Here is a 112,865-nt window from a genome sequence, read left to right as displayed (position 1 = left end):
AGATAGCCGGTGCGACGTCGCTCGAAACCCTAGGGGCTCACGTGAGCGACAACCCGCGTGAGCCGGGGGAGGACCACGTCGCGCCAGCCGGGTCCCATGCGTTCGAAGGCCTGCGCCATGCGGCCGTCGTCGAGGTCAAAGCCGCTGTGCTCCAAGAACACTCGCGTGCCGTCGCCTTCGGCTTCCAGCCGCCAAGTCAGCGTCCAGGCCGCGGTGAACGTGTAGACGAAGCGGTGCGGCGCGTCGACCTCGAGCACCGTGCACGGCTGCTGGCCATAGCCCGGCATGTCGAGCGTGAACGTGTGTCCCACCACCGCGGCCACCTGCCCCTCGGCCCACCAGAGTTTCATCAGGGCGGGTTCGGTGAGCAACCGCCACACCTTCTCCGGTGGCGCCGCGACGAATTGATCCACCCGGATCGTCGCGAACCGTGACGTTGCGGTCATTCCAGCTCCTCTGCCACCTCGGCGAGCCGGGCAAGCCGGGCACGCCAGAACTTCTCGAACGGATGAAGCCACTCACCCAGCTCCGCCAGGGGCTCCGCGGTCAGGTGATAGATCCGATGGCGCCCACGCGGCTCGTCGGCCACCAGCCTCGCGTCACGCAACACCTTGAGATGCTCGGCGACCGCGGGCCGGCTGAGTTCGAACCGCTCGCTGAGCTCCCCGGCCGACAATGGTTGCCGGAACAGGATCTCCAGCAGTTCACGCCGCACCGGGTTGGCCAAGGCGAGAAAGACGCGATCGACGCCAGTCACGGTCGACAACATATGTCGGACAATCCCGACATGTCAACTATTTCCGACACATCGTCCCGGCGCACCGCCGGCGCAGCCCACGCGTGGCCGCTACGTTGCTGGTGTGCATTTCGGCTGGGAAACGCTGTCCGGCGGCGTGCACCGCTGCCGGCTCCCGTTCTGCGATGTCACGATCGGCCTGGTGCGCGGCCGCACCGGAACGCTGCTCGTCGACTCGGGTACCACGCTGGCCGAGGCCGCCGCCATCGACGCCGACGTCCGACGGCTTGCCGGGCGGCCGGTGAGCCATATCGTGTTGACGCACAAGCACTTCGACCACGTCCTGGGCTCATCGTTCTTCGGCCGCGCGAAGATCTACTGCGCGCCCGAGGTCGTCGGGCACCTCCGATCGGCGACCGACCAGATCCGCGCCGAGGCGCTGCGGTACGGCGCCGACGCCACTGAGGTGGACGCGGCGATCGCCGCGCTACGCCCTCCGCGCCGTGGGGTCTACGACGCCAGCGTCGATCTGGGGGATCGGACGGTGACGATCACGCACCTCGGGCGCGGCCACACCGCCTCCGACCTGGTGGTGATCGCGCCCGCGACCAACGCCGGCGACAGGATGGTGGTGTTCACAGGTGACCTGGTCGAGGAGTCCGCCGACCCGGCGATCGACGCCGATTCCGACGTGGCGGCCTGGCCGGCCACCCTCGGGCGACTGCTCGCCGTCGGCGGACCCGACGCCATCTACGTCCCGGGCCACGGCAAGGTCGTCGACGCCGCATTCGTGGCCCGTCAGCGGGACTGGCTTGCCCGGCGCGGAGGCGTCCCGTGATCGGTGGACCATCGAAATGCGCTGTGCCCCAGTAGTTTTGCAACCGTTTCAGCCGAGTCTTTCGACTCCTGATTGAACCGCCCTTCGCGGGGATAGACTCACGTTCAGTGGAGTCGTGCCGGAGAGGGGCGTAAGACATGGCGATCATCGACAAGGACACACAAGTCCGGCCATCGTTCGACGACGAGGTCGCTGCCACGCAGCAATACTTCGACGATCCGCGCTTTTCCCGGATCACCCGCCTGTACACGGCCCGCCAGGTAGCCGAGCAGCGCGGCACCATCCCGACCGACTACACCGTGGCACGAAACGCGGCGGCGGCCTTCTACGAGCGGTTGCGCGAGCTGTTCGCCCAGAAGAAGAGCATCACGACGTTCGGCCCGTACTCGCCCGGCCAGGCGGTCGCGATGAAGCGGATGGGCATCGAGGGGATCTATCTGGGCGGCTGGGCCACCTCGGCCAAGGGGTCCACCACCGAAGATCCCGGACCCGACCTCGCCAGCTACCCGCTAAGCCAGGTGCCCGACGACGCCGCGGTGCTGGTGCGCGCCCTGCTGACCGCCGACCGCAACCAGCAATACCAGCGCCTGCAGATGAGCGAAAAGCAGCGCGCCGCGGCCCCGGTCTACGACTACCGGCCGTTCATCATCGCCGACGCTGATACCGGCCACGGCGGTGACCCGCACGTGCGCAACCTGATCCGCCGGTTCGTCGAGGTCGGCGTGCCCGGCTACCACATCGAGGACCAGCGCCCCGGCACCAAGAAGTGCGGCCATCAGGGCGGCAAGGTGTTAGTGCCGTCCGACGAACAGATCAAACGGCTCAACACCGCGCGCTTCCAGCTCGACATCATGAAGGTGCCGGGCATCATCGTCGCGCGCACCGACGCCGAGGCCGCCAACCTGCTGGACAGCCGGGCCGACGAGCGTGACCAGCCGTTCCTGCTCGGAGCCACCAACCTCAAGATCCCGTCGTACAAGTCGTGCTTCCTGGCGTTGGTGCGTCGCTTCTACGAGCTGGGCGTCAAAGACCTCAACGGCCACCTGCTGTACGCGCTGCCCGAAGGGGAGTACGCCGAGGCCACAGCTTGGCTTGAGCGCCAAGGGATCCAGGGCCTGGTCTCCGACGCCGTCAACGCCTGGCGCGAGGACGGTCAACAGTCGATCGACGACCTGTTCGACCAAGTCGAGTCGCGGTTCGTGGCGGCCTGGGAGGACGACGCCGGCCTGATGACCTACGGCGAGGCCGTCGCCGATGTGCTCGCGTTCGCCGCCAGCGAGGGCGAACCGGCCGATATGAGCGCCGAGGAGTGGCGAGAGTTCGCCGCGACCGCCTCGCTCTACTCGGCCAGGGCCAAGGCGAAGGAGTTGGGCGTCGACCCCGGTTGGGACTGCGAACTCTCGAAGACGCCCGAGGGCTACTACCAGATCCGCGGCGGCATCCCGTACGCCATCGCCAAATCGCTGGCGGCCGCGCCGTTCGCCGACCTCTTGTGGATGGAGACCAAGACCGCCGACCTGGACGACGCCCGGCAGTTCGCCGACGCCATCCACGCCAAGTTCCCCGACCAGATGCTGGCCTACAACCTGTCCCCGTCGTTCAACTGGGACACCACCGGCATGACCGACGAGCAGATGAAGCAGTTCCCCGAGGAACTGGGCAAGATGGGTTTCGTCTTCAACTTCATCACCTACGGCGGACACCAGATCGACGGCGTCGCCGCCGAGGAGTTCGCCACCTCGCTGCAACAGGACGGCATGCTGGCGCTGGCCCGCCTGCAGCGCAAGATGCGCCTGGTCGAATCTCCTTACCGCACACCGCAAACCCTCGTCGGGGGACCGCGCAGTGACGCCGCGCTCACGGCCTCCTCGGGCCGCACCGCCACCACCAAGTCGATGGGCGAAGGCTCGACCCAGCACCAGCACCTGGTGCAGACCGAGGTGCCGAAGAAGCTGCTCGAGGAGTGGCTGGCGATGTGGAGCGAGAACTACGACCTCGGCGAGAAACTGCGGGTGCAACTGCGGCCCCGCCGGGCCGGCTCGGACGTGCTCGAACTCGGCATCTACGGGAACGACGACGAGCAGCTGGCCAACGTGGTCGTCGACCCGATCAAGGACCGGCACGGCCGCAGCATCCTTCAGGTGCGCGACCAGAACACCTTCGCGGAGAAGCTCCGGCAGAAGCGGCTGATGACCTTGATCCACCTCTGGCTGGTGCACCGCTTCAAGGCCGACGGGGTGATCTATGTGACGCCGACCGAGGACAACCTGTATCAGACCTCGAAGATGAAATCCCACGGCATCTTCAGCGAGGTCTACCAGGAGGTCGGCGAGATCATCGTCGCCGAGGTGAATCAGCCCCGCATCGCCGAACTGCTTAAGCCCGACCGCGTGGCGCTGCGCAAGCTGATCACCAAGGAGGGGTAGCCGCGGTTTCGGCTGCGGCCCTGGTCACAGGCTTGCGCGCGGCCCACGCCCGATCGGAAGACGGTCTACTTAGTGAATATAAGGAATTTTCTAATTTACGAGTCAGACATTTCGCCCACGGGAAGGCCCGCACCCGGATACGATTTGTTTCGCCGATGGTCCATAGGCCCGAGATGGGCCATCGGCTTTTAAAAGCCTCGATGGTCATGTTCCCGCGTTCGCCAGATTCCCTTGTGCCGCTGCGGCTCCGCTCCACGGGATCGCGCACGCTCCACTTTCCCGGCCGGCCACGCCCACCCGCGTGACGGCCATCCTTTTCCCGTCGCAATCTCGGCGCCGGAAGTAGTTTGCGCGCCGACGCCCCTGGGTAACAAACAGTGGGCGCCGCGGTGTGGCGCAAGTGGAGATTGGGGGATCTGATGGGATCTGGACCGAGGACAACGGTCGCCCTTTTCGGCGGCGCGGCCATGCTCGTACTGGCGGTCGGCTGCGGCGGCGGTCATAAAGAGGGCCCGAGCAGCACCACCACCCCGACGACCACGCCCTCGTCGAGCGTCGCGCCCTCCACTGCGCCCGGTGAAGGCGGCGGCGGCAACGTGCCCGGCGGCCCGACCGGGGGCGGTGGCCCCGGTGGCGGCGGCGGCAGCGTGCCCGGCGGCCCGACCGGCGGCGGCGGTCCCGGTGGCGGCGGCGGCAGCGTCCCCGGCGGCCCGACCGGCGGCGGCGGTCCCGGTGGCGGCGGCGGCAGCATCCCCGGCGTCGGCGGTGGCGGCGGTGGCCCGGGCGGTGGCGGCGGGTGCGTCGGCAACGTCTGCGGCGGCTACCCGTGATCAGCCACTGGCGTTGAGCCCGTTCTAGTTCGAAGTCCCAGACTTGTTTCGCTAGCCGGTGGGGCCATGGTTACCTGGCCCCACCGGCTGATAACTCTCGGGTTTTTTCTGGCTTCCCGCAGCGCCCGTTGAGCTATGGTTCGGGGGACTCGACTGCAAAGGGATCCCATGGGCAAGCTCAGGTTTGGATACTTCATCGCCCCCTTTCATCGCGCGGGCACCAATCCGACGCTGGCCCTGCAGCGTGATCTCGCGTTCATCGAGCATCTCGACGCCCTTGGCTTTGACGAAGTCTGGTTAGGCGAGCACCATTCCGCCGGAAGCGAAATCATCAGCTCCCCGGAGATTTTCATCGCCGCCGCCGCCGAACGTGCAAAGCGAATCCGGTTCGGCACCGGGGTGATTTCGCTCTCGTATCACAATCCGCTGTGGGTCGCGGATCGGCTGATGCTGCTGGACCATCTCACCCACGGCCGCATCATCGGCGGTGTCGGGCCGGGCTCGCTGCCCAGCGACTCGTCGATGATCGGACTCACCCCCACCGACACGCGCGAGTTGCTGGAAACGAACCTCGACATCGTCGTGCGGCTGCTGGCGGGGGAGACGGTCAGCGCCAAAACGGCAACCCATCAGCTGTTCGACGCCAGGTTGCAGCTCGCCCCGTACTCCGATGGCGGGATCCCGCTGTCGGTCGCCGCGGTCGCGTCGCCGACGGGGGCGCGGCTGGCCGGCAAGCACGGCATCGGGCTGCTGTCCATCGGGGCGACGCTGACCGTCGAGGGCTTCAACGCGCTGTCGTACCACTGGGACATCGTCGAGGAGCGCGCGGCGACCTTCGGCGCGCAGGTCGATCGCCGCAACTGGAGCCTGGTCGGCCTGTTCCATCTCGCCGAGACAGAAAAGCAGGCCCGCGAAGAGGTCAAGTTCGGCATCGAGCCGTGGTTCCGGTACTTCCAGAAGGTGGCCGCGTTCCCGCAGATGACGATGCCGGGAGAACAGCTCGACGAGATGATCGACGTCATCAACGACAACGGCGCGGGCGTGATCGGCACGCCCGAGCGGGCGCGCGAGCAGGTGCAAAGGCTGTGGGATCAGTCCGGCGGGTTCGGTTGCATGCTGCAGATGGGTCACGAGTGGGCGAATCCGGCCGCCACCAGGCGATCCGCCGAATTGTTCGCCGCCGAAGTGATGCCGCACTTTCAGGGCCAGGCTCAGCCGACGCTGGACGCGGCGGCGCGCGCCGGGCAGGCGCGGGAGAGCCTCGCGCAGTCGCAGCTCGATGCGGTCGCGCACATGACCAAGAAGTATCAGGACGAGGTCGAGTCCAAGTAACGGCTTACCGACCCAACCGCCGCGCGAGTGTGCTTCGCGGACCGCATATTTCGCGCTGACTAACGCCCGGCGTTCGACTCGCGCTCGGCCGCCTTCCACCAAGCGGCCGGAGAAGAACCGCACCGCCCCGCCCATCGCGGCGCGCATCACCGGGCCGGTTCCGCGAACGCCCTCGGTGAATGAGCCGGTCCAGCGGATGTTAGTGCCGCCGGCCGCATTCGGCGTGAAGACCACCTCGCCGGCGTAGTCCTTGGCCGGGGTAGGCGGCCCCACCAGCTTGTAGGCGTGGCGGCGGTCCGGTTCGTACGCGACGGTCTCCTCCTGCACGAAGACGGGCCACATGCCCACCTTGCGGATGGCCCCGACCCCGCCCGGTGCGGGATCGCCCTCGCGGGCCCAACTCGAGCGCAACACGATTGGCTTGGCCCACTGCGACCAGTTGGCGCCATCAGCGACGAGCCGAAACAGCGTCTCGGCGGGTGCGCTGCTGGTACGGGTGATTTCGAAGGAGAACTTCCGGCCCGACATGACAACTCCTGGTGATAGCAAACCCTACGGCCTTCGATGGCCCTGGACGCCGCTCGCCGGTAGGCTACCGCCCGCCCGACCAGGACCCGGCCACGGGGCCACCTACACCTCACGGAATGAGCGAATGCGGCCGCCGCTCTTGGCGTTTCCCCATTCGTCGGCGTAGGGCCCGCCTGATCGGCTTGCCTAGACTGGCGGCATGGATCACGGTTCCCGGCGCGACGCCGGTGTCCCCGGGCTGCTCCGAATCGAGGACTGCCTGGACGGCGACGGGGGTATCGCGCTGCCACCCGGCGTCAACCTGATATCCCTGATCGACCGCAACATCGCCAACGTCGGTGACGCCGTCGCCTATCGCTACCTCGATTACAGCGGCCCGGGGGATGGCAAGGCCGACGAGGTGACCTGGACCCAGTTCGGTGTCCGGCTGGAAGCCATCGGCGCGCGCATCCAGCAAGTCGCGAGCCGTGGCGAGCGCGTCGCGGTCCTCGCGCCGCAGGGCATCGACTACGTCGCCGGGTTCTACGCGGCCGTCAAGGCCGGAGCCATCGCGGTCCCGCTGTTCGCCCCGGAATTGCCCGGGCACGCCGAGCGCCTGGATACCGCGTTGCGCGACTCGGAGCCCACGGCCCTGCTCACGACCACCGCCGCGCACGGCGCGGTCGCGAAATTCCTGGCCGACCACCCCCACCTGGGCCGGGCGGAAGTGATCGCCATCGACCAGATCCCCGATTCGGCCGGCGAGTCGTTCGAGGCGACCGAGCTCGGCATGGACGACGTGTCGCACCTGCAGTACACGTCGGGATCCACCCGGCCGCCGGTCGGCGTGGAGATCACCCACCGCGCCGTCGGCACCAACCTGGTGCAGATGATCCTGTCGATCGACCTCTTGGACCGAAACACCCACGGCGTCAGCTGGTTACCGCTCTACCACGACATGGGTTTGTCGATGATCGGCTTTCCCGCCGTCTACGGCGGCCATTCCACCCTGATGTCTCCGGCCGCGTTCGTGCGCCGGCCATTGCGGTGGATCCAGGCGCTGTCCGACGGCTCGCGGCAGGGCAACGTCGTCACCGCCGCGCCAAACTTCGCCTACGAGTGGGCGGCACAGCGCGGCCTGCCCACCGGCGGCGAGGACATCGATCTGCGCAACGTGGTGATGATCATCGGTTCCGAACCGGTCAGCATCGACGCGATCAGGACCTTCAACAAGGCGTTCGCGCCATACGGGTTGCCCCGCACCGCGTTCAAACCGTCCTACGGCATCGCCGAGGGGACGCTGCTCGTCGCGACCATCGCCCCAACGGCGGAAGCGACGGCGGTGTACTTCGACCGCGAACAGCTGGGCGCCGGGCACGCGGTCCGCGTTCCCGCGGACGCTCCCAACGCCGTCGCTCAGGTGTCCTGTGGCCAGGTGGCACGTAGCGAATGGGCCGTGATCGTCGACCCCGGCAAAGCAGCCGAATTGCCCGACGGTCAGGTGGGCGAAATCTGGTTGCAGGGCAACAACATTGGTCGCGGATACTGGGCCCTGCCCGAGGCGACTCGGCTGGCGTTCGGCGCCGAACTGCGATCGCGACTGACCGACGGCAGCCATGCTCACGGCGCCGATCTCCAACGCTCGTGGTTGCGCACCGGCGATCTGGGCCTGTACCTCGACGGCGAGCTGTACGTGACGGGGCGGATGGCGGACCTCATCACGATCGAGGGCCGCAACCACTATCCGCACGACATCGAGGCCACCGTCGCCGAAGCGTCCCCGATGATTCGGCGCGGATACGTGACGGCGTTTTCCGTACCGGCCGAAAACAACCCGGGCGCCGACCGGCTCGTCGTCGTCGCCGAACGTGCCGCCGGCACCAGCCGTCAGGACCCACAGCCGGCGATCGAGGCGATCCACGAGGCGGTCTCGCGGCGACACGGCCTGACAATCTCCGACGTGCGCCTGCTGCCGGCCGGCGCCATCCCGCGGACCACCAGCGGCAAACTGGCCCGTCGGGCATGCCGCGCCGAATACCTCCGTGGCGGCCTAAGCGCCCACTGACCGGGGCGCCCAAACCGGCCCCGCGTGCGCACCTGGCTGGCTAATCTCCACTCGGAGGCGCCAGATGGTTCTCAAGATGACGGTGTCGCCGGACTTGATCGGCGGCGACGTGGATGCCGGCTACGGCAAGGTGGCCGACGCTTTCCGCGCGACTCTTCGCGGCGGCGCGGAAGTCGGCGCGGCCGTCGCCGTCTACCGCGACGGCGCCAAGGTGGTCGACCTGTGGGGCGGGTACCGGAACGGATTGACCAAGGATCCGTGGCGGCCCGACACGATGGTGAACATGTTCTCCACGACCAAAGGGGTGGCCGCCCTCGTCGTGGCGGTGGCGGTGTCCCGCGGACTCATCTCCTATGACGCCAAGGTCGCCGATTACTGGCCGGAATTCGCCCAGTCGGGAAAGGCGAATGTCACGGTCCGCCAACTGCTGGGACATCAGGCCGGACTGTGTGCGCTCAAACCGAAGCCGACGCTGGCCGATGTGGCCGACCCGGAGCGGCTGTCGGCGATCCTGGCCGCCCAGACACCGGCGTGGCGACCGGGCACCCGGCACGGATACCACGCGATCACGCTGGGCTGGTACGAATCCGAATTGATCCGCCGCACCGACCCCGCCGGCCGCACCCTGGGCCGATTCCTGGCCGACGAGATCGTCACGCCTTCAGGACTCGACCTGCACATCGGCCTGCCGGACTCGGTCGACCGCACGCGAGTCGCCCACGTCCACAATTGGGTGCGGGCGGAAACACTTCTGCACCTGGGCGTGATGCCCCCCGGGTTCGTCGGCGCCTCGCTCAATCCCGTCGGCCTGACGGCACGCACCGTCGGGGTCCCACGGGGGGTCAACGCGTTCAACGGCGACTACAACCGCGACGACGTCCGGGCGGTCGAGATCCCGTCGGTCAACGGCATCGGAACCGCCAGATCGGTGGCGCGCATGTACGGCAGCGCCGCCGCCGGAGGCGCCGAGGTGGGGCTGAGCGCCGCCACGCTCGAGTCCCTGGCGGCGCCGGCGATCTCGCCGAGTCAGGGCATGCGCGACAAGGTGATGCACGTAGACGTGGCGTATTCGCTCGGCTTCTGTAAGCCGGTGCCGCACTTCACATTCGGTTCATCGGACAAGGCCTTCGGCACCCCCGGCTTCGGCGGCTCCTTCGGATGTGCGGACCCCGACACCGGCATCGGCTTCGCCTACGTCATGAACCGGCTCGGGTTTCACCTGTGGAGCGACCCCCGTGAACTCGCGTTGCGGCAGGCGTTGTTTCGCGATGTGCTCGGGGCGCGCCCACAGAGTTGACCGGATTCGTGCGGCGTCGAGTGTGGGCCCCAGGGACGCGAACCGCACCGGATTCGTCCGTAGTCCCCACGCTCGGCGGCGGGTGCGCCCGCAGAGTGACCGAACACCGACCGTCCTGATGGCATCCTGGCCATGTGGGCTTGCTATTCCGGTTGGCGGAGCTGCTGATCGTGATCCTGCCGCTGACGGGCGCGATCGTGGCCGCGGCGCGCGCGTTCGGTGCCTACCGGCGGCGCGCCGGCGAGCAGCCGCGGGAAGCCGACCGGGCGCCACTGCCCGACGCGCCCGCCGGCGGGGCCGCCGCCAACAACCACGCGGCCCAGTGGCGCGCGATCCGGCGCGTCCTCGACGAGCACAACCGCACCGATGATCGTTGGCTCGAGTACGAACTCGACGTCGCCAAGCTGCTGGACTTTCCGCTCATGACCGACATGCGCGATGCGCTGACGGTCGCGTTCCACAAGGCCAAACTCCGCGCCGACTTCCTGCGGCCCGCCAAGGCCGAAGATCTGCTCGACGATCGGGAAGCCGCCGCCCAATACATGGCAGCCGTCGAGGATTACGCGACCGCGTTCAACGCCGCGGAGGCCGAAGCGATGCGCCGACGCCGCAACGATTTTTCCCAGGCGGATCAGCAACGGATTGCCCGCGCCCAGAGTCTGCTTCGGGTGGCCGCCGACCCCGCGGCGGCGGCGCACGAACGTCAGCGCGCCTACGAGGTTGCCCGCGGCGAACTCGACGGCATTTTGGTGCTGCCGTCCACTGCGCAGGCGAAGATCGAACGCGGGATCTCCGGCGAGATCGAGCGGTGACGAAGCGCTACGGGCAGCTGTATCCGCCGTCGATCACGAGGTCCGAACCGGTCATGTAGCTGGACGCCTCGCTGGCCAGGTACAGGTAGAGGCCGGTGAGTTCCTCGGGCCGGCCGATGCGGCCGAGCGGAATCTTGGGCTCCCACAGGCGGTGATACTCCTCGAGGGGCTCGACGAGCTCGGTGAGGATGTAGCCGGGGCTGACGCTGTTGACCCGAATGTTGTGGGGCGCGAATTCGACGGCCATCGCCTTGGTCAGGTGGATGACGGCCGCCTTGGAGGCGCAGTAGTGGCCGACCTGCTGCGGGACGTTGATGATGTGGCCGGACATCGAGGCGGTGGTGATGATGGCGCCACCGTGTCCCTGGCGGACCATCGCCCGGGCCGCCGCCTGGGCGGTGAGAAAGACTCCGGTCACGTTGGTGTCCTGGATGCGCTGGAACTCCTCCGGCGACATCTCCAGCATCGGGGTGACGGCGATGATCCCGGCGTTGCACACGGCGACGTCGATGCCGCCCAACTCCGCGGTCACCCGGTCCACCATGGTGCCCACCTGGTCCGGTTGGGTCACGTCGCAACGGATCGGCACCACGTTGCCCTCCCCGTCCGCGGCCAGCTCGGCGGCGACGCGTTGCAAGGCTTCGAAATTCCGTGCCGCAAGGGCCACCTGGGCGCCGGCTTGCAGATACGCCTGGGCCACCTTCTTGCCGATGCCGCTTGACGCCCCGGTCACCAACGCGCGCTTGCCGCGCAAGTCGAACAGGTCCCACACGTTCATTCGATAACCCTATTCGCAACGGGCAACCCGAAACCGAAACACGTTCTAGTGTGTCCGCTATGGGCAAATTCACCAGGGCAGAAATCGACAAAGCCGTCGAGAACTACACCAAGGTCGTCGAGGGGTGCAGCGCGTCGGGCGACTGGCGTCCCTTCGCGGATCTGTTCACCGAAGACGTCGTCTACACCGAGCATCACTACGGCGTCTTCCACGGGCGCGAGGCGGTCCGGGACTGGATCGTCGCGGTGATGGCGCCGTTTCCGCACATGCGCTTTCCCAACGACTGGATCGCCCACGATGAGGACAACGACGCCGTCGTCGTCATGATCAAGAACCTGCTGGACCATCCCACCGATCCGGACGGCGAACCGTTCTGGTTCCCCAACTGGACCCGGCTGGACTATGCCGGGAACGGCCTGTTCTCCAGCGAGGAGGACATCTACAACCCCGACCGTGATGCGCCCGGTGTCGTCGCGGCGTGGATGCAGGCCGGCGGGCAGCTCGCCACGACCGAGATCCTGCAGCCCAACGCTTAACGTCCCGACCTAAGCTCCAACCATACTGCGCGCCAAAGCATTTCGAAAAGCTGACGCCGACCGGCGTCCCCGCGCACCGTACCGGCTTGGACCAGAGCACCGCGTCTGCACCCCGGTCCAAGCCGATCGGCGAGTCCGCTGCCGTGCGGGATCTCAGCGGTTCAGCGCGGCGACCGCTTCAACGATTTCCGGCTTGTCGGATTGAAGGCTGCCCCGCCAGCCGACGTCGCGTAACGGGTAGTGATTGATCAACACGAGAACTTCGTCGATGTTGGCGATGCCGTCGTAGGCCGCGCCGACGGCCGACTCGATCTTTTGCACCAACTTCCTCTTGGCGTCGAGGTTCGCCAGTTCGGGCGCTTCCAAGGAAACCACCGGGCGGATCGGCTCGGCTCGCACGCGACCATCTTGGGACACGTTGTCAGCCGGGTACTCCCGCAGCCATCCGCGGGTATCGGGGATGGGATAGGCCTCATCGAGCGCGTCGGTGATCTCCTTCAGCATTTTTTGCTTGGCGTTCGGTGGCGCACCGATCGGTGCGTCAACGGTGAATACGGGCATGACTCCCTCTCCTTGATGGTCGTCCGGGTGGACACGTTCGATGCTAATCCGATTACTTGGAATTTCCAAGTATGAACTTGGGTAATCCAATTAGCACTGGTAGACTGCCGTTCATGGCAGGGAAACGCAGGTACGACACCGGGTGCGCGGTGGCCCACGCGCTGGATTTGGTCGGTGAGCGTTGGGCGTTGTTGGTGGTTCGCGAGCTGCTGCTCGGCCCAAAACGTTTCACGGATCTGCTGGCCGGCTTGCCCGGCGCCAGTCCGGACATGCTTACCCAGCGATTGCGCGAGCTCACCGACGCGCAAGTCGTGCTCCGGCGTCGGCTCAACCCGCCCAGCGCGTCCTGGGTCTACGAATTGACGCCGTGGGGGGCCGAATTGGCGCCGACCGTGCTCGGGCTGGCCCGCTGGGCCAGCCGCTCACCGTCCATGCCTTACGACGCTCCGCTGAGCGTCGACTCCCTGATGCTTTCCCTGACAGCCCTTTTCGACCGACGAGCCGCAGCCGGGTTGGACGCGACAATCGCAATCCATCTGAGCGGTCAACCCTTTCGGCTCCGCATCACCGGCGGCGAGCTCAGCCTCACGCGCGGCGAGGACGATCACCCGGACGCCACCCTGGTAACCGATCAGGCCACGCTCCTGTCGCTGCTCCGCACCGACAATGGGCTCGACGCGACGGTCGAGGACGGGTCGCTACGCATCGTCGGCGACCGCGCCGTCGTGGAGAGGTTCCGGCGCCTGTTTCCCTTGCCGGCTCCTGCCGAACCTGCGCCTGACGCGTGAAGCTCACGGCGCGCAGTCGGCGGTGCTAGGCGGGGAAACGAACCGGCTGGCGCCTGCGCCGCCGCGACCGGACCCTACCCAGCGCCTGCTCCCAGGCCAGCAACGTCGTGGCCTTGACGTTGGCGGGCTTCACGCTGTCCTTGGACAGCAGCGCCGTCGCCGCGGCCTTCGTGGTCGCAGACGCCTTCGACATGTGGCCCGAGTCGAACGGCGGCTGCGGGTCGTATTCGAGCGCGAGTTGGATTGCTTTGGCGCGGTTTTCGCCACCGATCTGTCCGGCCAGCCACAGCGCGAGGTCGAGGCCGGCGGATACACCCGCGCTGGTGACGATGTCGTCCTGGTGCACGATCCGTTCGTCGGCCACGGGGATGGCGCCGAAGGCCTTCAGCGCGGGAATCGTCAGCCAGTGCGACGTCGCCCGCCGCCCGTCGAGCAGGCCCGCTGCGGCCAGGATGACCGAGCCCGAGCACACCGACGTCGTCCAGCTCGCGGTTTGGTGCGTGCGGCGCAGCCAGTCGAGCAGCGCGTCATCGCGGGCATGGACCGGGGTCGAGGGACCTCCGGGGACGAGAATCACGTCGGGAGAGGGTGTTTCGGCCAGGGTGTGCGTGGCGCCGATGACCAGCACGCCGGAGTCGGCGGTGATCGGTCCGGCCTCGTGCCAGACGAACCGCACCTGCGCGCCCGGCAGGTTGCGCAGCACCTCGTAGGGGCCGATCATGTCCAGCGCGGTGAATCCTGGGTAGGCCACGAAGGCGATTTGGGTCATGAGTGTCGTCCTTTCCGGCTAAGCGAAGGCCTTGCGGTACTGGTCGGGCGAAATGCCCACGCGGCGAAGGAAATTGCGGCGCATCGTCTCCGCGGTTCCGAAGCCGCATCGGGCGGCGATTGCGACGACGGTGTCGTCGGTCTCCTCCAACTGCCGGCGCGCGGCCTCGGTGCGAATGCGCTCGACGTACTGGCCGGGCGCCTCGCCGATTTCGGCGGTGAACACCCGGGTGAAGTGGCGCGGGCTCATCGCCGCCCGGCGGGCCAGGTCGTCGACGCTGTGCGAACCGCCCGGTTCGGCCTCGATGGTCTCCTGCACCTCGCGGATCGAGTCGCGGCGGGCCCGCGGCATCCACACCGGCGCCGCGAACTGCGTCTGCCCGCCGGGGCGGCGCAGATGCAGCACGAGCCAACGAGCCACCGTCTGCGCGACCTCGGTGCCGTGGTCCTCCTCGATCAGCGCGAGCGCAAGGTCGATGCCCGCCGTGACCCCCGCCGCGGTCCACACGGTCTCGGAGCTCCGGACGAAGATCGGGTCGGCGTCGACCTCGATGGCGGGGAACTCGCTCGCCAACCGCTCGGCGAAGGCCCAGTGGGTGGTCACCCGCTGCCCGTCCAGCAGCCCCGCCTGGGCGGCCAGGAACGCGCCGGTGCACACCGTCACCATGCGCCGGGCATGTCCGGCGACGGCCTTGACCCAGGCGACGAGCTCGGCATCGGCGCGCGCCGCGTCGATGCCGCCGCCTCCGGGCAGCACGACCGTGTCGATCGAGTCGCCCGGGTCCGGCAACGGCGCCGCGACGAAGGCCAGCCCGGTAGCCGTCGACACCGGTTGGCCGTCGACCGAGGCGACGGTGACGTCGTAGCTGCCGCCCGTCAACAGCGACGCGGTCGTGAAGACGTCATGAGGCCCGATCACATCGAGCGCCTGCACGCCGGGATAACCGGCGATCACCACCTTGCGAGGCATGAACCCAGTGTTGGACACGCGACGGCGTGGCGTCTACGCCATGCACCCCACCAATTAGGACACGCGGGCCTGCGCCCACCCTGCCCCATCGCGCTCGCGGCAGTGTTGGCAGACTGTGCGCATGGCACAGATAACGTTGCGTGGAAACCCGATCAACACAGTCGGCGAGCTGCCCCCCGTCGGATCCAAAGCCCCGGGCTTCAGCCTGACGGGCGGCGATCTGGCCCCGGTCAGCAGCGAGCAGTTCGGCGGTAAGCCCGTGGTGCTCAACATCTTTCCGTCCGTGGACACCCCGGTCTGCGCGACCAGTGTGCGGACATTCAACGAGCGCGCCGCCGGGGGCGGGGCGACCGTCGTGAACGTCTCGAAGGATCTGCCGTTCGCGCAGGCGCGATTCTGTGGCGCCGAGGGCATCGAGAACGTCAAGACCGCGTCGGCGTTCCGGGACAGCTTCGGCGAGGACTACGGCGTCACCATCGCCGACGGCCCGATGGCGGGGCTGCTCGCGCGGGCCATCGTGGTGATCGGCGCCGACGGCAACGTCGCCTACACCGAACTGGTGCCCGAGATCGCGCAGGAGCCCAACTACGACGCGGCGCTGGCCGCGGCGGGCTGATCTCGCGGCACGCTAGGCGCGCGCCTCGCCGCCGACCGTCCCGAGGCGGTCGGCGGTGGCGGCGAGCACCTCGCGGCAGCCTTTCCACATCTGATCGATGATGTCGGCGGCCGGGGGCAGGTCGTCGATACGACCCGCCACCTGGCCGGTATTGGCGACGCTGGCGTCCAGGTCGCCGTCGAAATAGAGCCGCTGCACGCGTTGCAGCGCCGCGGCGCCCTCGCCGGCAGACGTCGCGGCGTCCAGCCGCTCGGCCGCGGGCGTGCGGATGACGCGCATCATCCGTTTGCCGTCGAGGGGGAGCATTACCGTGCCCGTCTCGTCGGCGTCGACGACCGCTTGCTTGAGATTGCTGTGCACCGGCGAATCCGCCGAGGCGAGTAACCGCGTGCCCATCTGCACCGCTTCGGCGCCCAGGACGAAAGCGGCCGCCATCGATCGGGCGTCGCAGATCCCGCCGGCGGCCACGATCGGAACGTCGACGTGGGCCGCCACCAAGGGCAGCAGCACCATGGTGGAGGCGCCGAAGCGGTTCTTGAAGCCGCCGCCCTCGACGCCTTCGACCACGAGCCCGTCCACGCCGGCGTCGACGGCCTTGCGGGCCGCGGCCAACGTGCCCACCACGTGGAAGACCGTGATGCCCGCGTCGTGCAGCCGATCGGTGAACAGCGCGGGGTCCCCGGCCGAGGTGGTCACGAACCGAATGTCGTTGGCGACAAGTAAATCCAGCATGGCGGGATCACGGTTGAACAGCAGCGCGATGTTGGCGCCCACGGCACCGTCGGTCAGGTCGCGCACCCGCCGCAGGTCGGCTCGGCCTTGATCCGAGGTGGTCTCGATGATGCCGAGGCCCCCGGCGTTCGACACCGCCGCGGCCAGCTGGGCGCCGGCGATGTAGGTCATCGGGGCCTGCATGATCGGGATGTCGATGCGCGCGAGCGCGCAGACCCGGTTGGGTACGGGACCCGGCGCGCCGGCGGTCATCGGTCCCGCGGATCGACAAGGTCGCGAAAGCTTTCCGACCGATGGACGGACGCCCCCAGGCTTCGCACCCGCTCGGTCAGCGCGCGGTCGGATGTCACCACCCGAATGTCGCGCGGCGCGGCGTCGTCCGCGACCAGCCGGACGATCTCGTCGTCGGCCGAGTTCGCGGCCGCCCTGGGGGCGTGGGCAATCTCGACCGCCGACGACGCGATCACCCTCGACGGCGGTCGCTCAAAAACCACTGTCACCGTTTCTCCTTGACTCGAGGCCCATCGATCCAGGCGCTCCACCAATGCGACCATCGCACCCTCGCGGTCCTTCCACCAACCGTCGGGGCGACTTCCGATCACATTCATGCCGTCGACGATCCAGCGCACAACCCACACCGTAAACGACGTGCCGCGACGGCCGATTTTCGTTCTCAAAGCCATGGCCGGTTGATACGGTCACCCCCATGACGTCGATCGCCGACACCGAAGACCGGGTCGTCTCGCTCGCGCGCGGCATGCGCGAGCTGGTGGCTGCCCAGGCGCCCGAATCCGAACGCATGCGCACCCTGACTCCGGCGATCGTCGACGAGATGTGGGCCAGCGGGCTGATGTCGGCGTTCAACCCCGTCGCCGCCGGCGGCGTCGAGCCGTCCTTCACCGAGATGATCGAGACCTGGATCGAAATGGCTTGGCAGGACGGTTCGTTCGGCTGGGTGGGGATCGCCAATCTGCCGTCGTCCTTCGCCGCCGCCGCATACCTGCCGGACGAGGGCTTCGCCGAGGTGTTCACCGCCCACGACAACCGCGTCACCATGGGCGGTCAATTCTTTCCCAACGGACAGGGAACCTCCGTCGACGGCGGCTACGTCGTCACCGGGGCGTGGAACTTCGGTTCGGGAATCGGGCACTCGCACTACGTTGCCGCCGGGTTCCTGCCGATGGACAACGGCGAGATGCGCTGGATCAGTGAAGGTTTCCCCGAGATGCGGGTCGCCGTCATTCCCCGCTCCGAGATCAGCTTCGACGACGGCTGGTATGTCCAGGGGCTCAAGGGAACCGGGTCCTACGACTACAGCGCCACCGACGTGTTCGTCCCGGCAGGCCGCACGTTCGAACTGTTCACCCGGCAGCCGCACCGGGGATCGTCGCCGGCCACCCGGATGGGCCTGATGCCCGTCACCGCGGCCGGGCACGCGTCGTGGGCCCTGGGCGTCGCCAAGAGCATGCTCGACGACGTTCAGGAGCTGGCCGCGACGAAATTCCGGATGAGTGACATGGCGTCGCTGGCCAGCCGCCCGACCTTCCAGAAAGGGCTGGCACATCACCGCGCGGCCTGGCGTGCGGCCCGGCTGCTGGTGCTCGACGCGTTCACCACCGCCGAGGCGGCGGTGGCCTCGGGGGAGGAGCTGACACCGGCCCTGCGCGCCGACATGCGGGTGGCCGCCGTCTTCGCCACCGACACCGCCCGAAGCTGCGCCGAGTGGGCCCATCTCGTCGCCGGGACCACCTCGATCCGGGAGGGCAGCCGGCTCGAGCGCGCCTTCCGTGACATCTACACCGGCACCCAGCACGCCTTCATCAGCGAGAAGGTGGCCATCGACGCCGCGCAGATATGGCTGGGCATCATCGACGACCAGCCCGGGCTGTGATCCGCCGGCGAACGTTGACGGATCCACTGACGGCCCAACGGCTCCTCGCTAGCATTGCCCCCATGCGCGGCTCGAAGATCCTGATCACCGGTCCAACCGGTCAAATCGCGACCCCCATCGCCCGGGCGCTCGCGGCCGACAACGAAGTGTGGGGGATCGCCCGCTTCACCGATCCCGCCGCGCGACAAGGCCTCGAGGCGGCCGGAATTCGATGCGAGACAGTGAATTTGGCCGCCGGCGACTTCAACGGTATCCCAAAGGATTTCGATTACGTGCTCAACTTGGCGGTGGCCAAGAGCGGCAGCTGGGACAAGGACCTGGCGGCCAACGCGGAGTCGGTGGGCCTGCTCATGGCCCACTGCCGCGAGGCGAAGGCCTTCCTGCATTGTTCGTCGGCCGCCGTCTACGACCCCCCGGACGACGACCCCCGCAGCGAGCGCTCCGCCCTGGGGGACAACCACAAGCCGCTGTTTCCCACCTATTCCATCTCCAAAATCGCCGGGGAGGTGGTCGCCCGTTCGGTGGCCCGTGTCATCGGACTGCCCACCACGATCGCCCGGCTCAACGTCCCCTACGGCGACAACGGCGGGTGGCCGTTCTACCACATGGAGATGATGCTGGCCGGCATCCCGATCCCCGTGCCGCCCGGCGAACCCGCCCGCTACAACCCGATTCACGAGGACGACATCATCGCCACCATCCCCAAGCTGCTTCAGGTCGCGTCGGTCCCGGCCACCACCGTCAACTGGTGCGGTGACCAGACCGTCAGCCTGCAGGAGTGGTGTGACTACCTCGGCTCGCTGGTCGGCAAAGCGCCGATCTTCGAGCCCAGCGACCAAGCGCTGCGCGGCAACCCCACCACCGTCGACAGGATGCACGAGCTCATCGGCAGCACCACGGTCGACTGGCGCGAGGGAATTCGCCGCATGGCGGCCAAGTTCCACCCGGAACTTGTCGGCGTCTAACCGATTGCGGTAGCCCGGAGTGACCGGCAGAGCGGACGCGACGGCGCAGCGGCTGCGGACCCTTGTTCTGTTGCGCCGCGTCCGGGACCGAATCGACCGCGACTACACGCAGCCGTTGAACGTCGAAGCGCTGGCCCGTGACGCGCACATGTCCGCCGGCCACCTCAGCCGCGAATTCCGTTCTGCCTACGGCGAATCGCCGTACTCCTACTTGATGACGCGACGCATCGAGCGCGCGATGGCACTGCTTCGCCGCGGCGACCTGAGCGTCACCGAGGTCTGCTTCGCGGTCGGCTGCTCGTCATTGGGCACCTTCAGTAGCCGGTTCACCGAATTGGTGGGTGTACCACCCAGCACTTATCGCCGGCAGTCAACCGATGCGCTGGCCGGCATACCGCCATGCGTGGCCAAACAGGTGTCGAGACCGATCAGGAATCGAGAAGCAGCCGCCGGCGGACCGGACCTAGCCTGACCGCATGAACATCACCATTCACTCGAGCTTCCTTCCCCATGACGATCCGGAAGCGTCACTCGCCTTCTATCGCGACGTTCTCGGCTTCGAAGTCCGCCTCGACGTCGGCAAGGGCGCGATGCGCTGGATCACGGTCGGCCCGCCGAACCAGCCGGACACCTCCATCGTCTTGAACCCCCCGGCCGCCAACCCGGGCCTCACCGACGACGAGCGCCGCACCATCGCCGAGATGATGGCCAAGGGCAGCTACGCCACACTGTTGCTGGCCACCAAGGATTTGGACGGCACCTTCGAACAGCTCCAGGGCAATGACGTCGAGATCGTCCAGGAGCCCACCGACCAGCCGTACGGCCTTCGCGACTGCGCCGTGCGCGATCCCGCGGGCAACCTCATTCGTATCCAAGAACTGCGCTGAGCCCATCCGCCTGCGAATGCTTGACCAGCCGTGTGCAGAATGCTAAGCAAGTGCTCAGCACTGAGCGCATTCGGCGCTGGTTGCGACGACTGGCAAGACGAAAGGGATCAGATGACGGTGCAGGCGGTACTGGACGACCTTCGAAAGCGACCCGGAACGGGTGACGTCATCACGGTCATCGATCCCGCGACCGAGGAGACGATCACCGAGTTCACCGACTGCGGGCAGGAAGCGGTCAACGAGGCCGCCGCGCGGGCGAAGGCGTCGTTCGAGTCCGGCGTCTGGTCCGAGCTTCCCGGCCGCGAGCGGGCCAAGATCTTGTGGCGGATTGGGGATTTGATCGACGAACACGCCGAAGAGTTCGCCCAACTCGACTCCCTGAACACGGGAATGCCCTTGATGCAGGCCCAGTTACAGATGTCCACCTGTTCGGAGTTCTTCCGCTACTACGCCGGTTGGTGTTCGAAGATCAACGGCGTCGCCTACGACGTCAAGACCGACGGCATCGCGACCGACAACTACGTCAACATGCACGCCTACACGCTCAAAGAGCCGTACAGCGTGGTGGGGCTGATCTTCCCGTGGAACGGCCCGATCTTCAACGCCAGCGCGAAACTCGCGCCGGCCCTGGCCGCGGGCGGCAGCCTGCTCGTCAAGCCCGCCGAGGAGACGCCGCTGTCGGCGCTGTTGTTGGACAGGCTCATCCACGAGGCCGGCGTTCCCGAGGGCGTCGTCAACCTGCTGACCGGTTACGGCCACACCGCGGGCGCCGCGATCACCGCGCACCCCGACGTCGAGAAGGTCGCCTTCACCGGTTCGACCGAGGTCGGTAAGGAGATCGTGCGTGCCTCGGCGGACAACCTGAAGAAGGTCACGCTCGAACTCGGCGGGAAATCGCCGGTGCTGATCTTCGACGACGCCAACCTGGACAACGCCATCATGATGGCGTCGCTGGGCATCTTCGTGCACTCCGGCCAGGGCTGCGTGTGCGGGTCGCGCATCTTCGCCCAGCGCGGGGTCTACGACCGGGTCGTGGAAGGCATTGCGATGATGGCGAATTCGTTCAAGCTGGGCGCCCCGAGCGAAGAGGGCTGCGTCAGTGGCCCGCTGATCAGTCAGAAGCAGCTGAACCGGGTGATGGGATTCATCGACGAAGGCAAGAAGGACGGCGTGGAAGTGGTCACCGGGGGCCACCGCCTGGACCGCAAGGGCTACTTCGTCCACCCGACGGTGCTGACCAACGTGGACCCAGGCATGCGCCTGTACCAGCAGGAGATCTTCGGGCCGGTGGTCACCATCCTGCCGTTCGACGACGAGGACGAGGCCGTGGCCCTGGCCAACGACACCACCTACGGCCTGGCGGCCACCGCGTGGACGGAGAACCTCGGCCGGGCCCACCGCATCATGAGGCGGCTGCAGGCCGGCAGCGTTCAGGTCAATTGCCAGTTGGTCTTCGACCACGATGTGCCCTTCGGCGGCTACAAGCAGTCCGGCTGGGGCCACGAGTTCGGCAAAGAGGGCCTTGAGATCTACCTGAAGACGAAGTCGGTCTGGGCGCAGCTGTAGATCCCGGTCGGACCCCGCCGCGGGCAATCCGACGCGCGAGAGTGCAACTGCCGACACGCTTTCCGAGAGAGACCGTCGGAGTCGCACTCTCGCGCGAAAGCCGCGCGGGCGGGGCCGGTCAGTAGGGCGGCGACGAGGTGCTATAACGCAACGTATGTCTGGCCCCGCGCACGCGATCACCCATGTTTCGGACACGGCCCGGTGGACGGCATTGCACCGGGCGACCGAATCGGCGCGCCCCGACGCGTTGTTCAGCGACCCGCTCGCCGGACTCCTGGCCGGTGACCACGGCCGCGCGATCGTCGACAACGTGCCCCGCATGACCCGCAATGGCTGGTGGCTGGTCGCGCGGACCAAGATCATCGACGACGCCATCGCCGACGCGATCGCCGACGGATGCGACCGGGTGCTGAATCTGGCCGCCGGGCTGGACACCAGGCCGTACCGGCTGGACCTTCCCCCCGACTTCGTCTGGGTGGAAGCGGATCTGCCGAAGCTGCTCGCCGAAAAGACGCAGGTGCTCGCCGAGCAGGTGCCGCGCTGCCGGTTGACGCGAACCGCCGTCGATCTCGCCGACCCTCAGGCCCGCGACGCCTTCCTGAACGAGGCGCTCGACGGCGCAACCAAGGCGCTGGTGCTGACCGAGGGCCTGCTGATGTATCTGGACGACGCTGACGTGACCGCCCTTTCCGCGGCGATCACGCGGTCCGAGGTCCACTGGTGGATGCTCGACTTCGCCGGGCCCGGTTTGAAGAAGATGATGAACAAGAAGATGGCGGGCATGTTGCAGAACGCGCCGTTCAAGTTCGCACCCGAGAACGGGCTGGCCTACTTCGAAAACCTCGGCTGGCGCACCGTCGACGTGCAAGCGCTGTATCTGGCCGCCCACCGCATGCGTCGCCTACCGCTGGTGATGCGCCCGCTCGCGTGGCTGCCGCAGCCGGATCCCCGCCGTCCGGGTGGCCGGGCCTGGAGCGCGACCGCCCTGCTGACGCACTGAGCGCGCCCGTCTACCAGACGCGGATCCAGTCGATGAGCATGTCGGCGGGGTAGGTGCCGGGGCCGGGGTCACCGCCACCCGAGCCGGCCACCGCCAGGTTGAACACCGGATAGGCCGTGTAACCCGCCCCGTTGAACGGCCAATCGGGCAGGGCACTGGCCGGCACGTCGAAGTAGGGTTGCGCGCCGTCGGCGTAGTCCTTCCAGAACCGGATGCCGGCCTCGTCCCACTGGCATCGCCAGGTGTGCCATGCGCTGTCCACCGCGATGTTGTGGGTCTTCCACTCGCCCCCGTTGGCCTTGGCGTGGACGGTGGTGGCCGAGGGCCAGTTGCCGTTGCCGTACCACTCCATGACATCGATCTCGCCCTGGTCGTCGTTGCCCAGCCAGTAGGCGGGCCAGGCGCCCGCGGTCAGGCAGTTCAGCTTGATCCGGGCTTCCCAGGTGTGGCCGACCCCGCCGCGCCAGGTGCTCTGAACCTTGCCGCTGTAGTAGGTGGGTCCGTCCTTGGCGGCGCGCAGGACCAGATTGGACTTGCCGTCCAGGAACACGTTCCGGCGATCATCGCGGTACTGGCCGATGTTCTCGGGTCGCTCCCAATAGGTCGGGTCCTTGATCGTCTCGCGGGCTTTCGCCACCACCCACTTGGACGCATCGGGTGCAGAACCGGCAGGGCCGTCGAATTCGTCGGCGAATATGTAGGTCCCGGACTGGCCGCTGGGCGCGGCGGGCGCCGGTATCCGACCGGCGGGTTCATCCCGTCCGGCCGGGGAGGCCCAGGTTTTCGGGGCCGGCAGCGCGGCTGCCAGCACGCCGATTCCGGTTGTCAAAATCATGCGGCGGCGATCGATCTCCGGCATAAGCAAGGGACCCTAGCAGCCGGCCGTGCACGACGGTAAACGGGAATTGTCGGAGCCTGCCGCTACGGTTCGAATCACGGTCGGCCGAGCGCGGGCCGGCGGCACGGCAGGGGCACCCGGATGAGATTTGGGAATTCACGGTCAATTCTCATCTAGGGGGATGGTTTGGTCTCAGGATTCGGCGGGCATTCTGGGATCACGATCCAATAACCACTGTCCTAGCTTTGCGGGTGGTCTGAGAGGAGTGACGATCGTGGCGAATACCCAAGAAGGCACGGTTATTTTCCTTCAGTCCCACCCGGTATGGGCCGCCGCCCAACGTCGTGAACGCGAACGTAGCGAGGCGATGCGTCGCCATCCTTCGTTTCGGACCCGTCAGCGCGCAGCGGTCTCGGGCAATGCGGTTATTCCCTTGATCCGCAATTTCAAGGCCTACTCGAGCACAAACACCCCGGCCTGATCTCTTTCGGGTTCGCTGGGTGCCTGGCCATCACGCGCACCCCACGCGGCTGCCCATGGCCCGGCGCAGATACGTCCGTGGGCGGCGACGACGGAGTCCAGCGCATCACACTCTTATCCTCGACCGCTTGGTCGCCGCGGCCGCGGGCACCAAACCTTTCACGAATGTCGTCACGTGAACAATGGCGTTGTCGATCATCGTGTATTGCGAGATATAGTCCTCGATTGATTTGAGCGTAGTTTGGCGCTCGCCAATGCGTTTTGCGCGCCCCTGTTACCGAATTCTCTTGGCCGCCGCGACGGCAGCAGTCCGCTGTTCTGATCCCCGGACGCCCGAACGCTCACTCCGCCGACGACGTGTTGGTCGCCTCGGTCGCCGCATAAGAGCCGGCGCTGGCGGCCAGCATCACCACGATCAGGTCTTGGATCGCGGCCGCGCGCGCACTCAGTTCCTGAAACCGTTGAGCATGAGCCGCAAATCGCACCGCGGTCAACATTGAAACCTCATCTGCCGCGGCCGGAACGACCGCGACCGTCGGGGCCGCCGCGGCGGTGTTCTCAGCTTTGAGTGCCGCGCCGATCGATTGCAGGTTTGCGGCCGCGGCCGACAGCTTGTCTGGAGCAGAAGATGCGGACGACATCTGACTTCCCTTCAGTGGACTGGACCCCCGGACCAACACACCGACGTGTCCGGTTGCCCCGAGACGGTATTTATCGCGAAGCGACACGTTCAACGCGTCCGCTGCCGTGAAAAAGGGCTGAACTTTGCCTTTCGTACACGCTCTCATTGATTTTAATTGGCCCGACTATGGTTCGATAAACTCAACTACGGGAGCTCTGAATTTGCTATGGAAATATATGTTCACGACGCGAAAACATATACTGTCGCTGAACATATGTGTCCTATTTGAATAGTTGTTCAGACATTGACGCCGCGCGACTTGGAGGGTTCGTCGACCTAAGCGGGGCGGCGGCCACACCCCGCGGTCGCGGTATTTACACGCATCCCCAGAGCTACTACCGTTTGTAGTAGTCGCTAGTTGGGAGAAGCCGATGTCCGGCAACTGGGATGCGGTGACAACACAGCGTCCGATACCAACGGCGACGATCGGGTTCGTCGCCGCCTTTGCAGTGCACGCGATCGACCATTTCCGGCGCGGGATGTCGGCATCGCCGCCGGCGGTCATGGTCGGCGGAACGCTCCAGGGCCTGATCGTGGTAATCGCCCTCGCGCTGATATTGCGCGGCCACCCCCTGGGCGTCCCGGGTCGCGATCGTCGTCGGATTCGGCAGCGCGACCCTGTTCGTCTACGCGGGCGTGCTGCCCACGTTTCTTCCCGGCTACCAGGACAGCTTCACCGCGGGACCGCGGATCAATGTCACCTGGTTCTCCTCGCTGTCCGCCGTCGGTGAGATCGGGGCCGGGCTGATCCTCGGCGTCGTGGGTCTGCGAGCGCGGCGCCGGGCGGCCGTCGAGCCGCCCGACCACCCCCGCGCAATCGCCTAGGCCCGCAAGCGGCGACCGGGTCTCCCACCGCGATAGTCAGTCATCCGGCGACGTGGCGGCACCGATGTCGAGCACACCGCCGCCTTCCGGATCGACTACCTCGACCGTCGGGTCCTCGACGTCGTCAAATTCCAGCCGCAAGGCCCGAGACATGATCGCGTGCATCACGTACATGGTTGTGGTGTAGGTGAACTCGAGGATCTCGGTGTCGCTGAAGATTTCCCGCAGTTGGGTCATCAGCCGCTCCGGAACCCGGCCATGCTGTCCCGCAAGGCAATCCGTGTAGGCCAGGAGCAGCCGCTCGGTCTGGTCGAAGCAGTCGGCGGTCTGCCAGGACGGTATGGCAGCGATCTTCTCCTCGGATAAACCCGCCGATCGGCACGCTTTGCAGTGTTGCGAGAAGACGAACTGGCTCCCGACCACCCAGCCCGCGCGGATCTGGCCCAGTTCGCGGTGGTCGGCGCGGATGGAAACCTCTTCGCGGTACAGGCGGAAGCCACGCACGGCGTGGCGCAGGGCGGCGGGGGATTGCGCCATCACCGTCCACCAGTTGCCGGGAGTGCCACCGATGGTGCCCGGCTCGGCCACCGGGTCGCGATCGCCGAACATGAAGTCATACATCTTCAGCGTGAATTCGTCGCTGACTTCGTCCCGTGGGATCGGCTTCAGACGCGGCATCGCGTCTCCTCTCAGCTGGCGGCACGAATCGGGCATACGCAGTCGGATCGATCTTAGGTTCCGCGCGGCGTCAACGTAGTTGGCAGCAACGACAGACGGCAAGAGCGGTCTGGCGTCTGGTCGGCGCGCCGAATCGGGTACCGCCCGGCGCGCCTGGCTCAGAGCTTGCCGGCGACGAAGTCGGCGGCCTGGTTGGCCATGCCCGCGTCGATGTACGCGCCGGCGAGATGCTGGGGCCAGTTCTGCTTCCACGTGTTCGGGTCGGCCGGGTTGCAGATCGGGTCGGCGCCGTGGCACAGCTCGATGGTCCGGTCGTTATAGGTCGGGTTGAAGTTGGTGATCGGACCCACCCACTGACTTCCGTTGCCGAACAACGCGACCGCGGCGATGTGCTGGTCGACGCCGGGCGGCAGGGGGCTGTCGAAACCGAACGCGCCGATGGGCGCCGCGAGCACGACGTCGGTGACCGCCGCGCCCAGCGAGTAGCCGCCCAGCACCAGCCGGGTGTCGGGGCAACTGTTGACCATGTCCTGGATGTGGTGGCTCATGTCGTTGGCGCCCTGCGCGACCTCGGTGTCGGCGGGGTATCGCACGGCATAGGCGTCGACGGTCCTGTTCACCTTGGATCGCAGCGCGCTGATGAACGCGTTGCCCAGCACGCCCGGTCCCGGCGATTCGTTGCGGCCGCGGGCGAACACGACCTGCACCGGCGCGCAGGCCGCGGCGGCCGATGGCGCCGCGAGCGGCGACGCGGGCGGAAGGGCCGCGGTGGCCAGCACCAGGGTGGCCGCGGTGGTCACCGCGGCAAGGCCGACGGCAGCGAATTTACGGATAGGCAAGGCGCGCACGCCCATGATGGTAAAGCGATCCCGCCGGGCCCGCTGGCCGGCCTGCACGCAGACCTCGCGTGATCGCTCAGCGCGAACATCGACCACGGTAACGGTGGCGCCGATCCAGGCGATAGGTTCAGCTGATGGATCACGTCGACGCGGGTGCGCCCGAGCGCTTGTTCGCCCTGGCCGAACGGGTACAGGGTTTCATGCCGGCCGACGAGGGGCGCGCGCTGTACGACGCCGCGCTGCGCTATCTCGGCGGCGGCACCGGCGTCGAGATCGGCACGTACTGCGGCAAATCCACCCTGTTGCTGGGCGCGGCGGCGCAGCAAACCGCGAGCGTGCTCTACACGATCGACCACCACCACGGCTCCGAGGAACATCAGGCGGGCTGGGAATTCCACGACGCCTCGCTGGTCGACGAGGTCACGGGCTTGTTCGACACCCTGCCGACGTTTCGCCGCACCCTCGACACCGCCCAGCTGGACGACCACGTCGTCACGATTGTCGGCAAGTCGCCACTGGTGGCGCGGGCATGGCGGGCGCCGCTGCAGTTCCTGTTCATCGACGGCGGCCACAGCGAGGACGCCGCCAACCAGGACTTCGACGGATGGGCCAAGTGGGTGGCCGCCGGTGGGGCGCTGGCCATCCACGACGTCTTTCCCGACCCCAAGGACGGTGGGCGGCCTCCGTACTACATCTACTGTCGCGCAATCGATTCCGGGAAGTTTCGGGAGGTGTCGGCCACCGGGTCGCTACGCGTGCTCGAACGCGTCAGAGGCCAGCCCGGGGAACCCATTTAGCGGACAGTCTCCGGCTACCGGCCGGGCCCGGCTGCGACGCATTCGCAGTCGAAGTCGGTCTGCAGGCCCATCGGCAGCGCGTCGCCGCGGAAGATGCCCGCGCCGGCGGTCGCATTCGACAGGGCGTCCGCCGCCAGGATCATCGCGGCGCCGGTCCAGGTGGTGCGCTCCTCGGGCCACCGTTTCCCGTCCGCGAAAACCAGGCCCGTCCAATAGGATCCGTCGCTTTCGCGAAGGTGCTGCATGGCGGCGAACTGGCGGTGAGCCTCGGAGCGCTGGCCGAGGGCATCCAGCGCCATCACGAGCTCGCAGGTCTCGGCCCCGGTCACCCAGGGGCGATCGCCGACGCATCGGATGCCCAGACCGTCGACGACGAAGTCGTCCCAGCGCTGCTTGATGCGCGCGTCCGCCGCCGGCCCCCGCAAGGCACTGCCGAGGATGGGGTAGTACCAGTCCATCGAGTAGCGCTCTTTTTCGGTGAACGCCTCCGGATGGTCGGTGATGGCGTGGCCCAATCTGCCCACCGCCAATTCCCACTCGGGCTGCGGGTCCTCGACGAAGGCCGCCAGCGCGAGCGCGCAGCGGATGCTGTGATACACGCTGGAGCACCCGGTCAGCAAGGCTTCCGGTAGCAGACCGGCCTCGCTTCGCGCCCAAGCGATTTCACCGTTGCCGACCTGCATGTCGATGACGAAATCAATAGCCTTGCGCACCGCCGGCCACATGTCGGCCGCGAACGAGGCGTCGCCCGTGACCAGTACGTGGTGCCAGACACCGGCGGCGATGTAGGCGCAGAAGTTGCTGTCGCTGTTGGCGTCTTCGATCACGCCCGCCCGAAACTGGATGGGCCAGGAGCCGTCGGACCGCTGGGTGCGGCGGCTCCAGTCGAAGGCCGCCCGCGCGGGCTCCAGCAGTCCGGCGGTGGTGAGCGCCATCGCGCACTCCACGTGATCCCACGGGTCGGTGTGGCCGCCCTCGAACCAGGGGATGGCGCCCGAGGATTCCTGTGCGGCGGCAATCGACAGCGCGGTCTGTCGGCATTGTTCGGGAGTGAGCACCCCCGCGACCGCGGGCAGGTTAGACCGTTGCAACTGAATATCCCGCGCTCGGTTGGCTATCGGCGTCCTGCTGTTTGACGAAGTACATCGCCACGCTCTTGCCGACCAGCGGATTGAGCAGTGACTCGGCAAGCTGGGTGATCTTGGGTCGCTGCATCAGATCCCACACCAGAAGTTTGTGGTAGGCGGTCACGGCCCGGTGGTCGGTGTTCGAGACGCCCACAGCGCATTTCAGCCACCAGAAGGGCGAGTGCAGCGCATGCGCGTGATGGGTATGTGTCAGTTCCATTCCGCCATCGAGGATCTTGCCGCGCAATTCGTTGGCCCGGTAGATGCGCACGTGGCCGCCCTCGTTGGCGTGGTATTCGTCGGACAGCAACCAGCACAGGCGTTCGGGCAGCCAGCGCGGCACACTGACCGCCAGCGTGCCGCCGACTTTGAGCACCCTGATCAGTTCGGCGATGGCGATGTCGTCTTGCGGTATGTGCTCCAGAATCTCCGAGGCGATGACACAGTCGAATGTCTGATCGGCGTACGGCAACGTGAGCGCATCACCGACCACCACCTTCGCCGACGCTCCGGCGGGCGCCTCGCCGTTGTCGGCCATCGCGCGCAAAATGGTGTCGACCGACCGTAATTCGTCCTCGTCGCGGTCGAAGGCGACGACGTCGGCGCCGCGTCGATACGCTTCGAACGCGTGCCGGCCCGCGCCGCAACCCACGTCGATGACCTTGCTCGACGGCCCGATCCCGAGCCGGTCGAAATCGACTGTCAGCATGTCGCCTCGCCCCGCGCGGTACGGGCGATCGCCCGCTCGTAGACCCGGACGGTCTGGGCGGCGACGGCTTCCCAGCTGAACACGTCGACTGCGCGTGTTCGTCCCGCCCTGCCGAGGTTGCGGCGCTTTTCCGGAGAATCCAGGAGTTCGGCGAGCGCGTGGGTCAGTGCGTCCACGTCGGCGGGCGGCACCAGCTCGGCGCAAGCGCCGTCCGTCCCAAGGACTTCCGGCAGCGCGCCCACCCGGCTGGCGACGATCGGGGTGCCGCTGGCCATGGCTTCCACGGCCGGCAGCGAAAACCCTTCGTAGAGCGACGGAATGCACGCCACCTCCGCGGACGCGAACAACGCCGCGAGCTCGGCATCCGAGAGCCCGCTGGTGATGTGCACGATGTCGGAGATCCCGAGTTCGGCGATGAGCTTGTGGGTCGGGCCGTTGGGTTCGACCTTGGCGACGAGCCGTAACTCGAGATCACGGACGGTGCGCAGCCTGGCCACCGCCTGCAGCAGGGTACGGACGCCCTTGAGCGGGGTGTCGGCGCTGGCGATCGCGATGATGCGACCCGGTTCCCGCGGGCCGGAGCCCGGTTTGAACAGCTCGGTATTCACCCCGAGCGGCACCACGTGCAGCTGGTCCGGCGAGACGCCGAAGTCGCTGATGATGTCGGCGGCCGAGGACGACGAGACAGTCAACAGGTCGGGGATGTGGCGGGCGACCTCCTGCTGCATGTCCAAAAACCCATACCAGCGGCGCACCAACGGTTTTCGCCACCATCGCGCCGCGGCCAGATCCAGCACCCGATCGCGGGTGATCGGGTGGTGCACGGTGGCCACCACCGGCAGTCCCGCGCCCGCAATGGTGAGCAGCCCGGTGCCCAGGCTCTGGTTGTCGTGCACGACGTCGAAATCGGCTGCCCGCTCGGCCAATAACCGCGCGGCCCGCATCGTGAACGTCCGCGGTTCGGGAAAGCCCGCGGTCCACGTGGTCAGCAATTCCAAAAGGTCGATGGAGTCGCGAATTTCGCTCGGCCGCGGCACCCGGAAAGGGTCGGGTTCCCGATACAGATCAAGGCTCGGAACCTCGGTGAGCCGGACCCGAGGGTCGAGCAGGTCGGGATACGGCTGCCCGGAAAACACCTCGACGTCGTGACCGAGTTCCACCAGACCGTGGCTGAGATGGCGCACGTAGACGCCCTGTCCGCCGCAATGGGTCTTACTACGGTAGGACAGCAGGGCAATTCGCATACTCAACTCTTCTTTGCTGGAAAATGACCGCGGAAAGGCGCCGAATCCATCGCGGTCAACGGGCTCCCGAACTCCGTGACAGCAAACTGGACATGTGTCCAGACTATAGTTCGATCACCTAAGCGAGCGCAACGAGCCCGAAATCCTCCGTCTCGCGCGGAGACGGCCCCCGGGATGTCCGACACGCAAAGATCATGCCACTGGCGGAGGGCCGCCGGCTTTCCGGCCGGGGACCTGCCGGTGCTGACCGGCGAAAATGAGCGGCCCGCGGCCTTTGTTACCATCGCGCGGTGCGGGATTCGGCTGCACCGGCGGGACACGCGCCGCGATCTGTCTCCAGACGCGACGTCCTGAGGTACGCGTTCGCCCCGACCATCCTCGGCCTGGCGGCCGCGATGGCCGAGGGACCGACGGCGGCGGCCGCCGGACTGACGCTGATCGATTTCGCCGAGAAGAGGATCGCGCCGGACGAAATCAAGGCCGCGGGATACGGCGGCGTGGTCAATTACGTGTCGGAGTCGCGGCCTGGCGCGAACTTCGAGGCGAAGCCCATCACCCGCCCGTACGCGGACTCGCTGCGCGCGGCGGGCCTGCAGATCGTCAGCAACTTCCAGTACGGCAAGCCGGGTTGGCCCGACCCGTCGGACTGCACCCGCGGGCACGAGGGAGGCGTCGCCGACGCTCAAGCGGCGATGCGGCTGCACACCGCGGCCGGGGGACCGGACTCGGCGCCGATCTTCTTCAGCATCGACGACGACATCGACGAGAACACCTGGAATGGCGTTGCCGTCGACTGGTTTCGAGGGATCAACTCGGTGCTGGGCGTCGGCCGCACCGGCATCTACGGGCACGCCAGGGCGTGCGGCTGGGCGATCCGCGACGGCGTCATCGGGAACTCCAGCACGCCGGGGCACCGGTGGGCGTGGCAGACGCGGTCGTGGTCGCACGGGGAGCGCGAACCGGCGGCGGTGCTCTACCAGGCCGTCGTCAACAGCCCGTCGAACCCGGGCCCGCTGCTCGGCGGGATCAACGTGGACGTCGACGACGTCCTCGCGCCCGACTACGGACAATGGGATCTGGCGCGCTGATCCGAACGCACGACACCCCGCGAACCGGTGGCCCGCGGGGTGTCGCTCGCTATCCGACTGTTATTTAAGGTCGAACCGGTCGCTGTTCATGACCTTCACCCACGCCGCGACGAAGTCCTCCACGAACTTCCCGTGGGCGTCATCCTGGGCGTAGACCTCGACGAGGCCACGCAGCACCGAGTTGGAGCCGAAGACGAGGTCGTTCGCGGTCGCGGTCCACTTGAGCGCGCCGGAAGCCCGGTCGCGTCCCTCGTAGACGTTCTCGGCGGTCTCCGACGCCTTCCACTCGGTGCCCATGTCGAGCAGGTTGACGAAGAAGTCGTTGGTCAACGCGCCCGGCCTGTCGGTGAAGACCCCGTGCTTGCTGCTGCCGTGGTTGGCACCGAGGGCACGCAGACCGCCGACGAGCACCGTCATCTCCGGACCGGTCACGCCGAGCAGGTACGCCCGCTCGATCAGTAGCTGCTCGAGCGGCGCCTTCTCACCCGGCCGGATGTAGTTGCGGAATCCGTCGGCCCGCGGTTCGAGCACCGCGAACGACTCCACGTCGGTGCTCTCCTGCAAGGCGTCGGTGCGGCCCGGCGCGAAGTGCACCGAGATCTCGTAGCCGGCGTCCTTGGCCGCCTTCTCGACGGCCGCCGAGCCCGCCAGCACGATCAGGTCGGCCAGCGAGATCTTCTTGCCACCGGATGCCGAGGCGTTGAAGTCCTGCTGGATCTTTTCCAGCACCGGCAGCACCTTGTCGAGCTCGGAGGGCTCGTTGACCTCCCAGCTGCGCTGCGGCTGCAGGCGCAGCCGGCCACCGTTCGCTCCGCCGCGCTTGTCGGTGTTGCGATAGCTCGCCGCCGCCGACCAGGCCGTCTTGACCAACTGCGGGATGGACAACCCGGATTCGAGCACCTTCTTCTTCAGCGCCGCGACGTCGTTGTCGTCGACCAGCTCGTGGTCGACGGCAGGGACGGGGTCCTGCCACAGCTGCGGCTCGGCGACCCACGGGCCCAGGTAGCGGCTGATCGGGCCCATGTCGCGGTGCAACAGCTTGTACCACGCCTTGGCGAACGCGTCGGCCAGCTCCTCGGGGTGGTCCAACCAGCGCCGCGTGATGTCGGCGTAGATCGGGGACTCCCGCAACGAGATGTCGGTCACCAGCATCGTCGGGGCCCGCCCGGCACCGCCGAACGGGTCGGGGATCGTGCCCGCACCCGCGCCGTCCTTGGCGGTGAACTGCCACGCCCCGGCGGGGCTCTTGGTCAGCTCCCATTCGTAGCCGTACAGCGTCTCCAGGAAGCTGTTGTCCCACTTCGTCGGGGTGGGCGTCCAGACCACCTCGAGGCCGCTGGTGATCGCATCCTTGCCCGAACCGGTGCCGTACGAGCTCTTCCAGCCCAGCCCCTGCTGTTCGATCGGGGCGGCCTCCGGCTCGGGGCCCACCAGGTCGGCGTCACCGGCGCCGTGGGTCTTGCCGAAGCTGTGCCCGCCGACGATCAGCGCGGCGGTCTCCTCGTCGTTCATCGCCATCCGGCCGAACGTCTCGCGGATGTCGATCGCCGCGGCGATCGGGTCGGGCTTGCCCTCCGGGCCTTCGGGGTTGACGTAGATCAGGCCCATGGTCGTCGCGCCGTAGGGCTGCGCGAGCTCGCGCTCACCCGAGTAGCGCTTGTCGGTGCCCAGCCATTCCTCCTCTTCTCCCCAGAGGATCTCTTCGGGCTCCCAGACGTCCTCGCGGCCGAAGCCGAAGCCAAAGGTCTTGAAGCCCATCGACTCCAGGGCCACGTTGCCCGCGTAGGTGATCAGGTCGGCCCAGGAGATCTTGTTGCCGTACTTCTTCTTGATCGGCCACAGCAGCCGCCGGGCCTTGTCCAGGCTCGCGTTGTCCGGCCAGCTGTTCAGCGGGGCGAAGCGCTGCATGCCCTGGCCGGCGCCGCCGCGGCCGTCGTGGATGCGGTAGGTGCCCGCGGCGTGCCAGCTCATCCGGATGAACAGGCCGCCGTAGTGGCCATAGTCGGCCGGCCACCAGTCCTGCGACGTGGTCATCAGCGAGATCATGTCGGCCTTGAGCGCCTCGACGTCGAGCTTGGCGAACTCCGCGGCGTAATCGAAGTCGTCGCCGAGCGGGTTGGACAGCGGCGAGTGCGGGTGCAGCGACGAGACGTCGACCTGGTCGGGCCACCAGTCCCGGTTGGTCAGCGGGGCATGCGCCTTCGGCTTGGGTGAAGGGATTGCTGGGTTTTCGCTTTCGCTCTTGCTAGCCGTCCCGCTGTCTGGTTGGGGTGGGCGGCTACTGGTTGTATCAGATGACACAGCATTCCTTTCGAGGGTGGGTGAATCGGGCTGCGATCACGGGCTGTGATCTAGGAGCCTGCAGTCGAGCAATCGGCGCACAGGCCCCAGTAGATGACTTCGGCCTCGTCGAGAACGAAGCCATCAAGAACGTTGTCGTCGTCCGACGGTGTCAGGCACGGTGCCTCGCCGACGGCGCAGTCGACGTCGCCGATGGTCCCGCAGGACCGGCAGACGACGTGGTGGTGGTTGTCGCCGACCCGCGACTCGTAGCGCGCGACCATGCCCAACGGCTGGATGCGCCGGACCAGGCCGACCGCGGTCAGCGCGTTGAGGACGTCGTACACCGCCTGTCGGGACACATCCGGCAGGCCCACCCGGACCGCCGAGAAGATCGTCTCGGTGTCGGCGTGCGGATTCGCGTCTACGACCTCCAGCACGGCAACCCTGGGGCGGGTGACCCGCAGATCGGCCATCCGCAACCTGTCCGCGTAATCGGCCGTCGATGACACCGCACCAATATGACGCACTTATCTGGAACGAGTCAAGAGTTTCCTGTGAAGTGGGGCACAATTCCGGGTAACGAATGGGCTGCGTCACGTCTGGATCACGTCGCGCGAATGTCAGGTGGGCTTGAGCGCGCTGCCTTCGCGCCACTGGTCCCAGCTCAGCGTCCAGTCGCCGTTCTGCTCCAGCGCCAGCGGCGGCCCGCCACTGTTGCGGACCTCGACCACGTCGCCGGGCACCGAAAAGTCGTAGAACCATTTCGCGTTGTCGGCGTTGAGGTTCAAGCACCCGTGCGAGGTGTCGCGGTGCCCCTGGGCCCACACCGTCGCTTCGAGCTCGTGCAGGTAGATGCCGTCGGTGCTGATCTTGGTGGCGTAGTTGATGGTTTCGCGATACCCGAGCCGGGAGTTCTTGGGCAACCCGAAGGTCGAGGAGTCCATGACGACCGGATTGCCCTTGTCGAGCACGGTGTACACGCCCGGCGGGGTCCACAGCGAGATCTTGCGGCCGCCGACATCTTCGGTGCCGCCCATTCCCATGCTGGTGGGCATCGTGCGCACGAGCGCTCCGTTGTTGAAGACGCTGATCTGTTTGGTGGCGTCGTCGGCGATGGAGACGTGCGCATCCCCGATCCGGAACGAGACCCGACTGTCGTCCTGCCCGAATAGCCCGTCGCCCAAAGCGATTCCGTAGATTTGCGCCTCGGCCGTGATCTGCGTGCCCGGGGCGTAGTAGTGCTCCGGGCGCCAGTGCGCGTTCTGGCCGTCGACCCAGAACCATGAGCCCTCGACCTTCGGGGTGGTGGTCACGGCCAGGTGTCGCTCGGCGGCCGCCCGGTCGGCGATCTGCTCGTCGAAGTGCGCGACGATGACCGTTCCGACGCCGTAGGTGCCGCCGTCGCGCAGCGGCGCCTCCGCGGTGGTGGTGAACGACACCTTGGTCTGGTTGGACGGTCGCAACGTCGTGAACGTCGAGACTTGTTTGGCCGCAACACCGTTGGTGCCGCGACTGGTGACCGTCAGTGTGTAGGTGCGCCCGTAGCCCAACGGGACGGTGGGCTTCCACACCAGGTTGTCCGGGGTCATAACGCCCTGGACCGACGTACCGGCCTCGTTGACCATGTCGACCCCGGCCAGGGTGCCCACCTCGGCCTTGACCATCACGGGAGCGACGGGGTCGACGTCGTGTGCGTCGGGGGCGGGGGTGAACGTCACGTGCGCGGGCCCGGGCGTCGTCGCCGCGGTTTCGGAGTGATGATCCCGCGATGCGATCTGGATCGCGCCGACCACGCCGACAACGACGAACACGACCAGCAGGAGCCGGCGGGGCCAAGGGAATGTCATGGTGTGCACCTGATAACCCGCGACGCCCTGCCCGTAAACGTGCAGGTGTCCTGGGCCGAACGCGCATTGCGGGCGAGAAGATCGCCGGACCTCGCCGTGGGTACACGCCCGGCGCAAAGAATCATGCCGACGCCCGGCCCGCGAGAGATCATGGCTTCATGGCCGACGAGGAACTCGACGATCTTTATGGCGTGCCGCCGAAGGAGTTCACCGCCGAACGCGCCCGGCTGACGGCCGCGGCCAGGAAGCGCGGTGACGACGCCGCCGCCGAACGCATTTCGGCGGCCACCAAGCCGACGACGGCGGCGTGGATCGTCAACCGGCTGGCCCTGCGGCGCAAGGACACCCGCGAGCGCCTGGCCGACCTCGGTGAGCGGTTGCGGGCGGCGCACGCCGCGATGGACGGCGCGCGCATCCGCGACCTGTCGGTCGAGCAACACAAGCTCATCGACGAACTCACGCGCGACGCGCTGCGGGCCGCCGAGGTGAAGCAGCCGTCGGCGTCCGTGCGCGAGGATCTGACCAGTACCCTGCAAGCCGCCGTCGCCGACCCGCAGGTGAGGGCGCGGCTGGGCCGACTGACGCGGCCCGAACAGTGGTCGGGTTTCGGCGCCCTCGGGCAGGCGGCGCCGGAATCGGCGCCCGAGAAACCCCATCGCGGGCGCGTCGAGAAGCTCCGCGCGGCGGTCGCCGAAGCCGAGCGGGCCAAAGCCGAAGCCGACGACAGGTTGTCCGAGCGGGAAGCCCAGCGCGACGAGGCCCGGCGCCGCCGTGACGAGGCGGCGCGGGCGCTGCGGGCGGCCGAGCGCGAACTCGGTAGCGCCGAACACAATTACGAGCGGGCCGAGGAAGCCAGCCGAACCGCCGCCGACTCGCTTGCGGAGGCGAAAGCCCGGCTGAAGCGGGGGTGAACGCGCGCGGCGTTTCTTCGTGCCGGGTTGGGGTATCAGCACAGCCGTGACTTCTTTGTGGATGACCGACCGAACCGAACGCCCGTGGGCGGCAAGCCCGCTTGACCGGGGCCCCGCATCCGCCGATGTCATCGTCGTGGGCGCCGGTATCACCGGGCTGATGACGGCGGTTCTGCTGGCCCGCGCGGGCAAGGACGTGCTGGTGCTGGAGGCGCGCACGGTGGGTGCCTGCGCGACCGGGAACACGACCGCCAAAATCAGCCTGCTGCAAGGCAGTCAGCTCTCGAAGGTGCTGCCGCGGCACGGCAGGGAAGTGGCCCGGGCCTACGTCGACGGCAATCGCGAGGGACAGGAATGGGTGCTGGGCCACTGCGAGGCGCACGGGGTGGCGGTGCAGCGCGAGGACGCCTACACCTACGCCCAGTCGGCCCGCGGCGTGCCGTCGGCGCGCGCCGAACTCAAGGCGTGTCAGGCGGCCGGCCTGCCGGCGGTGTGGGAAGACGATGCCGACGTGCCGTTCGACTACCACGGCGGCGTGCGGCTGCCCGACCAGGCCCAGTTCGATCCGATGCCCTTCCTCGACTCGTTGGCCGTCGAGTTGCTCAACCGGGGTGGGCGGCTGGTCGAGGGCACCCGGGTGCGACGAGTCTCCACGCGCGGCAAGGGCGTGCGCGTGCACGTCAACGACGCCGCCCAGCAGGACGTCGAACTTCAGGCCGGCCAGCTGGTGCTCGCCACCGGGATCCCGATCCTGGATCGCGGCGGCTACTTCGCGCGGGTCAAGCCCAGCCGGTCGTACTGCCTGGCCTTCAAGGTTCCCGGCAACATCACCCGGCCGATGATGATCACCACCGATTCGCCGACACGTTCGGTGCGCTACGCGCCCGTCGCGGATGGGGAAAGGCTGATCGTCGGTGGGGCGGGCCACACCGTCGGCCGCGAGAAGAGCCCGTCCGAAGCGCTCGATGAGCTGGCGACGTGGACGCGCAAGCACTTTCCGGGGGCCGTGCAGACCCATTTCTGGTCCGCGCAGGACTACACGCCGATCGACCACCTGCCGTATGTGGGCCCCATCCTGCCGAACAATGAAAACATCTTTGTTGCAACGGGTTTCAACAAGTGGGGCATGACCAATGGCGCCGCGGCGGCCTTGGCGCTGTCGAGCCGGATGCTGGGTGGGCGGATGGATTGGGCGCGCGCGTTCGCCAGCTGGAGTCCGCACGAGCTGACCGGCCTGGCGACGGCGCTGCAGGCCAACCTCGAGGTCGGCTTCAATTTGACCAAGGGCTGGATCACCCCGGCGGCACGCATCGGCCGCCGCAGCCCCGACGGGGAGGGCGGCGTGGTGAGCGGCCCGCCGTGGCAGCTCGAGGCCCGCTGCCGCGTCGACGGCACCGAGCACCGCGTCTCACCGGTGTGCCCGCACCTCGGCGGGATCGTGAATTGGAACGACGCCGACAAGGCGTGGGAATGCCCGCTGCACGGGTCGCGCTTCGCGCCCGACGGCACCTTGTTGGAGGGGCCGGCGACGCGCGATCTGACCGCGTAGACCGCCTGAGCTCAGCCCGCCTTCTCAAAGACGAGCCAGCGCAGCTCGATCGGGCAGTCGTCTCGCTCGACGTCGAACACGTCGATGCCGGTGGCCCACCCCTCGAACCACGCCGTGGGCGGCCACGCCTCGGCGGGCAACCGCGCCTTCTCGTACTCGTAGGCGGAGTCGTCGGCGACGGGCTCGAGCGGCAGGCCCACCGCCGCGCCCTTCACCTCTTCCCGGGTGAAGATCATGCTGTTGCACTGTTGGCCGAGTTGCACCGCGGCGTCGTCGGGCACGTAGCCGTCGCGGGCCAGGAAGGTGTTGAAGACCAGGCGCCCGCCGGGGGCCAGACATTCGGCGGCGAGTTCGAACATCCCGCGCAACTCGTGCGGAGTCCGGAAATCGGGCACCACCTCCGAGAGCACCATCAGGTGGTACCGGGCGTGCGCACCCTCCATGGCGGTGAACACGTCGCTTTGGATGACGTTCACGCGCAGCGCTTCGCGGCCGGCTTCCGCGCGGATGACGTCGGCGAACTTCGCCGTCATCTCCACCGCATCGACCTGGTGGCCGCGGCGGGCCAGGGCCAGGGCGTTGCGTCCGGTTCCCGCGCCGACGTCGAGCACCCGAAAGGCGGCGGGATCGGCCGCCTGCGCGGCGAGGTCCAGCACGCGCGCGTCCGGTTCGGTGCCGAATAGCGGCGGCGGGCGCACGGCGACCCACTGCTCGTAGTCGGCCTCGATCGTCCGCGCGTCGGCCTGGACGCGGAAGTCCACACCGGCCGACCCGAACGGGGAGTGGTACGAGATGACCACGTCGGACCGCGGGGATGCCTTGAACGCCTTCGCCAACTCGGTTTCCAGCGCGGCCCGCAGCTGCGCGGACTGTTCGGGGGTGTACCAGACACCCAGCGTGGCGCACACGTTGGCGCACAATTGCACGTACTCGTCGATCAGGCCCGGCACCGCCGGCACCCGGAGCTGGCCCTCGGCCGACGATCGCCGATACATCCGCCGGATGAGCGCCTCGCGCAGCATCGACGGGTCGAATGATCCCTCCGGCGGTTCGTGCACCAGAACCTTCTACACGACCGATCGGTTTTGCACCACCGCCAAGCCGGTGCGCCTATCAGTCCCGCCGCGCCGTGCGGGCAGCGTCTTCGAGGAGATCGGCGGCGCGGGCGACGCTCTGGGCGGGCTCGGTCACTTGGGTGGCGACCTCGCGCGCCCGTTTGAGGTAGCGGGCATCCAGGACCGAGCGCAGGTCCGCGACCAGTGAGTCCAACGTGGACGCCGAGAACGCCCGCGCCACGCCGACTTCCAACGCGCCGACGGCCTCGGCCCACATCGGCTGATCGAGCCAGAGCCACAGAATCAGCATGGGCACTCCGGCCCGCAGGCCCGCGGCGGTGGTGCCGGCCCCGCCGTGGTGCGCGATCGCGCGGCAGGCCGGAAACACGGCGGCGTGATTCACCTCCGTCACGATCTTGACGTGATCTTCCGGCGGGAGGCCGGTGAAATCGTTTGGGCCGCTACAGATCAACGCCCGCTCGCCCAACCGGGCGCAGGCCGCGCTGATGACGGCGACCGTCTCGGCGGGAAAGGTGACGGGGGTGCTGCCGAACCCGAAGTAGATGGGCGGCGTCCCCGTGGCGATCCAGGACAACACTTCGTCGTCGGCCTCGCCCGGCATGCCCAGCGTCAGCGAACCGACGAAGGGCCGTCGGTACTGCGGGGTTGCCCATTGCTTTGCCAGCTCGGGCACGCACAACGCGTCATAGGCCTGAATCTCCAGCGTCGGCCCCGTGGACGCCACGGCCTGCGCGGGCAAACCGAGCGCTTGGCGTTGCGCGTTCTCGGCCGCGCTGGTGACCTGGGACTGCAACCAGCCGAGTTCCAGGGCGGCCGCCGGGAAGAAGTGCAGCGCGGCCAGCGGAATGCCGAAGCGCTCGGCGACGTTGGCGGCGAGCCTTTGCTCGTTCATCCCGGCCACCAGCAGGCCGGCATCGGTCGCCAGGCGGGCCAGCGTCTCGCTCTTTGCGGCCCAGATGTTGGTGACGCGCTCCATGAGGTGCGGCAAAGCGCTGATCGGATCCTGCACGTTGCGGATGAAGTCGGTGGCGGTGTCGAGCTGCTCGCGGCTGTCGGGCCCGTAGGCGACCGCGGCAAGCCCGGCCGATTCGGCCAAGGCGAGCTTGTCGGGCGGCACCGCGATCACGACGTCGTGGCCCCGGCGTTGCAGCTCCCGCGCGACGGCGGCACAGGGTTCGACGTCGCCGCGGCTGCCGTAGGCGGCCAGCACACATTTCATTAACGGACCTCACTCGCGGTGGTGCCACAAATCCAAGCAGAGCCGGCGGCGCCCAACCTTCTGGGCGCGAGAAGCCCAACCTGACCACGCCTTTTGTCGGTGCCCGGCGGACGCCCCCGTGCCCGAATCGATGCGGCGACGCCCTTGCGGCCCCACCGACCACGCGCCGAAACGATTTGCGCGGCGCGCGCCAAACCCTTGTGAGTTTCCTGTGTCATGTGCCGGTAACCTATCGTTAACCCATCGCAACAATTTCGCTGTATTCGTTAACGTTGGGCCACACTTGCGAAGGTGTGAGACCGATCCCTCAGCAGTCGGGACGGTCTCGTTAGGTCGCCTTCCTTCGCGGTACCGGCGCTGCCCGAAGGAATGCGATTTGTTTGCTGTTCGGCTGGCTACCCCCATACGACGCGCACCGGAGCCGTCGGCGCCCTCGCGGCCATGAAAGCGATCGGAGGAGAACGTGGACTTCGCAGTACTACCGCCGGAGGTCAACTCCGCGCGGATGTACGCCGGTCCGGGGTCGGGACCCATGCTGGCCGCCGCCATGGCCTGGGACGAATTGGCCGCCGCGCTGCAGTCGACGGCGGACTCGTACCAGGCGGAGATCACTGCCCTCACCTCCGGCCCGTGGGTCGGCCCGTCGGCTGCCGCCATGACCGCGGCGATCACCCCTTATCTCGAGTGGATGCGGACCACCGGCGCCCAGGCCGAAGAAGCCGCCACCCAGGCCCGGGCCGCGGCCTTCGCCTACGAGACGGCCTTCGCCGAGACGGTGCCGCCCCCGGTGATCACTGCGAACCGCACCCTGCTGGCGTCCCTCGTCGCGACGAACTTCCTCGGCCAGAACACGCCGGCGATCGCCACGACCGAGACCGAGTATGCGGAGATGTGGGCGCGCGATACCGCGGCGATGTTCGGCTACGCGGGTTCCACGGCGTCGGCGACCAGGCTGACACCGTTTGCCGAGCCCGATCAGACCACCAACTCCGGCGCCGACCAATCCGGAGCCGTGGCCCAGGCCACCGGCACGGCCGCCGGGAGCACACGCAATGCCGTTACGCAGCAATCACTCTCGGCGGTGCCCAACATGCTGAGCCGAGCGTCCCTGGCACCGAACGCCTTGGCCGCCGACCCGTCGCCGGTGGAAGCCCTGGACGTGGGTGCCGATCTCATCACGTATTTTCTGGACGCACCGGGCAGCTTGGTCACGTTTTTCGTCGACGCACCCGCGGCTACGATTGCCCTTCCCTACGACATCGCCGGTGCCCTGACCGGTTTCCACACCGATGACATCGTCAGCGGCTGGGCCGGGGTGCAGTCGTTCCCGGGGACGGGCGCGGTGCCGCCATCGCCATTCCCCGTCATCACTAACCCGGCCGGTGGATTCGGAACTCTCGCGTCAGCGGGGCTGGGGGAGGCCAACACCGTCGGCGGCCTATCGGTACCGCCCGGGTGGACAGCCGCCGCCCCGGCGATCAGACCGGCCGCGCTGGCGCTGCCGGCGACCAGCGTCGGCGCCGCCGCGGAAGCCGCGGCCGCAGCCGCCCCCAGCGGCACCGGGAGCCTGTTCGGCGAGATGGCGGTGGCGAGCATGGCCGGGCGCGCGATGGCCGGCACGAGCGCGTTGGGTCGCGAGCGAAGCCGGGCCGAGACGGCGAGATCCCCGCGCGACCCGAACAAGCGCGACCCGAACAAGAAGGACAAGGCGGACGAGTCCGCAACGACCCCGCAGGTGTCGGCGGGGGGACCGATCACGAGCATCGCCGCCGAGCTGCGCGAGCTGGCATCGCTGCGCGACGCCGGAATCCTCACGCAGCAGGAATTCGAGGAGCAGAAGAAGCGGCTGCTCCCCGGCTGACCCAGCGGTTCCGTTGCCGCCGTTGTGAGAAGTGGTGACGCCCTGCGATTTGGGGCACAGTGGGCAGTGACGCTCGAGTGAAGGTGCCTATGGACACGTCGTCGACCGGCAACGGCCCCGGTGCCGTGCAGATGCGCGTGGAGGCGCTGCTTCGCTACCCGGTGAAGTCGATGCTCGGCGAAACGGTGGATGCCCTGGCGGTCGACGAGCGCGGCGCCGAAGGCGACCGGCGGCTCGCGCTCGTGGACGGCGAGACCGGCCATGTGGCCAGCGCCAAGAATCCGCGGCTCTGGCGGGACCTCTTGACGTGCACCGCCCGCGCGGGCGCCGACGGCGTGAGCATCAGGCTGCCCGACGGGACGGACGTGGCCTTCGACGACCCCGTTGTCGACGAGCTGATCTCCCGATTGACCGGACGACGGGTCCAACTCGTGGCCCAGCGGCCCGAGGGGGCCACGCTGGTTCGCCCCGATCCGGAGCAACTGCTCGAACTCGGTCTCGACGCCGAGGTCGACGGCCGTATTCTGCGGATCGCCCAGGCCACCCCGGGGGACTCGTTCACCGACGAAGCCCCGCTGCACGCGATCACCACGGCGACCCTCGAGCACATCGGGGTGGAGGCGCTGCGGTACCGGCCGAATCTGGTGATCGCGACACCACCGGACTATCCCCCGTACGCCGAAAACGATTGGGTCGGAAGCGATATCACCGTCGGTGAGGCGCGGCTGCGGGTGCTGACCGCCACGTCACGGTGCGTGGTTCCCACGCTCGAACACGGCCCCCTGCCGCGTGCCCCGCAAGCGCTTCGCATCCCCGCGAAGGAAAACCGGTTGAACACGGGCGGTCACGGGGCGCAGGCCTGCGCGGGGGCCTACCTCTCCGTGGTGACCAAAGGCGTTATCCGCGTGGGTGATCCGGTCGGCATCCGGCCGTAGCCGTGGCATCAGCCGCCCAGATTGCGCACCGCCGTGTCGAGGTCTTCGCCCTGCTCGGCCAGTTCACGGTCGGATAGCTCCGCGCGCCCGATGCGCTGCACCAATTCCTGGCGGGTGGCGACCTGCAGGGCGCCTCGATATTCGGCAGAGTTCAGGTCCTCTGGCGTGACGACCGCGGCGCGCCCCTCGACCACCACGAGTGTGGCGTCCTGCTCTTGGCTGGCGAGTAGCCGACGAACGTCGTCGGCCCCGATGGTCATGAGCCGTCCAGCTGTGACAAACCGTCGATCATGCATGTGGCTATGCCCACTCCGGGGCCGAGGTAATCAGAAAATGTCGTCATCGTTTCCGACCCGCTAGCCTGTCGCCCCAACCATTTTCATCACCAGCAGCACCGCTACCGCGATGAACGCCACGACGAAGATGCCGACGGCGATCACTGTGAGCACCGAGCTGGGCGTGAATCGCCGGGTGTTCGGCGGTTGCGGCTCGGACACACCGGATGTTTGGGGCGCGGCCGGGGGAGTAGCGCCCGGTGCGGTTCCTCCTCCCGGCTCGAGTCCGGGGGTTCGTGCGGGGTCAGGATCGGGAGGTTGCGCGGTCATGGCGGACAGCGCTCCTTTCGCCGCCGGTGACGGTCGATACGCCCGGCCGCATCGCGACGCGGATGCACTTGTCTTTCTTGTTCTTGAACAAGTCGTAGGCCCGCACGCCCTCCTCGAGCGGCACGTCGTGGGTGATCAGTTTGGCCGGGTCGAGGTCGCCCTGCTCGACGTAATCGAAAAGCCGGGTTATGTAGCGTTGTCCGTGTTGCTGCGCCGTCTTCAGCGTCAGGCCTTTGTTGGTCAGGACACCCGTCGGGAATTTGTCGGTCAGCCCGTACACCCCGAGCACCGACACGACTCCGCCCTTGCGGCAGGCCAGGATCGCCTGGCGCAGCGCGGTGGCGCGGTCGGTCTCCATGCGCAGCAGTTGCTTGGCCCGGTCGTAGAGTTGCTGCACGCCGGTGCCGTGACCTTCCATGCCGACGGCGTCGATGCACGCATCGGGGCCGCGGCCGCCGGTCATCTCCCGAAGCGTCTCGTGCACGCTGTCGACCGCGGTATAGTCGATGGTTTCCAAGCCAAAGGCGTTGCGCGCCAGGGCCAGCCGCTCCGGTATGCGGTCGACGACGATGGCCCGCTCGGCGCCCAACAGCAGCGCGCTCCGGGCCGCCATCAAGCCCACCCCGCCGGCTCCCCAGACCGCGACCGTGTCGCCACCGGCGATGTCACAGAAATCGGCGCCCATGAAACCCGTCGGCACCGCGTCGGACAAGAACAGCGCCTGCTCGTCGGCGATGTCACCGGGAATCACGAAGCAATTCGCGTCGGCGAACGGTACCCGGACGTATTGGGCGTGGGATCCGGCGTAGCCCCCGAACGGATGGGTGTATCCGTAGATGCCGCCGGAGGGATAGCCCAGCAACGGCTGCTGCAGCTCGGCGTTGGGATTGGTGGTGTCGCAACACGAATACAACTCGTGATCGCAATACCAGCAGCGGTTGCAGGCGATGAACGACGGGACCACCACACGGTCGCCCACCTTGGTGTCGCGCACCTCGCGGCCCGTTTCCGCCACCACGCCCATGAATTCGTGGCCGAAGATGTCGCCGGCCCGCATGCCCGGCAGGTAGCCGTCGATGAAGTGCAGATCCGATCCGCAGGTCGTGGTGAGGCGGACTTCGACGATCGCGTCGTGCGGATTCAGGATCTTCGGGTCATCGACCGTCTCCACCGAGAGATCGTTGACCCCGTTCCAGCACAGTGCTCGCATGTTGGGCCTTTCGCTTAGCGCGCGGACTCGCGTGCGCTGGGGTTGGACTGGATGGTCGGCACCTCGCCGGTCTGCATCAAGGCGCGCAGCCGGTAGAGGACCTTGAAGGCCGCCGCGCCGGACAGCAACGCGGGCGCGGGCGCCTGGACGCACAGCGTGACCTCGGTGCCCAGCTCGCGCGGGGCGGGCCGGTAGTTGACGACGATCTGGTTCCCGTTGCCGACGAAGCGGATTCCGCCGGATTCCTCGACCAGCGTGGAATCCCAGGCCACGTCAGGCGCCGCGGATGACCGCCAGCGATAGCGATTCCGTCCGTCGGATTCGACGTCGGCGATGTCGCCGAGCACCACCGACAACTGGTCGGGGTCGTGCCAAAAACGCTCGATCCGCTCGACGGGGCACGCGATCGTGACCGTTTGCGCCTTGGCGCGTCGCGGCACCTTGTCGATCACCCTGTTCACCGCGCCCAACACTTGGTTTTTCGCGAAGCCGAGATAACTCACCGCGCGCTCCCTCCGTCGGGGCATTGCGGTACCCGCCCACGGGCCGCCCAAACCGACCGCGGGCGCGGGGCCGGTGACGCGAAGGGGTCCCTACAGCGGATCGCCGTCCGGCGATGCCGTCTGCAAGGTGCGGCCGACCGGCGGGTCGGTCACCGAATAGGCTGCGGGCCAAGGCTTTTCGTGCGGTCCGCCGCGTTCATGGAGCCGGAATCGCCGGCGTCGTCAGTTTTCGGAGTTCGGTGTGGGACTTTGCGCGGATTCCCACTTCGCCTCGAGGGACCTCTCCACCGTGGTGCCGGCGGCCAGGTCGAGCTGAAAGGTCTCCCCGCGGTCGCTTTCCAGCGTGACGAGATATCCCGCATCGGTGGGGTCCTTGAACACGACCTTGTAGGGCTGTGCGCCGGAGCCGCGGTCAACGGCGATGATGTCGCCAGGGGTGACGTCGTCGATGCGGTCGTTACCGGAGGCTTTGGACATACCGCCGACCGTAGCCGATGTCCGCCCGCCGCGGCCGGGGCCCGGTCAGGGCTGCAGGAAGGCCTTGATGGCGCGCCGCTCATCCATGGCCCGGTAGGCCTCGGCGACTTGTTCAAGCGGCAGGTGTAGGTCGAAGACCTTGCCGGGATTGATTCGCCCGTCGAGCACCGACTCGATCAGGTCGGGCAGGAAGTGCCGGACCGGGGCGGGGCCGCCGCGGAGCCCGACCTGACTCCTGAAGAGTTGCTCGCCGGTGATGCTGACGTCGTGGGGGACTCCCACGAACCCGACGAAGGCGCCTGGGCGGGCGGATTGGATGGCTTGCTGCATGGATTGGCCGGTACCCACGCATTCGAGCACGGCGTCGGTGCCGACGCCTTCGGTCATGTCCTTGATGACGGCGACACCGTCGTCGCCGCGCTCGGTGACGATGTCGGTGGCGCCGAACTCGCGCGCCAGCTTCTGCCGGGGCTCGTGGCGGCTCATCGCGATGATCCGCTCGGCGCCCTTTTCGCGGGCGGCGAGCACCGCGCACAAGCCGACCGCGCCGTCCCCCACGACGGCCACCGTCATGCCGGGAGCGACGTTGGCCGCTTCGGCGGCAAACCATCCGGTCCCCATCACGTCCGACAGGGTCAGCAGGTCCGGAATCGATTCGTGGTCGGGTTGGTCGGGGAGGGCGACCAGGCTGCCGTCCGCCCACGGGATGCGGATCACCTCCGCCTGGCAACCGCTCATCAGTACCCCCTGCACACACGATGTTTGAACTCCGTTGCGGCAGTTCGGGCAGGTGCCGTCGGAAGCGAAGAAGGATCCGATGACGAACTGGCCGGGCTTGACCGAGGTGACCTCGCTGCCAACGGCTTCGACGACGCCGCAGTATTCGTGACCGAACGGCTTGGGCTCGGGAACGGGGTTGATGCCGCGGTAATCCCAAAGATCCGAGCCGCACACGCACGTGGCGGTGGTGCGGACGATGGCGTCGGTGGGGGCGACGATCTCGGGGTCCGCGATGTCCTCGAAACGGACGTCGCCGGCGCCGTAAATGACGGCTCCTCGCATGATGCCTTCCCTCCCGCGCCAGCCGGCCCTACCCAAATCGATGGGTTTCAACCGCGCCTCGACGCCATTTGACGTGCCCATCCGTCGAGTCGGACGCGACGGCCCTGCCGGCAAGAGTATCGCCCTGCCGCTCTTTCGCGCATGGCAAGGCGCCTCCGTCACGAACGATGTTGCGGCAGTTGTTAATTCACGCCCGCCGACCGCGGCGATGACGTCCTGGCGATCAGTGACGCGGTTCACGTCGTGTTTGAGCCACCGAGTCCGTGGAATCCCCCTGCGTGAACGAACGTTCTTGGCCAACGCCGCAAGGAGAAATTTCGATGAGTAAGCACGACAAGGCAGACGAGGCGCGTAGGGGCCTGATCGATTCGGTCAAGGGCAAAGCCAAAGAGGTCGTCGGCGCCGTGACGGGCAATGATTCGCTGACCGCCGAAGGACAGCTCGAGCAAACCCAGGCGCACGAACGCAAAGAAGCGAACGCAACCGAGGCCGTCGCCGAGGCCCAGGCCAAGCAAGCGCGGGATGACGCGGCCGAAGCCAAGGCGGATGGCGCCCGACAGCGCCTGGCGGCGAACGCCAGCGCGGTGGTTACGGAGGATTCGATCGAAGCCCGACAAGCCGCGCAGAAGCGCGCGGCCGAGCGCGCGGCGCAGCAGACCGCCGCAACGGAACAAACGCGGGCTGAGCTCGACGCACAACAGCAGATCCAACGGGCCAAGGCCGACGAACGCGAGGAAATCGGTGACGCGACGGAGGACGTCGTCGATGCCGCCGCGCAGCATCAAACCTCGGTGCAGGTGGCCGCGAACGAAAAGGCGGAGGCCGATCGCCTTCGCCACCATGCCCAGAACGTGTCCGACGAAGCCGACCTGCCCTGAGGGCGGGCCACGTACAGGAGAAAACGATGAAAATATCCGACGCCCCGTTGGCGGTTCTGCGGTTTCACTACCAACTCGCCCGGTTCCCGCTGCAGTTGATCGAAGATCGGGTCGTTACCCGAATCCCAGCGGAAGCGCGTGCGCGGCTGCTCTATGAGCGCTCGCTCGGGATGCTTGACAGCACTGTCGGGAATGCGCTCGGCGATCCCCGGCTGGTCGAGCGGGGGACGGCGCTCGTGGAACGCAGCGACGCGCTCGGACGTGCCGCACAGCTGGATGCGACGGCGGCGACCAGGAAAAAGCAGGCCGACGCGGAGTTGGCGGGTGCTCGTGACGAGGCGATCGAGGAACGCCAGCAAGCGCAGGCGGCAACAGCTCAGGAGATCGCGGAGGCCCGCAACGCCGCCGGGGACCGCAAGCGGCAGGCGGCAGATTCGGCGCAGAAGGCGAGCGCCTCGGCAAAGCAGCGCGTCGACGAGGCGGCCGCCAAGCAGAAGGACGCCGTCGAATCGGCAAAACGCCAGGTGGAGAACAGGACTCAGGCCGCCGAGCGGGCCGCGTCCAAGGCTTCCGCCGCCAAACTCGATGAGGCCGAGGACAAGCTAGGCGAGGCCGCCGACAAGCGCGCCGAAGCGGATCGCGTCGCGGATTTGGCGGCCGCCGAAAAGCAAGAACGCCAAGAGCGGCGCGCGAACGACTAGAACCTGCCTCAGACGCGCGGCGCGGCTTGGTTGACCTTGTCGGCCGCGAACGTCGCGGCCTGGGCCGTCATCCCGGCGTCGATGTAGGAGACGTGCGCGATGATGTTGCCGCCACCCGAGCAGATCGGGTCGTCGGGGGCGCACAGGCTGATGGTCTTGGCGCCGTACGCCGGGTTGATCGTGGGGAGCGGCTGGCCGCCCCACAACATGGTGGAGAAGCCGCTGGACGGCTCGCCGAAGAGGGCGACGGCGGCGACGTGGTCGGCCGCCGAGGCGGGCAGCGCGTTGGTGGCGAGGTCGATCACCGTCGAGCCCTGCGAGTACCCGCCGAGCACGATCCGCGAGTTCGGGCAGCTGGCCACGGTGTCCTGGATGTGGGTGGCCGCGTCGTCCGCGCCGGCGTTCGCGCTGTTGTGGTAGTCGTCGTTGGCCGGGTAGTTGACGGCGTAGACGTCGACGGATCGCCCGCCGAGCTGCGACGTGAGCGAGTCGACGAACGCCTGGCCGATGTTGCCGAGGCCGGGCTCCTGGTGGGTGCCGCGGGCGAAGACCACCGAGACGTCCGAGCATGGATCGGCGGCGGCGGTCGGAGCGCCGATGGGTGCATTCAGCAGCGCCCACGCCGTCACAGTCGAGATACCAACGAAGCGAGCAAGTCTGCGTGCATTCATCCCCGAATCCTGACACATGCGCCACGACGACGGTGGCGGTGGCCGGTTCGGCGCCATCCGCGGCACGTCAACGGCCACGCCACTGCGGCTTGCGCTTCTCGCTCCAGGCCCGGATACCCTCGGCCACGTCTTCGGTCGCGCCGGCCACCTTGCGCATCGTCTCGCCGAAGCGCACCGACTCGATCCAGCCCATGTCCGCGGTCCGCCAGGCCACCTCCTTGGTCGCCCGCTGGGCCAACGGTGCGGCCTCGGTGAGGGTGCGGGCCCAGGCCTGCGCCTCGGCCTGCAGTCGGTCGGGCTCGACGAGCCTCCAGACCAGGCCGACCTCTTTGGCGCGCTCGGCGCTCATCGGCTTGCCGGTCAACAGCAGTTCCATGGCGTTGGCCCAGCCCACCCGCTGCGGCAGCCGGATCGCCCCGACGATGGTGGGCACCCCGATCGAGACCTCGGGGAAACAGAACGTGGCCTCGGTACTGGCGATGACGAAGTCACAGAACAACACCCCGGTCACCCCGTAGCCGATGCAGGGACCGTGCACGGCGGCGATCGTCGGCTTGAACAGTTCCATCCCGGATTCGAACGAGTTGATCGTCGGTTTCTCCCAGAAGGTGCCGCCGAACGTGCCGACGGAGCCTTCGCCGTCCTTGAGGTCGCCGCCCGCGCAGAACACGCTGCCGTTGGCGGTCAGGATCCCGACCCAGGCGTCCAGGTCGTCGCGGAAACGATCCCATGCGGCGTTGAGGTCCTGGCGCAGCGCGCCGTTGATGGCATTGCGCGCCTCGGGGCGATTCAGCGTGATGGTGGCGACGTGATCTTGCAGCTCATAGGTGACCAGACTCATGCCTGCAGAGTATTGCGCCGGGCGTGACGACCCACCGATACGCCGGGCGCGAACCTACCTCACGGCGTGCGGGAGCGGCGAGAGTCGTCGGAAACCCCGGGGCGCCCAACGGCTTTCGCGGAGAGACGCCTGACGTCATCGAACCGCACGCTGACACGCTCGAAGGCCTTGACGCGTTCGGCTTTGACTTTCTTGGTGTAGGTCCTGCGGTCGGCCGGCGTGAGGTCCGCGTCGTCGCTGAACGCGCTGAGCAGGGCGCGCGGGTACAGCTTTTCCCCCAAGACGACGTTGACCTCGGCGCACAACACCAGCGCCACCGAGGCGAGGAACAGAAAGGCCAACGCCCCCAACACCAGTGCGAACACACTGTTGGTGGCGCTGGCCCGTTTCACGGTGTGCGCGACATAGCCCGCCCCGAACCACTGCAGCATCTGCCAGATGAAGGCCGCGGCGACCGCCCCGGGCAACACCTGCCGGTACGTCAGTGCCCGCGCGGTTGTCACGCGAAAAGCCACCAGGCAGATCAACGCGTTGATCACGACGGCGGCGAGCGCGAGGCCGGCGGTTTCGAGAATGCCGACGGCGCCGGCGGCGTGACCGACCGCGGCCAACACGGTGGCCGCGATGGCCGCCGAGCCGAGCACCAACAGCAACAGCAAGCTGCGCAGGCGTGACCGAATGGGGTTGGGCCGCTTGTGTTTCGGCACCGCCCAGACGGAATCCATCGCGTTCTGCAGCGCCTGTCCCACACCCAGACCGCCGTATAGCGCTCCGAGCAGGCCCACGATCACGCCGACGGCGCCTCCGCTGAGCCCCTCGGGGTGATGCAATTGGCTGCCCAGGACCGGGAACTGGCTCAGCGTGCTGTGCAGCACCTGTGCCTGCAGATCGGGCCGGCCGGCCAGCACGACCCCCAGCGCGGTGGTCAACAGCAGCAGCAGCGGAAACAGGGACACCAGCGCGTAGTAGGTGATCAGCGCGGCGAGGTAGCCGCCCTGATCGTCGTTGTATTTGTAGATGACGGCGACGATCACGCCCACGGTTCGATTCCGTCGCTGCAGCTCGTCTAACCAACCGACCATCGCCGATCACGTCCCCCGCACAAGCCCGCATCCCGTTCAATGCGCTCGCCAGGTCATACCCGAATTGGGCCGCCGTCAACCGCGGTGGGCGCCCTGGGGCTTGGGACGCCACCGGCGGCGGGTGCCTATTCTGTGCGGGGTGGCCGGACCGTCTGCAGCGCAGTTGCGCAACCAACTCGACGGCCTGACGTTGCGCGACGCCGCCCGCATCGGCAGGCGCCTGAAGAACCTCCGCGCCGCCACGCCCGAGAAGCTGCGGCGGCTCGCCGACGAGATCGCGGCGGCGCGGCCGCTCGTCGCGGCCCGCCAGGCCGCCGTTCCGACGATCACCTACCCCGACCTGCCGGTCAGCGCACGGCGGCAGGAAATCGCCGACGCAATCCGCGGGAATCAGGTGGTGGTGATCGCCGGGGAGACCGGGTCGGGCAAAACCACGCAGCTGCCCAAGATCTGCCTGGAGGCGGGTCGCGGCATCCGCGGAACCATCGGGCATACCCAGCCCCGCCGGCTGGCCGCGCGCACCGTCGCCCAGCGCATCGCCGACGAGCTGGCAAGCCCGCTGGGCGAGACCGTCGGCTACAGCGTGCGGTTCACCGACCGGGTCGGCGACCGCACCCTGATCAAGCTGATGACCGACGGAATCCTGCTCGCCGAGATCCAGCGCGACCGCCGCCTGCTGCGCTACGACACCCTGATCCTCGACGAGGCACACGAGCGCAGCCTCAACATCGATTTTCTGCTCGGCTATCTGCGCGAGTTGTTGCCGCGCCGGCCCGATTTGAGGGTGATCGTCACCTCGGCGACCATCGAGCCGCAGCGCTTCGCCGCGCATTTCGAGAATGCGCCGATCATCGAGGTGTCCGGGCGGACCTATCCGGTCGAGGTGCGTTACCGGCCGCTGGAGGTCGCCGTGCCTTCCGCATCGACGGACGATCCCGACGATCCGGACCACGAGATCGTCCGCACCGAGACCCGCGACGAGATCGAGGCGATCGTCGACGCCATCCGTGAACTCGAAGCCGAGCCGCCCGGCGACGTCCTCGTCTTTCTCTCGGGTGAGCGCGAGATCCGTGACACCGCAGATGCTTTGACGTTTTTGACGAACGGCCCGGGCCACACCGAAGTGCTTCCGCTGTATGCCCGGCTGCCCACCGCCGAGCAACAAAAGGTGTTCGCGCCGCATACCGGGCGTCGCGTCGTGCTGGCGACCAACGTCGCCGAGACGTCGTTGACCGTGCCGGGAATCCGCTACGTCATCGACCCTGGCAACGCCCGGATTTCGCGCTACAGTCGCCGCCTGAAGGTGCAGCGGCTGCCGATCGAGCCCATCTCGCAGGCCTCCGCCGCCCAACGGGCCGGCCGGTGCGGCCGGGTCGCGCCCGGCGTGTGCATCCGGTTGTACTCCGAGCAGGACTTCGCGGCCCGGCCGCGCTACACCGAGCCCGAGATCCTGCGGACGAACCTCGCCGCCGTGCTGCTGCAGATGGCGGCGCTGCAAATCGGCGATATCGAAAAGTTCCCGTTCCTCGATCCGCCGGACCGGCGCAGCGTCCGCGACGGCGTCCAGCTGCTGGTCGAGCTCGGCGCGTTCGACGGCCGGGGCGCGATCACCGAGCTCGGCCGCCGCCTTGCCCGGCTGCCGGTCGACCCACGGCTGGGCCGGATGATCCTGCAGGCCGAGACCGAAGGATGCGTGCGGGAGATGCTGGTTTTGGCCGCGGCGCTGAGCATCCCGGACCCGCGGGAACGGCCGAGCGATCGCGAGGAAGCCGCCCGCGAAAAGCACGCCCGCTTCGCCGACGAACACTCCGACTTCATGTCGTACCTCAACCTGTGGCACTATCTCCGCGGACAACGGAAGTCGTTATCCGGCAGCGCGTTTCGACGGATGTGCCGATCCGAATTCCTGCACTACCTGCGCATCCGCGAGTGGCAGGACCTGGTCGGCCAGCTACGCAGCATCGCCGGCGACCTGGGCATCGTCGAAGACACCGCCGGCGAGCCCGCCGATCCGGCCCGCGTGCACGCGGCGCTGGTCGCCGGGTTGCTGTCGCATGTGGGCATGCGCCGCGAGGACACGCGCGAGTACCTGGGAGCGCGTAACGCGAACTTCGTGCTGGCGCCCGGCTCGGTGCTCACCAAACGGCCGCCGCGCTGGGTCGTCGTGGCGGAGTTGGTCGAGACCAGCCGGCTGTATGGGCGCACGGCCGCGCGCATCCAGCCGGAGGTGGTCGAGCGGGTGGCCGGCGACCTGGTGCAGCGCACCTACAGCGAGCCGCATTGGGACGCCAAGCGCGGCGAGGTGATGGCCTACGAGCGGGTGACGCTGTATGGCCTGCCGCTGGTGGCGCGCCGCCGCGTCGGATACGCCCTCATCGAGCCGGTGGTGGCGCGCGAGCTGTTCATCCGGCACGCCCTGGTCGAAGGGGAGTGGCAGACCCGGCATCACTTCTTTCGCGACAACGCCCGGCTGCGCGCCGAGCTCGAGGAGCTCGAGGAGCGTGCCCGCCGCCGCGACCTGCTGGTCGGCGACGACGACGTCTACGCGCTCTACGACGCCCGCGTTCCCACCGAGGTGGTCTCGGCGCGGCATTTCGACGCGTGGTGGAAACGCCAGCGGCACAAGACACCCGACCTGCTGACGTTCACCCGCGCCGACCTGCTGCGCACCGACGACAACGCCGGCACCGATCGGCCCACCACGTGGCGGACGGGCGACGCCGCGCTGCCGCTGACCTACCGGTTCGAGCCGGGGGCCGCCGACGACGGGGTCACGGTGCATGTCCCGATCGACGTGCTGGCGCGCCTGGGGGGTGACGAGTTCGCCTGGCAGGTACCCGCGCTGCGCGAGGAACTGGTCACCGCGCTCATCCGCTCACTGCCGAAAGACCTGCGCCGCAACTTCGTTCCCGCCCCCGACACGGCACGCGCGGTGCTGGCCGCAATCGAGCCGGCCGCCGAGCCGCTGCTGTCGGCGTTGCAGCGCGAATTGCGCCGTTGCACCGGGGTTTTGGTGCCCGTCGAGGCGTTCGAACTGGACAAGCTGCCGCCGCACCTGCGGGTGACGTTCGCGGTGGAGTCCCCTGACGGCGCCGAGGTCGCCCGCGGCAAGGATCTGCAGGAGCTGCAGGAACGACTCACGACGCCGGCCCGCCGCGCGGTGGCGCACGCGGTCGCGGGCGAGCTCGAGCGCACCGGGTTGCGCGACTGGCCCGACGATCTCGACGAACTGCCGCGCGTCATCGAACGCGCCGTGCAGGGGCGCACCGTGCGAGGCTTTCCGGCGTTCGTCGACACCGGCGGCGCCGTCGACCTACGCGTGTTGGCGACGCCGGACGAACAGCACCGGGCGATCGGTCCCGGCCTTCGGCGATTGGTCCGGCTCAGCGTTGCGTCCCCGGTGAAAGCCATTGCGCGACAACTTGACCCGCGCACCCGTCTGACGCTCGGCACCAACCCCGACGGTGACCTGTCCGCGCTGCTGGAGGACTGTGCCGATGCCGCGGCCGACACCCTCATGCCGACGCCGGTGTGGACGCGGGGGGAGTTCGTCGCGTTGCAAGAACGCCTGGGAAAGACCTTGGCGCCCACGGCCGCCGAGATTGCGCGCGCGGTCGAGCGGGTGCTCGCCGCCGCCCACGACGTGCGACTCCTGCTGCCCACCAACCCGCCGCCCGCGCACTCCGAGGCGATCGCGGACGTGCGCGCCCAGCTCGACCGGCTCTTGCCGCCGGGCTTCGTCACCGCGACCGGCCGGGCGCACCTCGCCGATCTCACCCGCTATCTGCTCGCGATCCGTCGCCGGCTCGACGGGCTGGCGCGCGGCGCCCAGGCCGACCGGGAGCGGATGGACCGGGTGCACGCCGTGCAGGACGCCTACGACGAACTGCTGCGTGAGCTGCCACGAACGGCGAGGACGGACCCCGGCGTCCTCGATATCGCCCGCCAGATCGAGGAACTCAGGGTGAGCCTGTGGGCCCAGCAGCTCGGCACGCCGCGCCCGGTCAGCGAGCAGCGGATCTACCGCGCCATGGACGCTGTGCGCGATCGTCGCTGAATGTTTTTCCCCGCCACTTTCAACCTATAGCGCACCCCGGGGCTTGCCGCAAGACCCAGGTGATGTCGCAAAATCGCTGTCCGAAACCAAAATTCGGGAGAGCGCGGGGGTATCGACGTGGTTGTTTCGCGGAGTTCGGGCGGGAAGGTCGAGCATGCGGTGCTCATCGCCGGAGGTGGCCCCACGGGGCTGATGCTCGCCGGCGAATTGGGTTTGGCCGGCGTCGACGTCGCGATCGTCGAGCGGCGCGCCAACCAGGATTTGATCGGATCGCGCGCCGGGGGTCTGCACGCTCGCACCATCGAAGTCCTCGATCAGCGCGGCATCGCCGATCGATTCTTGTCGCGGGGACAGGTGGCGCAGGTGGCGGGTTTCGCCCAGATTCGGCTGGACATCAGCGACTTTCCCACCCGCCACCCGTACGGACTGGCGCTGTGGCAGAACCAGATCGAACGAATCCTGGCCGAGTGGGTCGGCGAACTCGGCGTGCGCATCTATCGCGGCACAGAGGTGGCCACCCTCGCCCAGGACGACAACGGCGTCGACGTCGGCCTGTCCGATGGCCGGGTGATGCGGGCGGGCTATCTCGTCGGGTGCGACGGCGGACGCAGCGTGGTCCGCAAGGCAGCCGGCATCGAATTTCCGGGGTGGGATGCCACGACGAGCTATCTGCTCGCCGAGGCGGACATGGACTACGAAGATGACCAGCCGCCGCCGTGGGGTATCCGCCGCGACGCGCTTGGAGTCCACGCCCTGTCCACCACCGAGGAGGGCGGGCCGGTGCGAATCATGGTCACCGAGAAGCGCCTCCGGACCTCCGGCGAACCCACGGTGCACGATGCGAGGCGGGCGCTCGTCGCCGTCTACGGGACGGATTACGGAATCCACAGTCCCCGTTGGATTTCCCGCTTCACCGATGCTGCCCGGCAGGCCGCGTCCTATCGCGTCCGACGGGTGCTGGTCGCCGGCGACGCCGCGCACGTCCATCACCCGGTCGGCGGGCAGGGTCTGAACACCGGCGTCCAGGATGCCGTGAATCTGGGATGGAAGCTGGCCCAGGTGGTCAACAACACGTCACGCGACGGCCTCCTCGACACCTATCACGCCGAACGACACCCGATCGCCGCGCGGGTGCTGCGCAACTCGATCGCGCAGCTGGCGCTTCTTCGCGCGGACGACGGCACCGAGGCGCTGCGAGAAACGATGGGCGAGCTGCTGGGCATGGAGGAGCCTCGCAAACGGTTCGCCGCGATGATGTCCGGGCTGGGCATCCGCTACGACCTCGGGGAGGGGCACCCGCTGCTGGGGCGCCGCATGCCCGACCTGGACCTGATCACCGCTGACGGTCCGCTGCGGGTGTTTGCCCTCCTGCGGGACGGCCGGCCCGTTCTGCTCAACTTCGGCTCGGCCGGGCGCATCGACATCGCGTCGTGGGCGGGACGGGTGCGTGTGGTCGACGCGAAACACGAAGGGGATTGGGAACTTCCGGCACTGGGGACGGTGTGCGCCCCAACGGCGGTGTTGATCCGTCCGGACGGATATGTTGCCTGGACCGGTGAGGGAACCGACCCGGCGCTGCGTGATGCCCTCACCGCCTGGTTCGGGCCACCGGCCGGGTGATTGGCGCCGGTCGCGGGCCACCGTCGGGTGACTTGTTTTGGGGGGCGCACGGTGTATCGTGCGTGTTCCCTGATCATGAGCAGGAAGCACGCACCGTGGACATGGCAAGCGACCAATCGTCGACACCGCCGCTGGATTGGGGCGAAGCCCAACCCCTGCTGAGGCCGGTGCTGCGGCCGCAAAGCTACGCCAATCAGCTGGTCAACAACGGGGCACAGCCCTGGGTCCGTCCGGTGTTCCCGCACATCAACGAGATGGTCGTCGTGGACCTTCCCACGGTTCGGGCCATGGTGACGCCGGCCGAAACCGGCGCCTGGGGCATTACCGGCGACCAGGCGTTCGCGGTGGCCCGGGAGAATCTGACCGCGCGTCAGCAGGTCTTCACACCGGGCGAGAAGTATCTGTTGAAGGACGCCGACGGTGCCAGCTATGTCGACTCGATGATTCTGGCCACCGGGTGGCTGGGTTCGCTGGCGGTGGCGGGCGGCCCACGACCGCTGGTGTTCTTCCCCGGGGACGGGTCGCTGGTGCTGGGCACCGACGCCCCCGACCAGGTGGCCGAACTCTTCGAGGTCGCCGAGCAGCTGTACCTCGAGGCCGAACAACCTGTCTCGCCGCAGGGCTACACCATTGCGGGCGCCATCATCGTGCCGTTCGATCAGGCCGGCCCGCACCCGCTGCGCGGGTACGGCCTGGCGGCTCGAAGCCTCTTGGCCGCAAGGGAATACCAACACCAGACCGACTACCTGCGGCAGCATTACGAGCGCGAACTGTTCCCGCAATACGTCGGCGAGGCCCAGGTGATCGACACGCCGTGGGGGCGGCGCACCACGACGGTGTGGGGGCAGGGCCCGGCCTGGGAGCTGCCCCACACCGATTACGTGACGTTCCTCGTCGGCGACCCGTCGAACGTGTCGGACAAGTTCACCGTGCCGTTCGCCACGGTCGTCGACGTGGTGGGCATCCTGCCCGTCGCGGGGATCACCCCGGCGCGATACCGAGCCAACGAGTGGCCGGCACCGGAAACGCTGGCGACGCTGAAGGCTCACGCCATAGATCTGCCGAGCGGATGACTCGCTAGTCCGGCGGCTCGTTGTCCGAGCCTCGGACGGCGGCATGCTCCCGGTCGCTGGGCTTGCCGGGGACGTCTTCGGCTTCGCGGTCCCCGGCGACCTTCTCCTCGAGCCGATCGACGATGTTCTCCAGCTCCTGAGCGCGGCTCAATGGGTCTTTATCGGGCTTTGTCATGTCGCTTTCCGTTGGCTTGGTGGGGCGGCGAACCCCGATGCCGGGGGCCGCCGCTATCCCATACCCGATCGAGCGATCGCTAACCGGCCGCAACCGGAGAACAGGGGCGACAGAGCGTCGCGGCGGTGGAAGTATCGCAGGAGTGGCCACCGCAAAACCTCAGACGATCTCGTACCCCGCGCCCGACGCACGCCCGCGTCGCCACCACCCCGATCCGTTGGACCCCCACGTCATCGTCCTGTTCGGCGCGACGGGGGATCTGGCCAAGCGAAAGCTCATCCCCGGCCTGGCCTACTTGGACCAGTCCGAGCTGGCGCCCAACATTCAGATCGTCGCCACCTCACTGGAAGACTTGACCGACGACGAATTTCGCGAGCTCGCCAAGAACGCGATCGATTCATTCGGGACACACAAGCTCACACCCGACCAATGGGCGAACTTCGCGAGGATCATGACCTACGTCCCGCAGGGCGCCGGACCCGAAGCGCTGGCCACCGCCGTGGCGGACGCCGAAGCCAACCTGGGCCCCAACGCCCGGCGGCTGCATTACCTGTCGGTGCCGCCCAAGGCGGCGCGCGCGGTGATCACCATGCTGCGCGACGCGAAATTGGTCGACCGCTCACGGGTCGTGATGGAGAAACCATTCGGCACCGATCTGGCCAGCGCGGTGGCGCTCAACGACTTCGTGCACGAAACCTTCGAGGAATCCCAGATTTTCCGCATCGACCACTTCTTGGGCAAAGAGGCCGCCCAGAACATCTTGGCGTTCCGCTTCGCCAACGGGCTGTTCGAACCGATCTGGAACCGCAACTTCATCGACCACATCCAAATCGATATCCCCGAGGCACTGGGCCTGGATCAACGAGCGAGCTTCTATGAAGAGACCGGCGCATACAAGGACATGGTGGTCACCCACTTGTTCCAGGTGATGGCGTTCGTGGTGATGGAGCCGCCGACCGCGCTCGAACCCTTTGCCATCAGCGAAGAGAAGAACAAGGTCTTCCGGTCGATGCTGCCGGTCAAGCCCTCGAATGTGGTGCGCGGCCAGTACCAGGGATACCGCGACGAAGCCGGGGTGGCAAGGGATTCCGACACCGAGACGTTCATCGCCCTGCGGGTCGGCATCGACAACTGGAGGTGGGCCGGGGTGCCCATCTACCTGCGGACCGGCAAGAAGATGGCCGAGGGCATCCGCATCATCTCCATCGCGTTCAAGGAGGCCCCGCGCACGATGTTCCCACCCGGATCCGGGGTGGGAACCCAGGGTCCCGATCACCTCACGTTCGACCTCGCCGACAACTCGAAGGTGTCTTTGTCGTTCTATGGCAAGCGGCCCGGCCCCGGCATGAAGCTGGACAAGCTGTCCATGCAATTCTCCTCGCAGGAGATCGAGACGGTCGTCGATGTGCTGGAGGCCTACGAACGGCTCATCCTCGACGCGATGCGGGGCGACCACACCCTGTTCAATACCGCGGAAGGCATCGAATCCTTATGGGAGCGTTCGGAAGAGCTCCTCACCGATCCACCTGCGGTCAAGCTGTACCAGCCGGGAACCTGGGGGCCCAACGCCATTCACCAGTTGATCGCGCCGAACGCCTGGCGGTTGCCGTTCGAGCGGGAGTGGCGCCACGCCAGGCCCTGACGCGGGCGCCGGATCAACTCAGCTCAGCTCGGCGCTGAGGTAACTGATGGCGTGACGGAATCGCTTGAGGATTTCGTTGTCGGGCATCGCGAAACCGTAGTCGGCATACACCTGTTCGGTGGGGTGGCGCGTGACGTTCCAGCCGGTCGTGGACAGGTGCTCGGCGGCCGGACGGCGCTCCCCGAGCCAGACGAGTTCGGCGACGTCGATGTCGAGGCCGTGCTGGCGCCAGTTGTTGCGCATCGCCCGGGCCCGCTCGTCGGTGAACACGCTCATGTCGGTGATGTTCTCGGTGGCCAGCCGGCTACCCGGGGCGCTGAGCGCGGTGATGTTGTCCAGCAACCTGTCTTGGGCTTCCGGCGGTAGGTAGGGCAGTAGGCCCTCGGCGATCCAGGCGGTTGGAGAGTCGGCGTCGAAACCGCTGCCGCGCAAGGCGGTTGGCCAATCATCGCGCAGATCGATGGCGACGGTGCGGCGCTCGGCGGTCGGTTCCGCGCCGATCTGGGCGAGCGTGTCGGTCTTGAACGAGATGACCTCGGGCTGGTCGACCTCGAAAACCACGGTGCCCGCAGGCCACGACAACCGGTAGGCCCGGGCGTCGAGCCCGGCGGCCAAAATGACGGCCTGGCGTGCGCCGGCCGCCGTCGCGGCGCGGAAGAAATCGTCGAAGAACCTGGTCCGCACCGTCATCTGCTCGCGCCGCTGCTGCAGTGTCATCGGCGAGTCGTCGGTGTCGAGCGGGATCTGGCCGTCCAGCATCCGGACGAAGAAGGGATGTCCGACCGCCCGCACCAGCGGCTCGGCGAACCTGTCGTCGAGCAGCGGGTCCGGCTCGCGAGACGCCAACGCCCGGGAGGCCGCCACCATCGTCGCGGTCGCCCCCACGCTGGAGGCCAGGTCCCAGCTATCGCCCTCGCTTCGTGCCGAATCGATCGATGACATCCGTGTTTCCCTTCCAGGATCCGGCCGCCGCGCCGGCCGATTGGGCCGTGGGGCGGCCGCCACCCGCGACTACACCACCGCTACCGAAGGGTACTTTCTGCTATGCCGCGGTCACCACGCGCCACATGCAGGTGACTCCTTTCCCGCACGACTAGACGACAGGAAGCGAATCACGCTATGGCACCGACCCTGCGCCCGCGCCGCTCCGCCCTGTACTTGCCCGGCAACAAGCCCCGGGCGCTGGAGAAGGCCAAATCGCTGCCGGCGGATGTGCTGATATTCGACCTCGAAGACGCCGTGGGGCCCGACGCGAAGGCCGAATCGCGTGCGACGGTGTGCGAGGCCGTCTCGTCGGACAGCTACCGGCCCCGCGAGGTCGTGGTGCGCATCAACGGATTGGACACCAACTGGCACAGCGACGACTTGGCCGCGGTGGCCGGATCGGCCGCCGACGGGGTGCTGGTGCCGAAAGTCGAGACGGGCCAACAGGTTCGGGCGCTGGCCGACGCGCTCGACGCGCTGGGGGCACCGAAGTCGTTGCAGCTGTGGGTGATGATCGAAACGCCCCGGGCGTTTCTGAGGGCCGAGGAGGTCGCGTCGGCCAGCGAGCGCCTGGCCGGTTTGGTGGTCGGCACCAACGATCTCGTCAACGAGCTGCACGGCCTGCACGTCCCCGGGCGCGCGCCCGTCGTCCCCGCGCTGGGCATGGCCCTGCTGGGCGCGAGGGCGGCCGGAAAAATCATTCTGGATGGCGTGTTCAACGACATCACGGATGAGGGCGGATTCCGGGCCGAGGCGCAGCACGGCCGCGAAATGGGATTCGACGGCAAGACCCTGATCCATCCGTCACAGATCGCCCCGGCGAACGAGCTGTTCGGCCCATCGCAGAAGGAGCTCGACGACGCCCGCAAGGTCGTATCGGCCTACGAGGAGGCGCGGGCCGCGGGCACCAGCGTCATCACGGTCGATGGCCGCATGATCGAGAGCCTGCACGTGCGCGACGCCCAGCGGATTCTCGCCCTGGCCGATTTGATCGCGGAGATGGAAACCGCTTCCTAGCTCGGATTAGGCCGGGCAGAGCGATCGGGGTCGGCCACACGGTAGGTTGTACGCGATTCCCGACGACTCGAGAGGAGACAAGGTGGGCGAGACCGCGGCCATGGCCGAGGCCGACCGCACGTGGATGATCGACACGCTGCTCGCACTGCTGCAGACCCCGAGTCCGTCGGGGCGCACGGATGCCGTGATGCAGGTGATCGGCGACATCCTCGACGACTTCGGCGTGCCGTTCACGCTGACGCGGCGCGGGGCGCTGACCGCGGAGCTCCCGGGGGAGTCGGCGACCACCGACCGGGCGCTGGTGGTTCATTCGGACACCATCGGCTGCATGGTCCGCGACCTCAAGGACAACGGCCGCCTGGGACTGGTCCCGGTCGGCACCTTCTCGGCCCGGTTCGCCGCGGGAGCCCGCGTGCGCATCTTCATCGACGACCCCGACGAGTTCATCACCGGCACGGTCATGCCGCTCAAGTCCAGCGGACATGCGTTCGGCGACGAGATCGACACCCAACCCACCGACTGGGACCACGTCGAGGTTCGGATCGACCGCAAGGTGTCCTCGCGCGAGGACCTGCTTCGCCTCGGCCTGCAAATCGGCGACTTCGTCGCGTTGATCACCAGCCCCGAGCTCACCGCCGACGGCTTCATCGTCTCCCGCCACCTGGACGGAAAGGCGGGCGTCGCGATCGCGCTCGCGCTGGCCAAGAACTTCTCCGAGAACAAGGTGGTGCTGCCGCACCGCACCACGATCATGGTCACCATCACCGAGGAGGTCGGCCACGGGGCCAGCCACGGGCTGCCCGCCGACGTCGCCGAATTGGTGTCGGTGGACAACGCGGTGTGCGCGCCCGGGCAGCACTCGCTCGAGGACGGCGTGACGATCCCGATGGCCGATATGCACGGGCCCTTCGACTACCACCTGACCCGCAAGCTCTGCCGCCTCGCCCAGGAGCGGGGAATCCCGTTCGCGCGCGACATCTTTCGCTACTACCGTTCCGACGCCGCCGCGGCGATCGAGGCGGGCGCGAACACCCGCGCCGCGCTCGTCGGCTTCGGTCTCGACGGCAGCCACGGCTGGGAGCGCACCCACATCGATTCGCTCGAAGCCGCCTACAACCTGCTGCATGCATGGCTGCAGACGCCGTTGACGTTCGCCAAGTGGGACGCCAAGCCGACGGGCAGTCTGCGCGACTTTCCGTCGTCGAAGCAGCCCGCGCCCAGCGAGCGGTGGGTGCCGCTGTCTCGCGGCGATTACGAAAGCCCGGGCGAGGCGTCGCCCGGCACGCCGTGGCCGCCGTCGGAGGGACCCCAGGCCTAACAGCCGCGGGGCATCCGGTCGGCGCGCCAGCAGCGGGACTGCATGGGGACGTCGATCGAATCAGCCGCGGGGAAGCGCTCACGCAACACAGCGCGGGCGTTGGCCAGCCGGCGTTCGCGGTCGTCGGGAGACGCGGTGATGATCCTGCTGTAGGTGCCCACCATCCCGACGACGTCGTCGAGCCTCATCGTGCGCACGAAGGTGAACGCCTCGCGGGCCACCTGGTGGAAGATCTGCGGATCGGGGAGTGTGACGTTTTCGTGGAGCTGGCGGAAGCGTTCGGGGGCATCCGCCTCAGTCCTTTCGTCGCCGGGCAGCAGGTCGAGGTCGCGGACCCAGTCCACGTCGCGATCGCGACTGGTCCAAATCAGGCCGAAGCGCCCGCCGTCGCGAAGCACCCGCCCGATTTCCGGAACCGCCCGTTCGGGATCCATCCAGTGCCACGCCGCCGAGACGAACACGGCGTCCGCGGCACGGTCGGGGAGTGGGATCGACTCACCGCTGCCCTCGAGGACGCGGACGCCGGGGGAGCGCTCGGCCAGCACCGCGCGCATCCGGGCGTCGGGCTCGACGGCGATGACCTGTGCCGCCCTGCCGATGAGCGTGCGGGTGAACAGCCCCGTCCCCGCGCCCACGTCGACGGCCACCTCGCACTCCGATGGCATCAACCAGTCCACCGCCTGCCGCGGGGCCTGCGGACGCAGCCCGTCGTAGTTTTCGGCGATCGATCCGAACGACATTGCGCGCGCTTGACGATCAGTCACACGCGACAACGTAATCCAGCTCGCTATGCAGAACGTGAGAAAGGATCGCGCGTCACCAGAGGGCGCTGTGATTGACGAGCGCATCGGCGATGAGGCCGACCCCGAAAACGAGAAACAGAAGCCGCACCGACATGGGGCCGTAGCGGGTGAGCGCGCGCACCAGTCCCCGCTGAATGCGCGCGGCCCGCACCGTTCGTCTCATCGACAGCGCAAGGATCGCCAGCGGCGGCGACACCGCGATTGCGCAGTAGGTGATGATGACCAGCGGCCAGAGCGGGGGCCGGGGATGCAACGCGGCCAGCATGGCCAGCCCCGTGAGGTAGGGCACCGCGGTCGGCGCTTGTCCGCTTCCCACCGCCAGCCCGAGGAATCCGAGCAGCCACGGACGTTTGCGCATGGCCGCCATCGCCCAGCCGGGCGCCGACGATTGTGCGGTCAGCGGGAAGTATGCCAAGCCGATCAGCACGATCCCCAACAGCAATTCGCCACGAAACCGGATGGCCGGCGTGATGTGAAAATCGAACGCCTCGGTGATGAAGCTGATACCCAGCACCGTGCACAGGCCGAAGGTGGTCGTCACGGCGAACACGCCCGCGACGAAGCTCAAGGCGCCCGGGATGGGGGAGCGGCGACCGAGCCGGCTGTCGAAGATGACCGCCGAGACGACGCCCACGTTGAGGACGTTCAGCGAATCGAGAAACGCCAGCCCCGCCAGGGCAAGAATCAGAGCTGCCACGCGCCTGTACCGGCTCTAGCGTGCGGATTCGCCGGGTGCTCGGAAGCGGCTGGGCACTGACCACGGCGACACGATCAAAGCGGCGATCATGCTGCAGACAATACGGTCAGACCGGAGCGCTCACGCAGGGGGCGATGGCGCCAGCGCGGGCGATCCGCGGCATGATCGAGGCGTCGACGAAGCGGCTGACGCATCCACACAGCCACAGCACATCGAATCCGGAGGCGCGCCACCGATGAACACGCTGACACCGCAGGGGCTGCACGAATACCTCATCGGGTTTGCTGGAAATGACCCGGCTTCCAAACGAACTCGGGCATAGACCGCCGACACCGCCGCGCCGACACCGGGAGAACTGAATGGGATTGCTCGACCGCAAGACCGCCGTCGTGACCGGCGCCAATTCGGGGATCGGGCTGGCCACCGCCGAGCGATTCCTCGCCGAAGGTGCCGAACGGGTGTTCATCACGGGCCGGCGTCAGACCGAACTCGATACCGCGGCAAGCAAATTGGGACCGAGGGCAACCGCCGTGGCCGGCGATGTCGGCGTTCCGGAGGACTTGGATCGGCTCTATGGGGAGGTCGAGTCCGCCGGCCGGGGCCTCGACATCGTCATGGCCAACGCGGGGGTGACCCGGGTGGCGCGGCTGGGGGAGATCACCGACGATGACCTCGACGCGCTGCTGACCACCAACGTCAAGGGGGTCGTGCACACCGTCCAAAAAGCGCTGCCCCTGCTCAACGACGGCGCCTCGGTCATCCTGACGGGCTCCACCACCGCCGACCGCGGCCGCGCCGGGCTGAGCATCTACGCCGCCACCAAGGCTGCCGTCCGATCACTGGCCCGCGCCTGGGCCAACGAGCTCGCCGACCGCAACATCCGGGTCAACGTCATCGTCTCTGGGTCCACCGCCACCCCGGGCAGCGATAGACTGGCCGCGCAAACCGACCCGGAAGCGTCGATCGAAGAGTTCCGCGCCGGCCGCATCGCGACCATTCCATTGGGTCGCTTCGCCGATCCCATCGAGATCGCCAATGCCGCGGTCTTTTTGGCGAGCGATCTGTCCAGCTTCACCACGGGATCCACGGTTACCGCCGACGGTGGATTCAACCAAGTCTGACGCAGAACGCGCGGCTGCCACGGCAGTACCCACCACAGCGTGGAGCTAAGCGCTTCGTATACCTGCGCGAATCGCGCGAAGCGCGGACGCCGACGGGCGCGGCCCTCTACAGTTCGACGAATGACGAACACCCGCACTGGCACTTAAGGGAAAACGCGATGTCGAAAAGTGTTGCGACCAAAAACGACAACGAGAAGATCGTGGTCGACTTTATACATGCCGCTTACGGCGAGAGCATGGACATCGACGCGATGACCGCGCTCATGGCCGAGGACTTCGTGTGGCAACTCCACGTTCCGCTGTCCCCGGTCGTGCGGGGACGCGACGCGGCGCGCGCAGAACTCGAGAAGCACAACACGCTGTCGACCGGCATGGTCGAGGGGAGCGAGATCCGCACGATCGTGTCCGACGGCGACACCGTCGTCGTCGAACGAGTCGACGTGAACTCTATGAATGGCGTGGCCGTCACGTTTTATGTCACAGCCATTTTCGAGGTTCGCGACGGTGCGATCGCTCATTGGCGAGAGTATTGGGACACCGCCCACGTCGCGCAGCAACTCGGCATCGATCCCGCGCTGATGTTCGCCCCGCTGACGAATTAGTCGCCGGCGCAGGGTGTTTGGCGGGCGGAGCTAGCCCGATGTGCTGAGGATCTTGATCGCGAAAACCAGCGTGTCACCCGGGCGGATTCCGGCGCTGGGCTGACCTTCGGGGTAGCCATCCGCGGGGACCATCGCGACGGCGACGGTGGACCCCACCTTTTGTCCCGCGATGGCCTTTTGGAAGCCCGGCACGACGCCCGTGAGCGGGAAGTCGACGGGGGCGCCGCGTTGGTAGCTGCTGTCGAACACCGACCCGTCACGACCATTGACACCCATGTAGCAGACGGAGACCTTCGCGGTGCTCGAGACCACGGGTCCATCTCCGGCGCGCAGCGTATGCACCTGCGTCTGGGTCACGGCGAACGGTGCCGTCACGGTCACCCGCGGGGCCGTCGTGTCGGTGGACCCGGTGACGGCGACGCTCCCCGTGTTCCCGGCGAGGGTCCAGTCAGGCGTTCCACCATTCTGCGGTGCCGCGGTTGGGCACGAGTCGGCCGCGTTGGCCGTGCCCGATCCAGCGAGCAGGAGAGCGGTTGCCGCGGCGCCGGCCGCGAGCGCCACAGACGAATACATCCGGAACGAGTTCACGGCCGTCACGCTACAGCGACGCATCGCGCGCCTTGCTGGTAGCTCATCTGTAGCGACTGCGCTGCGCAATTTTTTCGATGAGTGCCCGAACGATAAGGCAGAGGTTCTCGGCGCAAAATAGGCCATTCGTACAAAATGGACAAAGCAGCTAGAATGGCTAAGGTGCAGACCAAGGAGGGAGCGCCATGTCCACCGTCTCGTTCCGCAACCGCGACGGCAAGCTCGTCGATGTCCCCTCGGTGACCGCCAGCCGCCTCAAAAATGAGTTCGGCACAGTCTTCGATGAGGCCGCGGTCAGCGGGGCGGTGGTGATCACCAAGCACAACACCCCCAGGGCAGTGCTGCTGTCGTACGCCGAATTCGAGGCCCTGGCCGCAACGGCGGCACCCGCCCTCGACGACCTCAGTGCACGCTTCGACGAACTGCTGGCGACCATGCAGACGCCGAAGGCCAAAGCCGGGGTCGCCGCCGCGTTCGACGCCACACCGGAAGAGCTGGGCGCCGCCGCGGTGAAGGCGGCACGCACCGCGCCGCTGCGCTGATCCGGCGCGGCCCATGGCTCGCACGACGACACGGGCGCAGATACACGTGTTGGCGGGCGTCAACGGCGTCGGCAAGAGCAGCGTCGTGGGCGCGACGATCCGCGACAAGGGCGGTGAGTACTACAACCCGGACGAGGCCGCGCGAGAGATCATGGCGGCCAACCCCGGATTGGGCCAGGCCGAGGCCAACGCCGCGGCGTGGGAACAGGGCCGAAAGATGCTGCAGCGGGCGATCGATCAACGCCTCGACTTCACCTTCGAGACCACGCTCGGCGGCACCACGATGCCGGCACTGCTGGCCGAGGCCGCCAAGCGCGGACTCGAGGTCCATGTTTTCTATGTCGGCCTCGACAGCGCCGATACCTGCATCGAGCGGGTCCGCCAACGGGTCCGCGCCGGCGGGCATGACATTTCCGACGCCGACGTCCGTCGCCGTTACCGCCACAGCCTGATCAATCTCGTGAAACTACTGCCGGTGCTCACCGGGTTGCGGATGTACGACAACTCGGCGAGCGCCGATCCCGCCGAGGGGCAGGCGCCGAAGCCGGTCTTGGTGTTGCACATGGACCGCGGCCGCATCGTCGGGCCGTCCGACTTGAGCTCCACACCGGCTTGGGCCAAGCCGGTCGTCGCGGCGGCGTTGGAGCTCGCGCAGGGATCGTAAGCGGGAGTCTGGATCTCGGAACCGCAAATTGTTCTCGATTTGCCAGCACGGTCTTGACCCCGTCGCCCGCCTCGGTTCGATAATGCTCGTACCTCGAGGGAAAGGCCCGCATTGACATCGATGGCAACCGTGACGATCGCGATGCGCGCGGTCAGCCCTTTGCGCAGCAGCTCCGGTGGCCCGCGAACCTACCGGTCGGAATGATCGATGGGCGCAATGCGGACGGTAAGCCGGCGTCGGACCATCGCCGCGCCGATCGACGCGGTGTTCGACTGGCTCATTAACGGAAACAATTGGAGTGACATACCGGGGATGTTTTACTCCCGCGTTCGCCCGGTCGATGGGCCAGAGCCTTTTGGAGTCGGCTCAATTCGTGAATTCGCCAGCTCGGGTTCGAAAGTCACCGAAGTGGTCACGGCGTTCGAACGGCCACACTCGATTAGCTACCAAGCCCTGTCAACCGTGCCGCCAGCGCAACACAGCGGTGGCTCGGTGACGTTGCAGGAGGTGCCGGGAGGCACCGAAGTTCTATGGACAACAAGCTTCCGCCTCAAAAGCCCCGTCCTCGCTGGCTTATTCACCCGGCTCTATGCGCCCTTAATCGGATTGGGAATCCGCATGGTCCTGCGAACAGCAGAGCGGGCTTTGACCAGCGACCAAGCGAACACCTGACGCACCAGTGCCGCAACAACATTGGGCGCGCACGGCGCACCAGCGCCGCCGCGGCCGCCATGGAGGCCGACGACGGACCCTCCCGCGACTCGCTGGTCAGATTCGAAATCGCCGAGCCGTAAGAGGATGCGGACCGGCGTAGAGCTGGATGGAGATGACCTCTGGTGGCACCGCCGCCAAATCGGCGAAAACCATGGCCGTGCCTTTCCTTATTTCGCGTTCGGCGGGATCACGATGACCGTGGAGGTGGTGGCGATGTCATCAACGGCCACCGCCCCGGGCACCCGGACCGCCGGCCCGGCCACCGCGCGGGTGGCGCTGCCCCCGACGGCGCGTCCGGCCAGGCTCGACAGGGCGGTGGGGCCGAACAGGCCCTGGCCGGGATTGACGGTCATCGCCGGTGCGGCGTCGAGCATCGTCTCGGGCAGCTCGGCGGCCAGGGTCCTGATCGCGGGCGCGGCCGAGGCCCAGTTCGCCGGAACCGACAGCGACCCGACGACACCGGCACGGCCCACTGCCGCCGACACCGTTCCCGCACTCGGCGGCTGGAACGAGGTGGAGCCGGTCAGCAGATCGCTGTGCAGCAGCGGAGCCAGAACCCCGTGGAGGCCTTTCGGATGCAGTGTGCCACCGATGCTTCGCAGGTTGGCGCCCATCCCGCGGACATTGAGCGCGAGCTGATAAAAACCCTTCCCCGCGGTCCCGATCCCGATCGGAGAGTAGGGCCCGGTAAGGACGTTGAGGAAGTTGTTGAAACTCTTCAAGCCCCCCGTGGCTTCCCCGAGGCCGAGCGAGATTCCCGGCGACGTCGTCGCCGTCGCCGCGGTTTGCGTCGCGGCCGGGGCCTGCGAGAGCGCCTGGGAGACCGTGGATTCCACGTTGGAACTCGCCGAGGACTGGGCCGCCGAGGCGACCGCGGCGGCCTGGTTGGTTTCCGCACCGCTGTCGGTGGTCGTCGGCGGCGCGGTGAACGGGGCCAGTTGAGTCGCGGCCGCCGAGGAACCCGCATAGCCATACATCGCGGCCGCGTCTTGGGCCCACATCTCGGCGTACTGGGCCTCGGTGGCCGCGATGGCCGGGGTGTTTTGGCCCAGGATGTTGGTCGCGACCAGTGACGCCAACAACGCCCGGTTGGCCGCGATCACCGGCGGCGGCACCGTGGCCGCGAAGACGGCGTCATACGCGCCCGCCGCCGCCTTCGCCTGACTGGCCGACTGCTCGGCCTGCGCGGCGCTGCCGATTAGCCACGCAACGTACGGCGCGGCCGCGGCCGCCATCGACGTCGACGAGGGGCCATTCCACGCGGTTCTCAGCTCTGCGACGACGGACCCGTAAGACGCTGCCGTGGCGCGTAATTCGGACGCTAATCCGTCCCAGGCGGCCGCCGCGGCCAACAACGGGGCCGGCCCGGGGCCTGAGTAGATCCTGCCGGAGTTGATCTCCGGAGGTAACGCTCCGAAATCCATTGCTTCCCTCCGCATCCGGATATGGCCAACGTCGGCCAGCATCTCAACCGCCGATAACGTTGTCCTTCAACAGCATTCAGCATGCTCAGCTATCGAAAACCCTGGCCGCCGATGGCTTGAATGCTCGTGTGCCCAGAAGACTAGCCAGCTCCGGCGGAAGCAACATCGACCAACAAGGGCCGACTCCGCACGGTCACCACCCCCGGAGGGCAGTGGGCGCGCCTTGGCGATGGGGGTCGGCATAAGCGCCCCTGCGCCCCGTCTACCTCGGACGAATCGGGAAGTACCCCGGCGTGAACGGAAGCCAACTTCCGCACGAAACGTTGCCCGATGAAACAGTTTTCATCAGTAAAAATCTCGGCGTCAAATAATTCGAAAGGGGCGTTTTGGCCGCGAGGCCGTTTGCCGGCTTCCCGCTCGCACGGCGACGATATTGCGTCGCCATCGAATGTTGGCTTGCTTCATGGCGTCCAGCTCCTGAGTCGCATGTCCATGTGTTGCACCGCGCGACCATCGAACGCCGGCCCTGCCACGGACCAGGTGACGGCATGCATCAGTTGGAGCGGCGGGTCCGCTTCGAGGTTCCCGCAGTCTTTTTCGACAACGCGTCGCGAGACGGCACGGTCTGTTCGATGTGGTCGGCGACGCAACCGACAAAGGCCTGGCATGCGGCGGAGCGCATTTCAGGGCGCGGTGCCACGAGGTTTACCCGGCGGTGCATGTCAGCTCCGGCGACCGGCCGCAGTGCCAGTCTCGGATCGGCGTTAGCGCGGGTACGGGCGACGGATTCGGGCAGCAACGCGACACCCAGGTCTTTGCGCACGAAGTGGGTGACCTCATCGACACGCGTCACTTCGAAAGCCACTCGCCGCGTCACGTTGGCGAAGCCGCGGTCGGTTTCGTGTCGCAGACCGTAGCCAGGGGGAAAGTCGATGAACGGTAATGCGGCCAGCGCAGTTATCGACACCGATGATTTTTTTGTGAGCGGGTGGTGGGCGGGCATGACGGCGATGAGCGGCTCGCTGAACAGATGGGTGAACGTCAAGGCACCGCCGGTCCTGGATACGTTGGAGCCCACGATCGCCACGTCCAGCTTCCGGTCGCGGACCGCCTCGATCAGCACGTCGCTGCCGCCGCTGCGCAACGTCACGCTGACGTCGGGATAGTGCGAGTGAAAGGTCGCCATCAGAGTGGCCACATCGAGGCTTTCGGATGGGATCTCCATCATCCCGACCGTGAGCCGGCCAACGACCGTGCCGCCGAGAGCCTGTGCGTCAACGGCGATCTGGTCAATGCCCGCAACCACCTGGCGCACCAGCGGCATCAGCGCTTCACCGGCGGGGGTCAGCGAGACCGAGCGGGTCGTCCGTTCGAACAGCCGTAAGCCGATCTCACTTTCGAACCGACCGACCTGCTGACTCAAGGCTGATGGCACGACGAACATCGCCTCGGCCGCCTTGGTGAAACTATTCGCCTCGGCCAACGCCACGACGTAGCGCAATTGCTGCAGGTTCACAATCCTTCATCTTTCGTGATTAATCGCATCATATCTATTCACTGGACTCGTGGATGCGTTGCCTTCAGGATCAAGGGCATGTCCGCGGATTCGTCGTCACCGGCTGCCTTGGCGGCTGCCGGCATCGTGGTGCGTCCGCAGCCAGGCATGGCCGGCAACGACTGCTCGGTGGCAGCGGTGCGCGACGAAATCACCGAACAGTTTGACCGCCTTGCGTTCCTGGGAGAGTTGCGCTGCTCGCATGACCGGGTGGTCGCGGGTTCTCTCGAGGAGTTGGTGTTCACCTACACCGTCGGGGGATCCGGCATTGCCGACAGCGGTTGGCTGAAGCTGTGCTTCCGCTACTACTCGGATTGGGATCTGCAGACAACGTCGCCGGACGCCCGCGACTTCGCGACCGCCCGCTTGGTGAGTCGGTCGCTGATCGGCGGGGCCTCCGACGACAGTGCCGCGACGGTGCAGCACCTGGTCACGAGATATGACGTCAAAGGCGGGGAGCGGCCATTTCAGAAGTCACTACTGATCCACGTCGTGGACGGGTACCTGCGTCCCGGTGATGTGATCGAGATCCGCTGCGGCGACCGCCGTTTCGGCGGCCCCGGGACACGCGTGCAGACTTTCGTGGAAGACGAGTTCGAGGTCCACCTGTTCGTCGACCCGCTGGGCACGTCGCGCATGGCGCACGCTGATGTGCATCGAATTGCGGTCGTACCGGGTGCACCCGAACGAGTCGTCGTGCACGGCCCTCGCATCGTGCGCAGCGATGCGCCGGCGGTGCACCTGCATGCCCATCTGCAAGACCGTTGGGGCAACACCTGTTCCGACGTTGCCGCGGCGTTGCGTGCGCTCATCGACGGTGTCGTCGTGGACAGCGCCCGTACGCCTGCGAACGGGTGGTCCAAGGCGTCGCTCCGCGTGCCGCCGGTCGCCACCCGCATCGACGTTGCCGCCGAGACAAGCACAGCCGTGCTGCAGGGCGGTGAGACCGTGATCGACATCGTCGACGACTTCCCGTCGCCGCGGGCGTACTTCTGCGACCTGCACGTTCATTCCAACGACACCGTCGGCACTCAGGACACCGACTGGAACCTGCACTACGCGCGCGATATCGCCGCGCTCGACGTACTTGGGTATACCGCCAACGACTTTCAGATCACCGACGACACGTGGGACGACGTCGTCAGGGCGTGCAGGCAGATCGCCGAGGACGGCGCGTTTGTCTGCTACCCCGGAGTGGAGTGGTGCGGGACCGCCGGCGCCGGCGGCGACCACAATGTCGTCTTCCTCGGTGAGGACACCACGTTGGCCCGCTCGCTGGAATGGCACCAGCGCATGGCGACCACGGCGCCCACCCCGCAGACCTGGCCGGTCACCCAGTTATACGCCGCCTACGAGAAGGACCCGGAGTCTTACCTCTTGATCCCGCACGTGGGCGGGCGACGAGCGATCCTGGACTGGCACCACCCCGAGCTCGAGCGGCTGATCGAGGTGCATTCGGCCTGGGGGAGTAGCCCATGGTTCTTCGAAGACGCCCTGGCGCGCGGCCTACGGCTGGGGGCGAGCGCCGCCAGCGATGAACACCGCGGACGGCCGGGGGCCGGGGCGCCAGGCGCCAACATCTTCGGCGGCTTCGGCGGGCTCACCGGCGTCCTCGCGCCGGCCCTTTCCGCCGCAGACGTCGGTCGTTCGCTGCGCGCCCGCCGCACCTGGGCCACAACCGGTGCGCGCGCGGTCGCCCTGCTGCGCAGCGGTGAGAACTGGATGGGTGACGAGTTCGCCGCTGACGCCGGAGAACTGACCGCCGGTTACGCCTTGTACGGCACGACGGGATGGGATGACGTGACGGTCTACGACAGCGCCGGTTTGCTCTGGCGTCGTGACCTGCACGCCGAGACGGGGCTTTCGCCCAACCTCGTTCGCGTCAGCTGGGGTGGCGCTCGGCACCGTGACCGCTACCGCTGGGCCAGCTGGTCGGGCCGACTGCGTATCGATGGCACCGCCGTCGAACACGTAACGCCGTGGGCGATCACCCATCCCGAGCAGATCGTCGATGTCGACGGACCGGCCGTGGCTTGGGATACCAAGACTTACGGCGCGGATATCGGCATCGTGATACGGCTCGCCGACCTGAGCCGCGCGCGCTTCGAACTCGACGCGACGGTGCAGGAAGACGGCCTGCGCACCCGGGCGAGCCTTTCCGGGGCGGAGCTCGTCACCGAGGGACATCGTGACATCGCCGTCGGCGGTCTCAATCTGCGCGTCCGCCTCGAACGCATCTCCGACCCGAAGGCACTGCCGACCACCGTCACCGGCGAACTCAACCTGCAGCTGCCCAAGGGCGACAGCGCAATATACGTGCGCGGCAAGCAATTCGATGGGCATCAGGTATGGACAAGCCCGCTGTTCGTGACCCGAACCACGGGGACCCCGTAGTGACCCGACTTCGAACCGGCCTTACCCGCCGCCTCCACATCGACTTGCGCCGCATCACCTGCGCGGCTTGTCCGGCCCCCAGGGCCGTCTGACGCGCGCGCACCGCCGCGCCATCAGCACTCACCGCTCCCGCGGTACGGCAGCAACTCTCGTTGTGAGCCGCGGCCAAATCCGCCAGGTTCTGATCCGTTTCGATTCGAGGAAACCATGTCACTGCACCGATTCGGCAGCAAGCTCATCGCGCTGATCGCCGCGTCAGCTACCGTCGCCGTGCTGTCCGGGTGCTCGAGCCAGGGCGCGTCGCCGACCTCCTCCGCCGTATCGCTGCGCCTGGGATATCTGCCGCGCATCACGCACGCCTCGGCACTGGTGGCTCTCCACGACGGCTTCTTCGCCAAGCAACTCGGACCCCAAGTCAACTTCACCGCAAAGCCATTCAGTCGAGGGACCGAGGAAGTGACCGCGCTGCTGTCTGGCCAACTCGACGCCGCCTACGTCGGTCCCAATCCCGCCTTCAACGCCTGGCAGAAATCGGGAGGGAAAGCGATCAAGATCATCTCCGGCGCGGCCAGCGGAGGTACCTCGATGGTCGTCAAACCCGACATCAAGACCGCCGCAGACCTCAAAGGGAAGACCGTGGCGGACCCCGCGCTCGGCGGGACCCAGGACGTCAGCCTCCGCGACTGGCTCGCCCACAACGGGTTGAAGACGAATATCCAAGGAGGCGGCGATGTTTCGGTCAAACCGACCAGCCCGGAATCGGCGATCGTCCAGCAATTCCTTACCAACCAAATCGTCGGCGCCATCGACTCCGCGCCTTTCGACGTGCAGATGATCAAGGCTGGTGGGGTGCGACTGTGGTCGGACCCCAACACCATCACCGTCCTGGTGGTCCGCCAAGAATTCCTTGCGGCCCATCCTGACGCGGTCGCCGGACTGCTGCGCGCCCAGGCCGAGGCGACCGAACGTATCGCCACGGACCGCGGTGGCGCGGCCCAATCTGCCAATGCCGCGCTGGCGAAAGATCTTGGCAAGGGGCTTGAACCGGATGTACTCGCGGCCTCCTTCGAGGAAACCACCTACACCAACGATCCCGGAATGGCCTCACTGCGCGACCAGGTCTCCAAGGCCGTGGCCATAGGGTTGCTGAAGCCACTCGATATCAGCGGCCTGTACGAGCCGGGACCGCTCAACAAAGTCCTCGCCGAGCCGGCAAGCCGCAGGTGACCCGTGATCCACTACGTTCAGTCTGATCACCTCAGCGGGCCGCCAGCCGAAGCGAGCGCCCAAACGTCACGGGCCGTGCGGCTCACCGACGTGACCAAGCGGTACGGCCGGGGCCGGTCGGCCGTCACAGCCCTCGATCGCATCACCTTGACGGTCAACTCCGGTGAATTCGTCTGCGTTGTGGGGGCATCCGGCTGCGGTAAGAGCTCACTGCTGTCGCTGATCGCCGCGATGGACCAACCGTCCGCCGGCGAGCTCAGCACCGATGGGCAACGGGTGGCCTTGATGTTTCAGGAACCGGCGCTGTTCCCATGGCTGACGTCGGCCGCCAACGTCGAGTTGGCCTTGCGGGCGCGCTCGGTGCCGCGCCCGCAACGCCGCCAGCGGACGACTGACTTGTTGCAAACGGTGGGCTTGGCTGACTTCGCCGACAAGCGTCCTCATCAGCTGTCCGGTGGCATGCAGCAGCGCGTCGCATTGGCGCGTGCGCTCGCCCAAGACGCCGACGTCTTGCTGATGGACGAGCCATTCGGGGCGCTGGATGCCCTGACCCGTGATCGCCTGCACGAGGAGCTGGAGCGCATCGTTGACGAACGCGGACTGACCGTCGTGTTCGTTACGCACAACGTTCGCGAGGCAGTGCGACTCGCCGACCGTGTCGTATTGCTCAGCCCGCGGCCCGGTCGCATCGTCGAAGAGATCGCGGTCCCGGTGGCGCGCCGCCACAGAGTCAACAACCCGGACGTTGCCGAATTGGCCTCCCGCATCTCCACCCAGCTACGGAACGAGGGAAACCGTGGCGGTGCTTGACAGCGATCTCGCTACCAAGAGTCACCGGCCTGCGCTGACGCCCCAAGCGCCGCGCCCGAACCGGGTGCGGATCAGGTCGGTGCTGGCGGCGATGCGGGCGAAAGTCTTTGCCGTCGCGATGGTTCTGCTGATCTGGCAGCTCGTGTACCTCAGCGGGTGGAAGCCGTCATTCGTGCTGCCCGGCCCCGGAACCGTCGCGGCCAACCTCTGGCAGCGGCTGCATGAGGCCGTGCTGTGGGACGCGATCGGGATCACGATGTGCCGTGCGCTGGCCGGTTTCGCGCTGGCATTGCTCATCGGCTCGGTCGTCGGCGCAGTGATCGCGCAAAACCGGCTGCTGCGCACGGCATTCGGGCCGGTGATCACCGGTCTGCAGACCATGCCGGCCATCGCCTGGTTTCCCTTCGCCATCATTTTCTTCGGGCTGCACACGTCGGCGATCCTGTTCGTCGTCGTCATCGGCGCCGCACCGTCGGTGGCCACCGGGGTGCTCGCCGGAGCCGGACAAATCCCGCCCCTGCAGCTGCGGGTCGCAAAAAACTTGGGATTGCACGGCTTTGGGCTCTACCGGCACGTGGTTCTGCCCGCCTCGCTACCGATGTTCGTCGCCGGCCTGCGCCAGGGATGGGCGTTCGCCTGGCGTAGCTTGATGGCCGGCGAATTGGTGGTGCTGATCAGCGACACCGCGTCGATCGGGGTGCTGTTGGAAAACGCTCAGAACCTCAGCGATATGCCGTCGGCGATGGCCATCATGATCGTGATCCTTTTGATCGGCATTGCCATCGACGCCGTCTTCGACGCGGCCGATCAGCGTATCCGCCGGTATTGGGGACTGATCGAAACCAATTCTGAATGACTCGACCATCCACTCGGACAAGGAGCCCCATGCCGGAGGACCACCACGATCATCGACTGCCGGACAGCCCATTTCGTCTTTGGGCGTTCGGTGATGCGCACGTCGGGACAGACAAGCGCTACGGCAGACGGAGCCTGGCCGAGGCGATAACGCATTCGGAGGCCGGCGGATCCGAAGGTGGCCCACCGTTCGAGTGGGATATCGCCATCGACGTCGGCGACATGTCCGGGGCCCATCACCATCTTCCCGACGACGCCGAGGGATCCGAGCTTCGCCGCCAGTTCGCGAGCCTGCGTCGCCACCGACGCGAGGCCATCTACAGCGTCTGCGGCAATCACGACCGCAGCGGCCTACACGAGCCCGAGGCATGGTGGTGGCAGAAGTGGGTAGATCCCCTTGGACAGCACACCGAATTCTCCGGAGTCGACGCCAACGCGCGGCCTTATCCAGTCGAGGGCGCGTGGGACCACTATTCCTTCCGGGTGGGCAACCTCTTGTTCCTCATGCTCAGCGACCGCAACGAACCCACCCAGACCGTGGGGCGGGGCCCGCTCGGCGGCAACCCGGGCGGCGTCGTCAGCGGCGAGGCGTTCCGCTGGTGGAAACACATGGTGCTGAGCAACCCCGATTCGATCATCATCGTCGTCCACCATTACGTCCTCAAGGACACCACCGTGGCCTCCGGGGAGTGGGAAGGCGTTCGCAAAGGGCCGGACGGGCAGCTGCTGGAGCACTATCATCGCCCGTTCGAACTCGGAACCCCACACGCGGCGTCCTATCTGTATTGGGTGGACAGCAAACCAGACTCCGGGGCGTTCGAAGACTTCCTCACCGAACATCCCGGCCGGGTTCACTTGTGGATCGCCGGGCACACCCACACCCACCCCGACGACAGCTATGGCGGCAAAACCCATATCGAACAACGCTGGGGCACATGGTTTCTCAACGTCGCATCACTGAGCCGCCACCATATGCCCATTACCACACTTCCGATCAGCAGGCTGCTCACCTTCACGCCCGGCAGAGCTGAGGTGCGGGTCCAGTGCTACCTGCACACCAGCCAATACGCACCGCAAGGCTGGTATCCCAAGGCCGAACGGAGCCTCACGCTCAATAAGGCGTTCGTGGCACCGGCGAACCATTCGCTTGAGCGGACAGGCGCATCGCGCTCGGCCGTCGTTAGGTGACGCGCAGCTGAAGTGAGTAATCAGTGAGTCTCGGTGAGCTACCACCGGAAATCAATTCCGGCCGACTGTATTCAGGTCCCGGCTCGGCCTCGATGAGCCTGGCGGCTGAGGCGTGGGATGAAACGGCGGCGCAGTTATACGACATCGCGGAGAGCTATGGCTCGGTGGCGTCGATGCTATTCCAGGTAGAGCAGCACCCGGCGTCGATCGCGGTCGCGGCGGCGGTGGTGTCCTTTACCGCATGGCTCAATGCCGTCGCCGCCCGCGCGCGGCAGGCCGCGCGCCAAGCGAGAGCGTCCGCCGACGCATTCGAGTCCGCGTTAGGGGCGGTGGTGCCGCCGTCGGTGATCGACGCCAACCGCGCGCTGCGGCTGGCGCTCGTGACGGCAAACGGCCTGGCCCAAAACGGCCCCGCAATCGCCGACACGGACGCTGGCTACGAACGGATCTGGGCACAGGACGCCGACGCCATGTACGCCTATGCCGCAGCCGCTGCGGCCGCGTCAACTCTGGCACCATTCGACTCGCCGCCGACCGTGGGATCGGGCCAGCACGACCCCGCGGTCGCAGAAACCGCGTGGAGCCTGATCGCGGCTCCGCAAGTGGTATCGGCCGGCGGCCACGTGATGCCCGTGATTCCCCGAGCGCTGCGGGCGCTGTCTCGTTCGCCGATAACGACATTCGACGCATGCCTGTCCGCGGCGACATCACCGCTGTCAAAACTGGGTTCACTGTCCGCTCCCACCGACTTCGCGATAAGCCGTCTGAGTTCGCTTAACAAGACAGCGTCACTGAAAAGGGCCGCAGCGTTGCTGCCGCTCCCGGGTCAGGTCGGCGGCGCTACGACCTCGGCAACGGCGCGGTTAGGTCGCGCGTCCTCGATCGGGGCACTGTCGGTGCCCCAATCCTGGGCCAAAGCCGCGATGCCCCGCGGCATTGAGCTCGAGACATCGGATAGCGACTATGTCCTGATCGACCCGTCCAACCTCCTGTGGTGAGCGGGCATCCGGCCTCACAATACCGCTGTGTCTCAGGACTATTCGCAGTGTGGCGCTACAGACGTTGGGCAGCAAAATCCGCGCCCTGGTCGACCATGCCGTTCGCCGCGTACAGGGTATGCGCGATCCCGGGCGGTCCAGGAGGTGCGCCATTGCAAACCGTGTCGTCGGGGGCGCACAACTGAATGGTCTTGCCTGCGTACAGCGGACCGATCGTAATGGGTGGCGCGCCGGCGCCGCGCAGGAATTCATTGGAGGGTGTTCCGAACAGGACCACCGCGGCCACGTGATCAGCGACCGCCCGCGGCAACGGCTGCGGCACATAGGACACGAACTCCTGTGGCACTTCCTTGGGTATGGCAGGGGAGGTCACAAAGCCGGCCACGGCAGCGCCTTGGGAATACCCGCCGAGCACCATTTTGGTTCTGGGGCAGTTCGACGCCGTGGATTCGATGTGGCCGCCGGCGTCCTTGATCCCGTCCACAAAGGTTCGGGCGAAGGCGATGCCTCCGTTGAAGTCGCCGCTCGCCTCGTAGTTGACCGGAGAGACGCGCACCGACTTTCCGCCGACTCGCGAGCTGAGCGCGTCGACGAACGCCTGCCCGACCCCGCCGACCCCGGGTGGTTCGCCGGTGCCGCGAGCAAAGACCACGTCGACGTCGGGACACGGTTCGGCGGAGGCCGCCGGGACGGGCGCGCTCAACAGCGCCGCCGAGGCTGTTACTACCGCAGTAGCGAGATAGCGAATGGATCGTAGCGAGCTCATGCATGCGAATGCCCAGACGCGATTGACCCGAAACCGGCAATTATTCAGCGGCAGCGGACTGAGGTTCTGCCTGCCACTGAGGGTGAGGCAACCAGGCCGGCGCGCCGCATCACGACGAGCGCGCTGCACGCCTGGCGCGGTGTCGGGCCCTGACTCTTCCTCAGCGTCCGTCAAGCGTCAGGCGCGATCTCAACGGGATGTTCGCTCAACGGCTCAATCACAATTCCCACGTTCTTCATCACCTCAATTGAGCGGTTGGTCTCCAGCACGTCTTTAATGTCTCCCTCAACTATCATGTACGCGGCGCGGTTCATTCGTTCATAGAACTCGTTCATCGTCTCCACGCTGCGAAAAACCGGGACGAACCACGCACCGTCGCGTTCAAGCAAAAACGGCTTTTGTTTGCCGTCCTTCGTGTCGCCAAAAGGAGTGGAGTAGTAGACCTTAGCGTCGCGAGCAGCTTTTTCGGCCGGCTTCTTCTTTCTGAATGGCCACACAATTTTCTCCCTTCCGCCGGACGCCGTTGCTTCTGGCAACCGCCGCCGGGGCAAGCGCGGCGATCGTGGTCATCTGGCAGACCGCTCGAGGCGCAGCACGGCGATGTCATCGGTAAACCCACCGTGTGGCTGGGCAAGCTGGTGGGCACTGTCGATGAGCGCGTCGACGAATTGTATGCCGGGCAAGTGTGCGTGGGAACGGGCCAGAGCGAGCAGACCGTCCTCGTCCAGGGGTTGGCTGCCGTTGCTTGAAAACCCTTGGAAGAGTCCGTCGGTCACCAACACCAGGCCCTGATCATCCGGCAGTTCCAGCTCGTGTTGTGGCCAGTCGTCGGCGCGCAGTCCCAGCGCCGGGCCGGCCGGAGGCATGATCCATTCCACGGTGCCGCCGCCGTGTAACAACATCCCGGGATGCCCGGCACGGATCGTTTTGAGGCGCGGGTTGTCGGGGGAGATTTGCAGGGTGAGCGCCGTGGCGCAGATCCCCGAGCCGCTTCGTTCTGAACGCAGCACTCGCTCGAGGTGGTGCATCCTCGCCACGTCGTGCACGCCGGCGAGGGTGAGCGCACGAAACGCGATCCGCAATGCCGCACCTAGTGGTGCCTCATGGGGACCGTCCTCAGCGACCTCACCGATCAGCACATGCACGGTGCGGTCAGGTGTTTGGATGACGTCGTAGAAATCTCCGCATAGCAGCGCGTGCTCGCGGCTGGGCCGGTACCGGGCGACGACGTCGACGCCCGGGTTGTCGAGTAGCAGCGGGGAGGCCGATAGGCCCCGTTCGAGTATGGCGTTCTCGCGGGCCCGCAGCTGGGTGGCATCCAGGTCGACGGCCATCAGCTCGGTGCGCTTGCGTTCGATCGCATACAGCAGCGCACGGCGCACCACGTCGGGTTGGACGCGGCCCTTGACCAAGAAGTCCTGGGCACCGGCCGCCACCGCCGTAGCTCCGAAATCTTCATCGTTCAGCCCCGTCAGCACGACAATCGGTACGGTGGCATCACGTTTGGTGATGCGCTCGAGAGCGTCCATTCCGCTGGCGTCCGGCAGATGCAGATCCAGCAGCACGCAGTCGGGCCGGGCCGAGGCAAACACCTGCTCCGCGTGTGCCATCGACCGCGCCCACACCAGCCGTACGCTGGCGGCATCATCGATCAGATCTTCGACGAGTAGCGCATCGGCGCGGTCGTCCTCGATCAGCAGCACGGACAAGGACCGCGCGGCGGGCGTGACGGGAGCACGCAACGGAATCAATTCCCGATCATCGGTGAAGGCCCAGGTCGACTCGGGTTGTTCGCGGGACCTGTCGTGCGTTGCGTGCAGGCCCACCACGTTCAGATCTCGCCCGCGGCGCCGCGGGTGTGGCGTTTCACCATTGCGGCAGCGACGTCGACGAGCTTGATGTTGGCCTCTTGGGAGACGCGGCGCAGCGTATCGAAGGCCTCGGCTTCGGTGAGGTCGTTGAGCGCCATCAGCATGCCGATGGCTTTGCCGATCTCGCGGTTGCTGGCAAGGCCGCGTTGCAATGTCGCGGCATCTTCGCCTTGAGCCACGGCGTTGGCGGCGACGCCGGCGAAAGCCGCCAAAAGGATTGCGCGTTCGACAGCCACCATGTCGAACGCATTGGGGCTGTCGGAGAACAGGTTTAGGGCGCCGATTTTGTGAGGGCCGACAAGCAGGCGAAAGCCCATGATTCCGTGCACCGGTGTTTCGGTGAGGACCCGGGCGGCCAGAGCGGGCCACTGACTGCCGGCGCGGAGATCGGGATCGATTTGTGGGGTTTCCTCCGAGATGGCATCCAGGCAAGGGCCTTCGCCGAGCGCTTGCTCGAGCTTGTCGATCTTGCGGGCGACGCTGTCGCTGGCTGCCGCCGTCGTGGCGATGTGGTTGTCGCGCAACATGACGCTGGCATGGTCGCAGCCGGGAACCATGAGTGTGGCTGCGATGCAGATCGCAGCATAGATCTCTGCGGGCGTTGAGCCTTGGTAGACGATGTCGGCTAAGCCGGTAAATACCGCGGTGGGCTCGGCACGCGAACGCGATGCCGCCACATCGGGGGATTCGTTACCGTCTGGCATCCTCAACCCGCCTCGTCATAGCCTCACGCCACCAAAGGTGCGCCGGCGCGCCAGGTTTCGACCTGGCCGGCCCTTGGCTCCCGCCGGCCCGCAACTTCGCTGTGGCAATATTCTGCCCACTTGTGAGCGTGACCCCCTCCCGATGTCGGTACGGCGCGGGCGCCTGTCGCAGTCCGCGCGCTGCCGAACTCCGTTGTAAAACCACGTGACCGCAGTGCCCGTACGTTCATCCCGCCGATCCTGCGCTGACCTGCCCGGCGGAGTGCCCGGTCGCTTGCGTTGCGTTGTGCGGCGGTGCCGGCTGCAACTCCACGTTCGTCAGTTGAAGCACGCCGACCAGCCTGGTGGGGATTCGTTGACCGGTTCGCAGGATCACGGTGCGGCCGTTGGTGCGCGCGTAGTGGTCGAGAGTGTAAAGCTGCTGGTGACTGATGAACTCTAGGCCTTGCGCGTCGATGACGATCAGCGGGTCATCGTCGAGCAGCGACCAAATGCGTTGCAATGCGGTGGTGTAGAGCCCGTCGCTGTGTAAGTCGATATTGCCGGTCAGCGCGAACGTTGCTTGCGGTGCAGGGTGCAGCCGGAAACGGGGCGCACGCTCACCGAGATCGGGGTGAAGGCAAATGAGTTCGTCCGCCGCACCCGCCAGCTGATGGGTGTCGTAGGCGCACAGCGCGGAAAAGGGCAGCCCTGTCATCGTGCGGGAGAGGAGGAACTCAAATTGCGACAGGGCGGCGCGTTGGTCGGGGCGGCGGGCCAGTGTCGTAGCGTCGACGACCACGCGAAAGCCGTTGTAACCATTTAGGATTGCGTGATCGAGGGCCGCCACACTGATGGCCACTGCGGTATGGGGGTCCACAATGTCGGTGCCGTCTAAGACGGCGTAGAACTTCGATGCCGGTGTCACGCCGACACCGCCGGCCGTAAGCCGGTCGGCGATGCCGGGCAGCGCCGTCAATTCCGCCCACAATTGCTCGCGGCTGCCGTGCCCGACGAATTCGATCCAGTAATTATGGGCGAGTCCCTCGGCGATGTACCGCGCAGCGCGGGCGTGGAAGTCGGTGCGGTCCTGGAACTTCCAGCCGAGATGCTCGAAAGCCGAGGTCACCTCTGCTGCTGTGGGCTCCATGGAATCAAGCGTCGAGCACGTCGGCGGTGGCTGCGTGCAGAGCCAATCCTGATTCCGCGCCATCAGTCGATGGGGTTTCCAGACCAGTCACCCGGCGCGGGTGGTGGGTTATCAGGCGCCGGCGCGGGAATCGGGGGATTCCCGGCATCTTGATTAAGCCGCCCGGCGGCGAAATTTGCGCCCTGGTCAATCATGCTGCTGTTGTCCGCATAGGTGTTGTGCGCGGCGAAATTGAGGCCATCAGAACACACCGGGTCCTCGGGAACGCACACCTTGATGGTCTTGGCCGCATACGTCGGTCCGATGACCACCGGCGGCTGACCCAGGAAGTTCATGGCCCGCACATTGGGCATTCCGAACAGCACCACCGCGGCGACGTGATCGGCCACTTCAGGTGCTAATGGTTTCGGTACCGTTGCGGGATCAACGCCCTCGGGCACCGCATCCGAGGTGACAAAGCCCATCACGGCCGCGCCCTGCGAATAGCCGCCGAGCACCATCTTGGTCCTGGGGCATCCGTTGGCCGTGGAAACCACATGCGCGCCAGCGTCTTTGATGCCCTCGAGGCCGGTGTCCCACTGGTCGCTGGCGGGGTAGTTGACCGGGTACACGTCGAACGAGCCGGCGCGCACCCGCGAGCGCACAGCGTCAACGAACGCCTGTCCCGTCGGGCCCACGCCCGGTGGCTCACCGGTGCCGCGTGCGAACACCACCTCGACATCGGGACATCCCCGGGCGACGGCGAGGGGAACCGCGGCGGACGGGAGCACCGATGCCAGCGCAATACCTACAAATCCAACGACCAAATGCACGCGCACGTTTCGTATTCCTCGTCGTTTCGGGCCTGAGCGGAACCGCAGTGCACCGTTCGGCCGCAACGGACCAGAGTCGCATTGCTGGTGGCTGACGAGCACGCCGCGTCGTTTACAGCGTAAACAGCAGGGCTTACGTTGTAAACAGGTGGGCGCGATTGTTGGGTTGTCGGCGGCGACAGCCCTATTAGCGACGAGCCATCAGAAGTTCGATGCGATCGAGCAACGACTCGAGTCCCTCTTCGAACTCTGCGGTGCTGTGATCCTCGGACAACATCGGTTGTAACCGCTGCAGGCACGGGTAGCCCGTGAGATGCCGACGCGGTGGTTCGCCGTCGAGAATGGCCTCGTCCGGATGTAGTTCGGCGCCGTGGGCGTGCACTTCCAGAAGCAACTGGCCCAGCAGGAACGTGGTGTAGGCGCGGTAGGCGGCCACTGCCGCATCGTCGTCGAAGCCGTAGGAGAAGAGCGTCTCGAGGAAGGTTTCCATCCAGCGCAGGCTGCGCAGCGGCGGGCGGACCCATGGCGCTTCGGGCGCATGCGTGGCCAACAGCGGGAATATCTGCGGGTGTTCAAGGGCGATTTGGCGTACCCCATGCGCCAGGCGTACCAAGTAGTCCTGCCAGCCGTCCTCTTGACGACGCGCGGCAAGTTGTTCGGCGTGGAGGCGATCAACGATGCGGTCAATGATGCCGGTGAGCAGGTCACCACGACTGTGAACGTGGCGGTACAGCGCCATCGCCTCCACGCCGCAGGCCGCCCCCAGCCGACGCATGGTCAGCTGCGGCAGACCGTCGCGGTCAACGAGCGCGATGGCGGTATCCAAAACCACTTCGCGGGTCAACCGCGCGCCCCGGGGAGCATCGTCTCCATCAGCCGATGTCACCACCTGCTGGTCAGCATCGGCTATGTCACGCTGTGTGCGGTCGCGGCCATCACCGTTCACCGAATCGCCTCCTACGTTGGATCGGTGACGTGTCATCGAAGATTCGGCCTATACAAGTGGTGTTTGTCGACCAGATGCGGCGAGATGATCACCTCGGTAATTCTTTGTATCGCCGACTCTACAGCTGCTACCGATCGCAATAGGGGCGATTGCGGGCATCTCAGTAGATAAGGAAGCCGACCCGGCAGCGATTCCTGACTGGCGCGCTCGGCCCCGATAAGCGTCGAAGTCCGCGACCGCGGCAGCAACATCACGTCGACGCTTCTCAACGCCCGGTCGGCGCCGCTCCCGTCTATACGAGACCTGACGATTGCTCCGCGGTTCCGGCTGCGGTAACGGCCCCTGGTTCCCTCCAGACCTTTGGTGCCACAGACGGATTCGTGCCACTAGCCATCAACGGCGATGCACGCCAGGCGCGCTAAAATCCTTCTTAGCCGCTACGGCGGTCGCATCCCAGCGATAGAGTTTTTCTCGTGCGAGTGGACCGCGAGCGTGTCTTCGCCGCTGTCGCGAACGAGCGGCGCCGGATCGCGACACTGGTCGAAGGGTTGGACGACACCCAGCTGGCAACGCCAAGCCTGTGTGCCGGCTGGGACGTCAAGACGGTGGCCGCCCATCTCGCCTGCTCGGTCGCTGATGGACTCCCGCCGGCCATGACGATGGCTCTGCGCCGCGGCAGCCTGAACCGCGCGATTGATGAGCTCGCGCGTCGTCGTGCGCAGCGGCCGGCCGCAGAAATCGTTGCCACCCTGCGTCAGTGCGCCGATCACCCTTTGAGCCCGCCGGTGATCGGGCCGGTGGCTCCGTTCACCGATATCTTGATCCACGGCGGCGACATCAGCATTCCGCTCGGGCTCCCGTTTGATCCCGATCCCGAAAGCGTCGGGCTTGCGCTGGATTTCCTGACTGGGCCATGGCCCGTTGGCTTCGTGCGGCTGGGCCGACTGCGGGGCATCTCGTTGCACGGCACCGACATTGATCGATCCTGGCGTAAGGGAGCCGAAATCCGGGGCCGCGCGTCCGCTTTGATGATGGCCGTCAGCGGCCGCAGCGCGCTGCTGGACAAACTCGATGGGCCCGGACTGCCTGTACTGCGCCAACGGCTGCTGTCCGCTTGACGATGGGTGCATTGGTGCCGGGTAGGGGAGATGTGATCAGTCCGCGACCCATCGCTCCAGAGCGGCCAGCGATGCGACCAGGTAATCCTCAGAGAAAATGGGCATTTCACCAACGCGTTCTCGGAAGTGCTGCGGCGTGCCGCTCCAGTCGTAAGTGAGGGTGACGTCCGTGCGGTGGCCGTTGGGGGCGAGGTCGTAACGCCAGAACCACCCGCCGGGCACATGCCCGCCCGCGTCGTCGAGCACGCCCGGCATCCACCCGATGACACGGTTCTCGTCGAACACGTTGACCAGATTGTGCGTGACGTAGTCGCCTCCCGCCCGCGTGAGGTACATGTTCATCGCGAACATCTGTCCCGCGCCGGTGAGCGGCGCAGTGTCGACCGGGTCGCGGACCCAGTCGGTGGGCTCGGTGTCCTGGTGGCGCGCTGGGTCGACGAGGACAGCGAAAATCTCGGCCGGGGTCGCGGCGATGGTGCGGGTGACGACGTATCGTTCATCGCTGGCGCTCATGCGTTGTCCTCGTTTGTCCCTGGGCCGTAGGCGGCTGCGATAGCGGGGGAGTCGAGCCATCCGGAGTATGTGGGTCGCGAGGGCCAGCCTTCGGGTGAATCGAGCCATTCCTCCTGGCGGCCCCATGGCAGGACGTCGATCAACGCGAAGGTGTGACTGAGTTGTTCGGTGCCCCGCCCGTTCGTATGCCACGTGCGGTACACGGTGCCGCCGTCGCGTAGGAACACGTTGACGCCGAAACCGCCGCCGGGTGGCGCATCCATGTCGGCGGCGAAGGGGCTCTGCGATGACGAATACCAATCCATGCGATTGCCGACCTTGCGCTTGTAGGCGAGTGCTTCCTCGATCGGTCCGTTGGTGACAACGACGAACCGGGCGTCATAGCGGTCGAGGAACTCCAGCCGGGTGAACTGTGACGTAAAGCCGGTGCACCCGCTGCACTGCCACTCCGCGCCGTCCGACCACATGTGGTGGTAGACGATGAGCTGGGCGCGACCGTCGAACACGTCGACCAGGCGGATGGGCCCGTCGGCACCGATCAGAATGTAGTCGGGCAACTCGACCATCGGCAGTCGGCGGCGCTGCGCGGCGATCGCATCCAGCTCGCGGGTGGCGGCCTTCTCACGTTTGCGCAGTTTGTCGAGTTCGGCGCGCCAGGTTCGGTGATCGACCACAGGCGGCAAGGCCGCGGTTTCGGGGGGCATGGCATCTACCTTCGCTCTCGATTTGTTCGTCTGGAAGGACTGACTGCCGGAGCGCCCGGGATTCATCGGTAGGGATGGGCGGCCCGTCGATGCCGCCGCTAGCGATGTCACATGTTGCCGCCCCGTCCCGTCTAGCGAATGAGGAACAGACAAGCCAATTGTGGGAGAGGCGGCATGATGAAGCGCTTGAGTGGCATTGCGCGGGCATACCTGATCGCGGTGACGGCCTTTGTCGGGACGGTCACCACCGGCATCGGGATCTGGTGTGTGCTCGATCCGCCCTCATTCGCCCGTGCCGTCGGGTTTGGCGAGCACCAGCACTTTCTGCACGACGTGGGCGCGTTCCAGATAGGCCTGGGAATCACGCTGCTGCTCGCCCTGATCTGGGCGGACGCTCTGGCTGTCGCCCTCGCGGGGTTCATTGTGGCCAACACCGTGCATACCGTGAACCACGTGATGGACCTTGACCTGGGAGGTTCGCCCGCCCAAGCGTGGGCGCTCGGTGCGGTATCGGTGGCCCTGGTCGCGGCGTTCGTGCTGCGGCTACATCAACTGGGCTACGTACTGGGCAGCGTTCCCATGGCCACCAGCCAGACGTTGGCGCCATTGGTGCGCCAGAAGACGATCCGGCTGATCACCTTTCGCAAGGACGGCACCCCCGGCTCGAGCCCCGTCAGCATCGTCGTGGACGGCGATCGCGCCTACTTCCGGAGTTTCGAGCAAGCGGTCAAGATCCGCCGGATCCGGCGTAACCCAACCGTCGAATTCGGGCCGTCCACGGGGTCGGGCAAGCCGACGGGACCCGTGCAACCTGGCGTCGTGCGCTTGCTCGACGGAGATGAGTATCGGCAGGTGGGGCGCCTGCTGCGGCAGAAGTATCCCTTCCTGCACGGCGTCCTGGTCCCGTCGGCGCATCGCTTGATGCGGTCCAAGTTCGGTCGCACGGTCCACGCGGAGCTGACCCCGTCGTCTCGATTCGAGTAGCCCAACGTCGCGCTTCCAGGTTCAGCAACGCCACTCTTCAACGTGCCACCGCGGTCGAGATATCGGGCGAGGTTTCTCAGCGATTCTGATCCGCGCGCACCGGTGGCAGGCTTGCACGGGTGAGCGATGTCGTGCGGGATTTCGAGTCTCAGCGGCCGCGTCTGTTCGGGTTGGCATACCGGCTGTTGGGGTCGGCGAGCGAGGCGGAAGACGCCGTGCAGGACGCGTACCTGCGCCTGCACCGCGCTGATGCGGAGGCCATCGAATCGCTGCCGGCCTGGCTCACCACGGCCGTCACGAACCTGTGCCTCACCCGGCTCACGTCGGCCCGCGCCCGCCGGGAGGTCTACCCCGGCCCGTGGCTTCCCGAACCCGTTCTCACCGACGACCGGACGCTCGGGCCGCTCGAGACCGCCGAACAGCGCGAGTCGGTATCGATCGCGCTGCTGAGCCTGATGGAGCGACTCGGGCCCACCGAGCGTGCGGCGTTCGTGCTCCGAGAAGCGTTCGCCTACAGCCATTTCGAGATCGCCGAGATCCTGGAAACCTCGGAAGCCAATGCCCGCCAGCTGTACCGGCGGGCGCGCCAGCGGCTGGGTGAGCCCCGGCGGCGCTTCCAACCGGACCGGGCGCAGTGGCGGCGCCTCGTCGAACGGTTCTTTACCGCCGCCCGAGCCGGCGACGTGGACGGACTCGTCGAAATCTTGACCGACACCGTGACGTCGACGGCCGATGGCGGCGGCAAGGTGGCGGCCGCCCGGCGCGTCGTCTCGGGCCGCGATCGGACGGCCCGCTATGTGGCGCGCGTGTTCGGCAGGAACCTGGCGCAGGCGGGTCCGCGTCTCGACGTCGCCGAGATCAACGGCGAGCCCGCGATGCTGGCGTTCGACGGCGACACGCTGGCCGGCGTCCTGTGCTTCGACATCGCCGGGGACCAGATAGCGGCGCTGCGGGTCTTGGCCAATCCGGACAAATTGCGCTTTCTTGCCAAGCAGTTGTCACATCCGGTGGCGCCATCCGGTTCATAAGACGTGACGAACTGTGTACTCGTAACCGGCGGCACCGGAACTGTAGGCCGCGTCGTCGTCGACCAGCTGACGGCCGCGGGCAAGGACGTCCGGGTCCTGAGCCGCGGACGGCGCCCGAACCAACGCGCGGACGTCGAACATGTCGTGGGGGACGTGCAGACCGGTGCTGGGCTCGATGCTGCGCTGGACGGCGTCGACACGATCGTGCACTGCGTCTATCCCACCGAGCACCTGGTCGCGGCTGCCAAACGGGCGGGTTCAGCGCATCTGCTGTACGTCTCCATCGTCGGGATCGATCGCGTTCCCTTCGCCTTCTACCGCAGAATGCTCGCCAACGAACGCACGATCGCCGAGTCGGGCGTGCCATGGACGGTGCTGCGGGCGACGCAGTTTCACGACCTGATCGCTTTCGTATTGCGCGTGCTCGCGAAACCGCCGGTCATGGCGCTGCCGTCAGGCCTGAAATTCCAACCGGTCGACGTGCGCGACGTGGGCGAACGGTTGGCGGGTTTGGCCCTCGGCGAGCCGATCGGGCGCGCACCAGATTTCGGGGGTCCACAGGCGCGTACGCTCGACGATCTCGCCCGCAGCTACCTGGCGATTGCCGGTAGGCGTCGTCCCATGGTCCCGATCCGATTGCCCGGCAAGGTATTTGGTGGGATTCGTGGCGGCGGGCTGCTGACCCCCGAGCACACCGCCGGCACGATCACGTTCGAGCAATACCTCGAAGAACAGCAAGCCGCCGGCCGGCTGCCGTACCGCGACGCCATCCGCGCTTACTTGAGGCGACGATGACCAGCCCCGTGCTGCGCGGCGGACTGTGGTTTTTGGCATTCGTGGAAGTCGCGGTCGGGCTCGTCGCGACGCTGGCTCCTCGGGCCTTTTACGACTATGTCCCGTGGGTCGATCGCATCCCGCCCTACTCCGAACACCTCATGCGCGATTACGGCGCGATGAACCTCGCGCTGGCACTCGTCGTCGTCGCCGCCGCGATGACGATGGAACGACGCTTGGTCCGGGTCGCACTGGGCGCCTACCTGCTGTTCGCAGTCCCGCACTTGGTCTTCCACGTCACACACCTCGAGAACGTCACGACGACGGCCGCGGTTGCGCAGACCACAACCCTCGCGATCGCCACGCTGCCGACCGGGTTGCTGATCCTCACCCGAGGGCGCGACTAAGGGGAGTCCGGGGACGGATCAAGGCTAGATTTCATGACGGTTTCGGTTGGGCAAAGGTACTGCGGCTTACCCGCGATGCGAGGCCCGATGTCGCCTCTGCGGCTTTAGTGTTGCTGGTATGGCGGGAGTGGACAATTGCGTGAAGCGCTGGCGCACAGCGCTTCACGCGGCCGTGGCGGCCTTGATGGTTGTCATACTCGGACTCGCCATCACGCCGGCAGCTCACGCGGCCGCTGCCACGGCAACGTTATCGGTGTCCCATTCGTGGCAGAGCGGTTTCATCGCCCACTTCACCGTCACCAACTCGAGCATGGCGCCGCTGAACGATTGGAAACTCGAATTCGACTTGCCGGCGGGCGAATCCGTCTTGCACGCGTGGAACAGCACCGTCACGCAGACTGGCACGCACCATGTGCTCACTCCCGCGAATTGGAATCGCGTCATTGCGCCCGGTAGTTCGGCCACAGGTGGTTTCAGGGGCGTGCTGAGCGGTACCTACTCACCACCGGTGAATTGCGTGCTCAACGGGCAATATCCTTGCACTTAGCGCCGACGGTGCACTGAGCCTGTGCCGCTCCGGGGCCCACCGGCCCAAGCCGGGCGCCGATGCGCTTCTTGCCGTGCAGCGGCGAGTTCGTTGCCTCCGAGCGCAGCGCAACGCACTACGTAGCCAAAAACTTCGGAGGTAGAGAATGCCACCAACGAAGGGATCGTGGGATCCCGCCACCAGCGTAGGAACCACGGCGACGATGGCGGCCGCGGCGCGGGCCATAGCGACCGCCAATGGTGACATCAACGATCCCTTCGCCGAGCCGTTGGTCCGCGCGGTCGGCGTGACCTTTCTGACCCGCTGGGCTACCGGTGAGCTGTCCGCGTCGGATGTCGACGTGGAGGGCAGCCCGTGGGGCCTGGCACAGATGCCCGCGTCGATCGCGGCGCGCACACGGTACTTCGACGAATTCTTTGCGGATGCCGCCGCGGCTGGCATCCGCCAGGCCGTCATCCTCGCCTCGGGCCTGGATACCCGCGCGTATCGGTTGGGGTGGCCCGGAGGGATGACGGTGTTCGAGATCGATCAACCGGCCGTCATCGAGTTCAAGACAACGACGCTGACCAGTCTTGGCGCCGAACCCAAAGCCGACGTGCGCCCCGTCGCGACCGACCTGCGCCAGGATTGGCCGACGGCGCTGAACGCGGCGGGCTTCGAGCCCAACAGAGCTTCGGCGTGGATCGCCGAGGGGCTGTTTGGCTACCTGGCACCCGGGGCCCAGGACCAGCTGCTCGACACCGTCACCGCGCTCAGCGCGCCAGGAAGTCGACTCGGCACCGAGGCCGTCCCGAATACGGCCGACATGGACCCCGACGCGGCCCACGAACGCATGCAGGCGGCGACCGCCAAGTGGCGCCGGCACGGCTTTGAACCCGACTTCACCGTGATCGAGTTCGAGGGCGAGCGCCACGACGTCGGCGCGTACCTCGACGCGCGCGGCTGGACATCGGTCGCAACTCCAATGGGTCGACTGCTCGCGGACCACGAGTTGGGGCCGATCCCACAGACCGACGACAATCGACAAACGATGAACGGTGTCACCTACTACACGTCGACGCTGGGCACAGGGCGGGCTATCAGTGGAATCCTGGGAGGATGACCAAGCGCATCCTCAACGTCGTCTCCAACGTCGCCCATTACGACGACCCCGCCGAGCCGACCGGGCTGTGGCTCTCCGAGTTGACGCACGCCTATGACGTCTTCGCCGAAGCGGGTTACGAACAGACGATCGTCAGCCCGAAAGGCGGCGCTTCACCGCTGGAGCCGCGCTCGTTGAAGTTCCCCAGTTTCGGCAAGAGCGCCAAGGCCTGGAAGGCCGACGATACGAAGATGGCGCTGCTGGCCCGCACCGCCGCACCCGATGAGATCGACTCGACGGCCTATGACGCGATTTACTTCACCGGCGGCCACGCGGTCATGTATGACTTCCCGGATAGCGAAGGCCTGCAACGCATCACGCGCGAGATCTTCGAGCACGGGGGAGTCGTGTCCTCGGTCTGCCACGGCTACTGCGGCCTGCTCAACACCAAGCTGTCGGACGGATCGCTCTTGGTTGCCGGGCGCAAGCTCACCGGGTTCGCCTGGTCGGAGGAGGTCCTGGCCCGGGTCAACAAGCTGGTGCCTTATAACGCCGAAGCGGAAATCAAGAAGCGCGGCGCCCGCTACGTTAAGGGTCTGATTCCCTTCGCCTCGCACGTCGTTGTCGATGGGCGGCTGGTCACAGGCCAGAATCCGGGATCGGCCAAGGCTACCGCCAAGAAGATCGTCTCGGTGCTGGGCAGCTGACAAAGCTGCGGTGATCCTCCGTTAGGTGCCCTGGCTCGCCGTCGATGACCGCGGGTAAGTTCGTTCGGAGCCACGACGACCGCCTGCCTTAGGGAAGACGCGAGAGGAAGCTCATGAGAACCATCGCATACCGCCACGCGGCAGTCGCCGGCCTGGCCGCCGTCGCACTGATTGCTGTGGGCTGCGGCAATGGCAAGAGCGTCGACGCGTCGGCACCGCCTCACGCAGGGGCGAGCGCCACCTCCACGTCTAAACCCCCGGCGCCGCCCGCGGAGGTGAAGCTCATCGGTGAGGGCAACGTCGAGGTGATCCTGACCGGCCCGATCGCCGCCAAGTACTCGTCGGCAACCCAGGATCAGAAGCAGGCCCTCGGCAAACCGCTGACGGGTGACCGCAACGCGGGAAAACGGGAGAGCGGCTTGGTATTTCAGCAGTTTCAGGGTGGCGTGATCACCGCCAGGAACGACGCGGCCGGTACACCCGCGTTTATCACCACGGGCAAGATCCGGGAGGCATGGAATGTTCCGCGCGACCCGAACGGCGCGCCCGCGATCACCGGCAATAACGGGTCGGCGGGACCGCTGGGCTTTCCGACCAGCGACGTGAACACCGTTGGCGATCTGCTTGTATCGAACTTCGAGCACGGCAAAATCGAGTACAACCCGAAGACCGGCCAGGTCGAAGTGACGGTAAACGGCAACGTCGTACCATCCGGGCTGTAGCCCGCGGCCCCAACTCCCAGTCACGGGTCGTCGTCTGGCGCCAACAGACGAATGTTGATCTGAAACACCCCCTGCTGAGGAATTGTCAATTCCTGTGGATGGGTGATCTGTTTCCCGCTTCCCCGACATTGCGTTGTGGCGGTGATCGCGTCGGCGGGAGGCGTTGATCAGGAAACGCGGTCAGAGGCGGTTGGCGGCGGCTGCGATGAATTCGTCGAGTTGGTGGTTGGGTTCGTCGCCGCCCATGGACACCGCAGTTAGTAGATCCCAGGTGGGGTGGTATTCAAACTGGCCGCTGGCGTGCATCCAGTGCCGCAGGAAGCGATCTGCGACGGCTTGTCCGTGGTGCATGGCCAGGTTCACGCGGAAGTGGGCGATATCCTCCTGGACGGGTCCGGCGCACGACGAGACCCAGTCGACAAGTCCGGATATTTTGCCTTGCTGCCACAAGATGTTGCCGGGATGAAAATCGCGGTGTAAGAACACACGGTCGCTGCTTGGGCGCACGTCATGGTACGTGGTGACGGCGCGTTCCCATGCCCACCGGTAGCGGGTCCACGTCGGTGGGGCGTTCTCCGGCGGGTAAGGCTCCCTCCGGCGTAACTGTTGCGGCGCCGGTATGGCATGAATCGTCATCATGACGTCGATGACGGCGTCCAGCCATGGGTCCAGCTCTGGTGGGTCCCACACGACGGCGCCTGGCAGTGCGGTCATCAATACGGTGGGCACACCGGTGTCCTGTCCGTGCGGGTCGGCGGCAATCACCTTCGGCGCTGGAACCGATGTGTCGGCCAAAAGACCTAAGATCAGTACCTCGTTCGCAGGAGCCCACGGCTCGTCGCGGATCCAGTCCAAGACGAATCGCTGCAGGATCACAGCGCTTCGGTTATCGAGAACAAGACGGTGAATCGCCGCGGACTGGCCGCCTTCCAACGGCCGCTGCGCAATGACCTGACATTTTGTCTGGCGCTCAACCCATGCCAGTACGCCCGGTGGAACTGGAGCACGCAACTGATCGTGCAACTCATCATCAATGTCGAATCCGTACGGCGGCATCCGCCTTATCCTGTCGAACGGGCCGAGCCGTCGATCACCTCAGGCGGATTAATTCCACACCAGAGGGAGTCGATGTCATAGCCAAAGCTTGCCTCAGGCCACCAAGGCTAATCGCGACGTGCGATAGCGGAACCGTCCGGATTACCGGTAACACTGCATATTCGAATCCGTCGTATTCAGGCGCCAGTCCCGATGTCATGCCTTCAGAATCGCCGAGTGGCCAGCGCAATGCCGAGCGCGATTTCGAGGGGACGGGCGTTGCGCATGGTCCATTGTTCCTGGAGCGGGGAGGTTGTGCTGCGACCGTTAAGGAGCGTTGCCGCAATCTTGATCTCGCACTCTTACCGTGGGTATACGAGATAACGCCTGTTGGCGACCGCAATCCTGGGGGTTCATATGACGACCGCAATCGCCGCGCTTGAGGCAATCGAGAAGGATGCGGACGACGCGAACGATCTTCTCTTGGCGGTCGCAGCAATCAACGCGGTTGCGCCCCTAAGGGAAACCGCTCTTGTCGACGAACCGCGTTGGCGCCTCACGGAAGAAGAGATCGTGGGCGTGTCGATTACGGTGATTTGGGTGTCCCTCATGGTGGTGATCAGCGTCGCCGTGGGCACGGCCTTGACGATGAGTTAGCGACCGGAGCTCACTGATCAGTCAACCCGCACACAGGGTGAGGCGCTTTTCAGCGGTTGCATATGGGCACATTCCACCATGCAAAAGCTGGTGGTGCAGTGTGCACACGGGATTAGATTCGCGAGCTGGTTGCCTCAGATCCTCCTCGGTGAGCACGGCCTCCAGCGGGCCTGATTCATCAGATGAACCCGGCGTAGTTCTGCCGTCTGGCGCATAAGCCCACGCCAGCCCTGGGTCAGATTGCACCGCAACATCTTTGATGTCGGCGCTTAACCGACTTATTCCATGGACGCTCGCGCTGCGTGCTCTGCGACGAGCATGAGCGGCGCGTTGGTATTGCCGGAAGTGGCGGCAACACCTTATCGCACGTCGCCGCTTGGACGACCCGCATGGAGGTTCCACTGGCCGCAGTCGGGGGCCAGGACGTCGTTGACGTCCACTTCGAATCCGCCGACCTTCGGCCCGGGATTGGACGCGGTGCTCACGACGCGCTGGTAGAGAACAGCGGCGGGGTGGACCTGATCACCGGACCAGGCTCGAGTTTGCCAGGCCCACCGGCGGCCAGGTGTGCTCGAAGACCCGATAACGCCATCGGCCGCGGCCCACTGGCAGACCCTGACACCTCCGTAGACCCCGGTGCGCTGAACCCCAAGAACTGAGTTGATTCCGCGAAACCACGGCAGCGCGGTGTGAATCCAGGTGTTGCGGTTGATGTCCTCGTCGATGGTGAAGAAAATCGGCGCACTCTGGCCGCCGCCTGCCGCGGTGTGCAAACGCCAGGCGGTGCGCGCATCCGCGACGCCGCCCGCGTAGCCCCGCGTGAAGTCTGACGGTGTCGACCCGCCCGGCTTGCCGTATTGGTAGTTACTGACAATCACCAAACCCGCGGCTGTCAGTGAGTCGGCGTAGGACCGAGTGATGGGCTTGGCGCCGAACGAGGAGCCGGGACGTGACAACGAGACGTAGTTGACCACCCCGCTATAGCCGGCAGCCCGGATCTGCTGCGCCGGAATCTGGTGTGCGGCAAAGTCGATCAGCTGAGGGGGAGCGGCGGCAGTCGCTGTCGGCATGCCGCAAGCTACCGATGCGGCACCCAGACCGGCCAACGTGGCGGCGTAGCGCAGCGCGTCGCGCCGGGAGACAGTGCGCAATGGCACATCGGTGGCGGCAGAGGGCAAATTGCGCACGGCGCAAGGTTAAACATGTGACTGTTGTTACCGATAGTGCTGCGCCAGTCGAAACGCGGTTGCATGCCCAAATAGATACCAAGCGGTGATCGTTCGGCTATAACCGCGAAAGGACATGCGGGAGAACGACCTACCGACGATCGCCCGCGCTGCGCGCTCGGCGATGCGCATGGTCGGCGCGTTGGTGTTGCCGGAAGTGATGGTGGGCATAGCCGAAGCATCGGCCGGTAAACATCCATATTGGATTGGTGCATATCCGTCCCGCGCCGCAGCAGGGAGGGTCTTTAGTCACGATGGCAACTTCACCGCGGGTCACCCTGCTCGCCGCGCAGTGCAGGAGCACGACTGTGCTGTGGTCGCTAAGGACCGTTACCGCAATCGTGATCTCGCGCTCGTATCTTCGGATATACGAGAAAGCCGAAGCTTCGACCGTCCATTAACGCCTATCGGCGTCCCGGGGGCTGATATGACGACCGCAATCGCCGCGCACGACCCGGTCGACAAAGACGCGGCCGACGGGCATGATGATCTCCTTTTGGCGGGTTAGCCCGACGCAGCTTCGCGCCTCTACGGCGAACGGAACCTTGAGCAGACCATCAGCGCGCGGACGGCCGCCAACCCTGTGAGATCAACGTCCGCCTCACTGATACCGCAAATGCCGCAACGATAGCCTTGCTCGGCTCGAAGGGCGTGGTACTGCTCAGGGTTTGAGTTGTCCGCACCCATTAACGGGAGAGCAGCGGATCAACTCCAAGTCTGACGGTGTCAATGTCATGCCCAACTCATGCCGCAGGACACCGATACTGATGGCAACGTCCGAGAGTGGAGCCTTCTCCCGATTACCCGACATAATGTCGCTTATCGGCATAATGCTCACCGGCGCAAGGCGGCTAGCGCGCCCGCGTCGGGGCTAAAACGAGTCCAGTAACCCTTGTCCACTGCCTTCCATGGCAGCAAGCCGAGAACGCTCAGTTGGCAAATCTGTCGCGTGGGTACGCGCCAGTCGCGCGAATGAACCAACTCTTGTGATCGTCTGATCGAGCGCTTCCGCACGACATCGCGCGCAGCCCATTGAGTGATCCTCGGCCTCGCTCGCCTGACCGGGCCTTTACCGCCATCATTACGTCACAGTGACGAATTGCGTTGTGGCGGCGGGCACATAAGGCCCGCACCAATGTGCGGCCAATGCGGGTCCGATGCTGGGCGCGGACGCGCTACGGCCCCGATCCCACCTCGCCGCGCTCGGCGAGGGTACGTACGAGGCGCTACTCCGGCGGCGGGGGCGCCACTGGCTGGCACGCATTGGCCCCCGGGTTCCACCAGTTGCCCGGACCGCAATCAGGGGGTGCCGTCGGCTGGCACGCATTGGCCCCGGGATTCCACCAATTGCCAGGACCGCAATCAGGGGGCGGCGGTGCCACCGGCTGGCACGCATTGGCCCCCGGGTTCCACCAGTTGCCGGCACCGCAATCCGGGGGCTGGGCGGAGGCCACGCCGGACGATACCGCCGCCACGTAGGCCATTGGTCCTAATGCCACCGCCACGGTGCACACGACGCGACGAACGAACACACTCATCGAGCCCTCCCATCTCAGGCGTCCAGACTTTAGCTGGGCGTGAGTGTAAACCGACTACCCAATCCGGCGGCCTCGCAATCACTACCTCGCACTTTTACGCAGCGGCTTCCGGGCCCCCGCGAGGTGGGTGGGAATCCCCGACCCGCCCGATTCGTCACGGTGACGATTATGCAAGGCGGTAAGCGCTACTGCGATCACATCGTGGCCGGCTCGGCTTACGACTCCTTCGTCGGGCGCAGAGAGCTCCACGAGACTCCGATCACCACGAGACAGTGTAAGGATATGGCGGAGAAGAGACACCGGGTCGCGCTACAGACCGCACCCGACCACCGTATCCCCTTCCCCACCGTGGAAAACCCTATGGCCTAATTACGTCACTGTGACGGAATTGCCTTGCGGCGCGGCCATATTGAGACGGTACGATGTCACGCGTTGCGATAGTGAACCATCGGAACGTGCACTGTGACTGTCCCATCAATTGCGCGTCGGAAAATACATCTCCTGTTTCACCGTGCACACCAGTTCGCCGGTGCGGTTGAACATCGTCCCACTCGCCAGTGCCAGCGAACCGGCGCTACTCGGCGAGGACCGGTCGTAGAGAAGCCAATCCGACAACGCCGCCGGACCGTGGAACCACACCGAATGGTCGCGCTGCGCCGATGCCCCGACACCGCCGCGTGCGGCATATGCCGGTTCGGTCAACGTCACCGCCGACAGGTACGCCACCAGGCTGGCGGTCAGCACCGGGTCACCGGGAACTCGCCCGTCGGGTCGCCACCACATCGGCGCGCGGGCGGGCGGAGCAGCCTCGGTGTCGATGATCCGGCGCTCGAACCAGCGCAGGCTCGCCCACCGCCCTTGGGCGCTCTCGTCGGATTCCGCGAGATGCGGGGCAACCCACGGCAAGGATTCCGGGCTGGAAGCCGGCGGCATAGGTGGCTGATAGACGACCTGCGCGGGAGCGAAATCGGCGACTTTGAACGACGACATGGCCTCCATCAGAATCTTGCCGTCTTGGCGTGCGGTGACCCGTCGAGCAGAAAACGTCCGGCCTTCTTGGAGGTCGACGACCTCGAAATCAACCGGGTGACGCGAGTCGCCGGGCCGCAGGAAGTACGTGTGGACGCTGTGCGGCGTTCGGCCCGGTGCGGTATGGCTTGCCGCCAACAACGCCTGAGCCGAGATGTGCCCACCGAGTATATGGTTGGCGGGCGCGGGAAGCTGCCGCCCGACGAAAAGCCACTGATCGACTCGGTCGAGCTCCAAGGTGGCGAGCACGTCGCCGAGCGAAGATGACATCACGACGTATCTTGCCGGATCCTCACTCACGCGCTGAGTCGCCGGTACCGTTGCAGCCGCCGCAACGCCGGTGCCGACGCCGACCCCGACACAGGCTGCAGCGCGTCATCGAGCCGCGCGCGTACGGCGGGGATGTCGAGATGCATCCCGATCGCCACGAGGCAATTGGCCATTGCTCCCGACGGCGCCTTCGCGATGTGGACGGCGCCACCCACCAAGTTGATCACGTATTCGCGCACGGTCGCGCGCTCCCACACAGCCACAATGCCTTTCATCCTGAACACCTGCGGAGGCGGCTGTTCGAGAAGATCGACCAGGGCGTCGGGGTCGATACAACCAGCGCCGGCCACGGTGACCGCATCAGCATGGACGTGGTCATGCTCGTGCTCGGGCACCAAGTCCAGGAACGAGAGCTGGCCAACCTGTCCGGACGTGCCAGACGCGTCGAAGAGCAGCTCCGGGTCGATCCGGCCACCCGATGTGCCCACGACATGAACGTGCGGGTTCCGTTGCGCCGCACGCTGTGTGACGCGCTGCACCACAGCCGACCTCTCGCAGTCAGGCACTTGGTCGAGCTTGTTGACAACGATCAGCGACGCCGCACCATAGCGGACCGGCGGTAGCGTCCCGGAGTCGACGGTGTCGAAATGGTTCACCGCATCGACGACATCCACGAGTCCCCCCGGCCGGACCCCCCGTATCTCGCTGAAACCGATGATCCGCGCGATCGCCACGGGGTCGGCCAGACCACTGGCCTCGACGACGATGGCATCAAGGCGCCGGGCCGGATCCGCGAGTTTGACGAGTGCGTCGTCGAGCCCACCGCCATCGGGCAGGCAACAGATGCATCCGCCGGCGATCGAGGCCGGTTCGTCGACCTGACCGGCCACCAGAGAAGCGTCGATGTTGATGTCGCCGAAATCATTCACCACGACACCGATTCGGGTGCCGGGATGGCGCAACAAGTGGTTGAGCAGCGTCGTCTTGCCAGCGCCGAGATGACCGGTGAGCGCGATGACGGGTATCGCAGCCAATGCCCTACCTTCCGCACCGACATCCGGACGTCCGATGCTAACCGGCGCCATATCACGGTCGGATCGTGCCCCGCGGCACAGGGAGATACTCACGCCCCGGCGCGTAATAGAGCATCCGCTCTGTTATGGTGGTTGCATGCCGCGGCCCCGCCTTCACGATCCCGACGCCGTACTCGACGCCGTCGAGGACCTGGTGGCGCGGTCGGGCCCGAGCGCGGTGACCATCCGGGCGGTCGGCGCGGCCGTGGGTGTCTCCAACGGCGCTGTGTACCACACGTTCACATCGCGGGGCGGGCTGATGGGCCAGGCTTGGCTGCGGGCTGGCCGGCGTTTCCTGGCGGTACAGACGGCACTTGTCGACGACGCCGCGACCGGTACCGACCCGGGCGGTCCCATCGAAGCGGTGGTGGCCGCCGCCGACGCGCCGGTGGTTTTCACTGAGCAATATCCCGGCTCATCGACGCTGTTGTTGCGTGTGCGCCGCGAGGAAGTACTCGCCGACGATGTCCCCGACGACATTGCCGACGAATTGCGACGCCTCGACAAACTTCTCGTCGATTTGATGGTGCGGCTTGCGGTCGCGGTGTGGGAGCGCAAGGACGCGGCGGCGGTGGACACGATAACCAGCTGCGTCGTCGACCTGCCCACCGCGTTGCTGCTTCGGCGAGACCGCCTCGGAAGCGCCACAGCGCGAGCGCATCTGCGCGCGGCCGTGCGCGCCGTGCTGGAGATCGGCCCTCCCGCCCCGCGGCAACGACGCGGCTGACCGATGAGAACCATGAAAGAAGTCAGGGGAACACATGGCTGTAAAACTGGATTACGACGACAAGATCGCCATCATCCGGCTGGGCGACGATGAGAACCGTTTCTCCCCAGCATTTTTGGATGACGTTGAGGCCGCGCTCGATCAGGTCATCTCGGACGGCGCCCTGGGGCTGGTCACCACCGCCGGCGGAAAGTTCTACTCCAACGGGCTGGATCTGGACTGGCTGAGCGCCCACACCGACCGGGGCTCCTGGTACATCAATCGGGTGCACCGGCTGCTCGCGCGCGTGCTGACGCTGTCCGTTCCCACCGCCGCCGCCGTGGTCGGTCACGCGTTCGGTGCCGGAGCAATGCTGGCGATCGCGCACGACTTTCGCGCCATGCGCGACGATCGCGGGTACTTCTGTTTTCCCGAGGTCGACATCCGCATTCCGTTCAACCCGGGCATGGCCGCGCTCATCCAGTCCAAACTCACTCCTCGCGCCGCGGTGGCCTCGATGACTACGGGCCGTCGGTTCACCGGGCCCGACGCAGCACAATTCGGCCTCGTCGACGTCGCCTGTCCGGCGGACGCGGTCACCGGCACGGCCGTCGACCAGATTCGCCCATTCGGAGGCAAGGACCCGGGCACGCTCGGAGCGATCAAACAGACGATGTTCGGTCACGTCGTGCGCGCACTGACCGACAGCGACGAGGCGCTCTGAAACGGGCTGTGCCGCTTGGCCAATGCGTCCGCAGCCGGGCCGACACGTGACGGCGCGAATACCGCTGAAACTCGTTCAAATTCCCACGCATGGACATTACCTGCGTCCTGTATGGTCAGCATGTCTGCCGGCGCGAGGGAACAGAGGCATCCGATGGCAAACGGCCTTCCCGATAACGCCTACACGTCGCCCCATGTCTTGGATCCCGGTCTTCGCAAAGTGGCTCGATTCCTGCCCCGGGGTTACGCCTTGCACCGCGGTCTGAAGCTGCAGCGCGCCATCATGAACCTGATGGGCAACGCCGGCCGCATCCGCACCGTGCCGGTGGCCGCGGTCAACGAGCACGTCAGCGTCCGCCTGCACCGTCCGGCCGGCCTTGCCGACCACGCACCGGCGCTGCTGTGGATCCACGGCGGCGGCACCATCATGGGCCACGCCGCCCAGGACGACAAGTATCTGCGCCAACTGTCTCAGCTCACCGGCGTCGCGATCGCGGCGGTCGAACACCGGCTAGCCCCCGAACACCCCTACCCGATACCGGTCGAGGACTGTTATGCGGCCCTGCTCTGGCTGGCGCGCCAGCCATGGGTGGACCCGGATCGAGTCGCCGTCGGCGGCGCCAGCGCCGGCGGGCATTTCGCCGCCGCGGTGGCGCAGCGGGCGCACGACCGCCAGGACGTCAAAATCGCTTTCCAAATGCTGGTGTATCCGATGCTCGACGATCGCACCGGCGCCCGGCGTGACGGCCCCAGGCGGATCATGTGGACCGAATCCGATAACCAATTGGCCTGGCAGTGGTACCTCAATGGGGCCGATCCCGAAGAGGCGGCACCGGCCCGCCGCAAGGATTTGTCGGGCTTGCCGCCCGCCTGGATCGGCGTGGGAACGCTGGACCTCTTTTACTCCGAGAGTCTGGAGTACGCGCGACGCCTGCGCGAGGCGGGCGTCCCGGTGCAGGAGGAGATCGTTCCGGGCGCGTTTCACGCGTTCGACCAGATCGCCGACAAGGCGGCGATCTCGGCGAAGTTCTTCCAAAGCCAATGCGACTATTTGCGGGGCGCCCTCACCCCCAGCGGATGACCGGCCCGAACCCACCTCTTGCACCACAGCGGCTGGCCGAATGATGTTGCGCAAGAACAGGGCTGGTGCGAGGCGGCGAGAACGCGGAACGCCGCCGCTCGCCCTGGACGGTGCCGGGCGGCCTCGCCTCCGCACCGCCAGATGGCACCTTTTGACTGCAAACTGTGCACAACGTGCAACTATATGAGCATGGCCAATCCCCTGGGGCTACGCGAGCGCCGCCGCCGGCAGACGAGCGCCGACATCCGCGACGCCGCCGTACGGCTCACGCTGGAACGGGGATTCGACAAGGTCACGGTCGACGAAATCTGCGCCGAAGCCGGCGTCTCGACCCGCACGTTCTTCAATTACTTCCCCAACAAAGAGTCCGCACTCGCCTACGGCCCCTCTGACATACCCGCCGAGCTGGCCGAGGATTTCGTCGCCGCCGGACCCGCCCCCTACTCGGTCGTCCTCGCGGAACTGATCACCCTGGCGGCACACCACCTGCGCGACGTCCCCCCTCGGCGCGAACACGCAGCTCACATGCTCGAACTCGCGAAGACTTCGCCCGCCGTCCTGGCGGCGTTCCTCGCCGATCTGGAACGATTCCAGAACCAGTTGACGGACATCATCGTCCGCCGCCAGGCGATGCAGCCCGACGACGAGATGGCCGCGCTGATTTCCGCGCTGGCGCTGACGGCGGTGCGGTCGGGCCTGGAACGCTGGGCGAGCGGGGAGGCGAGTGAAACCGCCGACACGCCGATGCCCTATGTTGAGCGTGCCGCCGCGCTGGTGAACAGCATCTTCACGAAGTGACCTGAAACACCAGCAGCAAATGTTGCATACACTGCAAGGTATGCACATCATGTACTATGCGCTGGTGGCGTTACCCGGGGAGGCTTCAGCAACAAGGTGAGCCGGGTGTCGCCGCCGGGGACGTCGGCAGTGGGGATGGGCGACTTTCACCGCGTTTGACGGTCTTGCGCGCACGAACCAAGCAATCCACGCAATTCGTTGTTGATCGGTGCGACTGTGGGCACTCACCTGTCCACGACCTCCAGTCGCGCAAACGCTGATCCGCGTCACGTCCGCGTGATGAGGAAGGGATCACCCAGGTGCAGATATCGAGACTTGTGCGCAACGCCTGGCTGCCGCTGTTGATCGTGGCGGTGGTGCTGGTCGGCGGGTTTGCCGTCGTTCGGGTCAAGTCGTTCTTCGGCGCGCACGACACGGGCGTCATGACCAGCCCGCGACTCGATGAGTCCAAGCCGTTCAAGCCCAAGGTCGTCAAATACGAGGTCTTCGGCTCGGCCGCCCAAGCCAACGTGAACTACCTGGATCTGTCCGCCGACCCGAAGCGGATCGACGGCGCGCCACTGCCGTGGACGCTGGTCCTGAGCACCACCGCCCCTTCGGTGTTCCCGAACCTCTCGGCACAAAGCGACGGCAACTCCCTCGGTTGCCGCATCACCATCGATGACGAAGTCAAGGACGAGAACCTCACCCACGGCGTACACGCCCTGACCTTCTGCATGGTGAAATCCGCATGAGCACAACGTTCAACGACGCCCGCACCGACACCATCCCCGTTGTCGACGAACCCGTTCGGGACAAGATCCCCCGGCTCATCCGGACGTTCGCCGTACCGATCATTCTCGGCTGGATCGCGATCATCGCGGTGCTCAACGTCTCCGTCCCCCAGCTGGAGGAGGTCGGCAAGATGCGCTCGGTGTCGATGGCACCGGATGACGCGCAGTCGGTCGTCGCCACCAAGCGCATGGGCGCGGTGTTCAACGAGTACAAGTCCAACAGCTCGGTGATGATCGTCCTCGAGGGCCAGAATCCGCTGGGCGCGGACGCGCACGCCTACTACGACGACATCGTCAAGAAGCTCGACGCCGACACCAAACACGTTGAACACGTACAGGATATGTGGAGCGATCCACTCACCGGAGCGGGCGCGCAGAGCAACGACGGCAAGGCCGCCTACGTCCAGGTCTACCTCGCCGGTAACCAGGGCGAGGCCTTGGCCAACGAGTCGGTGGAATCCGTCCAACACATCGTCAAGAGTGTGACCCCACCCAAAGGGGTGAAGGCCTACGTCACCGGTCCCGCGGCGTTGTCGGCGGACCAGCACGAGGCCGGCGACCGCAGCATGCAGCTCATCACGGCGGCCACGTTCACCGTCATCATCGCGATGCTGCTGTTGGTCTATCGCTCCGTCATTACGGTGCTGCTCACGCTGGTGATGGTGGTGCTCGAGCTGTCGGCCGCACGCGGAATGGTCGCGTTCCTAGGCTATTTCCAGCTCATCGGGCTCTCGACGTTCGCCACCAACCTGTTGGTCACCTTGGGTATCGCGGCCGCCACCGACTACGCGATCTTCTTGATCGGCCGATATCAGGAAGCCCGCTCTATCGGCGAGTCCCGAGTAGATGCGTACTACACGATGTACAAGGGCACCGCGCACGTGGTGCTCGGGTCGGGCTTGACCATCGCCGGCGCCACCTTCTGCCTGCACTTCACCAACCTGCCCTACTTCCAGACGCTGGGTATCCCACTGGCGATCGGCATGGTGGTCGTCGTCGCCGCGGCGTTGACGCTGGGTCCCGCGGTCATCTCCGTGGTAATCCGCTTCGGTAAGACACTGGAACCCAAGCGCACGCAACGGATTCGCGGGTGGCGCAAGGTCGGTGCGCTCGTCGTGCGCTGGCCCGGCCCGATCCTGGTGATGACCATCGGGGTGGCGTTGGTGGGCTTGCTGACCCTGCCCGGGTACCGGACCAACTACAACGACCGCAACTACCTACCGACGGACCTGCCGGCCAACGAGGGGTATGCGGCCGCGGATCGGCACTTCTCGCAGGCGCGGATGAACCCCGAAGTGCTGATGATCGAAAGCGACCACGATCTGCGGAATTCGGCGGACTTCTTGGTGATCGACAAGATCGCCAAGACGGTCTTCCGGGTCCCGGGCATCGGGCGCGTGCAGGCGATCACCCGCCCGCAGGGCACGCCGATCGAACACACGTCGATTCCCTTCCAGATCAGCATGCAGGGCGTCAGCCAGCAGATGAGCCAGAAGTACCAAGAAGATCAGATGGCCGACATGCTGCACCAGGCCGACATGATGCAGACGACCATCGACAGCATGGAAAAGATGTCCAGCATCACCGTGCAGATGGCCAACGACATGCACGTCATGGTCAGGAAGATGCACGACATGACCATCGATATCAACGAATTACGCGACCACATGGCCGATTTCGAGGACTTCTTCCGGCCCATGCGCAGCTACTTCTACTGGGAAAAGCACTGCTATGACATCCCGGCGTGCTGGTCGCTTCGCTCGGTGTTCGACGGCCTCGACGGCATCGACACCATGACCGACGACATCGAAAGTCTGCTGCCGGTCATGGACCACCTGGACACCCTGATGCCCCAGATGGTGGCGCTGATGCCTTCCATGATCGAAAACATGAAGGCGATGAAAACGACCATGCTGACCATGTATTCGACCCAGAAGGGCCTGCAGGATCAGCAGAAAGAGGCGCAGAAGAACTCCAGCGCCATGGGTAAGGCGTTCGACGCCTCCAAGAACGACGACTCGTTCTACCTGCCCCCGGAGACCTTCAACAACAAAGAGTTCAAGAAAGGCATGAAGAACTTCATCTCCCCCGACGGGCACGCCGTGCGCTTCATCATCAGCCATGACGGCGATCCGATGTCGCAGGAAGGCATTTCGCACATCGGGGCGATCAAGAAGGCCGCCTACGAGGCGCTCAAGGGCACGCCGCTGGAGGGCTCCAAGATCTACCTCGCCGGCACCGCGTCGATCTACAAGGACCTCAGCGACGGCAACACCTACGACCTGTTGATCGCCGGAATCGCTTCGCTGTGCCTGATTTTCATCATCATGCTGCTCATCACGCGCGGTGTGGTGGCCTCGGCGGTCATCGTGGGGACGGTCCTGCTCTCGCTGGGCGCGTCCTTCGGACTGTCGGTGCTGATCTGGCAGCACCTCATCGGCATCGAACTGCACTGGATGGTGCTCGCGATGTCGGTGATCATCCTGCTGGCCGTGGGCGCCGACTACAACCTGCTGTTGGTCGCGCGGTTCAAGGAAGAGATCCACGCCGGCCTGAACACCGGCATCATCCGCTCGATGGGCGGCACCGGCTCGGTGGTCACCTCAGCCGGCCTGGTGTTCGCCTTCACGATGATGACGATGGCCGTCAGCGAGTTGACGGTCATCGGCCAGGTGGGGACCACCATCGGGCTGGGTCTGCTGTTCGACACCCTGATCGTGCGGTCGCTGATGACACCATCGATTGCGGCGCTACTGGGCAAGTGGTTCTGGTGGCCACAGCACGTGCGTCAACGGCCGGTCCCCTCGCCGTGGCCCAAACCCGCCGCCAAAGAACGCGAATCCGTAACCGCGGACGCCTGACCCTCGAGAGTGCACCTGCCGACGGTCCCACTCGGGATCCCGTCGGCAGTTGCGCTTTTGCGGCAGATGACTCCTACGTGACCCAGTCCGGCTGCGCGTCGGTCTCCACGTTGGCGAAGTCCTTGTGCCCCAGCCCGGCGGTGGTGCCGCCGTCGACGACGAACTCCGAGCCGGTGGAGTAGCTGGATTCGTCGCTGGCCAGATAGACCACGAGGTTGGAGACCTCCACGGGTTGGGCGGCCCGGCCCAACGCCGTTTGGAAGATGTCGTCCGGGACCCAATCGGTCATCGGGGTCTTGATGAGCCCGGGGTGAATGGAGTTCACCCGGATTCCGCTGGGCCCCAGTTCCAGTGCGGCCGACTTCGTCAGCCCGCGCACCGCGAATTTGGTTGCGGTGTAGCCGTGGCAGGCGATGGTGCCGGCCATGCCTTCGATCGAGGAGATGTTGATGATCGATCCCCGGCCCGCTTCCTTCATCGGCTTCACCACGGCGCGGATGCCGAGAAACACCCCCGTCAGGTTGATGTCGATAATGCGCTGCCACTCCGAGAGCGCGTAGTCCTCCAGCGTGCCGATGTTGATGATGCCCGCGTTGTTGACCAGCACGTCGATGCGGCCGAACTCGCCCAGGGCGGTCGCCACCGCCGCGTCCCAATCCTGCGGCTTGGTCACGTCGAGGTGCAGGTAGCGGACCGCTTGGAAATGGGGGTCGACCTCCGCGGCCACCGCCTTGCCCTCGTCGTCGAGGATGTCACCGAACACCACCCTGGCTCCCTCGGCGACCAGCGACCGCACGTGCGATGCACCCATCCCCCGGGCGCCGCCGCTGATGAGCGCGACCTTTCCCGCCAACCGTTCTGCCACTGCGCTTCTCCTGTCCTCTGAGTTCGTCTCTGCACCATACGTTCAGGAGGCAATGTATGGCCATAGCCAAACGCCGGGTCAGGAGTCGTAGGCGCGCAGCAGCGCCCGCGTGCGGGCCCGGCCCTCCGGTGACGGATCGAATGCCGCCGCAACATACTCGTCGACGCCCGCGGCGCGCAGCTCGTCGAGCCGGCCGCGCACGGTGTCCTCGTCGCCGATGATGGCGGCATCCTGCGGCCCCGCGTAGCCCTCGCGGTCGAGCATCGCGCGGTACGACGGCAACTCGCCGTAGATGGCGAACTGTTCGGCCGCCTGCTTACGGACGGCGTCGACATCGTCGGTGACGCTGACGGGCAACGACGCGGCGACACGCACCTCGTCCTCCCGCCCGGCATCGGCGGCCGCCCGCCGCAGCGTCGGGCCGACATGTTCGGCCAGCGTCTTGGGGCCGGTCATCCAGGTGCAGGTGCCCGACGTGCGCCGGCCGGCGATCTTGAGCAGCTGCGGGCCCAGGGCCGCGATGTACACGTCGGGCTTCGGCGCCCCGGTGATCATCAGGGCACCGCGGGTGGTCACCGTCTCCCCCGCCGCGGCGGCGGGTTCACCGGCCAGCAGGGGCAACAACCCGTCGAGGTATTCGTTCAGCCTGCGCACCGGCTTGTCCCACGGGATGCCCCACATCCCCTCGGTCACCGCCTGATGGGTCATGCCGAGCCCGAGCGTGAACCGGCCACCCGAGGCGAGGCTCAGCGTGAGGGCACGCTGCGCCATGAGCATCGGATGCAGATTCTGGATCGGCACCACACCGCTGGCCACCTCGATCGTGTCGACCTCGTGCAGCGCGATGGCCAGAATCGTGAGAAGGTCTGGCTCATAGGGCAATTGGCTCATCCACACCCGCGTGAAGCCCTCGTCGCGCAGCATAGCGAGGTTGGCGATCGTCGCGTCGATCGGCGATTGACCGCCCGATCCGCTGAGTTGCCCGAACATGGAGATCTGCATGACCATCACGCTCCTTCGCGTCGCCTTCGGGAAGGTTATCGCCCTTCCCCGGGGCGCACCCGAGCGGAGGTCGCCGAGCCCGGCTCAGCCGACGACGTCGAAGACCGCGGTAGCCGAGGTGACGGCCTTGTCGGCGTTGCCTTCGTCGTGCAGCAGCATGCGCACGCCGACGCGCCCGGGCCCGCCAGGATGCGCGGTGCCCTCGACCCGGAATGGACCCACCTTGCCGCGCGACATGAACATCACGTGCCAGCTCACGACCTGCAGCTTTCTGGTTCCCGCGACCTCGGCGGCCAAATCGATTGCGGCGGTCTCGAGGACGACGTGCTGGGGCCCGATGTGCAACGCCGCATCCGGTGACGCGAGTTCGGTGCTGAGCTCGGGCAGGACCCAATGGCCGTCGCCGCGACGGCTGGCGCCGAAGGCCCGCCACAGCGGGGGCAGATCCGGTGAGTCCTCGATCACCAGCTCCGTGCCCGAAACATCCATCCTGTCCAGGCCTTCGGGCGGGATGCCGATGATCGCTCCCTGCCCCTCGTTGAAGGCGATCACCCGCTGCGGGTTATCGGCGTCGACGATCGTGCAGCGCCCGTAGCCCATGGTGCGGCCCTGGTGCACGATGCCCGACCCGACGATCTCCACCCGCGTCACGTCGTAGCCGGGGTCGACGATCTGTACCGACGCGATCACCGGGTTGGGCACGGCGACCATGTCGGTCTGGCAGCCCTCCGGGGAGGAAATGGCCAACGGCGCCACCATGATTCCGCCCGCCTCGTTGCGCATGTCGCGGCGGATGGTGACGGTGTCGTCGGTCTCGCCGAGATTCATCGACGAGTGTTTGCGGCCGATATAGCGGTAGCTCAGCAGGCCCGTCCAGCGTCGGTACAGTTCGTCGCGGTAGGCGTCGGCGTCCCCCGCCAACTCTCGGATGTCACGAAGCTGGTCGCTCAATTCCGTTCTCCTCCCGGACTTTTGCCGTGTCGCACCTGATTGAACGGCACGCCTCGGTCATCGGCGCGCTCGCGCGGAAAGTTCAGCACCCGCTCGCCGATCACGTTGCGCGCCATCTCGGTGGTGCCACCGCCGATGCTGGCGGTCTGCCGGCCCAGATAGCGCGTCCCGATATCGAGGAGTGCGCCGTCGTCCGCGACCACGGCCGACGTCCCGGACACGGCAAGGGCGGTGTCGGTTTCCACGTCGTGCACCGCGGCCATGGATAGCCGGATGATCGATCCCGCGGCTGGCGGCAGGACGCCGCCGGCGACGGCATGAAAGACGTGCTCGCTGAGCTGGCCGTGGACCGTGCGGTGAACCAGGGCCCGACCGATCATCTCCCGGACCCGCTCGCTGTCGTGCTGGTCGGTCTTGTCGACCAATGCCAGCAGGTCGACCGAAACATCTTCGGCCTCAGCGATTCCCGGCCCACTGGTGTACTCCGAACCGTCGCCCATGCTGCGGCGTTCGTGGTAGAGCTGGCGCGACGCAACCTCCCAGCCCTTGCCCGACTCGCCGACAACGGCGTCATCCCCCACGTCGACGTCGTCGAAGAACTCTTCGCAGAACTCGATCGACCCGTTGACCTGTTCAACGCGGTTGATCGTGATGCCGGGATGCCGAAGCGGCACCAGGAACATCGTGAGACCGTCGTGCTTGGGCACGTCCCAGTTGGTGCGGGCCAGGCACAGCCCGTAATCGGCGGCGAATGCCCAGGTGCTCCAGGTCTTGGCGCCGTTGATGATCCACCGGCCGTCGCGGCGTTCGGCGCGGGTGATGACGCCCGCCAGGTCAGATCCCCCGCTGGGCTCCGAGAGCAGCTGCACCAGTACCTCGTCGCCGCGCAGCGCGGCCGGGATGTGGGTTTGCTTTTGCTCCTCGCTGCCCATATCGAGGATCGTGGCGCAGCAGATGGCGAAGGACGGGACGTTGAGCAGAAGCGGCGTCTCATAGCCGAGCGACTCGGCGTCAAAGGCCTTCTTGTATTCGTAGCTCAGCCCCAGGCCGCCATACTCACGCGGGAAACAGATGCCGGCGAATCCGCCCTCCCACAGGAGCTTCTGCAATTCGCGGGCCCGGTGCCAGGCCGGCAGCTGATCTCGCTGAAGCGACACCGCCTCGGCCGGATCGAGTCGCGGCATGTTCGCGGCGAGCCAGGCCCTGGCCCGGCGCCGAAATTCCTCGACCGACTCGGAAGTCACCGGCTGGCCTCTCACTCGACCGTCGTCCTTGTGCTGGGCGACTGTACAGCAACGGCGACGGCGCTGTACAGGTGGCGCCCTACGACCTGTTCAGGTCGACCGCGGCCCGAATGAGCGCCGTCAACGCGTTCTCGTCGATCGTGTCGCCCTCGTGGAAATCGATTGCGCGTCTGGTGTTGCCGTCGAGGCTCGAATTGAACAGACCCGCGGGATCCTGCAGCGACGCCCCCTTC

The 112,865-nt window shown here is 66.7% G+C and carries 114 protein-coding genes and 1 pseudogene (1 of these 115 cut by a window edge); 60 read left to right on the top strand and 55 right to left on the bottom strand.

The features are described 5' to 3' along the window. Positions 1-29: 29 nt before the first annotated feature. On the bottom strand, positions 30-446 hold the full coding sequence (locus P6281_RS12670) for an SRPBCC family protein (RefSeq protein WP_014384707.1): 417 nt from the start codon (positions 444-446) through the stop codon (positions 30-32). Then, complete coding sequence (locus tag P6281_RS12665) at positions 443-769, bottom strand: ArsR/SmtB family transcription factor (RefSeq protein WP_009955976.1); 327 nt, start codon at positions 767-769, stop codon at positions 443-445. Before P6281_RS12665 ends, P6281_RS12670 begins: the two co-directional genes overlap by 4 nt. Before the next feature lie 91 nt (positions 770-860). Here P6281_RS12665 and P6281_RS12660 point away from each other — a divergent pair, with 91 nt between their 5' ends. The 4 genes from P6281_RS12660 to P6281_RS12645 all read left to right on the top strand — a co-directional run bounded on the left by P6281_RS12660 (position 861) and on the right by P6281_RS12645 (position 6,162). After that, entirely contained in the window at positions 861-1,574 is a 714-nt protein-coding gene (locus P6281_RS12660; protein ID WP_014384706.1) for an MBL fold metallo-hydrolase, read from the top strand. Between the two features lie 137 nt (positions 1,575-1,711). Next, on the top strand, positions 1,712-4,000 hold the full coding sequence (gene aceA, locus P6281_RS12655) for an isocitrate lyase ICL2 (RefSeq protein ID WP_008256786.1): 2,289 nt from the start codon (positions 1,712-1,714) through the stop codon (positions 3,998-4,000). A gap of 419 nt (positions 4,001-4,419) precedes the next feature. Continuing rightward, positions 4,420-4,830 carry a hypothetical protein gene (locus P6281_RS12650; RefSeq protein WP_038538645.1) on the top strand — a complete coding sequence of 137 codons (411 nt, stop codon included), beginning with the start codon at positions 4,420-4,422 and terminating at the stop codon, positions 4,828-4,830. 168 nt (positions 4,831-4,998) lie between these two features. Then, positions 4,999-6,162, top strand: coding sequence for an LLM class flavin-dependent oxidoreductase (locus P6281_RS12645; RefSeq protein WP_009956988.1), 1,164 nt, complete (start codon positions 4,999-5,001; stop codon positions 6,160-6,162). 66 nt (positions 6,163-6,228) lie between these two features. Here P6281_RS12645 and P6281_RS12640 read toward each other — a convergent pair. Then, a pseudogene (locus tag P6281_RS12640) lies at positions 6,229-6,690 on the bottom strand (SRPBCC family protein); the annotation flags it as partial. Between the two features lie 199 nt (positions 6,691-6,889). Between P6281_RS12640 and P6281_RS12635 the strand changes: the two are divergent. The 3 genes from P6281_RS12635 to P6281_RS12625 all read left to right on the top strand — a co-directional run bounded on the left by P6281_RS12635 (position 6,890) and on the right by P6281_RS12625 (position 10,843). Beyond that, positions 6,890-8,734: a fatty acyl-AMP ligase gene (locus P6281_RS12635; protein WP_036459042.1), complete on the top strand. Its 1,845-nt coding sequence runs from the start codon at positions 6,890-6,892 to the stop codon at positions 8,732-8,734. A gap of 64 nt (positions 8,735-8,798) precedes the next feature. Next, the gene (locus P6281_RS12630) at positions 8,799-10,031 is read left to right on the top strand and encodes a serine hydrolase domain-containing protein (RefSeq protein WP_201409399.1); all 1,233 of its coding nucleotides are present in this window, start codon (positions 8,799-8,801) and stop codon (positions 10,029-10,031) included. Between the two features lie 134 nt (positions 10,032-10,165). Further along, positions 10,166-10,843: a hypothetical protein gene (locus P6281_RS12625; RefSeq protein ID WP_201409400.1), complete on the top strand. Its 678-nt coding sequence runs from the start codon at positions 10,166-10,168 to the stop codon at positions 10,841-10,843. 7 nt (positions 10,844-10,850) lie between these two features. Here the strand turns inward: P6281_RS12625 and P6281_RS12620 are convergent, their stop codons facing one another. Next, positions 10,851-11,621 carry an SDR family oxidoreductase gene (locus P6281_RS12620; protein WP_020822552.1) on the bottom strand — a complete coding sequence of 257 codons (771 nt, stop codon included), beginning with the start codon at positions 11,619-11,621 and terminating at the stop codon, positions 10,851-10,853. A 59-nt stretch (positions 11,622-11,680) separates the two neighbouring features. Between P6281_RS12620 and P6281_RS12615 the strand changes: the two genes are divergently transcribed. After that, positions 11,681-12,157: a nuclear transport factor 2 family protein gene (locus P6281_RS12615; protein WP_201409401.1), complete on the top strand. Its 477-nt coding sequence runs from the start codon at positions 11,681-11,683 to the stop codon at positions 12,155-12,157. Between the two features lie 153 nt (positions 12,158-12,310). On the opposite strand, the gene P6281_RS12610 is transcribed toward P6281_RS12615, so the two are convergent. Then, complete coding sequence (locus P6281_RS12610) at positions 12,311-12,718, bottom strand: tautomerase family protein (RefSeq protein ID WP_201409406.1); 408 nt, start codon at positions 12,716-12,718, stop codon at positions 12,311-12,313. A 113-nt stretch (positions 12,719-12,831) separates the two neighbouring features. Between P6281_RS12610 and P6281_RS12605 the strand changes: the two genes are divergently transcribed. Further along, positions 12,832-13,506 (top strand): winged helix-turn-helix transcriptional regulator, encoded by a 675-nt coding sequence (locus P6281_RS12605; protein ID WP_236600380.1) that lies wholly within the window; start codon positions 12,832-12,834, stop codon positions 13,504-13,506. A gap of 25 nt (positions 13,507-13,531) precedes the next feature. On the opposite strand, the gene P6281_RS12600 is transcribed toward P6281_RS12605, so the two are convergent. Together P6281_RS12600 and P6281_RS12595 are read right to left on the bottom strand one after the other, a co-directional pair. After that, positions 13,532-14,275: a DJ-1/PfpI family protein gene (locus P6281_RS12600; RefSeq protein ID WP_036459034.1), complete on the bottom strand. Its 744-nt coding sequence runs from the start codon at positions 14,273-14,275 to the stop codon at positions 13,532-13,534. A gap of 18 nt (positions 14,276-14,293) precedes the next feature. Beyond that, complete coding sequence (locus P6281_RS12595; RefSeq protein WP_009954860.1) at positions 14,294-15,244, bottom strand: GlxA family transcriptional regulator; 951 nt, start codon at positions 15,242-15,244, stop codon at positions 14,294-14,296. Positions 15,245-15,365: 121 nt separating this feature from the next. Here P6281_RS12595 and tpx point away from each other — a divergent pair, with 121 nt between their 5' ends. Continuing rightward, positions 15,366-15,860, top strand: a complete 495-nt coding sequence (gene tpx, locus P6281_RS12590) for a thiol peroxidase (protein ID WP_009954859.1) — start codon at positions 15,366-15,368, stop codon at positions 15,858-15,860. Positions 15,861-15,872: 12 nt separating this feature from the next. On the opposite strand, the gene P6281_RS12585 is transcribed toward tpx, so the two are convergent. Together P6281_RS12585 and P6281_RS12580 are read right to left on the bottom strand one after the other, a co-directional pair. Beyond that, positions 15,873-16,844, bottom strand: a complete 972-nt coding sequence (locus P6281_RS12585) for an NAD(P)H-dependent flavin oxidoreductase (RefSeq protein ID WP_201358508.1) — start codon at positions 16,842-16,844, stop codon at positions 15,873-15,875. Then, positions 16,841-17,221, bottom strand: a complete 381-nt coding sequence (locus tag P6281_RS12580) for an NYN domain-containing protein (RefSeq protein WP_201358522.1) — start codon at positions 17,219-17,221, stop codon at positions 16,841-16,843. The genes P6281_RS12585 and P6281_RS12580 overlap by 4 nt, the downstream gene beginning before the upstream one ends. Before the next feature lie 77 nt (positions 17,222-17,298). Between P6281_RS12580 and P6281_RS12575 the strand changes: the two genes are divergently transcribed. From P6281_RS12575 to P6281_RS12550, 6 genes are all read left to right on the top strand, one after another. Then, positions 17,299-18,483 carry an acyl-CoA dehydrogenase family protein gene (locus tag P6281_RS12575; RefSeq protein ID WP_201358507.1) on the top strand — a complete coding sequence of 395 codons (1,185 nt, stop codon included), beginning with the start codon at positions 17,299-17,301 and terminating at the stop codon, positions 18,481-18,483. A 62-nt stretch (positions 18,484-18,545) separates the two neighbouring features. Then, positions 18,546-19,448 (top strand): NAD-dependent epimerase/dehydratase family protein, encoded by a 903-nt coding sequence (locus P6281_RS12570; RefSeq protein WP_014382565.1) that lies wholly within the window; start codon positions 18,546-18,548, stop codon positions 19,446-19,448. 19 nt (positions 19,449-19,467) lie between these two features. Then, a complete protein-coding gene (locus P6281_RS12565) occupies positions 19,468-19,920 on the top strand; it encodes a helix-turn-helix transcriptional regulator (protein WP_009954852.1) in 453 nt (150 codons plus the stop codon). Positions 19,921-19,924: 4 nt separating this feature from the next. Next, positions 19,925-20,335: a VOC family protein gene (locus tag P6281_RS12560; RefSeq protein WP_009954851.1), complete on the top strand. Its 411-nt coding sequence runs from the start codon at positions 19,925-19,927 to the stop codon at positions 20,333-20,335. A 111-nt stretch (positions 20,336-20,446) separates the two neighbouring features. Next, complete coding sequence (locus tag P6281_RS12555; RefSeq protein WP_014384697.1) at positions 20,447-21,901, top strand: aldehyde dehydrogenase family protein; 1,455 nt, start codon at positions 20,447-20,449, stop codon at positions 21,899-21,901. 154 nt (positions 21,902-22,055) lie between these two features. Next, positions 22,056-22,901: a class I SAM-dependent methyltransferase gene (locus P6281_RS12550; protein ID WP_202349871.1), complete on the top strand. Its 846-nt coding sequence runs from the start codon at positions 22,056-22,058 to the stop codon at positions 22,899-22,901. Positions 22,902-22,911: 10 nt separating this feature from the next. Here the strand turns inward: P6281_RS12550 and P6281_RS12545 are convergent, their stop codons facing one another. After that, on the bottom strand, positions 22,912-23,760 hold the full coding sequence (locus P6281_RS12545) for a glycoside hydrolase family 16 protein (RefSeq protein ID WP_014382560.1): 849 nt from the start codon (positions 23,758-23,760) through the stop codon (positions 22,912-22,914). Positions 23,761-24,013: 253 nt separating this feature from the next. Between P6281_RS12545 and P6281_RS12540 the strand changes: the two genes are divergently transcribed. Continuing rightward, positions 24,014-24,220: a hypothetical protein gene (locus P6281_RS12540; RefSeq protein ID WP_131810880.1), complete on the top strand. Its 207-nt coding sequence runs from the start codon at positions 24,014-24,016 to the stop codon at positions 24,218-24,220. Between the two features lie 340 nt (positions 24,221-24,560). Here the strand turns inward: P6281_RS12540 and P6281_RS12535 are convergent, their stop codons facing one another. After that, positions 24,561-24,860: a PE family protein gene (locus tag P6281_RS12535; protein ID WP_014384695.1), complete on the bottom strand. Its 300-nt coding sequence runs from the start codon at positions 24,858-24,860 to the stop codon at positions 24,561-24,563. A gap of 677 nt (positions 24,861-25,537) precedes the next feature. Here P6281_RS12535 and P6281_RS12530 point away from each other — a divergent pair. After that, the gene (locus P6281_RS12530; protein WP_014384694.1) at positions 25,538-25,726 is read left to right on the top strand and encodes a hypothetical protein; all 189 of its coding nucleotides are present in this window, start codon (positions 25,538-25,540) and stop codon (positions 25,724-25,726) included. 36 nt (positions 25,727-25,762) lie between these two features. Here the strand turns inward: P6281_RS12530 and P6281_RS12525 are convergent, their stop codons facing one another. Next, a complete protein-coding gene (locus P6281_RS12525) occupies positions 25,763-26,404 on the bottom strand; it encodes a carboxymuconolactone decarboxylase family protein (protein ID WP_009954843.1) in 642 nt (213 codons plus the stop codon). 158 nt (positions 26,405-26,562) lie between these two features. Beyond that, positions 26,563-27,258 carry a cutinase family protein gene (locus tag P6281_RS12520; RefSeq protein ID WP_201358504.1) on the bottom strand — a complete coding sequence of 232 codons (696 nt, stop codon included), beginning with the start codon at positions 27,256-27,258 and terminating at the stop codon, positions 26,563-26,565. A 119-nt stretch (positions 27,259-27,377) separates the two neighbouring features. Here P6281_RS12520 and P6281_RS12515 point away from each other — a divergent pair, with 119 nt between their 5' ends. Then, positions 27,378-28,040 (top strand): class I SAM-dependent methyltransferase, encoded by a 663-nt coding sequence (locus P6281_RS12515; protein WP_008256687.1) that lies wholly within the window; start codon positions 27,378-27,380, stop codon positions 28,038-28,040. A gap of 14 nt (positions 28,041-28,054) precedes the next feature. On the opposite strand, the gene P6281_RS12510 is transcribed toward P6281_RS12515, so the two are convergent. The 3 genes from P6281_RS12510 to P6281_RS12500 are packed head-to-tail and all read right to left on the bottom strand — an operon-like array spanning position 28,055 to position 31,120. Then, on the bottom strand, positions 28,055-29,131 hold the full coding sequence (locus P6281_RS12510; protein WP_008256686.1) for a hypothetical protein: 1,077 nt from the start codon (positions 29,129-29,131) through the stop codon (positions 28,055-28,057). Further along, entirely contained in the window at positions 29,118-29,876 is a 759-nt protein-coding gene (locus tag P6281_RS12505) for a class I SAM-dependent methyltransferase (protein ID WP_008256685.1), read from the bottom strand. Before P6281_RS12505 ends, P6281_RS12510 begins: the two co-directional genes overlap by 14 nt. Next, positions 29,870-31,120, bottom strand: coding sequence for a glycosyltransferase family 4 protein (locus P6281_RS12500; RefSeq protein ID WP_008256684.1), 1,251 nt, complete (start codon positions 31,118-31,120; stop codon positions 29,870-29,872). The genes P6281_RS12505 and P6281_RS12500 overlap by 7 nt, the downstream gene beginning before the upstream one ends. Positions 31,121-31,410: 290 nt before the next feature. On the opposite strand from P6281_RS12500, the gene P6281_RS12495 reads away from it, so the two are divergent. After that, the gene (locus P6281_RS12495) at positions 31,411-32,208 is read left to right on the top strand and encodes a DUF1906 domain-containing protein (RefSeq protein WP_014380139.1); all 798 of its coding nucleotides are present in this window, start codon (positions 31,411-31,413) and stop codon (positions 32,206-32,208) included. 60 nt (positions 32,209-32,268) lie between these two features. Here P6281_RS12495 and katG read toward each other — a convergent pair whose 3' ends face one another. The 3 genes from katG to P6281_RS12480 form a co-directional block, all read right to left on the bottom strand. Further along, positions 32,269-34,509, bottom strand: a complete 2,241-nt coding sequence (katG, locus tag P6281_RS12490) for a catalase/peroxidase HPI (protein WP_008256682.1) — start codon at positions 34,507-34,509, stop codon at positions 32,269-32,271. A 50-nt stretch (positions 34,510-34,559) separates the two neighbouring features. Further along, complete coding sequence (locus P6281_RS12485) at positions 34,560-35,000, bottom strand: Fur family transcriptional regulator (RefSeq protein WP_008256681.1); 441 nt, start codon at positions 34,998-35,000, stop codon at positions 34,560-34,562. Between the two features lie 111 nt (positions 35,001-35,111). Continuing rightward, positions 35,112-36,338, bottom strand: coding sequence for a L,D-transpeptidase (locus P6281_RS12480; protein ID WP_008256680.1), 1,227 nt, complete (start codon positions 36,336-36,338; stop codon positions 35,112-35,114). Between the two features lie 158 nt (positions 36,339-36,496). Between P6281_RS12480 and P6281_RS12475 the strand changes: the two genes are divergently transcribed. Next, the gene (locus P6281_RS12475) at positions 36,497-37,249 is read left to right on the top strand and encodes a hypothetical protein (protein ID WP_008256679.1); all 753 of its coding nucleotides are present in this window, start codon (positions 36,497-36,499) and stop codon (positions 37,247-37,249) included. Positions 37,250-37,310: 61 nt separating this feature from the next. Then, entirely contained in the window at positions 37,311-38,798 is a 1,488-nt protein-coding gene (locus P6281_RS12470; protein WP_008256678.1) for an FAD-dependent oxidoreductase, read from the top strand. Between the two features lie 11 nt (positions 38,799-38,809). Here P6281_RS12470 and P6281_RS12465 read toward each other — a convergent pair whose 3' ends face one another. Together P6281_RS12465 and P6281_RS12460 are read right to left on the bottom strand one after the other, a co-directional pair. Then, positions 38,810-39,820: a class I SAM-dependent methyltransferase gene (locus P6281_RS12465; protein ID WP_263651982.1), complete on the bottom strand. Its 1,011-nt coding sequence runs from the start codon at positions 39,818-39,820 to the stop codon at positions 38,810-38,812. 91 nt (positions 39,821-39,911) lie between these two features. Next, entirely contained in the window at positions 39,912-41,093 is a 1,182-nt protein-coding gene (locus P6281_RS12460) for a glycosyltransferase (RefSeq protein ID WP_036428872.1), read from the bottom strand. A gap of 463 nt (positions 41,094-41,556) precedes the next feature. On the opposite strand from P6281_RS12460, the gene P6281_RS12455 reads away from it, so the two are divergent. Together P6281_RS12455 and P6281_RS12450 are read left to right on the top strand one after the other, a co-directional pair. Beyond that, entirely contained in the window at positions 41,557-42,954 is a 1,398-nt protein-coding gene (locus P6281_RS12455) for a PPE family protein, SVP subgroup (protein WP_014382550.1), read from the top strand. A gap of 89 nt (positions 42,955-43,043) precedes the next feature. Further along, entirely contained in the window at positions 43,044-43,889 is an 846-nt protein-coding gene (locus P6281_RS12450; protein WP_089151747.1) for an MOSC domain-containing protein, read from the top strand. Positions 43,890-43,897: 8 nt separating this feature from the next. Here the strand turns inward: P6281_RS12450 and P6281_RS12445 are convergent, their stop codons facing one another. From P6281_RS12445 to P6281_RS12420, 6 genes are all read right to left on the bottom strand, one after another. Further along, complete coding sequence (locus P6281_RS12445) at positions 43,898-44,149, bottom strand: hypothetical protein (protein ID WP_038536277.1); 252 nt, start codon at positions 44,147-44,149, stop codon at positions 43,898-43,900. A 96-nt stretch (positions 44,150-44,245) separates the two neighbouring features. Continuing rightward, the gene (locus P6281_RS12440) at positions 44,246-44,494 is read right to left on the bottom strand and encodes a DUF6480 family protein (protein ID WP_134770564.1); all 249 of its coding nucleotides are present in this window, start codon (positions 44,492-44,494) and stop codon (positions 44,246-44,248) included. Further along, the gene (locus tag P6281_RS12435) at positions 44,469-45,704 is read right to left on the bottom strand and encodes a zinc-dependent alcohol dehydrogenase (RefSeq protein ID WP_029385454.1); all 1,236 of its coding nucleotides are present in this window, start codon (positions 45,702-45,704) and stop codon (positions 44,469-44,471) included. Before P6281_RS12435 ends, P6281_RS12440 begins: the two co-directional genes overlap by 26 nt. A gap of 14 nt (positions 45,705-45,718) precedes the next feature. After that, positions 45,719-46,207: a hypothetical protein gene (locus P6281_RS12430; RefSeq protein WP_014384690.1), complete on the bottom strand. Its 489-nt coding sequence runs from the start codon at positions 46,205-46,207 to the stop codon at positions 45,719-45,721. 222 nt (positions 46,208-46,429) lie between these two features. Next, complete coding sequence (locus tag P6281_RS12425) at positions 46,430-46,684, bottom strand: hypothetical protein (RefSeq protein WP_009957172.1); 255 nt, start codon at positions 46,682-46,684, stop codon at positions 46,430-46,432. A 45-nt stretch (positions 46,685-46,729) separates the two neighbouring features. Beyond that, on the bottom strand, positions 46,730-47,746 hold the full coding sequence (locus P6281_RS12420; protein WP_014384689.1) for a zinc-dependent alcohol dehydrogenase family protein: 1,017 nt from the start codon (positions 47,744-47,746) through the stop codon (positions 46,730-46,732). A 320-nt stretch (positions 47,747-48,066) separates the two neighbouring features. Between P6281_RS12420 and P6281_RS12415 the strand changes: the two genes are divergently transcribed. Next, positions 48,067-48,624, top strand: a complete 558-nt coding sequence (locus tag P6281_RS12415; RefSeq protein ID WP_009957170.1) for a general stress protein CsbD — start codon at positions 48,067-48,069, stop codon at positions 48,622-48,624. A 26-nt stretch (positions 48,625-48,650) separates the two neighbouring features. Next, complete coding sequence (locus tag P6281_RS12410) at positions 48,651-49,325, top strand: hypothetical protein (protein ID WP_014382546.1); 675 nt, start codon at positions 48,651-48,653, stop codon at positions 49,323-49,325. Between the two features lie 8 nt (positions 49,326-49,333). Here P6281_RS12410 and P6281_RS12405 read toward each other — a convergent pair whose 3' ends face one another. From P6281_RS12405 to P6281_RS12395, 3 genes are all read right to left on the bottom strand, one after another. Beyond that, a complete protein-coding gene (locus tag P6281_RS12405; RefSeq protein ID WP_026071609.1) occupies positions 49,334-49,996 on the bottom strand; it encodes a cutinase family protein in 663 nt (220 codons plus the stop codon). Positions 49,997-50,063: 67 nt separating this feature from the next. Continuing rightward, positions 50,064-50,837 (bottom strand): enoyl-CoA hydratase/isomerase family protein, encoded by a 774-nt coding sequence (locus tag P6281_RS12400; protein WP_014382545.1) that lies wholly within the window; start codon positions 50,835-50,837, stop codon positions 50,064-50,066. A gap of 59 nt (positions 50,838-50,896) precedes the next feature. Beyond that, positions 50,897-51,919 carry a YhjD/YihY/BrkB family envelope integrity protein gene (locus P6281_RS12395; RefSeq protein ID WP_020188935.1) on the bottom strand — a complete coding sequence of 341 codons (1,023 nt, stop codon included), beginning with the start codon at positions 51,917-51,919 and terminating at the stop codon, positions 50,897-50,899. A gap of 139 nt (positions 51,920-52,058) precedes the next feature. Between P6281_RS12395 and hrpA the strand changes: the two genes are divergently transcribed. From hrpA to P6281_RS12380, 3 genes are all read left to right on the top strand, one after another. Beyond that, positions 52,059-55,976: an ATP-dependent RNA helicase HrpA gene (hrpA, locus tag P6281_RS12390; RefSeq protein ID WP_324738916.1), complete on the top strand. Its 3,918-nt coding sequence runs from the start codon at positions 52,059-52,061 to the stop codon at positions 55,974-55,976. A gap of 117 nt (positions 55,977-56,093) precedes the next feature. Continuing rightward, on the top strand, positions 56,094-57,596 hold the full coding sequence (locus P6281_RS12385; protein WP_201407216.1) for an FAD-dependent monooxygenase: 1,503 nt from the start codon (positions 56,094-56,096) through the stop codon (positions 57,594-57,596). A gap of 95 nt (positions 57,597-57,691) precedes the next feature. Next, complete coding sequence (locus P6281_RS12380; RefSeq protein ID WP_009957162.1) at positions 57,692-58,669, top strand: hypothetical protein; 978 nt, start codon at positions 57,692-57,694, stop codon at positions 58,667-58,669. Between the two features lie 4 nt (positions 58,670-58,673). Here the strand turns inward: P6281_RS12380 and P6281_RS12375 are convergent, their stop codons facing one another. Then, on the bottom strand, positions 58,674-58,844 hold the full coding sequence (locus P6281_RS12375; protein WP_162832316.1) for a hypothetical protein: 171 nt from the start codon (positions 58,842-58,844) through the stop codon (positions 58,674-58,676). 142 nt (positions 58,845-58,986) lie between these two features. On the opposite strand from P6281_RS12375, the gene zwf reads away from it, so the two are divergent. Continuing rightward, positions 58,987-60,486, top strand: a complete 1,500-nt coding sequence (gene zwf, locus P6281_RS12370; protein ID WP_014380122.1) for a glucose-6-phosphate dehydrogenase — start codon at positions 58,987-58,989, stop codon at positions 60,484-60,486. Positions 60,487-60,504: 18 nt separating this feature from the next. Here the strand turns inward: zwf and P6281_RS12365 are convergent, their stop codons facing one another. Then, positions 60,505-61,428 (bottom strand): class I SAM-dependent methyltransferase, encoded by a 924-nt coding sequence (locus P6281_RS12365; protein ID WP_009957159.1) that lies wholly within the window; start codon positions 61,426-61,428, stop codon positions 60,505-60,507. Positions 61,429-61,605: 177 nt separating this feature from the next. On the opposite strand from P6281_RS12365, the gene P6281_RS12360 reads away from it, so the two are divergent. Both P6281_RS12360 and P6281_RS12355 read left to right on the top strand, forming a co-directional pair. Then, positions 61,606-62,487, top strand: a complete 882-nt coding sequence (locus P6281_RS12360; RefSeq protein WP_009957158.1) for an HpcH/HpaI aldolase/citrate lyase family protein — start codon at positions 61,606-61,608, stop codon at positions 62,485-62,487. An 82-nt stretch (positions 62,488-62,569) separates the two neighbouring features. After that, positions 62,570-63,805, top strand: a complete 1,236-nt coding sequence (locus P6281_RS12355; protein WP_009957156.1) for an osmoprotectant NAGGN system M42 family peptidase — start codon at positions 62,570-62,572, stop codon at positions 63,803-63,805. Here P6281_RS12355 and P6281_RS12350 read toward each other — a convergent pair. Then, the gene (locus tag P6281_RS12350) at positions 63,802-64,569 is read right to left on the bottom strand and encodes a class I SAM-dependent methyltransferase (protein WP_041784973.1); all 768 of its coding nucleotides are present in this window, start codon (positions 64,567-64,569) and stop codon (positions 63,802-63,804) included. The genes P6281_RS12355 and P6281_RS12350 overlap by 4 nt on opposite strands. Positions 64,570-64,621: 52 nt before the next feature. Beyond that, on the bottom strand, positions 64,622-65,305 hold the full coding sequence (locus tag P6281_RS12345) for a GAP family protein (protein WP_008256612.1): 684 nt from the start codon (positions 65,303-65,305) through the stop codon (positions 64,622-64,624). A 359-nt stretch (positions 65,306-65,664) separates the two neighbouring features. On the opposite strand from P6281_RS12345, the gene P6281_RS12340 reads away from it, so the two are divergent. Then, entirely contained in the window at positions 65,665-66,426 is a 762-nt protein-coding gene (locus P6281_RS12340) for an SDR family NAD(P)-dependent oxidoreductase (protein ID WP_008256611.1), read from the top strand. A 158-nt stretch (positions 66,427-66,584) separates the two neighbouring features. Next, entirely contained in the window at positions 66,585-67,028 is a 444-nt protein-coding gene (locus P6281_RS12335; RefSeq protein WP_008256610.1) for a limonene-1,2-epoxide hydrolase family protein, read from the top strand. Positions 67,029-67,058: 30 nt separating this feature from the next. On the opposite strand, the gene P6281_RS12330 is transcribed toward P6281_RS12335, so the two are convergent. Next, on the bottom strand, positions 67,059-67,616 hold the full coding sequence (locus tag P6281_RS12330) for an FKBP-type peptidyl-prolyl cis-trans isomerase (protein ID WP_009957154.1): 558 nt from the start codon (positions 67,614-67,616) through the stop codon (positions 67,059-67,061). Positions 67,617-67,801: 185 nt separating this feature from the next. Between P6281_RS12330 and P6281_RS12325 the strand changes: the two genes are divergently transcribed. The 3 genes from P6281_RS12325 (at position 67,802) to P6281_RS12315 (ending at position 69,494) form a co-directional block, all read left to right on the top strand. Then, positions 67,802-68,158, top strand: a complete 357-nt coding sequence (locus P6281_RS12325) for a type II toxin-antitoxin system prevent-host-death family antitoxin (protein ID WP_008256608.1) — start codon at positions 67,802-67,804, stop codon at positions 68,156-68,158. A 13-nt stretch (positions 68,159-68,171) separates the two neighbouring features. Continuing rightward, the gene (locus P6281_RS12320) at positions 68,172-68,822 is read left to right on the top strand and encodes an AAA family ATPase (RefSeq protein WP_324738915.1); all 651 of its coding nucleotides are present in this window, start codon (positions 68,172-68,174) and stop codon (positions 68,820-68,822) included. A 207-nt stretch (positions 68,823-69,029) separates the two neighbouring features. Further along, complete coding sequence (locus P6281_RS12315) at positions 69,030-69,494, top strand: SRPBCC family protein (protein WP_225331369.1); 465 nt, start codon at positions 69,030-69,032, stop codon at positions 69,492-69,494. A 209-nt stretch (positions 69,495-69,703) separates the two neighbouring features. Here P6281_RS12315 and P6281_RS12310 read toward each other — a convergent pair whose 3' ends face one another. Beyond that, the gene (locus tag P6281_RS12310) at positions 69,704-70,960 is read right to left on the bottom strand and encodes a PPE family protein (protein ID WP_036428866.1); all 1,257 of its coding nucleotides are present in this window, start codon (positions 70,958-70,960) and stop codon (positions 69,704-69,706) included. Between the two features lie 553 nt (positions 70,961-71,513). Next, positions 71,514-72,476 (bottom strand): LysR family transcriptional regulator, encoded by a 963-nt coding sequence (locus tag P6281_RS12305; RefSeq protein ID WP_008256578.1) that lies wholly within the window; start codon positions 72,474-72,476, stop codon positions 71,514-71,516. A 78-nt stretch (positions 72,477-72,554) separates the two neighbouring features. Between P6281_RS12305 and P6281_RS12300 the strand changes: the two genes are divergently transcribed. The 6 genes from P6281_RS12300 to P6281_RS12275 all read left to right on the top strand — a co-directional run bounded on the left by P6281_RS12300 (position 72,555) and on the right by P6281_RS12275 (position 79,987). Further along, a complete protein-coding gene (locus tag P6281_RS12300; RefSeq protein ID WP_324738914.1) occupies positions 72,555-74,909 on the top strand; it encodes a hypothetical protein in 2,355 nt (784 codons plus the stop codon). A 207-nt stretch (positions 74,910-75,116) separates the two neighbouring features. Further along, entirely contained in the window at positions 75,117-76,136 is a 1,020-nt protein-coding gene (locus P6281_RS12295; protein ID WP_014384681.1) for an ABC transporter substrate-binding protein, read from the top strand. Positions 76,137-76,211: 75 nt separating this feature from the next. Then, on the top strand, positions 76,212-76,946 hold the full coding sequence (locus P6281_RS12290) for an ABC transporter ATP-binding protein (RefSeq protein WP_008256573.1): 735 nt from the start codon (positions 76,212-76,214) through the stop codon (positions 76,944-76,946). Between the two features lie 64 nt (positions 76,947-77,010). Then, complete coding sequence (locus P6281_RS12285; protein WP_014384679.1) at positions 77,011-77,802, top strand: ABC transporter permease; 792 nt, start codon at positions 77,011-77,013, stop codon at positions 77,800-77,802. A 29-nt stretch (positions 77,803-77,831) separates the two neighbouring features. Continuing rightward, on the top strand, positions 77,832-78,989 hold the full coding sequence (locus P6281_RS12280) for a metallophosphoesterase (RefSeq protein WP_008256571.1): 1,158 nt from the start codon (positions 77,832-77,834) through the stop codon (positions 78,987-78,989). A 23-nt stretch (positions 78,990-79,012) separates the two neighbouring features. Further along, the gene (locus P6281_RS12275) at positions 79,013-79,987 is read left to right on the top strand and encodes a PPE family protein (RefSeq protein WP_014384678.1); all 975 of its coding nucleotides are present in this window, start codon (positions 79,013-79,015) and stop codon (positions 79,985-79,987) included. 55 nt (positions 79,988-80,042) lie between these two features. On the opposite strand, the gene P6281_RS12270 is transcribed toward P6281_RS12275, so the two are convergent. The 7 genes from P6281_RS12270 to P6281_RS12240 form a co-directional block, all read right to left on the bottom strand. Then, positions 80,043-80,753, bottom strand: a complete 711-nt coding sequence (locus P6281_RS12270; protein WP_014380113.1) for a cutinase family protein — start codon at positions 80,751-80,753, stop codon at positions 80,043-80,045. A 170-nt stretch (positions 80,754-80,923) separates the two neighbouring features. Then, positions 80,924-81,250 carry an SseB family protein gene (locus P6281_RS12265; protein ID WP_008256568.1) on the bottom strand — a complete coding sequence of 109 codons (327 nt, stop codon included), beginning with the start codon at positions 81,248-81,250 and terminating at the stop codon, positions 80,924-80,926. Between the two features lie 69 nt (positions 81,251-81,319). After that, positions 81,320-82,462: a PP2C family protein-serine/threonine phosphatase gene (locus tag P6281_RS12260; protein ID WP_201407244.1), complete on the bottom strand. Its 1,143-nt coding sequence runs from the start codon at positions 82,460-82,462 to the stop codon at positions 81,320-81,322. A 122-nt stretch (positions 82,463-82,584) separates the two neighbouring features. After that, complete coding sequence (locus P6281_RS12255) at positions 82,585-83,328, bottom strand: GAF and ANTAR domain-containing protein (protein WP_014380110.1); 744 nt, start codon at positions 83,326-83,328, stop codon at positions 82,585-82,587. Between the two features lie 226 nt (positions 83,329-83,554). Then, positions 83,555-84,436: an MEDS domain-containing protein gene (locus P6281_RS12250; RefSeq protein WP_324738956.1), complete on the bottom strand. Its 882-nt coding sequence runs from the start codon at positions 84,434-84,436 to the stop codon at positions 83,555-83,557. Positions 84,437-84,519: 83 nt separating this feature from the next. Then, positions 84,520-85,269, bottom strand: a complete 750-nt coding sequence (locus tag P6281_RS12245) for a cutinase family protein (RefSeq protein ID WP_036428861.1) — start codon at positions 85,267-85,269, stop codon at positions 84,520-84,522. A 187-nt stretch (positions 85,270-85,456) separates the two neighbouring features. Continuing rightward, complete coding sequence (locus tag P6281_RS12240) at positions 85,457-86,215, bottom strand: TetR/AcrR family transcriptional regulator C-terminal domain-containing protein (protein ID WP_014380107.1); 759 nt, start codon at positions 86,213-86,215, stop codon at positions 85,457-85,459. Positions 86,216-86,694: 479 nt separating this feature from the next. On the opposite strand from P6281_RS12240, the gene P6281_RS12235 reads away from it, so the two are divergent. Continuing rightward, positions 86,695-87,333: a maleylpyruvate isomerase family mycothiol-dependent enzyme gene (locus P6281_RS12235; RefSeq protein ID WP_008256561.1), complete on the top strand. Its 639-nt coding sequence runs from the start codon at positions 86,695-86,697 to the stop codon at positions 87,331-87,333. 36 nt (positions 87,334-87,369) lie between these two features. On the opposite strand, the gene P6281_RS12230 is transcribed toward P6281_RS12235, so the two are convergent. Together P6281_RS12230 and P6281_RS12225 are read right to left on the bottom strand one after the other, a co-directional pair. Then, on the bottom strand, positions 87,370-87,846 hold the full coding sequence (locus P6281_RS12230) for an ATPase (RefSeq protein WP_014384673.1): 477 nt from the start codon (positions 87,844-87,846) through the stop codon (positions 87,370-87,372). Next, the gene (locus tag P6281_RS12225) at positions 87,843-88,550 is read right to left on the bottom strand and encodes a DUF899 domain-containing protein (protein WP_008256559.1); all 708 of its coding nucleotides are present in this window, start codon (positions 88,548-88,550) and stop codon (positions 87,843-87,845) included. Before P6281_RS12225 ends, P6281_RS12230 begins: the two co-directional genes overlap by 4 nt. 174 nt (positions 88,551-88,724) lie before the next feature. On the opposite strand from P6281_RS12225, the gene P6281_RS12220 reads away from it, so the two are divergent. The 8 genes from P6281_RS12220 (at position 88,725) to P6281_RS12185 (ending at position 94,800) form a co-directional block, all read left to right on the top strand. After that, complete coding sequence (locus P6281_RS12220) at positions 88,725-89,534, top strand: PPOX class F420-dependent oxidoreductase (RefSeq protein WP_008256558.1); 810 nt, start codon at positions 88,725-88,727, stop codon at positions 89,532-89,534. 119 nt (positions 89,535-89,653) lie between these two features. Further along, on the top strand, positions 89,654-90,562 hold the full coding sequence (locus tag P6281_RS12215; protein WP_008256557.1) for an RNA polymerase sigma-70 factor: 909 nt from the start codon (positions 89,654-89,656) through the stop codon (positions 90,560-90,562). A 3-nt stretch (positions 90,563-90,565) separates the two neighbouring features. After that, entirely contained in the window at positions 90,566-91,357 is a 792-nt protein-coding gene (locus P6281_RS12210; RefSeq protein WP_095763210.1) for an SDR family oxidoreductase, read from the top strand. Further along, on the top strand, positions 91,354-91,743 hold the full coding sequence (locus tag P6281_RS12205; RefSeq protein ID WP_008256554.1) for a hypothetical protein: 390 nt from the start codon (positions 91,354-91,356) through the stop codon (positions 91,741-91,743). Before P6281_RS12210 ends, P6281_RS12205 begins: the two co-directional genes overlap by 4 nt. A gap of 118 nt (positions 91,744-91,861) precedes the next feature. Then, positions 91,862-92,290 (top strand): cellulose-binding domain-containing protein, encoded by a 429-nt coding sequence (locus P6281_RS12200; RefSeq protein WP_080588015.1) that lies wholly within the window; start codon positions 91,862-91,864, stop codon positions 92,288-92,290. A 145-nt stretch (positions 92,291-92,435) separates the two neighbouring features. Continuing rightward, positions 92,436-93,392: an SAM-dependent methyltransferase gene (locus P6281_RS12195; RefSeq protein WP_036428858.1), complete on the top strand. Its 957-nt coding sequence runs from the start codon at positions 92,436-92,438 to the stop codon at positions 93,390-93,392. After that, positions 93,389-94,078: a type 1 glutamine amidotransferase domain-containing protein gene (locus P6281_RS12190; protein ID WP_008256548.1), complete on the top strand. Its 690-nt coding sequence runs from the start codon at positions 93,389-93,391 to the stop codon at positions 94,076-94,078. The genes P6281_RS12195 and P6281_RS12190 overlap by 4 nt, the downstream gene beginning before the upstream one ends. 113 nt (positions 94,079-94,191) lie before the next feature. Then, on the top strand, positions 94,192-94,800 hold the full coding sequence (locus tag P6281_RS12185) for an LGFP repeat-containing protein (protein WP_026071605.1): 609 nt from the start codon (positions 94,192-94,194) through the stop codon (positions 94,798-94,800). A gap of 180 nt (positions 94,801-94,980) precedes the next feature. Here P6281_RS12185 and P6281_RS12180 read toward each other — a convergent pair whose 3' ends face one another. Continuing rightward, the gene (locus P6281_RS12180; protein WP_324738913.1) at positions 94,981-95,856 is read right to left on the bottom strand and encodes a phosphotransferase family protein; all 876 of its coding nucleotides are present in this window, start codon (positions 95,854-95,856) and stop codon (positions 94,981-94,983) included. A 396-nt stretch (positions 95,857-96,252) separates the two neighbouring features. On the opposite strand from P6281_RS12180, the gene P6281_RS12175 reads away from it, so the two are divergent. Beyond that, positions 96,253-96,492 carry a hypothetical protein gene (locus P6281_RS12175; protein WP_014382512.1) on the top strand — a complete coding sequence of 80 codons (240 nt, stop codon included), beginning with the start codon at positions 96,253-96,255 and terminating at the stop codon, positions 96,490-96,492. 359 nt (positions 96,493-96,851) lie between these two features. Here P6281_RS12175 and P6281_RS12170 read toward each other — a convergent pair whose 3' ends face one another. Next, complete coding sequence (locus P6281_RS12170; RefSeq protein WP_008256524.1) at positions 96,852-97,679, bottom strand: DUF1906 domain-containing protein; 828 nt, start codon at positions 97,677-97,679, stop codon at positions 96,852-96,854. Between the two features lie 115 nt (positions 97,680-97,794). Here P6281_RS12170 and P6281_RS26165 point away from each other — a divergent pair, with 115 nt between their 5' ends. Then, positions 97,795-98,226 (top strand): hypothetical protein, encoded by a 432-nt coding sequence (locus P6281_RS26165; RefSeq protein ID WP_197538612.1) that lies wholly within the window; start codon positions 97,795-97,797, stop codon positions 98,224-98,226. A 1,504-nt stretch (positions 98,227-99,730) separates the two neighbouring features. On the opposite strand, the gene P6281_RS12160 is transcribed toward P6281_RS26165, so the two are convergent. Further along, a complete protein-coding gene (locus P6281_RS12160) occupies positions 99,731-100,555 on the bottom strand; it encodes an acyl-CoA thioesterase (RefSeq protein WP_008256521.1) in 825 nt (274 codons plus the stop codon). A 26-nt stretch (positions 100,556-100,581) separates the two neighbouring features. After that, complete coding sequence (locus P6281_RS12155) at positions 100,582-101,589, bottom strand: CobW family GTP-binding protein (RefSeq protein ID WP_008256520.1); 1,008 nt, start codon at positions 101,587-101,589, stop codon at positions 100,582-100,584. A 136-nt stretch (positions 101,590-101,725) separates the two neighbouring features. Here P6281_RS12155 and P6281_RS12150 point away from each other — a divergent pair, with 136 nt between their 5' ends. From P6281_RS12150 to P6281_RS12125, 6 genes are all read left to right on the top strand, one after another. Beyond that, positions 101,726-102,355: a TetR/AcrR family transcriptional regulator gene (locus tag P6281_RS12150; RefSeq protein ID WP_008256519.1), complete on the top strand. Its 630-nt coding sequence runs from the start codon at positions 101,726-101,728 to the stop codon at positions 102,353-102,355. A gap of 34 nt (positions 102,356-102,389) precedes the next feature. Further along, positions 102,390-103,058: an enoyl-CoA hydratase-related protein gene (locus tag P6281_RS12145; RefSeq protein ID WP_008256518.1), complete on the top strand. Its 669-nt coding sequence runs from the start codon at positions 102,390-102,392 to the stop codon at positions 103,056-103,058. A gap of 153 nt (positions 103,059-103,211) precedes the next feature. Continuing rightward, a complete protein-coding gene (locus P6281_RS12140) occupies positions 103,212-104,138 on the top strand; it encodes an alpha/beta hydrolase (RefSeq protein ID WP_008256517.1) in 927 nt (308 codons plus the stop codon). Between the two features lie 189 nt (positions 104,139-104,327). Then, positions 104,328-104,936 carry a TetR family transcriptional regulator gene (locus P6281_RS12135; RefSeq protein ID WP_008256516.1) on the top strand — a complete coding sequence of 203 codons (609 nt, stop codon included), beginning with the start codon at positions 104,328-104,330 and terminating at the stop codon, positions 104,934-104,936. Between the two features lie 299 nt (positions 104,937-105,235). Then, the gene (locus P6281_RS12130) at positions 105,236-105,670 is read left to right on the top strand and encodes an MmpS family transport accessory protein (RefSeq protein ID WP_269147570.1); all 435 of its coding nucleotides are present in this window, start codon (positions 105,236-105,238) and stop codon (positions 105,668-105,670) included. Next, entirely contained in the window at positions 105,667-108,570 is a 2,904-nt protein-coding gene (locus P6281_RS12125) for an MMPL/RND family transporter (RefSeq protein ID WP_042911796.1), read from the top strand. Before P6281_RS12130 ends, P6281_RS12125 begins: the two co-directional genes overlap by 4 nt. A 73-nt stretch (positions 108,571-108,643) precedes the next feature. On the opposite strand, the gene P6281_RS12120 is transcribed toward P6281_RS12125, so the two are convergent. The 5 genes from P6281_RS12120 to P6281_RS12100 form a co-directional block, all read right to left on the bottom strand. Then, complete coding sequence (locus P6281_RS12120; protein ID WP_324738912.1) at positions 108,644-109,435, bottom strand: SDR family oxidoreductase; 792 nt, start codon at positions 109,433-109,435, stop codon at positions 108,644-108,646. A gap of 78 nt (positions 109,436-109,513) precedes the next feature. Continuing rightward, complete coding sequence (locus P6281_RS12115; RefSeq protein ID WP_179300640.1) at positions 109,514-110,443, bottom strand: TIGR03564 family F420-dependent LLM class oxidoreductase; 930 nt, start codon at positions 110,441-110,443, stop codon at positions 109,514-109,516. A gap of 78 nt (positions 110,444-110,521) precedes the next feature. Further along, positions 110,522-111,388, bottom strand: a complete 867-nt coding sequence (locus P6281_RS12110; protein WP_014941877.1) for a hypothetical protein — start codon at positions 111,386-111,388, stop codon at positions 110,522-110,524. After that, entirely contained in the window at positions 111,385-112,632 is a 1,248-nt protein-coding gene (locus tag P6281_RS12105) for an acyl-CoA dehydrogenase family protein (RefSeq protein ID WP_324738911.1), read from the bottom strand. Before P6281_RS12105 ends, P6281_RS12110 begins: the two co-directional genes overlap by 4 nt. 79 nt (positions 112,633-112,711) lie before the next feature. Beyond that, positions 112,712-112,865: the 3' portion of a DUF1801 domain-containing protein gene (locus tag P6281_RS12100; protein ID WP_008256496.1), read on the bottom strand. Its footprint extends 236 nt past the window's final position; 154 of the gene's 390 nt are visible here — the last part of the coding sequence; its start codon lies off the right edge, out of view — the gene reads right to left on this strand; the stop codon is at positions 112,712-112,714.

The organism is Mycobacterium sp. 5-140-3-2 (assembly GCF_035666375.1).
Taxonomy (GTDB): Bacteria; Actinomycetota; Actinomycetes; order Mycobacteriales; family Mycobacteriaceae; genus Mycobacterium; species Mycobacterium intracellulare.
The sequence above is the reverse complement of the archived record's forward strand: the minus strand, read 5'-3'. Positions and strand labels throughout refer to the sequence as shown.

Coding starts and splice junctions, on each gene's coding strand:
- P6281_RS12335 (WP_008256610.1), top strand. CDS start 66,585: ATGTCGAAAAGTGTTGCGACCAAAAACGACAACGAGAAGATCGTGGTC.
- P6281_RS12180 (WP_324738913.1), bottom strand. CDS start 95,856: ATGCCGCCGTACGGATTCGACATTGATGATGAGTTGCACGATCAGTTG.
- P6281_RS12635 (WP_036459042.1), top strand. CDS start 6,890: ATGGATCACGGTTCCCGGCGCGACGCCGGTGTCCCCGGGCTGCTCCGA.
- P6281_RS12535 (WP_014384695.1), bottom strand. CDS start 24,860: ATGTCGTCCGCATCTTCTGCTCCAGACAAGCTGTCGGCCGCGGCCGCA.
- P6281_RS12340 (WP_008256611.1), top strand. CDS start 65,665: ATGGGATTGCTCGACCGCAAGACCGCCGTCGTGACCGGCGCCAATTCG.
- P6281_RS12585 (WP_201358508.1), bottom strand. CDS start 16,844: ATGACCGCCGGCGCGCCGGGTCCCGTACCCAACCGGGTCTGCGCGCTC.
- P6281_RS12550 (WP_202349871.1), top strand. CDS start 22,056: ATGTCTGGCCCCGCGCACGCGATCACCCATGTTTCGGACACGGCCCGG.
- P6281_RS12470 (WP_008256678.1), top strand. CDS start 37,311: ATGACCGACCGAACCGAACGCCCGTGGGCGGCAAGCCCGCTTGACCGG.
- P6281_RS12505 (WP_008256685.1), bottom strand. CDS start 29,876: ATGCTGACAGTCGATTTCGACCGGCTCGGGATCGGGCCGTCGAGCAAG.
- P6281_RS12205 (WP_008256554.1), top strand. CDS start 91,354: ATGACCAGCCCCGTGCTGCGCGGCGGACTGTGGTTTTTGGCATTCGTG.
- P6281_RS12645 (WP_009956988.1), top strand. CDS start 4,999: ATGGGCAAGCTCAGGTTTGGATACTTCATCGCCCCCTTTCATCGCGCG.
- P6281_RS12600 (WP_036459034.1), bottom strand. CDS start 14,275: ATGACCCAAATCGCCTTCGTGGCCTACCCAGGATTCACCGCGCTGGAC.
- P6281_RS12360 (WP_009957158.1), top strand. CDS start 61,606: ATGGCACCGACCCTGCGCCCGCGCCGCTCCGCCCTGTACTTGCCCGGC.
- P6281_RS12185 (WP_026071605.1), top strand. CDS start 94,192: ATGAGAACCATCGCATACCGCCACGCGGCAGTCGCCGGCCTGGCCGCC.
- P6281_RS12150 (WP_008256519.1), top strand. CDS start 101,726: ATGCCGCGGCCCCGCCTTCACGATCCCGACGCCGTACTCGACGCCGTC.
- P6281_RS12400 (WP_014382545.1), bottom strand. CDS start 50,837: ATGAGTCTGGTCACCTATGAGCTGCAAGATCACGTCGCCACCATCACG.
- P6281_RS12125 (WP_042911796.1), top strand. CDS start 105,667: ATGAGCACAACGTTCAACGACGCCCGCACCGACACCATCCCCGTTGTC.
- aceA (WP_008256786.1), top strand. CDS start 1,712: ATGGCGATCATCGACAAGGACACACAAGTCCGGCCATCGTTCGACGAC.
- P6281_RS12650 (WP_038538645.1), top strand. CDS start 4,420: ATGGGATCTGGACCGAGGACAACGGTCGCCCTTTTCGGCGGCGCGGCC.
- P6281_RS12500 (WP_008256684.1), bottom strand. CDS start 31,120: ATGCGAATTGCCCTGCTGTCCTACCGTAGTAAGACCCATTGCGGCGGA.
- P6281_RS12365 (WP_009957159.1), bottom strand. CDS start 61,428: ATGTCATCGATCGATTCGGCACGAAGCGAGGGCGATAGCTGGGACCTG.
- P6281_RS12450 (WP_089151747.1), top strand. CDS start 43,044: ATGGACACGTCGTCGACCGGCAACGGCCCCGGTGCCGTGCAGATGCGC.
- P6281_RS12560 (WP_009954851.1), top strand. CDS start 19,925: ATGAACATCACCATTCACTCGAGCTTCCTTCCCCATGACGATCCGGAA.
- P6281_RS12445 (WP_038536277.1), bottom strand. CDS start 44,149: ATGACCATCGGGGCCGACGACGTTCGTCGGCTACTCGCCAGCCAAGAG.
- P6281_RS12575 (WP_201358507.1), top strand. CDS start 17,299: ATGACGTCGATCGCCGACACCGAAGACCGGGTCGTCTCGCTCGCGCGC.
- P6281_RS12555 (WP_014384697.1), top strand. CDS start 20,447: ATGACGGTGCAGGCGGTACTGGACGACCTTCGAAAGCGACCCGGAACG.
- P6281_RS12415 (WP_009957170.1), top strand. CDS start 48,067: ATGAGTAAGCACGACAAGGCAGACGAGGCGCGTAGGGGCCTGATCGAT.
- P6281_RS12280 (WP_008256571.1), top strand. CDS start 77,832: ATGCCGGAGGACCACCACGATCATCGACTGCCGGACAGCCCATTTCGT.
- P6281_RS12135 (WP_008256516.1), top strand. CDS start 104,328: ATGGCCAATCCCCTGGGGCTACGCGAGCGCCGCCGCCGGCAGACGAGC.
- P6281_RS12295 (WP_014384681.1), top strand. CDS start 75,117: ATGTCACTGCACCGATTCGGCAGCAAGCTCATCGCGCTGATCGCCGCG.
- P6281_RS12440 (WP_134770564.1), bottom strand. CDS start 44,494: ATGACCGCGCAACCTCCCGATCCTGACCCCGCACGAACCCCCGGACTC.
- P6281_RS12115 (WP_179300640.1), bottom strand. CDS start 110,443: ATGGTCATGCAGATCTCCATGTTCGGGCAACTCAGCGGATCGGGCGGT.
- P6281_RS12480 (WP_008256680.1), bottom strand. CDS start 36,338: ATGACATTCCCTTGGCCCCGCCGGCTCCTGCTGGTCGTGTTCGTCGTT.
- P6281_RS12195 (WP_036428858.1), top strand. CDS start 92,436: ATGCCACCAACGAAGGGATCGTGGGATCCCGCCACCAGCGTAGGAACC.
- P6281_RS12375 (WP_162832316.1), bottom strand. CDS start 58,844: ATGACAAAGCCCGATAAAGACCCATTGAGCCGCGCTCAGGAGCTGGAG.
- P6281_RS12405 (WP_026071609.1), bottom strand. CDS start 49,996: ATGAATGCACGCAGACTTGCTCGCTTCGTTGGTATCTCGACTGTGACG.
- P6281_RS12670 (WP_014384707.1), bottom strand. CDS start 446: ATGACCGCAACGTCACGGTTCGCGACGATCCGGGTGGATCAATTCGTC.
- P6281_RS12420 (WP_014384689.1), bottom strand. CDS start 47,746: ATGCGAGGAGCCGTCATTTACGGCGCCGGCGACGTCCGTTTCGAGGAC.
- P6281_RS12190 (WP_008256548.1), top strand. CDS start 93,389: ATGACCAAGCGCATCCTCAACGTCGTCTCCAACGTCGCCCATTACGAC.
- P6281_RS12255 (WP_014380110.1), bottom strand. CDS start 83,328: ATGCCAGACGGTAACGAATCCCCCGATGTGGCGGCATCGCGTTCGCGT.
- tpx (WP_009954859.1), top strand. CDS start 15,366: ATGGCACAGATAACGTTGCGTGGAAACCCGATCAACACAGTCGGCGAG.
- P6281_RS12515 (WP_008256687.1), top strand. CDS start 27,378: ATGGATCACGTCGACGCGGGTGCGCCCGAGCGCTTGTTCGCCCTGGCC.
- P6281_RS12425 (WP_009957172.1), bottom strand. CDS start 46,684: ATGTCCAAAGCCTCCGGTAACGACCGCATCGACGACGTCACCCCTGGC.
- P6281_RS12140 (WP_008256517.1), top strand. CDS start 103,212: ATGGCAAACGGCCTTCCCGATAACGCCTACACGTCGCCCCATGTCTTG.
- P6281_RS12545 (WP_014382560.1), bottom strand. CDS start 23,760: ATGCCGGAGATCGATCGCCGCCGCATGATTTTGACAACCGGAATCGGC.
- P6281_RS12570 (WP_014382565.1), top strand. CDS start 18,546: ATGCGCGGCTCGAAGATCCTGATCACCGGTCCAACCGGTCAAATCGCG.
- P6281_RS12475 (WP_008256679.1), top strand. CDS start 36,497: ATGGCCGACGAGGAACTCGACGATCTTTATGGCGTGCCGCCGAAGGAG.
- P6281_RS12395 (WP_020188935.1), bottom strand. CDS start 51,919: ATGGTCGGTTGGTTAGACGAGCTGCAGCGACGGAATCGAACCGTGGGC.
- P6281_RS12465 (WP_263651982.1), bottom strand. CDS start 39,820: ATGCTGCGCGAGGCGCTCATCCGGCGGATGTATCGGCGATCGTCGGCC.
- P6281_RS12225 (WP_008256559.1), bottom strand. CDS start 88,550: ATGCCCCCCGAAACCGCGGCCTTGCCGCCTGTGGTCGATCACCGAACC.
- P6281_RS12200 (WP_080588015.1), top strand. CDS start 91,862: ATGGCGGGAGTGGACAATTGCGTGAAGCGCTGGCGCACAGCGCTTCAC.
- P6281_RS12320 (WP_324738915.1), top strand. CDS start 68,172: ATGGCTCGCACGACGACACGGGCGCAGATACACGTGTTGGCGGGCGTC.
- P6281_RS12220 (WP_008256558.1), top strand. CDS start 88,725: ATGATGAAGCGCTTGAGTGGCATTGCGCGGGCATACCTGATCGCGGTG.
- P6281_RS26165 (WP_197538612.1), top strand. CDS start 97,795: ATGCGGGAGAACGACCTACCGACGATCGCCCGCGCTGCGCGCTCGGCG.
- P6281_RS12300 (WP_324738914.1), top strand. CDS start 72,555: ATGTCCGCGGATTCGTCGTCACCGGCTGCCTTGGCGGCTGCCGGCATC.
- P6281_RS12145 (WP_008256518.1), top strand. CDS start 102,390: ATGGCTGTAAAACTGGATTACGACGACAAGATCGCCATCATCCGGCTG.
- P6281_RS12605 (WP_236600380.1), top strand. CDS start 12,832: ATGGCAGGGAAACGCAGGTACGACACCGGGTGCGCGGTGGCCCACGCG.
- P6281_RS12525 (WP_009954843.1), bottom strand. CDS start 26,404: ATGCCGCGTCTGAAGCCGATCCCACGGGACGAAGTCAGCGACGAATTC.
- P6281_RS12315 (WP_225331369.1), top strand. CDS start 69,030: ATGGGCGCAATGCGGACGGTAAGCCGGCGTCGGACCATCGCCGCGCCG.
- P6281_RS12230 (WP_014384673.1), bottom strand. CDS start 87,846: ATGAGCGCCAGCGATGAACGATACGTCGTCACCCGCACCATCGCCGCG.
- P6281_RS12175 (WP_014382512.1), top strand. CDS start 96,253: ATGACGACCGCAATCGCCGCGCTTGAGGCAATCGAGAAGGATGCGGAC.
- P6281_RS12270 (WP_014380113.1), bottom strand. CDS start 80,753: ATGAGCTCGCTACGATCCATTCGCTATCTCGCTACTGCGGTAGTAACA.
- P6281_RS12595 (WP_009954860.1), bottom strand. CDS start 15,244: ATGCCTCGCAAGGTGGTGATCGCCGGTTATCCCGGCGTGCAGGCGCTC.
- P6281_RS12615 (WP_201409401.1), top strand. CDS start 11,681: ATGGGCAAATTCACCAGGGCAGAAATCGACAAAGCCGTCGAGAACTAC.
- P6281_RS12610 (WP_201409406.1), bottom strand. CDS start 12,718: ATGCCCGTATTCACCGTTGACGCACCGATCGGTGCGCCACCGAACGCC.
- P6281_RS12460 (WP_036428872.1), bottom strand. CDS start 41,093: ATGAAATGTGTGCTGGCCGCCTACGGCAGCCGCGGCGACGTCGAACCC.
- P6281_RS12630 (WP_201409399.1), top strand. CDS start 8,799: ATGGTTCTCAAGATGACGGTGTCGCCGGACTTGATCGGCGGCGACGTG.
- P6281_RS12410 (WP_014382546.1), top strand. CDS start 48,651: ATGAAAATATCCGACGCCCCGTTGGCGGTTCTGCGGTTTCACTACCAA.
- P6281_RS12160 (WP_008256521.1), bottom strand. CDS start 100,555: ATGTCATCTTCGCTCGGCGACGTGCTCGCCACCTTGGAGCTCGACCGA.
- P6281_RS12435 (WP_029385454.1), bottom strand. CDS start 45,704: ATGCGAGCACTGTGCTGGAACGGGGTCAACGATCTCTCGGTGGAGACG.
- P6281_RS12665 (WP_009955976.1), bottom strand. CDS start 769: ATGTTGTCGACCGTGACTGGCGTCGATCGCGTCTTTCTCGCCTTGGCC.
- P6281_RS12620 (WP_020822552.1), bottom strand. CDS start 11,621: ATGAACGTGTGGGACCTGTTCGACTTGCGCGGCAAGCGCGCGTTGGTG.
- P6281_RS12325 (WP_008256608.1), top strand. CDS start 67,802: ATGTCCACCGTCTCGTTCCGCAACCGCGACGGCAAGCTCGTCGATGTC.
- P6281_RS12520 (WP_201358504.1), bottom strand. CDS start 27,258: ATGGGCGTGCGCGCCTTGCCTATCCGTAAATTCGCTGCCGTCGGCCTT.
- P6281_RS12310 (WP_036428866.1), bottom strand. CDS start 70,960: ATGGATTTCGGAGCGTTACCTCCGGAGATCAACTCCGGCAGGATCTAC.